The organism is Massilia sp. TWP1-3-3, assembly GCF_049897805.1.
GTDB lineage: Bacteria > Pseudomonadota > Gammaproteobacteria > Burkholderiales > Burkholderiaceae_D > Telluria_A.
Window position 1 is genome coordinate 1 of sequence record NZ_JAFCWX010000005.1, and the last position, 114,270, is coordinate 114,270.

The window sequence follows — 114,270 nt, forward strand, 5'->3', positions numbered from 1 at the left end:
GCTGAAAATTTAGGCTAAATTTCCGCATTTAAATGCCACGAATGGTATCCAGAGCCAATATTTTTCGTTTCAGGCGCGCAATCGTGTTTTAGTTTCGCAAGTCCGACAGGCTGCTAGGCCCCCCGGAGTTCAGGAACGTAAAAAAACCCGCCTCGTGAAGCGGGTTTTTTACTTTAGCGAGTCGATTACTCGATCTCGACCGTCTCTGCAGGCGCCATCGGCGGCGGTGCATCGGACTCGGGAAACTCCAGCGTGACGTTATCTTTATCATCCATATCGACCGTCACACGCCCGCCGTTGACCAGGCGGCCAAACAGCAGCTCGTCGGCCAGCGCCTTGCGGATCATGTCCTGGATCAGGCGCGCCATTGGCCTTGCACCCATCTGCGGATCGAAACCCTTTTTAGACAAGAACTTGCGCAGCGACTCGGTGAAGATGGCCTCGACTTTTTTCTCGTGCAGCTGTTCTTCCAGCTGCATCAGGAATTTGTCGACCACGCGCAAGATGATTTCTTCGTCCAGGGCGCGGAAGCTGATGATCGCGTCGATCCGGTTGCGGAACTCCGGCGTGAACATGCGCTTGATGTCGGCCATCTCGTCGCCTGGTGCCTTGGACTCGGTAAAGCCCATCGAACGCTTGGTCAGGCTTTCGGCACCGGCGTTGGTCGTCATGATGATGATCACGTTGCGGAAGTCCGCCTTGCGGCCGTTGTTATCGGTCAGCGTGCCGTGGTCCATCACCTGCAGCAGGATGTTAAAAATATCCGGATGCGCCTTTTCGATCTCGTCGAGCAGTAGCACCGCATGCGGCTTCTTGGTAATCGCTTCGGTCAGCAAACCACCCTGGTCGAAACCAACATAACCCGGTGGCGCGCCGATCAGGCGGCTGACGGCATGCCGTTCCATATACTCGGACATGTCGAAGCGGATCAGTTCAATGCCCAGAATGAACGCAAGCTGCTTTGCCACTTCGGTCTTGCCCACGCCCGTAGGACCGGAGAACAGGAAGGAACCAATCGGCTTGTCGGTCTTGCCCAGCCCGGCGCGCGCCATCTTGATGGCCGACGACAGCGCATCGATGGCCGGCTCCTGGCCAAAGACGACGTTGCGCAAGTCGCGGTCGATCGTTTGCAGCTTGCTGCGGTCATCCTGGTTGACGGTCTGCGGCGGGATGCGCGCGATCTTGGCGATGATGTCTTCGATCTCGGCCTTGCCAATAGTCTTTTTCTGCTTCGATTTCGGCAAAATGCGCTGGGCGGCGCCAGCTTCGTCGATGACGTCGATCGCCTTGTCGGGCAAGTGACGGTCGTTGATGAAGCGGGCCGCCAGTTCAGCCGCTGTCGTCAGCGCCGAGGACGAGTACTTCACGCCGTGGTGCTCTTCGAATCGCGACTTGAGGCCGCGCAGGATCTGGATGGTCTGTTCGACGGTCGGCTCGTTGACGTCCACTTTCTGGAAGCGGCGCGACAGCGCATGGTCTTTCTCGAACACGCCGCGGAACTCCGTGTACGTGGTCGCGCCGATGCACTTGAGCTGGCCGTTAGCGAGCGCCGGCTTCAGCAGGTTCGATGCATCCAGCGTGCCGCCCGACGCGGAACCGGCGCCGATGATCGTGTGGATCTCGTCGATGAACAGGATGCCGTGCGGCGTTTCCTTCAATTGCTTGAGGACCGCTTTCAAGCGCTGTTCAAAGTCGCCGCGATACTTGGTGCCGGCCAGCAGCGCGCCCATGTCGAGCGAGTAGACGATGGCGTTTTGCAGGATTTCGGGGACGTCTTCCTGCGTGATGCGCCATGCCAGGCCTTCGGCAATCGCCGTCTTGCCCACGCCGGCTTCACCGACGAGCAAGGGATTGTTCTTGCGGCGACGGCACAGGATCTGGATCACGCGGTCGACCTCGTCTTCACGGCCGATCAGCGGATCGATCTTGCCTTCGGCGGCAGCCTTGTTCAGGTTTTGCGTGAACTGGTCAAGCGGGCTTTCCTTGGCCTGCCCTTCGACCTGCGCTTCCTCGACGCCCTCGGACGTTTTTTGCATGTCGACCTGCTGGTCCTTGCGCACGCCGTGGGAAATAAAGTTAACGACGTCGAGCCGCGTTACGCCCTGCTGGTGCAGGTAGTAGACCGCATGCGAATCCTTCTCGCCAAAGATGGCCACGAGCACGTTGGCGCCCGTGACTTCCTTCTTGCCATTGGACGCGGACTGCACGTGCATGATGGCGCGCTGGATCACCCGCTGAAAGCCGAGCGTGGGCTGGGTGTCCACTTCGCCCGTGCCAGGCACGGTTGGCGTGTTGTCGCCAATGAAGTTGGTCAGCGTTTTGCGCAGGTCTTCAATGTTGACAGCACAGGCGCGCAAGACTTCGGCGGCCGATGGATTGTCCAGAAGCGCCAGCAGCAAATGCTCGACTGTAATGAATTCATGACGTGCTTGCCGAGCTTCGACAAAAGCCATGTGTAGGGAAACTTCGAGTTCCTGCGCAATCATACTTCCTCCATAACGCACTGCAGGGGATGCCCCGCCTTGCGCGCATGCGTTAATACAAACTCCACTTTTGTACAGGCTATATCTTTAGAAAACACGCCGCACACTCCCTTGCCGTGGCGATGGACGGAAAGCATAATCTGCGTCGCCGTCTCCAGATCCTTGTTGAAGTACTCCTGAATAATGGCCACCACAAACTCCATTGGAGTGTAGTCATCATTGAGCAGCGCTACCTGGTACAGCGGCGGTGGCTTGACCACCTGCCGCTCCAGCACTTGTTCGGTGTCTTGCTTGGTTGCCATACGCTTATTCTAATGCTTTCAATGTTGATGCATTACGTAAATATCAGGGCATTTACATTTGTTTTCCATCTTACGCGTTTTCCGATTAATGCGCAGATGGCGTCCAGAACCGGGAATTCAAGAGTTGCTTTTGTGTTTGACGTGAGCTTTTCGGCAATTCCGCAGTAAAACCACTTGACTTCGCTATTTTTTCAACCAACAATGCAGTTATTGACTTGTACTTATGTACATGGTTAATCCGAAGTGAGCAGGCTGAGGAGGGGGCAAAAGCTTCTTGCTTTTATGGCTCGTGTGATTGGTTTTTATTTGAAAGTTCTTTATGGCAACAGGTACAGTTAAGTGGTTCAATGATTCCAAAGGTTTTGGCTTCATCACTCCAGATGACGGCGGCGAGGATCTGTTCGCACACTTCTCCGCAATCAACATGAACGGTTTCAAGACCCTCAAAGAAGGTCAAAAAGTTCAATTCGAAGTCACGCAAGGCCCTAAAGGCAAGCAAGCTTCCAACATCCAGGCTGCGTAAAGCTTACCCGATGTAAAAAAACCCCGTTGCGAGACGGGGTTTTTTTTCGCCCGGGCCGCGCGCTCCCGTGCGCGCGCGTTGCGCCATGGTAGGATGAATTGTCATTTCAAGACGACGAGGTGCCCGTGCCGATGCATGATCAGGCGAGCGATATCGCCGCCATCCAGTCCATCTCGTCCGTGCCGACCATCCTCGAAGCTGTGGCCGCACTCACCGGCTTGCGCTTTGTGTGCATCGCCCGCGTGACCGACGCATCGTGGACCACCTGCGCCGTGCTCGACAGGCTTGAATTCGGCCTCAAGGTTGGCGACGGACTCGACCTCGCAACTACATTCTGCCAAACCGTGCGCAAGACCCGGCGCGCCGTCATTATCGACAACGTCAGCACCGACCCGGCCTACCACGACCATCCCATACCACGCCTGCATGGGTTCCAAAGCTATATTTCCATCCCCGTGATGCGCCCCGACGGCGAATATTTCGGCACCCTGTGCGCGCTCGATCCGCTGGCAGCGACGGTGTCGGGCAGCGCGACGGTGGCGAGCATGACGCTGTTTGCCCAGCTCATCACCAAGCACCTGGAAACCGAAGCCAGGCTGAGCGAATCGCAGGTCGCGCTGCTCGGCGAGCGCGAAACGTCGGAATTGCGCGAACAGTTCATCGCCGTACTCGGGCACGACCTGCGCACGCCGCTCGGCTCGATTTTGCTCGGCGCCGACCTGCTTCAATTTGAAAGCCTCACGCCGCGCGCGGCCGGCGTGGTTGAGCGCATGAAGCGCAGCGCGCTGCGCATGGCAGGGCTGGTCGACGACGTGCTCGACTTTACGCGGGGCCGCATGGGCGGCGGCATTGCGCTCGACATGCAGCAGCAAACGTCGCTGCTGGCCCCAATGATGCAAGTAATCGACGAATTGCGCAGCGCCTACCCGGGGCGCGCGATCGACATCGATTTCACGCTCGCCGTCCCCGTGCTGTGCGACGTGCAGCGCATCCAGCAGATGCTGTCGAACCTGCTGAAAAATGCGCTGGTGTACGGCGACGCCGATTCCCCCGTGCTGGTGCAGTGCTCGTCGCAAAACGGCATCTTTGAACTGGCCATCGTCAACCATGGGCCGGCCATCTCGCAAGCGACGATCGACCAGTTGTTCAAGCCGTTTTGGCGCGCCTCGGCCAAGGCATCTAATGAGGGGCTGGGCCTGGGCTTGTTCATCGTGTCAGAAATTGCGCGCTCGCATGGCGGCGAACTGGCCGTCGCGTCGTCCGAGCAATCCACGCGCTTTATTTTCCGCCTCAAGGGACGCGACTTCGTCGAGCGGCGCAAGACGGCGCGCTAGCTTTTGCCAGTGGCCCGCTATGCGCACGCTTGAGCAGCATCAGGCTCGCCTCATTTCATTCGCACACCATGGCTGTTCGCGCTCCGGTGTTGACCGCCTGTCGCGGCAAACCTGACTCGTCCGGAGCTCTTGCATGAACCCGCATCGCCTATCCGCTCTGCTTGCCTTTGCAGCGGCCCTGTTCCTGATGGCTCGCGCGCCCTCATCTATGTCATCGCCCCCAACCTCGACCTGCTGTGGTACCAGTACCTGGACCACCCGGACGGCACTTTTCGCTGGGCTTTCGACCAGGGCAAGAAGGTCGGCAACCAGTGGGCGGTCAAGCACGTGTTCGCTGGCGGCGGCGGCGTGATCTACACCGTCAACAACAATAATGATCTGATGTGGTACCGCCATGTCGGCCAGCAGGACGGCACATTTACCTGGGGCTTTAACGAGGGCAAGAAGGTGGGCGTGGGGTGGCAGGCGCGGCACATCTTTCATGGCGGCGACGGCATTTGAGCTGCACGCAGGATATGATACTATTTTTCGTCCAATATTAAATTATTGATATCATATTCACACCGGGGCGAGCGCTGGTGCTTGCCCGGAATACCTGCCGAGGAACTACATTGAAAACCACCAAGAGCGGCGTGCTGCGCGCGCTGATCGTTGCTGCAGCACTGGCTGCGACACTTACCGGCTGCCTGAGTATTTCACCGCCGAACATCGATATGTCGACCAGCTCTTCCGTCGTGACGGGCGCCCCCTTCTGTGACAGCTCTTCCGACGGCAAAATGGTGGCCTGCGGCGCAATTGCCCAGGTGTGCCAAAAGTCGCCGGACGGCCACATGGTTGCGTGCGGCGGCATGGCAATCGTGTGCGACACTTCGCACGACGGCAAGATGGTGGCGTGCGGCGGCCGGGCAAACCATTGCGCCAAGTCGACCGACGGCAAGATGGTTGCCTGCGGCGGCGCCGCGCCTTTTTGCGACAAGTCTTCCGACGGCAGGATGGTTGCCTGCGGCGGCACGCCTCCCAAGACGTAAAGCGCGTCCGGTCGCGTCAGCAAGCCAGCAAGTCAGCCAGTCAGCGCCCAATAAAAAAAGCCCCGCTCTCTTACGAGGCGGGGCTTTTTGTCAGCGGTACTTTGCTATTACATCTGCTCGATCATCACATCGCCGAAACCGGAGCACGATACCTGCGTCGCGCCTTCCATCAGGCGCGCGAAGTCGTAGGTAACTTTCTTGCTGGCGATCGACTTTTGCATCGACGAGATGATCAGGTCGGCCGCTTCGAGCCAGCCCATGTGGCGCAGCATCATTTCAGCGGACAAGATCAGCGAACCCGGGTTCACGTAATCCTTGCCTGCGTACTTAGGTGCGGTGCCGTGAGTCGCTTCAAACATCGCAACCGAATCGGACAGGTTGGCGCCTGGCGCAATACCAATGCCGCCAACTTGCGCTGCCAGTGCGTCGGAAATGTAGTCGCCGTTCAGGTTCAGCGTTGCAATCACGCTGTACTCTGCCGGACGCAGCAGGATCTGCTGCAGGAAGGCGTCGGCGATCGAATCCTTGATGATGATGTCGCGGCCGGTCTTCGGGTTCTTGAACTTGCACCATGGGCCGCCATCGATCAGCTCAGCGCCGAATTCCTTCTGCGCCAGCGCGTACGCCCAATCGCGGAAGCCGCCTTCCGTGTACTTCATGATGTTGCCCTTGTGGACGATCGTCACCGACGGTTTGTCGTTGTCGACCGCGTACTGGATCGCCTTGCGCACCAGGCGCTCGGTGCCTTCGATCGATACTGGCTTGATGCCCAGGCCCGACGTGTTCGGGAAGCGGATCTTGGTAACGCCCATTTCCTTGATCAGGAAGTCCATCAATTTCTTGGCGCCTTCGGAACCTTGCTGGTATTCGATACCGGCGTAGATGTCTTCCGAATTTTCGCGGAAGATGACCATGTCGGTCTTCTCAGGCTCTTTCACTGGCGAAGGCACGCCGGTAAAGTAACGCACCGGGCGCAGGCAGACATACAGGTCGAGCTGCTGGCGCAGGGCGACGTTGAGCGAACGGATGCCGCCGCCGACCGGCGTCGTCAATGGACCCTTGATCGAGACCACGTAGTCCTTGAGCACTTCGAGCGTTTCTTCCGGCAGCCAGACGTCGGGGCCGTAGACGCTGGTCGACTTTTCGCCGGCGTAAATTTCCATCCAGCTGATCTTGCGCTTGCCGCCGTATGCCTTGGCAACGGCCGCATCGACGACCTTGATCATGACGGGGCTGATGTCGACGCCGGTGCCGTCACCTTCGATGTAGGGAATGACAGGATTATCTGGTACATTCAGCGAAAAATCGGCATTGACGACGATTTTTTGGCCGTCAGCGGGTACTTTGATATGTTGATACATTCTTGATCTCCGAAGTGGACGTTCCAGCAGCCGGCAACCTTGGGGTTGTCTCTGTCAGGCGTGTGCAAAATGATTGAATAAATACGACGACAAATACGGCGCAAATACGACGCAAATACGACGAAAGTCTTGGTCTTCTATAAGACATAAGAGGCGCGTTTCACATTATGCACCAGTATTTTACTAGGCGCTACGACTTTGCGACACTAACAATTGGCTCAAAAGCTTAACATTCCTCCGACTGCCGCCCCATTATGCCCCTCATTCTCTTTAACAAGCCGTTCCAGGTGCTGTGCCAGTTCACGCCCCAGGACGGGCGCGCATCGCTGGCCGACTATATCTTGCGGCCCAACGTGTATCCGGCCGGGCGGCTGGACGCCGACAGCGAGGGCTTGATGCTGCTGACCGACGACGGCAAACTGCAGCATGCAATCGCCCACCCGGACCACAAGGAGGCCAAGACCTACCTGGTGCAGGTCGATGGCGCGCTCGATGCGGGCGCGCTGGCAAGGCTGCAGGGACCGCTTGACCTGGGCGACTTTGTGACCAAGCCGTGCAAGGCGGTGCAGATTGCCGAACCTGCGTGGCTGTGGCCGCGCACGCCGCCGATCAGGGTGCGGGCGGACAAGCCCACCAGCTGGATCGCGATCACGCTACAGGAGGGCAAGAATCGGCAGGTGCGCAGGATGACGGCGGCAATTGGCTTGCCGACCTTGCGGCTGGTACGCAGCAGTATCGGGCCGTTTTCGCTGGCGACGCATCCTTTGATGCCCGGGGAATGGGTGGAGGTGGCGAGCGAGAAGATTAGCAAGTATCGGGAGTGATCCGGGGGCGTGCGAGCATGCACTACTAAGCCAAGCTGAGGCAGCTGCTGTCCATCGCCGTCGCGAATGCGGCTGTTGCAAAATGGGCGACAGTGCAGCAACCCCACATCGTCCTCGCGAGCGAGGGTGTAGTAAAACGCATTGAGATCAGTCGGCCCGACAGAAATCGCGAAGTTTGCGAACTCGAAAACGAAAACGACATCGTCCTCGCGCACGCGGGGACCCATGGAACGGTTCAATTGAACAACCGTTCTATGGGTCCCCGCGTCCGCGAGGACGATGTCATGGGGCACGTTGCGGCTTTCCGCGCGCACACAAGCGAAAAAACCCGCCGTGACCAGGTCAGGCGGGTTTTTACCATCTCAAGTTGCAGCTGGCGGACAAGTCCGCCAAAACGCGGAGCGATTAAGCTGCCAGCGCTTTCAGGGCTGCTGCCAGACGGCTCTTGTGACGAGCTGCCTTGTTCTTGTGGATGATTTTTTTGTCAGCAATGCTGTCGATCTTCGACACGGAGGTCTGGAAGATCGCCGTTGCAGCAGCCTTGTCGCCAGCCTGGATGGCCTTGCGAACCGCTTTGATTGCGGTACGCAGGGTCGAACGCTGCGACGAATTGTGAGCGTTTTGCTTTACTGCTTGACGAGCGCGTTTGCGCGCTTGTGCTGTATTTGCCATGGAATTTCCTAGATCGGGTCAAGTTGCGTTTGCAAACATTAGCGTCTGCTAAACATTAGTGTCTGCGTAACAGAATTCTGTACAGCCTTCGATTATAGCGGAGTAAACGGTCAAGGGCAATTCCTATATCAACAATAGTTCGCCGCCACGGGCCCGATGACGCTCTTCCCCACTCTTGCCGAGCTATAATTCGGCCCCATGAACTTGCTCAAGACCCTCTCCGCCATTTCCAGCATGACGCTGGTGTCCCGACTCACCGGCCTGGTGCGCGAAAGCTTGACCGCCGCCGCCTTTGGCTCGACGGTTTATATGGATGCGTTCAACGTCGCCTTTCGCCTGCCCAACATGCTGCGCCGCCTGTTTGCCGACGGCGCCTTCTCGCAAGCGTTCGTGCCGATGCTCTCCGAGTACAAGAACAAGAACGGCCAGGCGGAAACCAAGGAACTGGCCGATCAGGCCGCCACCTTCCTGCTGTGGAGCACGATCGTGGTCAGCATCATCGGCATCATCGCCGCCCCGCTGCTGATCGACCTGCTCATCGACACCGACAACCGCACACCGGACAGCACCGTTGCCGCCATCTGGATGACGCGCTTCATGTTCCCGTACATCGCCTGCATGTCCGTCGTGGCGCTGGCGGGCGGCATTCTGAACACCTGGCAGCAGTACAAGATCCCCGCGTTTGCCCCCGTGCTGCTGAACCTGTCGTTCATCGTCGCCGCCCTCTTCCTCAAGGATCACCTCGAACACCCGATCTACGCCATGGCCATTGCCGTCATGGTGGGCGGCCTGCTGCAGATCGGGGTCCAGATCCCGTCGCTGATCAAGATCGGCATGCTTCCCCGCATCCATTTCAAGCCGTGGATCGCGCTCAAGAACGTCGGCGTGCGCCGCATCCTGCGAAAAATGACGCCGGCGCTGCTGGGCGTGTCGGCCGCGCAAGTGAGCCTGCTGATCAATACCAGCATTGCCGGCAGCCTGGGGCCGGGCGCGATTTCGTCGCTGACCTGGGCCGACCGCCTGATGGAGTTTCCCACCGGGATGCTGGGCGTCGCGCTGGGCACCATCTTGCTGCCGAATTTGTCGCGCGCCAACGCCAAGGGCGACATGCAGGAATACTCCGGCCTGCTGAACTGGGGCCTGCGCCTGACCTTCCTGCTGGCCCTGCCGGCCGCCGCCGGCCTGGCCGCGCTGGCCGTGCCGCTGATCGCTTCGCTGTTCAATTACGGCGCCTTTGATGCCAAGGCCACCTACTCCGCCGCCGCGCCGCTGGTGGCGTATAGCGCCGGGCTGATCGGCATCATCGTGGTCAAGACGCTCACGCCCGCCTTTTATGCGCGCCAGGATTACCGGGCGCCGGTGCGCATCGCCATCGGCGTGATCGTCGCCGTGCAGCTGATGAACCTGGTGTTCGTGCCCTTGCTGCACGGCGTGGCCGGCCTGGCGCTGTCGATGGGCATGGGCGCCTGCCTGAATGCCGGCTGTCTGTACTTTCTGCTGCACAAGCGCGGCATTTTCGTGCCGCAGCCGGGCTGGATGTTGTTTTTCGCCAAGCTGGCGGTCGCGGTCGCCGCCATGGGCGCGCTGTGCTGGTACGCGGCGGCGCAATTTACCTGGACCGGCCCCGGCGTCCACCTGCACGGCATGGCACGCATTGGGGTGCTGCTGGGTATTATCGGGACGGCGGCGGTAGCCTATTTTGCGGTACTGTTTGCGCTGGGATTTCGCCCAAGCGACTTCAAGCGCACCAGCCGCTAATGGTGGCTTAGGGGCCTGCTTTCTAGTGCCGCCTGGCAGGCGGCGGTGTCACAATCGCTGACGGCTCGACTGCTGCCTCTGGCTCCAGCGGCCGGGCGCTGCCGTCCTCGTCTTCCGACTTTTCTTCCTCGGGCGGCGCTTCTGCGGGAGGCATTTCTTCGGGCACGGGTTCTTCCACCTTGCTCTCTTGCAGGGGCACGGGCGGCGGTGGCTCATTGCCCTTGCCCGTGACAGCACCCGGCGCAGCACCCGACTTGCCACCAGAGTCGCCGCCCGGGATAGCCGAAGGAAACAAGGACGTTGGCGCGCCGCCGGTCATCGAATTGGGCGGAGCGATCGTTGTGGCGCTACCCAGACCGCCATCGCCGCCGGCAACCAAAAACTTCCAGTCCGAAATTTTTTCGCGGTTTTCCATGTTCAGGAAGCGGATGTCGAAGTTGGCCACCTTGAGCGGCCTGGCATTCGACAGGCTGTAGACGCCCAGCACGCCGACCTTGTCGCCCAGATAAATGATGCCCCACTCGGCCTTGCCGGTGACCGGGTCAACAAAGATTTTACGCAGGTGACGGCGGGTGTTGGGAAAGCGCGGGTCCTTGAGCAAGTCTTGCAGCGTAGGCGGCTGCGTGGGTTTGCCCGGGGGCGTGGCGGCGGCATAACTGCGCAGCGCTTCGCTGAACTGGGCGCCGATTTCCAGCAATTCCTCTTCGGCCGCGGCACGCTGCAGCAACGTTCCCATCTTGAGCCCCGCGGCCGCCACCAGTGCCATGATGGCGAGCAGGATCATCAATCCCATGTAGGTAAAGCCGCGCGAGCCTGCCTTGCACGGCAAGCTTCCTTGGGCTGGCCTCATGTCACCACTCGGAATACGGCTTGCCGTGGCGATCGAGTCCCGGGGCGCCGCTCTTGATGCTGTACAGCGCGCCCTTGGTGGCGTCCTCGGGCGCGATCAAGATCCAGGTTGCCGCGCTTTCGGTAATCGGATCGACGGGCAGGCTGCGCAAATACTTCTTTTCCACCAGTTGTTCCAGCGAATCGGGGTAGCGTCCCCGGTCGGTATAGAACTGGTCGATCACGTCGCGCGTATTGCGCAGGTTGTCGGCCAGGATAGTTTCCTTGGCCTTGTCGACGCTGGGGAAATAACGCGGCACGGCCAGCGTGAGCAGCAGCGCGACGATGCCCAGCACCACCAACAGTTCAATGAGCGTGAAGCCGGCGGGACCGCGACAGGCGCGGCGTGCATGGGCGGGCGGGAATCTCATGTCTACCATTTTCTGTACGGTATTTCGTTCAGGCCCAGCCGCTCGGAAATCGCATACACGTCGTACACGTCTTCGCCCTCCTGCGGTTCGGCCGCTTCGCTGGCATAGCTGCGCTTGCCCCAGGTCTGGGCGGCTACCAGCTGCGGGTCGCCATTGAACGGATCGCGCGGAATGCGGCGCAGGAAAAAAATCTTGGCGCGCTTGGGGTTGCGCAAGTCCGGCACGCCCTCGACCAGCACGTCCAGGCTCTTGGGGTAGCCGGTACTATTGAGCGAACGGGCGATGCGCCCTTCATCATAGGCCTTCTTGTAAGTGTCGATGGCCCCGCGAATCTCGCGCAGCGCGCGCCGCAACTCTTGCTCCTGCTTGCGCTGCACCGCCACTTGCGTGACGGGAATCACCAGCGTGCCCAGCAGAGCGAGGATGGTCAACGTGACCAGCAACTCGATCAGCGTAAAGCCGCGGCGGCATTGCATCATGGCTACTGCTTCTTGGTGTTGGTGGATTCGGCCGGCTGCACGGGCGCCGCGCTTTCCTGGGCCGGTTCGGTCACTTGCACCGGCTGAGCCGGCACGGACTCGGCAACCGGCGCGGCGGCCGGCAGCGTGTCCACTCCCGGCTCGGGCAAGGGCGTGATCGTGGGCGCCGTCGGCGGCAGGCGCGCCGGCGCGGTCTGTGCGCGCGGCGCGGCTGGCACCGCTGGTACGTACGGCGCAGGAGCCGCCGGCTGGCGCAGCGCCGGGCTGGCCGGCAACACCGTCGGCGCCTTGACCGTGGTATCCGGACGGCGGCGGAAGCTCGTTTCGGTGCCGGCGCTAAATTCGGACGCCGACGCCGCAGGGCGCTGGATGTTGCGGATCAGGTGCGGCGTGATCGAGAGCACGATTTCCGTCTTTTCATTGCCGTCGCGGTTGCTGCCGAACAGGCGCCCCAAAATCGGCAAGTCGCCAAGACCTGGCACCTTGTTGCCGCTGCTGCGGTCTTCGTTATTGATCAAACCGGCCAGCACCTGGTTCTCGCCATCTTTCAACTGCAGCATCGTGGTCGCTTCGCGCGTGCCGATCTGGTAGGCGGTGGTGCCGGACTTGGTGGTGGTCGAACCGAGCAAGTTGCTCACCTGCAGGCCGATGCGGATCGCGATTTCATTATTCAGGTAAATGGTCGGCTCGACATTGAGCGTCAGGCCGACGTCGAGATAGGTGACCGATTCGGATGCAAAACCATTCGCGCCCGGCGAGACGGTAGTGGTAATGTTGGGCACCTTGTCGCCGATGACGACCTTGGCCTTTTCCTTGTTGCGCACGCGAATGCGCGGATTGGCCAGCGTGTTCGAATCGATGTCGTTCTTGTTGGCGTTGATGGTTGCCGACAAGCCCGACACGCCAAGGTTGCCGCTATTAAGGCGGCGCAGCGCCGCGATGGTCAGCTTTTGCTCCACGTTGTTGGCGTCCGGCAGCATGATCGGTGAAATGCCGATGCTGGTCGGCCAGGCGATACCCAGTTCAATCAAGCGGCTGCGCTTGATTTCCAAGATCTCCACTTCCAGCATCACTTCCGGCTCGGCGATGTCTTGCAGCGCCACCAGCTTGGTGGCCAGCTTGATCGCTTCCGGGCTGTCGCGCAGGATCACCAGGTTCAACTTTTCGTCGACCACGACGTCGCGCGACTTCAAAATGGTCTTCAAGGTATTGGCCACCGACTTGGCGTCGGCATTGGCCAGGAAGAAAGTCTTGATCGTCATTTCCTGGTATTCCTTGAGCTTGGCAGCTACGTTGGGATACACCAGGATGGTATTGCCATCCATGACTTGCTGCTCAAGCTGGTTGGTCACGAGCAAAAAGTGCACGGCCGCCTCCACGGTGCTGTTTTTCAGCATGATGGTGGTGCGCTGGTCCGCTTTGACGTCCTTGTCGAACAAAAAGTTCAAGCCCGAGCGGCGCGAGATGACCTCAAACACTTGCTTGAGCGGCGCGTCGCGAAACTCGATGCTGATCGGCTGCCGGTAGGCCGCGGCCAGGCCCGTTTCCGCCACCGGCGCGGCGGCCGTCTTTTCATTGATGCGCACCAGGAGCTTGCGCGCCTGTTCATGGTTGGGGCGCTCGGTCAGGATCGCCGCCGCACTGGCGCGCGCCTGCTCATAGTCGCCGCTGGCAAACGACGCTTCGGCGCTGTCCAGCAAGCTTGCGTGGCGCACATCGGCTTCGATGGCGCGCATGCCCAGCCGGGCGCGCTCGTTGGCCGGGTCGATCGAGAGCACGCGCTGGTAATGCTGCAGCGCCGCTTCGGCGTTGCCACTGGCCAGCGCGCGGTCGGCTAGGTCCAGCAAACGCGTGGCGTTGCGGTCGCGCGTGCGCAGGAAGGCGAGGCGATACTTGGGGTTGCCCGGATCGGCAGCGACCGCCTGCTGGTACTTGCGCAAGCCCGCTTCGATCTTGTCCTGGTCGACCAGGGTCTGCCCTTCTTGGTACGCCATCTGGGCGGCGCAGCCGGAAAGCAGCAGCGCCAGGAGTGGCATGGACAGGCGGCGAGAAAGGTGACTAGGCATCAGTCGAGTACTCCAATGTTAAGCTGTTGAACCTGGTTCAAAGGCAAATAAGTAAGCGTCAGCGTCGGCGGTGCTATCGCGTCAACCCGGTAAGTGCCGTCGATGACCATCTTGTCGCGCACGATGTAAGTCTTCTCGCCAATGGCGAGAAATACTTCCCAGCTGCCGGCGGACGCGGCCTTGCCAAGATAGGTGAAAGGCAGCGCCGGCGCCATGGGCGGCGGCGGTGGTGGCGGCGCGGCGTTGCTGGCCTGCTTGGGCGGCGGCGGCGGTGGCGGCGTCCAGTCGCGCCGGCCAAACACGTCCTGGCCGGGGCCCATGGCCTCGTCGCTGTTGCCAATCAGGGTGGCGCGCGGGGTCAGGCGCAAAATGGCCGGGTCGGCCGCAGCGCCGGGCGCCGCGCGCCGGGGAATGGCGACGGCGGCCACGGTCGCGTCGGCGCGGGCCGGTTTGCGCTCGACCGCTTCGGCCACGCCGCTGTCGGGCTTGCGGTCGCCAAAAGCGACCAGCGCCGCGGCGCCCAGCAAGGCCGCTCCCATGGCGATATGGCGTGGATTCATCGCGCGCCTCCCTGGTCGGACAAATACAGCGTCAGGCGCAGGCGCGCTTCGAGCTGGGCGTCGCCGATATTTTCGCGCTTGAAGCTCAATTCATCGAGCGACGCGTAGGGAATCGAACGCAGCGCCATCAAGCCGAACGACCAGACCTGGCCGTAGGTGCCCTTGACCGGCAGCGTGACCTGGTAAGTGTGCAGGTTCGCGTTCCGGTCATAGGCGCTCTTGTATTCGCCCTGGCTGAGCGACAGGCTGGCCTTGCCGGCCAGCGCGAACAGCGTCTTGACCTGCTGCTCGGCGTAGCGCTGCTCACCCAGCGTGGCGTAAAACAGTGCCAGATTCTGGTCGCTGGTGGCCACCGGCAGCACGGCGCTGGCAACGGCCGGCATGCTCACCACGCGCAGCGCGTTGCGGTGGCGTTCGGCCTGCAGCGCGCGCTGCGGCAGCAGCCAGGCCAGCGCCGCAGCGCCCACCGCGATCAACGCGCAGGCAAGACAAAACACGGGGCCAAGGGCGGTGGCGGCCAGGCGCAGGCGCAAGGCCAGCGCGGAAAAATTTATCGGCTTCATGGGGCGATCCATTCTGCTTCGATCTGGAAGCGGATCGGGCGCGCCGGGTCCTGTTCGTTGATCTCGTGGCGCGTCAAGGCCACGTTGGCAAATAGCTCCTGCTCTTTGAGCTTTTCGACGTAGTCGATCATCGCGTCGCTGCTCTTGGCCTCGGCGGTGATTTTCATGCTGCGCTTGCGCGCGTCCGGCTCCAGCGCCAGCATGGCAATGGCCGGCGGCGTGGCCGCGCCAATGGCGTCCTGCAGCGCGCGCCACGGCAAATTCAACTGCATGACGGCGGCGTTGACCACGGCGGCCTGCTGCTCGCTCACGCGCGGACCCGTGCTGGCCACCGCGACCACCACCGGCACGTTGGCGCGCACGCGCGCCGCTTCCAGCATGGCGTCGTCCGCTTTCTGGCGCGCCAGCATGCGCCCACCGAGCACGCCCGCCACCGCGCACAGCGTCAGGCCCACCACGCCCAGCACCCAGGCGCGCCTGGTGGTGCGGTGCAAAGTACGCCGCAAACCCGGCGGCGCAAAGTCGATGGGGAGCTGATTCATGAACAAATTCCGGTAGCTGCCAGGCGCGCCGCGTGCGACAGCGAAGGGTTCGATTGCGGCGCCAGCAGCGAGCACGCAAACGCGCCGCTGCTATTGTTCCAGATGGCAGGCGCCTGGCCGGACAGCTGCAGCCGCTGCGGCACCGGCAGATTCAAGCGCAAGGCTTCGCGCGCCACATGCTGGCCGAGCCACTCGATGCCAGCACCCTCAGGCAGCGCGGTGGCGCGCACGGCGCGCACCTGGCCGGCGTCTATGGCGCCGAGCGTGAGGACATTTTCCTGCACCAGGCCGTACCAGGCCCCGGGCAACAGGGCGCGCCGGTACTGGTTCCAGCCGGCGACGAACTGGGGCACGATTTCCACCAGCGTGACGTGCTGTTCGCCCGCCGCCGCGCCCAGCATGGCGAGCAGCTGGCGCGGCAGCGCGCAGGCGATGAAGGGCTTTTCGGTGTCCCAGCCGCCGGCCAGCTTCCAGCCGGCTGCGCTCTCGCCGTACAGCGACTGGAAGCGCAGCGCGGCCGCCCCTTCCAGGTCGGCCAGGCGGGCGGCGCCAACGGGCGGCGCCACTTGCCAGATGCGGGCCAGTTCATCGGCCAGCACGACCGTCGCGCTCCACTTGGCGCAGCCGGCGTCGGCCAGCAGCTGGCGCAGCGCAGCGCCGATGGCGTCGACCCCACCCTGGCCCAGCGCCAGCTCGGCCACCACTTGCGCGCGCGCCTTGCCGAAGCGGTTGGCCGTGACCAGCGCCACCACATGCCTGGATACGCCGATGCGCAAGGATTGTCCAAAACTTTTACGCATGCAGTGTCACCCGTTTAATCTCCGTGAGCGTGGTGGCGCCGCGCTTGACCAAGTCGAGCGCAGCCAGGCGCAAGCTGCGCGTGCCGTTCTCGTAGGCGGCCTGCTTGATCTGGCGGATCGGGCGCTTGTCGACGATCAGCTCGCGGATTTCATCGTTCAGCGTCAAGATCTCGGCAATCGAGCGGCGTCCCTTGTAGCCGGTGCCGCGGCAGTCCCCGCAACCCTTGCCCTGCATGAAAAGGTAATCCTGCACTTCATTGCGCTCCAGGTTGACGGCGGCAAGTTCGGCGTCGCTTGGCGTGTACTGCGCGGCGCAGTGCGGGCAGTTCATGCGCACCAGGCGCTGGGCCCAGATGCCGTTTAACGCCGACACGAACGCATATGGATCGATGCCCATGTGGGTGAAGCGGCCAAACACGTCGAACACATTGTTGGCGTGGACGGTGGTGAGCACCAGGTGGCCCGTAAGCGCCGACTGCACCGCAATTTCAGCCGTCTCGCGGTCGCGGATTTCCCCGACCATGATCTTGTCCGGGTCGTGGCGCAAGATCGAGCGCAAGCCCTTGGCAAAGGTCAGGCCTTTTTTCTCGTTGACGGGAATTTGCAAAATGCCGGGCAGCTGGTATTCGACCGGGTCTTCAATGGTGATGATCTTTTCGCGCCCGTTGTGAATTTCGGTCAGCGCCGCGTACAGCGTGGTGGTCTTGCCCGAACCGGTGGGCCCGGTCACGAGCAGCATGCCGTAAGCTTCTTGCGCCAGCGTGCGCAGCGACACCAGGGAAGCGGCGTCAAAGCCGAGCGCTTCGAGCGTGAGCGCGCCGTACGCTTCGATCATGGCGCGCTTGTCCAGGATCCGGATGACGGCGTCTTCGCCGTGAATGCTCGGCATGATCGACACGCGCAGGTCGATCTCGCGCCCACCCGACTCGACCCGGAAGCTGCCATCCTGCGGCACGCGCCGCTCGGCGATGTCCAGTTCGGCCAGTACCTTCAGGCGCGAAATGATATGTTCGGCCACTTCAATGCCGTTGACCGAGGTTGCGTGGTCAAGCACCCCGTCCACGCGGTACTTGACGGCCAGCCCGCCGGCGGTGCTTTCCAGGTGAATGTCGGAAGCGCCCGCTTTCAAGGCGTCGTACAAAGTGGAGTTGACCAGCTTGACGGCGGGACTGGCAGCTTCCGACACCGACGCGAACGAGAGCACGGCGGCGGTCTTGCCGTCGCGCCGACCTTCGGAGACGCCCGCCACCAGCGTATCGACCGCGCGCGCCGACTCTTCCTGCTTGGACAGGTAGGCCTGGATGTCGGACTGCAGCGCCAGGCGCAGGCGCAAGGGATGGCTGGGCGTGGCGCGCGCTTGCGTCTCGAGCCAGGTTTGCAGGTCCAGGTCGAACGGGTCGGCAATCACCCCGGTCAGTTCGCCCGCCGCGCCGCGCAGCAGCACGCAGTGGCGCGCCAGCGCGTGCGCCAGCGGCAGCAGGTCAAAGGCGGGCAACTGGCTGAGCATTTCGGCCGTTTCCATCACCGACAGGCCAAAGGGCAGCGCCAGTTCCTGCACGATCAGGCGCGCGTCGAGCCCGCACAGCACTTCGAGTTCGGCCATCAAGGGACGCTGGGTGTGCAGGCTCTGGGCGCGCGCGCGCGCCAGCATAGCGGCGTCGATCATGCAAGCCTGGCTCATGACATGTCTCCGGCAAGGTCGAAAATGGGCATATACAGCAGCACCACGATGGCGCCGACGATCAGGCCGATGCCGGCCATCAGCAGCGGCTCGAAGGTGCGCGTAAAACGGTCGATCCAGCGGCTGATTTCGCCGTCGTAGAACGCGGCTGACTGGGTCAGCATCGGGCCCATGTCGCCGGTGCGCTCGCCCACGCGCAGCATGCGCAGCGAAATCGGGGTGGTCAGCTGGTGCGCTTCGAAGGCGGTCGACAAGGGCTGGCCCGCTTCGATGTCGGCGCGCGCGGCAACCAGCGAGGCGCGCACCGTGGCCGAGACCATCGACTGCACCGTTTCAATCGCGTGCACGATGGTGATGCCGCCTTCGGAGAGCATGCCGAGCGTCAGGTACAGGCGCGACAGTTCATAGATCCGAACGCGCTCGCCAATGCCGGGCAGGCGCGCCAGCAGGCGGCCCAGGCCGCCGTCGCGCGTCAGGTGGCGCCAGGCCAGCACGCCCAGCGCGGCCACGCTGCCCAGGCCCGCCAGCAGCATGCTGGTGTGGGCGCCGGCGAACTGGCCCCAGCCGAGCATGACCTTGGACATCCACGGCAGATCGCGCCCCGCGCCCTGGTAGACCTCGGCGAATTTGGGCACTACATAGGTGATCAGGAACAGGCTCACGCCGCCGCCCACGAGCAGCAGGATGCAGGGATAAATGGCGGCGCTGACGATCTTGCTGCGCACGATGTCAATGCGCTGCTGGTAATCGATGAAGCGCGAGAGCGAACGCGGCAGGTCGCTGGTGCCTTCGGCCGCGCGCACGATGCCGATATACAGCGGGGGAAACAGGTCGGGCTGTTCGGACAGGACGGTGGAAAAACGCTTGCCTTCGCGCAGGCCGCCCAGCAGGCGTTCGAGCACGCCGCGGGTGTTTTCGGAGGCTTCCTTTTCCAGCAGCGCTTCGAGCGCTTCGACGATGCCCAGGCCGGCGGTGAGCAGCGCCAGCAGCTCCTGGCTGAACAGCACCAGCGACAGTGCGCCGCCGCGTCTTTTGCGCAGGCCGCCCGCGCGCACCGGTTCCACCTGCGAGACGAACAGCCCGCGCGACTCAACCTGGCGGCGCGCATCGGCCTCGTCGAGGGCGTCAACAGTCATGCGCGCGATGGACATATCGGGCGCCAAGGTTCGGACGGCAAACTGCATGGAACGTTCTACCGATTCAAGGAAAAGTGCGCAAGGAAATATGCGGCTTACTGGGTGACGATATCGGCGTTTTCGCCAGTACCGCCCGGCTGGCCATCCTTGCCGGTGGAAACGATTTCGTACTCGGCCTTGGCGCCGGGAGAACGGTACACGTAGGCGTTGCCCCACGGGTCGAGCGGCGCCGCTTTTTTCAGGTACGGGCCGTTCCACTTGGTGGCGGCGGCCGGAGGCGCGACCATCAGCGCGGCCATGCCCTCCTCCGTGCTCGGATAGCGCCCGACGTCGAGGCGGTAGGTGTCGAGCGACTTTTCAAACGATTCGATCTGGGCCTTGGCGACCGTGACTTCCGACTTGCCCAGTTGGGCAAAATATTTGGGACCGACATAGGCGGCCAGCAAGCCGATGATGACGATAACGACCAGTAATTCGAGCAGCGTAAAGCCCGCGTTGTGCTTGCGCGCAGTGCTGTGTCTTGGGTTTGTTGCAAACATCCGACCGACTCCTCAATGGCTCATTTTGGCGTGCAAGGCTACCATACCCTTTGCAATACCCACAACTACTGTTTAGGCTGACCGACGGCGAGCTGCATTGCCGTCCTGCAATAGACAAAACGATGTTCAAGTCCCAGCGGAAATGACTAGTCTTTCATTGGCCAGCAAGCCCGCATCGGTGCAGCGGGTGACCGCTTCGACACGGTTGCGCACACCCAACAGTTTGTAGATCCGCTGCAAATGATTCTTCACAGTCAAGCCACTCAGGCCCAGGATGGCGCCGATCTCGTCGTTGCGCTTGCCGGCGCGCAGCCAGTGCACGATTTGCGCCTCGCGCGCGCTCAGCGCCCGGCCCGCAGCGCCGGGTGTGGTGCGGGCCAGTGCGCTGCCCGGCCGGGCCAGTCTGACCAGCGCCAGGTGCAACTGCGGCAGCAGCAAGGCCAGAAAATAGGCATGGCGCGCGCCGGGGCGCATCGGCAGGCCGAACAGCGCAAACACAGTCGCGCCCCCGGCTACCGGGCCGCTGCCGTCGATGATCACATTGGCGTAGCCGCAGTCGGCCAGTTCGGCCTGGAAAGGTGCAACAGCTCGATCGAGGGGGCCGTGCCCGTGCAATTGCGCCATGCAAGGCAAGACGCCTGGCGCGCTGCAATGGCGCGCCAGGCGCACGGCCAGCCCGGCATGCGGATCGCACAGACGCGCGATGGCAGATTCCCCCTCCACGCTGGCGTGCAAGGCTTCAATGCGCTGCAGCACGCCCGCGCCCGAAAACTGCATACACACCATCAGTTGATGGGGCAGCAATGCTTGCAGCTGACCTTGGCTCCAGAGAAAGAACTGGCGCAGGTCGTCCACCTGCAAGGACGACTCGATAATGCGCAGCAGGTACTCCTGCTCCCTCTTGCTGAGGATGACGGGCGCTGTCACGCGGCGGCGGCTTGCCAGGGTTGTCCGGCGCGCGTGCCCCAGGCCACGAAGCGGTAGCCGCTGCCGCGCACGGTTTCGATGTGTTCCTGGTGGCCGGTGGCCTGCAGCGCGCTGCGCAGGCGGCCGACATGGGCGTCCACGGTACGCTCACCCAGAAAAACATGGTCGCCCCAGACCTGGTCGAGCAGTTGGGAACGGGTATGCACGCGCTCTGGATGGTGCATCAGAAAATTAAGCAGGCGAAACTCCACGCGGCCCAGCGCCACCTGCTGGTTGCCGGCCGTGACGCGGTGGGTGCTCGGGTCGAGGCGCAGGCCGGCCATTTGCACCGTGTCTGCGGCCGCGTGGGGCGAGCGGCGACGCAGCAAGGCGCCAATGCGGGCAATCATTTCGCGCGGGCCGAAGGGCTTGGTAATGTAATCGTCGGCGCCGGACTCGAGCGCCATGATCTTGTCATGCTCGCCGCTGCGGGCGCTGACCATGATGATTGGCAAGTCGCGCGTGCGCGGCTGAGCGCGCAGTCGCCGGATCAAGGAGACGCCCGACTGGCCGGGCAAGTCCCACTCGAGCAGCAGCAGGTCGGGCAGGCACTCGCCCAGCGCCAGCAGTGCGCACTCGGCATCAACGCTGCTGGCAACGACGTGGCCGGCCCGGCTCAGGTTCGAATGGATCACTTGCTGGACGGCGCAATCGCTGTCGACGACGAGTATGTGGGCTGGCATTATTGCGATCCTAAACGAATACTCACACAAAATTGCATATTAAAATGACTATGCCCGAAGCCGGGAACCCATGGCTAATACAATTTAGTTTGTGTATTAAGACAGATGTCGACTAAATCGCGCCCGTCATTCTATGCGCACGGTGGAGCATTGTTGTTGAGGCGTGCTGTACCAGGATAAAAAAAAGACACACTTGTCGTTTCCGAACAAATGTGTCTGATGCAAGGTCGGGCGCGGCGCCCGGAACGGCTGGCCCTGACTTAGCGGCTGCGACGGCGGCGCAGTGCAACACCGGCCAGCGCCAGCGTGCTGAGCATCATCAGCATGGCGGACGGCTCGGGCACGTCCGACGCCACCAGTTCGGTGACGCTGGCCAGCAATGGGTCGTTAATCGTCACCAGCACGCCGGCGGCATCGGCATTGAGCGCCGGGAGCAGGTCGAACTGCACGGCCACGCCGTACTCCGTGGCCAGGAAAGCGTCGTACAGCGAGACCTGGAAGGTGGGCGCATACAGGCCCGCCACGGTTTCATAGTCGCCTGAAAACGTCACGTTGAACGAAAAGTCGCCGCCGAAGAGCACGTTTTGGGTCAGGTAGTTCGACGTCAAGCCCGGGGTGAAGGTGAGCGTGTCGGCAACGCTGCCGTCGGCGCTGCCGGCGCGGTCGTACTCGGCGCCGAAGGCGCCGCTGAAGTTCGACAAGCTGGCAGTACCGCCGATGGCGTCATTGGTGGTATAGAAATTGAAGTCCATCAAGCCGGCTTCGGCATCGACGTTGCCCGTATGGATCGTCACCAGGTAGCTGGGACCTGCCAACGCGGCGGCGCTGCTCAGCGCCAGGGTGGCAGCCAGTAGTGCCTGGCGGGCGAAGCTTGCAAAGTTAAACATGGTCATGGTTCCTTGGAATTAGTAAGTGCCGGTAAAGACTTTGTTGGTGTGACCAAAGACCACCTTGTTCGGGTTGACGTACACGGCGCTGAAGCTCGCCTTGGCGCCGGGGGCGATCGTTGCATTGTTGACGGTGATGTAATACATGCCGTCCTTCATGCCGGTGGCGTTTTCAATCGACACGCCGGGGGTCAAGTTGGTAAACAGCACCAGGAACGGGCCGCTCATCGATTTGCCCGAAATGTTGGTCAGGGTGATGGTGGCGCTGACCTTGCCGGTCACGCGGTTTTGCACCAGGCCGGAGCGCTGCACCGTCAAGTTGGCGCTGGCGTCGGTAATGGTTGCCGGCAAGTTCATGCTGACCACGACCGGGTCATGGTCGGAAGCGCGGTAGGCATGGTCTTCGATCAGGGCCACGGCGGCGGCCGTCTTGCCGTCGATGTTGTAGTCGATCATGGTCGGCTCGTCAGCATTGTTGTGCCACTCGGCCGCGCCGGTCATCTGGGCGCTGAGGGACGGCGTTGCCAGCGCGTGGTCGAGGTAGCCCACTTCACCGTTGAACACGTACGAATACGGCGTTTCAAGGGGACGCACGAAGCGCTCGAGCTGGTTGACCAGGCCCGACTCGGTCAAGGTGAAGATCGGGTCTTCGGCACCGTTGGCGTTCAGGTCGCCCATGACCAGCACGTCAGGGTCGCCCGCGACGCTGATGATTTGCGGGATGAACACCTTGGCCAGGCGGGTGGCTTGCTGGGTGCGGCGCACATTGCTGCACCCCTGGCCGTCGCCCTGGTCGGCGTTTTCGCCGCTGCAGGTGCTGGCCTTGGCGTGGAAATGGTTGACCACCAGCGAGAACCGGGCGCCGTTGCCGGCCTTGAAAGTCTGCGCCATGGGCGGACGGGTGTTGACGCTGTCAGCGTCCGACAGCGCCGCGCCCACCAGCTGCACCTTGGCCGGCTTGTAGATCATCGATACGCGAATGGCGTCGGTGCCGGTGGCGGCAGGCGCGGGCACGTAGGCGTAGAGCGGGTAGCCGACGCTGCCATTGAGTTGCTGCACCAGGTAGTCGGTCGCGATGTCGCCGTTGTTCTGGATTTCCATCAAGCCAAACACGTCGGCGTCGATGCCCAGCATTTCATTGACAATCTTTTTGGTCTGGCGTTCGAATTCGGCCATATTGTTGGCGCCGCGGCAGTTGGCCGCCGCGTTGGTGGCGCCGAGCTGGCAGCCGACGCCGGTCTCGCCCCAGGCATTGGTGCCGTCGGTAAAGGTCGTGAAGTAATTGAGCACGTTGGCGCTGGCGACCTTGATATTGCCGGCAGCCAGTTGCGGTGCGCCCGTGCGCGGGTTGGTCGCCGAGAACGACGGCTCGAGCGTGTACTGCAGCTTGAAGCCGGCGCCGGCGCCGATGGAACCGTAGTCGATGACGCCGGTCAGGCCGGTGACGGTGTCGCCCGCGCGCACGATGCGCGCGCCGCCGTCGACATAAGGAATCACGGTTGGCGCGACGAAAATACTGTCGTCAAGCACCAGTGCATTGCGCGCATTGGCCGTAGCGAGCGCAATCGCTTCCGGCGTGCCTGGACGGTAGCGGTTGGTCGGTGTTTCGCGCCGGCCGGCAGCCAGCGTCAGTTCGCCGCGCGTGCCCAGGAAGCTGGACTGGTTGATGGTGAGCGCATTGTTGATGTTGACCAACATCCCCTCGAAGCGGGCCAGGTCCAGGGTGCCGTCGAAGTTGATATTGGTGGGCGTGACGCTGTTGCCGCTGGAGAGGACCTTGGTAGCCGTGACGTCCTTCATTTCCGTGTAGGTGCGCGGCGCGCCGGTCGGGCGAAATTCGGTGATGGTGCCGCGCACGCGCAATAGGTCGCCGACGTTGACGGCGCCCGAGGTGAACACGAACAGGCCGTCGGACGTGGCCGGGTTGCCGTCGCCGACGGCGTCCTGCAAAAAGTAGCCGTTGCCAACCTTGTGGGTGACCACGCCTTCGGTGATCACGACCTGGTCTTTGAACGGGCTGGCCTCGCCCGCGCCCTGGATCTGGGAAATGGCGGCCACGCCGGTGACGGCGACGGTGACGCTGCAGCTGCTCTCCTGCGCGCTGTCATTGGTGAAGCGGATCGTGACGGGATAGCTGCCGGCGGCCAGGGAAGCGTCGGCCTGCAGGTTAACGCTGGCCACGCCGCCACGGGCAGCGGCGGGGGTGAAGCCGGCCAGGCTGATGCCGGCCACGGCGGCGCTGGTAATGCTGGCGCCGTTGACGATGCTGTCGGCATCCTTGCCGCTCAAGCTGACACCGCGGCCGGTGCCCTGCTCGATGGCAAGCGAGGATGGGCAGGTCAGCACGATGGGCGCGGCGGCTACGGCGCAGCTGTTGCGGGGCGAATCGCTGGTGCGCGGGCTTGGCGCGCCGGTGGCGAAATCGGCCGCGTTGTTATCGGTGTCGACGCAGCCGCCCTGGGCGCGGAACAAGGCCAGCGTGTTGCTGGCCGGCGCAGACGGCGCGGTTTCGCTGCCGTTGGCGGCGCCAAAGCCGAGCAGGTCGACGACATTGGCCGTGGCCGGCGTGGCGCCCGACAGCGAGACGGTATCGCTGACCAGGGCGACCTTGCCGACGGTTGCAGACATGTTGAACATCGTGGTCGGCACAATGACCGGGGTTGGCAGCGCGGCCTGGGCGCCGGTGCCGCCCTGCTCCTGGATCAGCAGGTACTGGCCAGGCTCGATGGTAAAGGTTGGCAGTGGGGACTTGTTGCTCCAGGTCGTGCTGTTCTGCGAACCGTATTGCACGCTCCAGCCGCTGGCCGTGACGGCCGTGCTGCCGCGGTTGAAGATCTCGATGTAGTCGAACTTGTAGAAGGTCGTTCCGCTGTTGCCGCCGGCGCCGTAAATCTGGCTGATAACGAGGTTCGGCGAAGCCGCCAAGGCGGGAGCGGACAGTCCAGCCATCAGAGCGGCGAGCACGGTCAGCCGGCCGGGGGCGCGAATCGTAGCAACAAGCTTTGTCATCGAAAATCCTGAAGTGAAGTGGTAGAAAAACTGTTTTGTGTAAATGGCACGGCGCTTGCCCGCAGAGTGTTATAAAAAAGCACCTAATATTGACGGAATGGATATTAACGGTCGGAGGTGACACGTTGATGACGGCACATTGATCCGAATGGACTAACCGGCGTGAAAAACAAGGGCGCGTGGGCCGGGAAGCGGCGCGAAAAGAAGGGTAGCCTTCCAGCGAAAGAAGAACTACTTGTACTGCAAGGATGCGCCCATGCTGGGCGCACGTAAAAAAAGGAAGCCGCAGCTTCCTTCACGGGACCAACGCTTCGGTCGGGTCAGATCAGCGACTGCTCGCATTCCACGGCGGCGTGGCCCTCGGTACCTTCGCAGCCGGGGCCCTGCACCACCCCGGCGCGCGCGGCGACGGCGGCGCGTTCGGCGCGCGCGGCCTGTTCCTGGTTGCGGCGATTCATTTCAATAGCAAACGACTGTTCAAAATCGACCAGGCGCAGCTCTTCAGCGACGCGTTCGCTTTCCGACACTTGCGGCGGGGTGACCAGCACGTTGACGGACGCGACCAACACGCGCGTGCCCGCTGGCGCAGCGGCAGGGTCAGCGGCGTATTCGACGAAGATCGGTGCGACGGCAGCCGCAGGAGCGACGGCAGCGACGGGTGCATCGGCCGGCGTATTGCTGCAGGCGACGAGCAGCGTCATGGTGGAAAAAGCCAGTAATGCTTTGGAAATTGTCTGCAACATGATGCCCCCGGGAAGAAATGATTCGACGCATTTATTGTATCCCTGAGGCAATTGTTTTCCCTATGGAAATTTCTTTCCGCGCAGAAAGTGTTGTGTTTGCGCTTTGTCAGTTCACAATCTACCCCGGGGTAGAGTTGTGCAGGCGCGAAAAAAAGGGAGCCGAGGCTCCCTGCTTTTGCGCGCGCGGTGGCTCAGGCGCGCTGGTAAATGTCTTCGAAGCGGACGATGTCGTCTTCGCCCAAGTAACTGCCACTTTGCACTTCGATGATGTGCAGCGGCAGCTTGCCCGGATTTTCGAGGCGGTGATTCATGCCGATTGGAATGTAGGTCGACTCGTTTTCGGACAGCAGGCTTACTTTCTCGCCGCAGGTCACGCGCGCAGTGCCGCTGACCACCACCCAGTGCTCGGCGCGGTGGTGGTGCATTTGCAGCGACAGCTTTTCGCCCGGCTTGACCGTGATGCGCTTGACCTGGAACCGGTCGCCCGCATCGATGCCTTCATAGTGACCCCACGGGCGGTACACCTTGGTGTGCTGCAAGTGCTCGGTGCGCTCGGTCTTCTGCAGGTGCTCGACGATCTGCTTGACGCGCTGCACCTGGTCCTTGTGCGCCACCAGCACGGCGTCATTGGTCTCGACCACGATCAAGTCTTGCACGCCCAGCACGGCCACCATGCGGCTGGACGCGCGCACCAGCGAATTGCTCACGCCGTCAAGGTAGACATCGCCGCGCCGTACGTTGCCGTTGGCGTCGGCCCCGGCTTGTTGCACTTGCCACAGCGCCGACCAGGAGCCGACATCGCTCCAGCCGATGTCAGCCGGCACCACCACCGCGCGCGCGGTGCGCTCCATGACGGCGTAATCGATCGAGTCGGACGGGCACATCGTGAACGAGGCTTCGTCCAGGCGGCAGAAATCGAGGTCTTGGTAACCGAGCCGTACCGACGCTTCGGCCGCGGCGGCAATGGCGGGGGCGAATTCGGCCAGCTCGTCGAGGTAGGCGCGCGCGCTGAACAGGAACATGCCGCTGTTCCAGTAATAGCGGCCGTCATCCACAAAACCTTGGGCAGTTGCGCGGTCCGGCTTTTCAACGAAACGGTCGACCTGAAAGCCCTCTTCGGAACCGGCCACGTGCGCGCCGCGGCGGATGTAGCCGTAACCCGTTTCCGGCCCCTGCGGCACGATGCCGAAGGTGGCCAGGGCGCCGCCCGCCACCAGCTTCGCGGCGCTCGCCACGGCGGCGGCGAAGGCTGGCTGGTTTTCAATTACATGGTCGGCCGGCAGCACCAGCATGACGGCGTCGGGGTCGATGGCGACCAGGTACTGGGCGGCGGCGGCAACGGCCGGCGCGGTGTTGCGCCCCACGTGCTCGAGCAGGATGCCGAGCGGCTTGACGTCGATCTCGCGCAATTGCTCAGCCACCAGGAAACGGTGCTCGTTGCCGCACACCACCAGCGGCGTCATCAGGTCGGGCCAGCCCGTGACGCGCAAGACAGTGTCTTGCAGCATCGTTTTGTCCGTCACCAGCGGCAGCAGTTGCTTGGGCAGCACCGCACGCGACAGCGGCCACAACCGGGTGCCGGCGCCGCCGGACAGGATGACTGGGTAAATTTTCATTGGTTCTGCTTTCTTTTCTTGGTCTGTTTTTATAACAAGGTGTTCTGTTCGGCGCTTGCATCGGTGCGCCGGCTTTGGCGCCGGTCGCGCGCGTTCAACCATGCATGCGATGCGTACTCGGAGACATGTTTCATCTCCCCTGCGCGATCGACGCTGTAATCTTTGAACACGATCATTTCGTGCAAGTTTACATCATGCAAGACGCGCGTGTATTCAAAAAGTACACTGCGCACGACTTTCGCGCCCGCGCAGATGTGGCTGCCGTGCCCGATCCAGCTCGGCCCCACGATGTGCACACCCGGCTCGATGCGCGCGCCCGAGCCGATGTAGACGGGGCCTTCGATGGTGGTGCCTTCCCACGCGATCTGGGTGTTCAGGCCAACCCACAGGCCGTCTTCGATCTGGGTGCCGGGCACGTCAAGCTGCGGGATTTGTCCGCGCAGCATGTCTTGCAGCACTTGCCAGTAATCGGACACGGTGCCGATGTCGATCCAGTTGAACGAGCGCGCCTGCGCGTAAAACGGTACGCCCTTTTCTACCAGCAGCGGGAACAGTTCGGAACCGATATCGAATTGGCGGTCCTTCGGAATCAGGTCGATGACTTCCGGCTCGAAAATATAAATCCCGGTGCTGATGAAATTGGACTTGGCCTCGGCCTGGCTGGGTTTTTCCTGGAACGCGGTGATGCGTCCGTCGGCATCGGCCACGACCACGCCGTAGCTCGAGACCTTATCCCACGGCACTTCCTTGGTGATGATGGACGCCAGCGCGCCACGGCGCCGGTGCTCGAACAGCGCCGACTTCAAGTCGAGGTCGATCAGCGCGTCGCCGCACAACACCACCGTAGTTTCGTCGAAAAAGCCGCCGAACTCCTGGATTTTTTTCAGGCCGCCGGCCGAGCCGATCGGTTGCGGTACGACTTCGCCATCGTCGGTGGTGTAACCCTCGAAGGAATAGCCGATCTGCACGCCGAACTGGTGCCCTTCGCCGAAATACTCTTCGATTTTTTCATGCAGATAGCTGACGTTGACCATGATTTCAGTGACGCCGTACTTGGCCAGATGCTCCACCAGGTAAGCCATCACGGGCTTGCCCAGGATCGGGATCATGGGCTTGGGGAGGTCGTAGGTCAGAGGACGTACGCGGGTGCCTTTGCCCGCGGCTAAAATCATTGCTTTCATCAGAACTTCCTTTATCTAGTCATTTGGGCATCGATTGCCAGCGCCAGGAATCGGCGCACATTTGGGCGATATCGCGTTCGGCGCTCCAGCCAAGTTCTGCTTTTGCGAGCGCGGGATCGGCGTAGCAGGCGGCAATATCGCCGGGACGGCGGGGCACGATCTGGTAGGGAACGGCCTTGCCGCTGGCGCGCTCGAACGCGCGCACCATTTCCAGAACACTATTGCCACGCCCGGTGCCCAAATTGTACGTAACAACGCCGGGACCTGTCGCCAGCTTGCTTAGGGTTTTGACATGACCTAGCGCCAGGTCGACCACGTGGATGTAATCGCGCAGGCCGGTGCCGTCGGGCGTGGGGTAATCGTCGCCGTAGACGGACAGTTTTTCGCGCCGGCCTTCGGCCACCTGGGCGATATACGGCAGCAGGTTGTTGGGAATGCCGTTCGGCTCCTCGCCGATGAGCCCGCTTTCGTGGGCGCCGACCGGATTGAAGTAGCGCAGCAGTGCAATGCACCAGTCGGGCTGGGCGACAATCAGGTCGCGCAGGATGTCTTCGATCATCAGCTTGCTGCGACCGTAGGCGTTGGTGGCCGACAGCGGAAAGTGTTCGCTGATCGGCACCGACGCCGGGTCGCCGTAGACCGTGGCCGACGAGCTGAACACCAGCGTCTTGACGCCGTGCTCCTGCATCGCTTCAAACAGCGTGACGCTGCCGGCCACGTTGTTGTCGTAGTAGCGCAGCGGCTGCGCGACCGATTCGCCCACCGCTTTCAGGCCCGCGAAGTGGATCACGGCATCAAAGGCATGCTGCGTGAAGACGGCGTCGAGCGCGGCGCGGTCGCGGATGTCGGCTTTGACAAAGGCCAGCGGGCGGCCGGTGATTTTTTCCACACGCGCCTGCACGGCCGTTGTGGTGTTGGACAAGTTGTCGAGGGCGACGGGATCATGCCCGGCCGCGATCAGTTCAACGCAAGTGTGCGCGCCAATGTAGCCAAGGCCGCCGGTAACGAGAATTTTCATAGGGACTCACTAAAAAGGGTTGTTTACAGTCGCCAGACGCGCATGCCCGCCGCTTGCAGCGCTTGCGCGTCAAAGCAAGCCTTGACGTCGATGAAGCAGCCGCCATCGACCAGCTTGTGGCAAAAATCTTGCGCACTTAACGCGCGCAGCTGCTTGTGCGACACCGCCGCGACAATCGCTTCGGCGCGCGGCAATTGCGCCCAGTCGAGCAGCGTGACGCCATATTCGTGCAGCGCTTCGGCATGGTCAGCATACGGATCATGGACAAACACGTCCACCCCGTAGGAACGCAATTCGGTGATCACGTCGCCGACCTTGGAGTTGCGCAGGTCGGCGCAGTCTTCCTTGAAGGTCAGGCCCAGCACGATGACGCGCGCGCCCTTGATATGCGCGCCGCTGGCGATCATGTTCTTGATGGTCGCCTCGGCAATGAACTTGGCCATGCCGTCGTTGATGCGCCGGCCCGCCAGAATGACTTGCGGATGGTAGCCCAGCATGCCCGCCTTGTGGGTCAGGTAATACGGATCGACGCCGATGCAATGCCCGCCCACCAGGCCCGGGCTGAACTTGAGAAAGTTCCACTTGGTGCCGGCAGCTTGCAGCACTTCGGCGGTGTCGATGCCGATCTTGTCGAAAATGAGGGCGAGCTCATTCATCAAGGCGATGTTCAGGTCGCGCTGCGTGTTTTCAATGACCTTGCAAGCTTCGGCGGCTTTGATACTCGAGCAGCGGTGCACGCCGGGCACGACGATGGCCTCGTACATGACGGCCACTTTTTCCAGCGTTTCTAGCGTATCGCCGGCGACCACTTTCAGGATGGTCGTGAGCGTGTGTTCGCGGTCGCCCGGGTTGATGCGCTCGGGCGAGTAGCCGACGAAGAAGTCTTTTTTCCAGGTCAGGCCGGACGCTTTTTCCAGCACGGGAATGCACACTTCCTCGGTCGCGCCCGGGTACACGGTGGACTCGTAGACGACGGTGGCGCCGCGCTTCATGAATTTGCCGACCACCTCGCTGGCGCCGATCAAGGGGCCAAAATCGGGGTTGTGGGCGATGTCGACCGGGGTTGGGACGGCCACGATAATCATGTCGGCGTCGTTCAGGCGCGCCGGGTCGGCCGTGTACTCGGCGTGCACGGCCAGCGCCATCTGGGCGTCGGACAATTCGCGCGATGGGTCGACCCCGCGCCGGCAGGCATCGACCTTGGCTTGCGAGATATCCAGGCCGATGGTGGGCCCGAGTTTGCCGAATTCAACGACCAGGGGAAGCCCGACATAGCCGAGGCCGATAACGCCGATAGTGCCGATAGTGCCGATACTGCCGATAGTGCCGATAATGCCCGAAGCGGCTGAAGCGCCCGAACCGGCTATAGCGCCTGTGGCGCCAATTGTGCTCATGATGTCCTTGTTCGAGAGGTCAAAGGCGCGCCGCTTCCTTGAGAAACAGCCAGAGAAAAGCCACGTCATCGATAAAGTAACGGCGGAACATGCGCCGCGGTTCCTGCAAAAAACGGTAAAACCATTCCAGCCCCGCGCGCTGCATCCAGCGCGGTGCGCGCCGCACCAGCCCGGCCGCAACGTCAAAGCTGCCGCCCACGCCCATGGCAAACGGCACCTGCATGCGGGCCTGATACTGGCCCAGAAACTGTTCTTTTTTGGGAGAACTAATGGCTACGAACAGCAGGTCGGCGCGGCTGGCGGCCACCTGTTCCACCACATTGATTTCCTCGGCCGCGCTCCAGTAACCGTTGCGGTGGCCGGCGATGACCAAGCCACGGTATTTTTGTTCGTACAGCGCGCGCACGCGGGCCACGACTTCTTCGCGCGCGCCCAGCAAAAACACGCGCCAGCCGCGTTCGGCCGCGCGCTCCATCAAGGCTTCGAACAGGTCGATGCCGGCCACGCGTTCCTTGAACGGTTTGCCCAGCAGGCGCGCCGCCCACACCACCGGCATGCCGTCGGCGCTGACCAGGTCGCAGTCATTGATGATGCGGCGCAGCTCAGGCGCGCGGCTGGCCTTGACGAGCTTGTCGACATTGACCACCACATGCTGGTGCGGCGTGCCGGCGCGGATAAAACCGTCGACCCGGTGCAGGGTCTCTTCCATGGACAGGTTGTCGATCAGACAGCCCATCATGGAAATGCGCTGTGTCACGCAAGTTCCCTCGCGAGCACGGCGACGATGCGCTCGGCGGCCTTGCCATCCCACAGGTCTGGACGGCGGCCCTGCTTGCCTTCGCCGCGCATGACCTTGCGCGCTTCGGCCACGATGCGCACCGGATCAGTGCCCACCAGCACGTTGGAACCTTCGTCGACGGTGACGGGGCGCTCCGTGTTTTCGCGGATCGTAATGCAAGGCACGCCTAGCGCCGTGGTTTCTTCCTGCAGGCCGCCGCTGTCGGTCAGCACCACCGTGGCGTCTTTCCAGAGGTTCAGAAAAGCCATGTAGGCTTGCGGGCCGACCAGCGTGATGTTCGGCCCCAGGTCGATGCCGAAGCTGGCCAGGTTGGCGCGCGTGCGCGGGTGCACCGGGAAGATCAGCGGCAAGTCGGCCGCAATATCCTTGAGGGCGCCGGCGATGCGGGTCATCATGGCGGCATCGTCGACATTGCTGGGACGGTGCAGCGTGACGACGCCATAGCGCCCACTTTTTTCCGCCTGCGCCGCCTTGAAGGCGCTCGTTTCAAAGCCGGAAGTGTCGGTGCGGGTCAGCTTGTCGGCCTGGAACAGTACGTTGTCGACCATGACGTGGCCGACGTAGTGAATGGCCGAGTCCGGCTTGCCTTCGCGCTGCAAATGCTTGACGGCCGACGGCTCGGTGACAAAAAACCAGTCGGTGATGCTGTCGGTGACGAGACGGTTAATTTCCTCGGGCATGGTCATGTCGCCGCTGCGCAAGCCCGCTTCGACGTGTGCGACGGGAATGTTGAGCTTTTTGGCGGCAATGGAACACGCCAGCGTGGAATTGACGTCGCCCACCACCAGCACTGCGGCGGGACGCTCGGCGATGCACAGTTCCTCGAAGGCGACCATGATCTTGGCCGTTTGCGCCGCATGGCTGCCGCCGCCCGCGCCCATGAAAATGTCGGGCTGGGGAATGCCCAGTTCCTCGAAGAAGACCTCGTTCATGTCGCGGTCATAGTGCTGGCCGGTATGAATGATTTTGAAGGTCAGCGCTTGCTGGCTTTGCAAGGCGCGCACGATGGGTGCGATCTTCATGAAATTGGGCCGGGCACCGGCGACGAGATAGATCAGTGGCATGGTTGTCCAAATTTATCAAAAGTACAATTATAGTGGGAATAGCGCTTTTTTTGGCGCGCGATTTCAGCCGTGCGCGGTGCAACTGCCAGCGTTTTCAGGCAGCACCCCTTCCATATCGTCCACCCGCAGCACAAAACGGTGCTTGCCGTTCGTGATACGGATAAATGGCGAGTTGATAAAAAACCGTATCACGTCAAAGCGCAGTGCCGCAGCAATGCGGGCGCGGTAGGTGTCTAGCGCGGCGCCCAGTGCCGCGTCCGGGCACTGCACGATCACGGCCAGTTGCCGCGCATCGTAGAGCACCTGGAAGGCGGCAATGCGCGCATCTTCGCGAAAAAGATGGGTAAAAAATTCGGAATGGACGGTATTGCCCGCGCTGTCGTGCACCAGGTCGTTGGCGCGCCCGATCACGCTTTTGATCAGGGGAAAGCCGCGCCCGCACGGGCACGGGGTGTCCGCCATGGCGACCAGGTCGCCCGTGTCGTAGCGCGGCAGGAAAAAAGCGTCGTTGGCCAGGTCGGTGGCGATCAGCCGGCCATCGGGCAACACTTCGTGAAAGGCGCGCTCGGTGACCAGGTGAAAGCCGTCGCGCCGTTCGCATTCGTAAGCGGACACGCCGGCGTCGTTGCAGCCGTACTGGCTGTAACACGGCGCACCAAAAGCGCGCTCGATGTCGGCGCGCATGGCCGCGCTGAGCACTTCGGCGGTGCACACCACTCCGCGCAGCGAAAAGTGCGCGCGCGCGGGCCCGGCCAGGACATGCAGGGCAAGCCGGTGAATGGCCGACGCATAGCCGTACAACAAGCGGCAGCGCGCGATGCCGGCGGCGTAACGGTCCAGTTGCGCGCTCGCCAGGTCGAAGGCGGAAAACAGGTGCACATTCATCAGCCGGTAATACAGCTGTTGCTTGTAGCCGGCGCCGAACAGTGCGCTGCCAGCCAAAAAGGCGACCGGCTCGCCCAGCCGATAGCCGGCCACGCGCCAGCTGAGCAAGATCGCCGCCCACAGGTAGGACTGGGCGCGCACGCCCGTCACGTAGACGAAGGGTTCGCCGGTCGAGCCGCCGGTTTTTTTGCGCACCAGCTTGCCGTGGTAAGCACGGTTGCGCAAGCGCTCGCGGTTGGCGAGCGCGAAGGCTTTGTCGATGACGGGGAACTGGGCAAAGGCGCCGTAGCGCGCGTGCAGCGCGCCGGCGCCGCGCACCGTGGCCACATACTGAGCGAGGGCCAGGCGCTGGCGCGCGGCAAGCACGGCAGGCGGGGCGAATTGAAGCGCTTCGAGTTCGCGCAGCACGGCGAGCGCGCGCGTGCCGCGCACCAGGTCGATCAGGGCAAACCTGAACCTGCCGGCCATTGCTTGCAACACCGAACCGTCGCACGCCATGCCCACCCCTTGTGCACTATTGCACCGTTACGTCCAGGTCGCTTACCGTGATCACGCGACCGCCAGCGGTAATCGTAGCACCGGAACTGCCGAACACGATGTCCGGCTTGGCCGACAGACAGTCGGTGCGCAACACCGACACGATCAGGCCGCTGGTGCGGGGATTGCTGAAGCTAAACTTGTTCCAGTAATGGGGCCCGGCTGGCGTGGTCGGAGCCGGGTAGTACCCCTGGCTGCTGCTGATGGCCAGCGCGTCGGGCGAGGCCACTGCGCCGCACAATTCGGCGGGCGCATTGGCCGCCCGGAAAGCGGCAGCCGTGCCGCTGAGCGGAACCGGCGTGTGCAGATTGTATTCATAACGGCGCGCCACCGTGCTGGCCAGCTGGTCGACCGTGACCAGCGTCGAAGGCCGGATAAAAATCACGGTGCGTTTGGCTTTGCTCAACAAGCCGCTGTAGGCGGCGCTGGCGTCGCCGCTGGAAATGTCGTACGCCGGCGTTTGCTCGAAGCGCGTCAGGCGCCCGGCCGCGGCGCGTTCGCCCAGGCCAGTCGGACCCAGGCCCTGCCCCTGGCCACCATCGACCGTGATGGCGTTGTGCGCGCGCGTTTGCTTGTAGTAACTGCGCCAGTGGGGCGAGTTGTAGTAGTCATAGACGCCGCTGTCCATGGCCAGTACGGTGCCCTTGGCATACAGCACGAAGCTGTTCTGGTCGGCGTGGGAATGGTTGACTGAACCGAAGGGGCTGCTCTTGAAGAACACCGACGTGCGCAGGCGATCGGTGAGCGCGCTGTGCATGATCGACCAGCCGATCACGGGAAAATAGGCGCCGCTGGGCTGGGTGGCGGGCAAAAGCGCGCTGGCAGTCGATTCGCGGGGACTGAGCAGGATATGCAGGCGCGCATAATCCTCGCCGCTTTGCTGCTTGCTGTACCAGCGCGACAAGGTGGTGTCGGAGCGGTTCATGATGGCCTTGCCAAAGCGGGCCCAGTCTTCCTTGCGGTTGACTTCGGCGCCGTCGCCAAACACCCCGGCCGGCGTGCCGGGCGGCAGCGCGTAAGCGATGAAGCGCGCGAACTCGGTCAGCCACGGCTTGCGGTAAAACGGCACGCCGAGCACGCGTTCGACCAGGTCCCACATGATCAGCGACTCGCCCGCGTCCCATTCGGCGTAGGTGGAGCCGTTGGCAAAGCCGCCGTCGTCGCCGCCCCACGGACTGACGCCGGCCACGTAAGTGGGCAGCGCGTTGCGCAGCCAGGAATTCATTTCGGGCATGTCGCCGCGCACGATCAGCAAGGCGCCGACGAACTTGCCCAGCGCATTGAAGGCAATCCCGTTTTCCGGGTACAGACGCACCGTGTCGGCCACCTTCAGCAGGCCGGCGTTGCCGCAGGAGAGCAGGATATTCTTGACCGCCTGGCGGTCGCTGGCGCTCATGCCGGCGTAGGCAAAGTCGTAGGCCAGGCCGTAGAACCAGACGTAGTCGCGCGTTTCGGCGACGTCGCCGCTGCACTTGCGCGCCAGCACGGCCGGCGTGAACAAGGTCATGCGGGCGCGCATTTCGTTCAAAAACCAAGGGTCGCGCGTAATGTACCAGGCCACGGCCGCTTCCGCCATGCCTTCCAAAATGCGGGTTTGCTGCCACCACGTGCTCATGCGCACGGCGCTGTCGGCCGCGTTGATGTTGGCGCGCAGCGCGGCGCTGGTGTTGGCCACGGGATTGCGCTTGAGGTAGCCGGTCAGCGCCGTGATCGACGTCGATCGCTCGGCCTTGGTGGCGGCCACGATGCCGGCATAGTCGGCCTGGCCCTTGAATAGGCGCGGGTGGGCCATGGCGGGAACCCTGGCGTCGAAATTGTCGAGCGCGGTGCCCAGCGCCGTGCCGCTCAGAGCGCTGGCGGTGACGCCCAGCTCGGACGGAGAATAGGTCTGGGGCGTGGCGGTGAACTGCGCACGGGCGGGCGAGCACAAGGCTGCAACGCAGGTGGTGGCGATGGCAAACTGTTTGATCATTGCAGCAACTCCTCGTAGCGACGGCGGAGACGCGCTAACACTTTTTCCACATGATATTCGGACTGCACCCGCTCCAGTCCGCGTGCGGAGATATTGTCCGCAAGAATATTATCTTGCAGCATTTTCAGGATGGCCGCAGCTAACTTGTCGATATCGCCGGGCGGCACCACAGTTCCGTATCTTCCATGTGCCAACAGCTCGCCAATGGCGCCCACGTCGGTGGCCACGACGGGTGCGCCGGCCGCCATCGCTTCAAGCAAGCTCATCGGCAATTGCTCGTGATGCGATGGCAAAACGAACACGCCCGCCGTGGCCAGCAGCGCGCGGCGCTGCTCGGCATCGATCCAGCCGGGGAGTGACAGGCTGTCAAGCAGGCCCAGCTTTTCGGCAAGTGCCTCCAGCGGCCGCGCGTCGCCATCGCCGGCCAGCACCAGGCGCGCGTCGGGCCGCGCCGCGTGCACGCGGGCAAAGGCGTGCAGCAGGTCGAACACGCCCTTGCCCGCTTCCAGCCGTCCAACAAAGAGCAGGTTCGCGCCCGGCGCGCGAGGCAGGGAAGGCGCGGGCGCGACGGGATTGGGAAACAGCTCGATCTCGGCCTGCGGACAATGTTCGCGCAGCAGCGCGGCCGACGCGCGGGTGAGCGCAAAACCGGCGCGCGCGCCGGCCAGCAGCGCGAGCGCCAGGCGGCGCCGGCGCCGGCCCAGGCGCTGGTCGAGAAACTGGGCGAACTGGCCGCCGTGCAGGTGGATCAGCACCGGGCAACCGGCCAGGCGCGCCGCGCCGATGAAGGCTGCCTTGCGCCAAAAACTGGCGCCCGAGGCCAGATGCACATGCAGCAGCGCCACGCGGCCCAGGGCCAGCAAGCCGGCCACCTGCGCCAGCGCGGCCAGCGCCCTGCCCGCCTTGCGCGCGCGGCTGCCGTCGACCTGGGTGGCGATGAAGCGGCAGCCGTCACCGTTGCCGTAGCCGTGCGCGAGCAAGGTGGCGATGACGCTGGCCATCCCGCCGCGCGAGGCCGGAGACGGCCCGATCATGACAATGCTTTTCATTAGCGGCGGGGAAGGGGTATCAAGAGCGGGTATCAAGAGCGGGTATCAAGAGCTGGTATCAAGAGCGGGCATCAAGAATGGACATCAAGAACGTGCATCAAGACCGGGCATCAAGCACGGGCATCAAGTCAGCGTGGAATGCTGCAGGTGCGCAAACAGGGCTTCGTAGCGCGCCAGCATGGCGTGCAGGTCGAAGCGCGCGCGCACCGTGGCCAGCGCGCCCTGCCCCAGAAGCGCCCGTAGTGGCGGATCGGCAATGCGGCGCAGCGCGGCGGCCAGGGCGTTCACGTCGCCGGCGGCAAACAGCAAACCGTTGGTGCCATGTTCCACCTGTTCGCGCATGCCGCCCACATCGCTCGCCACCAGCGGCTTAGCCAGCGCCATGTATTCGAGCGTGGCGATGGGAAAGGTTTCACTGTGCGAGGTCAGCGCCATGACGTCGCAGGCGGCGATGAATGGACGCACGTCGGCCTGGAAGCCGGCCAGCACGACGGCGCTGTCAAGACGCAAGCGGTGGCGGCATGCCTCAATGCGCGCGCGCATGGGGCCGTCGCCTACCAGCAAGACCTTGACCGACATGCCTTCGTGGCGCAGGTGCGCGACAGCCGCCAGCAAGTCCGCGTGGCGTTTTTCCTCGCGGAAAATGGCGCACAGACCAACCACCAGGTCGGCCGGACCAAAACCGAGCGCTTGGCGCAAGCGTGTGCCGTCGTCCTTTTGCGGCGGTGAAAAATATGCCAGGTCGATACCGTTGTGCACCACCTCGGTGTGGGCCAGGCGCAAGCCCAGGGCGGCAAAGAAATGGCGCTGGTGTTCGCTGACGAAGACCACGCACTGGGCCAGCCGGTAGAACTGGCGGTAGACCAGAAAGCGCGAGCGCGCGCGCCAGCCACGCCGCACCACGTCCGTGCTGTGGCAGATAAAGGCGAGCGCCGGACGGTGCGGCGCGCCTAGCCGCGCCAACGCTGCGAACATCAAGGAATATTGCGACGTGGCCACCAGCAGGGCGGGACACTCGAGGTCGATCAGGGCGCTCAAGCGCGACAGCGCCGCACGGTCCAGGCCGCCAACGGAGTTGCAGCACACGCAGGGCACGCTGCCACGTTCCAGTTCACCGGCAAGCTCGGCGTGCTCCTTGAGGTAGGCGACGGAGACCCGGTGGCCGCGGCGCGCCAGTCCCGTTGCCAGCGACACCAGGTGACGCTCGGCGCCGCCGCACTTGAGATGGTCGGCTACAAACAGCAGGTGCAGTGGCGTCATGGCGGTGATGGTGGCGGTGCTGGCATGGGCGACAGCGGCGCCATGGGTGGCAACGGTGGCGGCGGCGGTGGTGGCGATGGTGGCGATGGTGGCGATGGTGGCGGCGGTGGCGACGGCGCAGACATCCGCGATGGCGCCGATAGTGGCGATAGTGGCGATAGTGGCGATAGTGGCGATGATGGCGCGTCCGGCTCCGGCCCTGTCCCGGCCAGTTCGGCGCGGGCGCGGCGGCCGATTGCGTGGCGCAGGTATTGTTTCAAGCTTTGGGCCACGCGTGCGGGTGCGTAACGCAGCGCGACGTGGTCAGGCCCGTAGCACCCCGGCTGGCAGTCCAGGCCATCGATGTTGGCGGCCAGCATGGCAGCCACCGTGGCTGGATCGGCCGGATTGGCGCAGGTGTGGGCGCCGCCCGTCCATTCGGCAACCAGGCTGGCGCAGGTCCCGGGCGGCGTGATGGCCCAGATAGGACGGCGCGCGCCGATGTAGTCGATCAGCTTACTGGGCAGGAACACGCTGTCGGCGGCGCTGGGCGCGTCGATGACCAGCAGCGCCGAGGCGTCGCGCGCCAGCGCCAGCGCGCTGCGATAGCTTACTTGGGGGCGGCGCGTGACCAGGCCAGGCGGCAGGGACTTGAACGCGGGCGAAGCCAGAAAGGCGGGGGCGATCGGCCCCACCAGCTCAAAGGCTACGCCGTCGAGCTGGCGCGGGGTTGCGCGGTGGATGCGCGCCAGGGCTGCGAACAGCGGCTCGGGAGAGCGCGCGCCGTAGCAGGCGCCGATGTGACGGATCACGTGGCGCGCGGGCAGTCCGCGCGGCGCGGCTGTCGCCTGGTGCGCCAGCGGCGTGGCGAAATTCTCCGTGTCCCAGGCATGCGGCAGCACGGCGGCGCGGCTGCGCCAGGCGGGCGGATACTTGCCCATCACCAGATCAAGCGTGCGCGCCGACGTAAACAGCACCTGGTCGGCCTGGGCCAGCACGCGCCGCTCCAACGCCAGGTTGACCTGGTGTTCGAGCGGCGTGGTCTTGTGGAAGGGATTGTCGGCCCACGGATCGCTAAAGTGGGCCAGCCACGGCAGGCCAGTGCGGCGCTTGAGCGTGAGTCCCACCAGATGGTCGGACATGGGCATGCCGAAGCTGGCCAAGGCATCCGGACGGTGCGCCGCGATATGGTCCAGCGCGGCGCGGCAGGCGGCGCGGCGCCACGGGCCGAGCAAATCGGGACAGGCACCGTACAGGGGCAGCGCGCGCAGGGCTGCGCGGTGCCAGACGCCCTTGAGCGGCGGACCAGGATCGGCCACCTCGAGCGCGGCCACGCGCCGGTAAAAATTGGGATACTGGTCGAAGCCGGCGCCAGCGTCGGGCTGGGCATCGGGCGCGTGCAGCAGCGTGACGCGGGCGTCGAGGTGGTACAGCAGGCGCGCGACCTGGATCGCCTGCGGCGTCAGCTGGGGCGGGGCATAGCGGGAAATGGCGAGCAGGTTCATGCATTCTCCTTGACGCGGTCCGGCGGGCTGGGCGGGATGGGTGGGCAAGCGGCGGCGGACACGAGCGCGGCCAGAATGCGCGCCGCCGCATGGCCGTCGCCGTAAAAGTTGCCGCCGGTCCCGGTGGGCGCGCCGGCGTCGAGCAGCGCGGCTACAGCGCCGACGATGCGGCTTTGGTCGGGCCCGACGAGGTGGACCATGCCCGAGGCGGCCCCTTCGGTGCGTTCGGTCAGTTCGCGCATCACCACCACCGGCTTGCCCAGGCTGGGCGCTTCTTCCTGCACGCCGCCGGAATCGGTCAGCACTACTGCGGCGGCCAGCATCAGAGTGACAAAGGGTAGATAGTCGAGCGGGCCGCACAGCACCAGATTTGACGCTCGCAACGGCGCCAGATGGCGTTCGACGGCGCCGCGCACGGCCGGGTTGGGGTGGACCGGGAACAGGAAATCGACCCCGGCGTAGCGCGCGCACAGCTCGGCGATCGCTCCGCAAATGGCGTCAAAACCGGCGCCGAAACTTTCGCGGCGGTGCGCCGTGACGAGCACAAACGGGCGCTGCGGCGCGCTGAAGTGGGCCAGGCCATGGCAGGCGAGCGCCGAACAGGCTTGGTCGCGGCAGGCAGGTTCGGCGTGCAGGCGCGCGCGCACCAGGTACAGCGCGTCGATGCCGGTGTTGCCGGTAACGTGGACGCGGGCGCGCGGCACGCCTTCGCGCAGCAGGTTGCCGGCGGCAACGGCAGTGGGCGCGAAATGCAGCGTGGCGATGGCCCCCAGCAGGCGCCGGTTCATTTCTTCGGGAAACGGGCGCTGGACGTCGCCCGTCCGCAAGCCCGCTTCAACGTGGGCCACGGGCACCCCGGCGTAAAAGGCGGCCAGCGCGGCAGCAAACGCGGTGGTGGTGTCGCCCTGTACCACCACCCAGTCGGGTCGCACGGCGGCCATCACGGGACCGAGGCCGGCCAGCGCGCCGGTGGTCACGGTGGTGAGCGTCTGGCCGGGCGTCATCAGATCGAGGTCGAACTCGGGCACGATGCCGAAGAACGCCAGCACGCTGTCGAGCATGGCGCGGTGCTGCGCCGTTACGCACAACGCCACTTCGACGCCGGCATGGGCGCGCGCGGCGAGCAGCAGCGGAGCGAGCTTGATGGCCTCGGGACGGGTGCCGCACACGAACAGCAAGCGAACTGGCGCGCCCATCACGCCTCCCCCGCCGCCGTCCGGCATGACGGAGCGCGCCAGCCCAGCAGGGAGCGCGCCTCGGCCAGCAGGCCGGCGCCCCTCAGCAGCAGCAGGTAGGCCAGCGTGTACAGCGCCGCCGCCAGCACCGCCTCGAGTCGGGACGCGCTCCCCGGCGCCATGGACATCGGTGGCGCAGCCAGCGCCGCAGATGGCGGCGCGCCCACCAGCGCCGTGTGCAACAGCGGCGACGGTGCGTCCCCAAGTCCGAGGTGCACTGAAACTGCGTTCAGTGTCGCGTTCAGTGTCGCGTCCGCTGCAGCAGCGCAAGGCGAAGCGGCGTGCAGTGCCGCGTCCCACATCCCGGCATGCAGCAGCAACAGCGCCGGCACGGCTGCCGCCAGCGCGCAGGCCAGGATGCGCAGCAGCGCGCCCCAGCGCTGCAGGCGGCGCAGCGGCACGCCCGTGGCGCGCGCGACCCGCCAGAAACTGAAGGCGTTGCCGGCCCCCAGCGTGAGCAGGTTGCCCAGCGCGGCGCCGGGCAAGCCCCACAGCACGGCGCCGCCGATGCCGGCAGCGAGGCCCAGCGGCAACAGCAGCGCGTCGGCGGCGAGCAAGTAGCGGCCCTGATTGAGGACCAGGGTCAGGGTGCTGACCTCGACCGCCACGCCCAGCAGCGCCAGGCAATTGACGCGCATTACGGCGGCCGCGGCCAGAAAGGCGGACGTATAGACGAGCGCGACGATGTGCGCGGCCAGCACCGCCGTGAGCACCAGCACCGGCAGCAGCACGAACGCGACGGCCAGGTTGGCACGCTGGTTCAGGCCCAGCATGCCGGCCACGTCGCGCCGCGCCTCGAGCGCCGACAGGCGCGCGCCGATGGCGTTGGCGACGCTGGTGCGCACCAGCGCGACGAGCGGCATGATCACCGCGCCGATCGAAAACGCGGCGAAGGCGGCCGGGGGAAACAGGGCGGCGGCCACCCACTGGTCGGCCTGGCCGCGCAGCAGGAAGAGCGCCCCTGCCATGCCGAACGGCAGCGCGTAGGCGAGCTGGGTGCGCAGCAGTGACTCGTGCGCCGAAGGTGGCGGTGGCGGAGGCGGCGGGCCGCCGCACCCGTCGCTGCGTGCGGGATCGACGTCGGTGTCCTGGCGCCGTACTTCGCCGACCACCAGCGCCAGCTTGAAGGCGGCATAAGCGACCAGCGCGGCAAAGACCAGCTCAACGCGGCCCCACAAGGCGGCCAGCGCGATGGCCGCCACGCGCAGCACCGCCAGGGCAACGATGAGGCGGGCCTGGCGGCCCACGTCGCCGCGCGCGCTGGGCAGAAATTCGGCGAGGCTGGCCGCCACCCAGAGTGTCAGGAAAGCCGGCAGGAACCAGGCCGCGCCGGCGATGCCGCGCAAGCTGGTCGGCAGAACACTGTTCCAGGGACCGAACAGCAGGCCGGCGCACGCGCCGCTGAGCAACAGGAGCAGCATGGTGTTGCGCACATGCACAGCGCGCTCGGCGGCACCCGCGCGCGGCAGGAAATAGAACAGACTGCGGGGCAAGCCCAGCGGGGCCAAGGCCATTGCCGCGCCGATTGCCAGCCAGGCCAGCCGGTAGTCGGCAAAGGCCGGCGCCGGCAGCAGACGCACCAGCGCCACGGGCAACAGCAATTGCAGCGCGAAGTCGAACATGCCGGCGGCCGTCAGCGTCAGCGCGCCACGCCTGAGGCTGGCGTCAGGCATGGCGGCCGCCATCGACGTCAACTGCGGCGTGCGCATCGACGTCAACATTCGCGTGAGTATTGGCGTGAGTATCGGGGTGAACGTCGGGGTGAACGTCGGCCTTGACGCCGGCCTGGGCGTCGTCCTGAACATCGGCCCGAGCATCGGCGTCAAGATCGGAAGCCGCATCGGGGTAGTCGCAAAACTCGACATAGCCGGCGCTGCCGCGCGTGGAAATGACCCGTGCCGGAATGCCGACCGCCACCGCGTTGGGGCACAGGTCGCGCGAAACGACCGCGTTGGCCCCGATGGCGCAGCCGCTGCCCACGGTCACGGCGCCGATGATGGCCGCTCCCGGGCCGATGTAGACGGCGTCGCCGATCACCGGCACGCCCCTGCGCGCGCCGCGGTTGAGCTGCCCGATCGTGACCCCTTGCGAAATATTGCAGTTGCGTCCGATAACGGCCGCCTCATTGACAACGATGCCACCGTAGTGCCCGATGTAAAATCCAGGCCCGATGCGCGTGGTGTAGGGAATCGATATGCCAAAGCGCCAGCGCAGCCGTTTGTGCATCAGGCGCGCCAGCAGATGGGCGGGACGCCACGGCCAGCTCGAGGCGCGCGTCATGGCCGCCAGGCGCAGCCAGAACATGAAGCGAAAGCCGGGCACCAGCCGGTAGGCGCGCAAGCCCGCCGCCAGCCCGCCCTGCCCGCTCAGATGGCGGTACAGGTCGGCGCGCCAGAGCCGGCCGAGCGCGCGCCGCTGCACGCGGTTCATGACGGCACCATGGCAGCGAGGTAGGGCGCGGCCACCGTCTCGGGTGCCAGACGGGCGCTGGCGTACTGGCGGCAGCGCGCGCTGCAGGCGGCCCAGTCAGCCGGCGCGCTCAGCAAGGCGCGCGCGCGCGCGCCGGCCGCGTCGGCAGAGTCGACGACAAAGCCCAGACCGTGCGCGGCGATCAGGCCGTCGGGGTCAAAGCTGGCAATCACGGGCACGCCATGGGCCCACGCCTGCAGGTAGGTATTGGGGAAGCCTTCGAAGGCCGACGTGTTGACGAACAGACGCGCGTTGGCAAACAGCGCGCTGGTGGCGCCAAAGCGTACCTGCCCGTGGAACTGCAGGTTGGGCAGCAGCGCCGCCGCGTCGAGCACGCGCCGGTAGAGCGCTGTTTCGCCGGGGTGGGCCGCGCCAGCCATATGGCAGCGCAGGCGCGGCACCTGGCGCGCAATGTCGATGAACCATTCAGGCCGCTTCATAGCGCGCAGGTTGGCCACCCACAACAGGTCGGCGTCGCGCTCGTCAAGCGGGCGCACGCTGGCGGGCAATTCCGAAAACATGCCGGCCAGGCGCGCCTGTACGCCGTAGTGCTCGCGCAGCAGCTTGGCCTGGGTGCGCGTCTGGGCCAGCACCGCGTGGGCGCGCTGCAGGCCGTAGCGGTACAGCAGGCGGTCGCGCGCATGGCCGAGCATGAGCGTGGCCGGCGCGCAGTCGGCGTCGGACGCGACGCGAAACACGAAGCGGCGCGCATGGCGCCGGCAAAAATGCGCCATGACCGCTGCCATCGGTCCGGCGCAACTGGTGTAATAAATGTCGGCGTCCGCTTGCACCAGCGCATTCCAGGTGCTGGCCAGGCGCGGCGAAAAAAAGCGCAGGCCCGGCAGGCCGTCGGCCAGCGCGAAGGTCTTGCGCACGTCGACCCCGTCGATGCGCACGAGCGCGTTCTGGCCGAAGTCGCCCACCAGGGACGTGACCGCGTACCCCTGGCGGGCCAAGTGGCGCGAGAGCAAGGCATGCTGCACTTCTTCGCCGCCGATGTGCACATCCTGCCCGTCCAGGTCGGCAAATACGCCCCAGGCGTAATAGTTCAGCATGCAGATGCGCGCCGGCCGCGCTGGGTTGTCGCGCGCGCTCATCGGGCTTCCCCCGCCGGCGGGCCGAACGGCTGGTGGACCCAGGCCGGGGCCGATGCGACCGGCCTGGACCGGCCGTGCAACAAGCCGCCGCAGCCGAACAGGATGCCCAGTGCAATCCAGAAATAGGACTGCGAAAAGCTGGGCGTGAAATGGTCGTCCGTTAACCCCTGAACAAACCACAGGGGAATGAGCACGGCGCCGCCGGCGAACAGGCCGCGCAGCGCGGGCGACGCATGCGCGCGCGACAGGCGGATGAATTCGCGGCGCGCGAACAGCAAAAAAGCGAGCACAAAACCGAAGCCGACCAGGCCCAGGTCCATCAGGCCGCCCAGCCAGGCGCTGTGCGGCTGTGCCACCGGCAACATGCGGTTGAGCCTCACGGGCGGGCTCCACAGGATGGAGTAGATGCCGTGCGGCATGACCGGTTCGGCCAGCACGTAGGGCAGCAGCGGCAGCCAGATGCCGTCCAGGCGTCCGGCGGTGACGGCGCCGCGATCGGCGCGGGCCACTCCCGTCAGCGCGCGCTCCGAGAGCGGCCCCAGTACGGCCGGGCCGATGCAAGCGGCCACGATCAGCGCCACGATCACGGCCTTGATACTGACGCGGCGCCAGAAATACACGAGGTTCACCAGCAGCAGGCCGACGAAGGCACCGCGCGAAAACGTCATCAAGACCGAACCGGCGAACACCAGCGCCGAGACGAACAACAGGCGCCGGGTAAAGCCGGGCCCGTGCGCGCGGATCGAAAACAGCGTCAGCGCATAGAGCATGTTCAGGAGCAGCCCCATTTCATTGGCATGCATGCCCAGGCGCCCGAGGAAGGTGCGCGCCAGCGGCGAGGCCAGTTCGCGCAAGGTCATGCCGGAATTGACCAACAGGAAGCCAACCAGCGCGCAAAACACCCAGCCCGAGGCGAGCATCAGGTAAATGAAGCGCTCCGGCCGGCGGCTGTGGCGCACCGCGAGCGCCACCAGCAGCGCCAGCAGCACCATGAACTGGGGCTTGAAAAACATGTCGCGCAGGTAGCCCAGGCCGTCGTTGAACTGGATCAGCTTGTCCGCTTCAAAATGGCGCGGGATCAGGTGCACGCTGGACACGCCCACCGCGGCGGCAACGCCAATCGGCAGCACGTACCATAGCAGCAGGCGGCTGGGAATGAGCGGATCGCGCCAGCGCCGCAAGCCGGCGTGCACGACGTAGGACACGGTGGTCAGGAACAGGATCAGGTTGAGCGGGTTGAGGCCGCGCATGCCCATCATTTCGTGCGGGAAGAAAGTCAGCGCCGACAAAGGCATCAGCACGATGGCAAAGCCGACGCCGGCCCGGAAGTCGAGCAGCACCCACAAGGAAAACGCGGCCATGACGACAATCGCCGGCACCAGCAGGCCAATGAAGGGCACCGCCGCGCCAAGCACGGCGGCCAGCAGCAACAGCGCCGCGCCGGCCAGGGCGGCCCTGGCGCCGCCGTGGAACATGACGCGCGCGTACCCGCCTGGCGCTTCATGTGTGCTCCGCGCTGCCTGCGCGCCTTGCGCCGCCTGCGCCTGCGTGCTCTCACCCGTGCGTGGAAACTGGCTCATGCGGTCCTCACTGTGCGCCGGCACCCAGCAGGCGCGCGCGCACCGCAGGGTCAAGCGCCTGCATCAAGTCGTCGACAAAGGCCGCCTGCAGCGCGAACGCGGCTTGGGCGTCGGCGCCGATGGTCGAGACCCGGAACAGGTAGCCGTCGGGGATGTAGTCGGACAGCGCGTACTTCAGCTCAACCAACTGGCGGTCGAGGTAGCTGCGCACCACGCTGCTGCCCATCGTGAACCAGTACGTTACCGGTTCGATGCGCGGCCCGTTCGAAGCCACCATGCGCGTGACGGGCACGTTGCGCCCGCCCACCCGCAGCTGGCCGCTGCGCAGCGCGTCGATCTGAAAGCCTTGCGCCACATAGCACACTTCCTGGCGGTGCGCGCGCAACTGGCGCGTCTGGTTCGATCCATAGGCGATGGCCAGCATCACGCGTTGTCCCTGCGGGTTGACGTAGGTGCGGCTCAGCGTCTGGCTATAGATCTGGCTGATGGCTTCCTGCTTGACGCCGGACGGCACCACGGCGAGCACTTGCGGGTCGAGCCGCCAGCGCCCGAACGCGGCCGGCACGCTGGTTTCGAGCACGATCTTGGGCGCGGTATCGGCCAGCAGTTTTTGCGGCTTGATCAGTACGGCGGCGAGCGCGGCGCAAGCCATCAGCAGGGCCGGCGCCAGCGTGGCGCGCGGCGCGCCGAAGGCTGCGCTGGCTGGCGCGCGCGGCGCGGGCGCGCCGGCAGCGCGCCGGAACAGCGGGATGCCGGGACCGGCCACGCCGACGCGCAATAGCGAGTCGGCCGCGATGATCAGCACCAGCGCGCTGACAAACAGCACCATGCCGGCAAAACCGTGCAGGAAACCCTGCCCCGCCGCGTCACCCAGGTGATAGGTGACCAGCGTGAGCACCAGCACGCGGATCACATTGCTGGCGAAGGAAATGGGCACGATCAGGATGGCCAACAACACATTGCGCGCCAGCGATTGATGGCGCACGACGTTCAGGTACAGCAGGCCAAGCGCCTCGAGCGTAAACAGCGTGTGCAGGCCGGCGCAGGCGTCGGCCACGAGCAACTGGTATTGCCCGATCTGCAAAATGACGCCGGTGCGCGAGATCGGGTAGCCGGCCCAGTAGAGCAGCTTGTCGACCAGGTAGGAGACGGCGGTTTTCATCGGCAGCGTCAGCATGTCGACCAGGGAGCCGGGCAACGGCAGCATGAACAGCATGAAGAACAGGGCGAACCACTGCACCCGCAACGCCGCGCCGCCGCGGGCCAGCAGCAGCAGACCGGCCAGGTTGGCCAGCAGGGAGCCGATCTCGAAGAGCGCGATATCCTGCGAGCGGCCCAAGAAATACAGCCCGCAGCCGAGCAGCAGCGCCGGCCAGCCCAGCCAGCTGCCGGGCGCGCCTTCGCTGGCGGCGAGCATGGCATTCCAGTTGCGGTAAATGAGCCACAGGGCGATGCCGAGGATGATGGGTCCGTGCGCCTGCTCTTCGGTGCCCCAGGGGCCGGTGAACATGCGGTACAAGCTGGGTATGTACATCAGCGCCAGCACCAGCGCCAGCGCCAGCGGGGCCCAGCCCGCGGTCTTGCGCAGGGCGCGCGCGCGCGACGCGCTGCCAGCCGCGCGCGCCATACCAAAGGCGCCATTGGCGGCGGCACTGTTGGCGGCGGCGCTGTTGGCGGCGGCACTGTTCCCGGTCGCGCCGGCACCCGCTGGCGGCAACCGCAGGCTCATGGGAACTCCACCAGCACCGCGCCGAGCACCTTGGCGCCGTTCTGGCCCACCTTGTCGGCCAGCGCATGCAGCTGGTCAAGGTGGGTGCGGTGCTTGCGCGCCACGATCAGCACAGCGCCGGTGCGCGCGGCCAGCAGCAGGGCGTCGAGCGCGCGCGCGCTGGGCGTGACGTCGTACAGCACCACGTCGTGGCGCGCCTCGAAAGCGGCGTTCAGGCTGGTCATCGCCGGGCGGCTGAGTAGCTCTTGCGGATTGGGCGGCAAGGTACCGGCGCCCAGCAGCGAGAGCGTGCCGAACGACGCCAGCGGTTCGGTCAGGTCGGACTCGATGCGCCCGGCGAGCATGTCGGCCAGGCCCTGGCGTGCGCCCGTATTGAAAATGGCTTGCTGCGACGGATGGCGCAAGTCGGCGTCGACCAGCAGCGTGCGCCGCCCGAGCTGGGCAAAGGCGACCGCGAGGTTGGCGGCAAACAGGCTGGCGCCGTCGCCCTGCCCCACGCCGGCCACCACCAGCGACTTGTGGCCGCGCGCGAACCAGCGCAGCAGCAGCTGGCTGCGCACGGCGCGCAGCGTTTCCGCCTGCGCGCCAAAGGGATCGCAGGCGGCCACGAGGTAAGGCGAACAGCCGCCCTGGCCCGGTTGCACGTACGGATAGTCGAACTGGCGCGCCAGCACCTGATCGATGTCATCGTCGTCGACCAGGCCCAGGCGCTGGGCCGCTTCGCCGAAGCGAATGCCCAGTTCGTCCTGCATGCGCAGCACGCGCTCGGCGTGTTCGGGGGTGATTTTACCGGCAGCGAGCAGCAGTGCGCCAATGCGCGACTCGGCGCGGCGCTGCTGTTCGGCCGCGGCGATGGACAGTTCGGAATGGGTCATGCGATTCCCCTAGTTGAGCCGCAAACGGCGCGGCAGCATGGCGAGCATCGGATTGCGGCGCGCGGGTGTGGGCGCGCGCCAGTCGATGACGCCGAACACGGGCACCTGCAGCACGTCGACAACGTCGGCGTCCGAACGCACCCGGCGGTCGAGCATTTCGGCCAGCAAGGCGAACGCCAGACCCAGCATGGCACCCAGGAACAGCGCGACCATGGTGTTGAGCATCACGCGCGGGGCCGCCGCGCCGCTCGGAGCGGTGGCCGGGTTGAGCACGGAAATGTCGGACTGTTCGGATTGCCCCTCAATCTTGGTTTGCGAAAAGCGCTGCGCGGCCGCGTCAAAGGCGCGCTGCGCGCTCTCGACGTCCTTGACCAGCACGCCGAGCTCGTCGTGGTTGCGGTTCAGTTCGAGCACGCGCGTCTTTTGCGCCTCGAGCGCTGCGCGCAGGGCCCCCGCGCGCTGCTTGAGAATCTGCGCGTTGTTGCTCACGCTGTTGGAGGCCGACGCCAGCTGCGCGCCCAGCAAGGTGCGGATCTTGTCGACTTCGGCGCGCACGCTGCGGTACTGCGGGTGGTTGCTGCCCAGGCGCGCGCCCACCTCGGCCAGGCGCGTTTCGGCCGAGGCAAGCTGCACCTTGAGGTTTTGTACCACCGGGCTGGCCGCCACGTCGGGCGACTCGGCCGCGCGCTCGCCCAGCGCCATACCCTGGCGCGAGGCGGCCTCCATGGCCTGGGCCTGGGCCGCGACCAACTGGGCCGACAGGTCGCCCAGCCGGTTCAGCTCAACGTCGACGCGGCTGTCGATGCTGACGATGCCGCGTTCCTGCTGGTATTTTGACAGGCGGCTCTGCGCCGCTTCGACATTGTCGCGCAACAGCCTGGTTTGCTCGTTGAAGTAGGCGGCCGCCTTTTTCATCGGTTCGGCCTTCAGTTCGACCGACAGCTTTTGGTATTCGTCGGCAAAAGCGTTGGCGATGCCGGCGGCAAAGCGCGGGTCCGAACCGCGGAAATTGATTTCCACCACGCTGCTCTCGCGCGACGGCACCACGTCCAGGTTCTTGAGGAGCAAGTCCGCCAGCCAGTCGCGCACGCTGCCCTCGCCGCCGGTGCTGGCGCGAAAGCGCTCCAGCACTTCCGGGCTGGACGCCAGCTTGAGGCGGTCGACCACGCGCCCGGCCACGTTCTTGCTGCTGATGATGTCGATCTGCGTGGCCATGTAGCCCGGCAGCAGCTGGCTGGGGATGACGATGCCGGTCAGGGTGTCCATGCCCTTGTAATTGAGCAGCACCGACGCGGTCGCGTTATACGACTTGGGCAGCAGCACGCTGACCAGGAAGGTCAGTGCAACGGTGACGAGCACGGTGGCGAAGATGATGCGCCTGCGCGCAAGCAGGATTAGCAAGAACTGGAACAGTTTCATCGGGCTACACTCCTGGTGGTGCCGGCGCCGCCGGCGATGGATCAGAACCAGCTCTCCTTGACATACACGACGTCGTCGACCTGGATCAGGTCGTCGCCGCGCGCTTTGATGGTGCGCAGTTGCCCTTGCCCGTCGCGCCGCTTGATGACCAGATCGCGCTCGGTGCCGCGCAGCGACAGCCCGCCCCCGGCCGACAGCGCCTGCGTCACCGTCATGGCCCGTTCCAGGCGAAAGGCGCCGGGGCGCTGCACTTCGCCGTAAATATAGAAGCGGGGCGCACGCTCGACAAAGACAACGTCGCTGCCGCTGACCGGATAAGCGTCACCCAGCTGGCCGGCGCGCATCAGCTGCACCACGTCGACTTCGTCGCGCGTGCTCTGGCCGTTACGCGTGCGAATCAGGCTGACCTTGTCGCCACCGTCGCTGGAAATGCCGCCCGCCATGGCCAGCATGTCCATCAGGCTGCGCTTGCCCTCGACCGGATAGCGGCCCGGGCGGTTGACCTGGCCCAGCACCGACACCGTCTGGCTTTGCACGGCGGTGACGATGATGTTGACCTGGGGTTTTTTGACGTAGCCGCCGGCCTCGAGCAGCGCGGCGATTTTTTTTTCGGCCGCCGCCGTCGACAGCCCGCCGACTGCCACCTGCCCCACCAGCGGAAAGCTGATATTGCCCGCTTCGCTCACGCGCGTTTCAAGCGCCAGGTCGGGGCTGCCGTAGACCGACACCTTGACGACGTCGCCCTCGCCCAGCGGCAGGTCGGCGCCATGGGCAGCGCTGATGGAAAGCATGAACAGAGTCGCCAGGGCGGCATGCAAAAGTCGTTTCATGTTGTCACCTCGCTTGATGAGTGATGATGGGAATTGCCAAAAAAGCGCATGCTTATTTCAGTCCGGCCACGCCGCGCGCGGTCGCTTCGTACCCCGCCGCCGCCGACCGGGTTGGGCCGGCCGGGCTGGCGGGGCTGGCCGGGCTTCCGGCAGCGGCTGCGCTGGCCTGGCTGGCGCCGGGCAAGGCCGCCAGGTTGAGATACTCGATGCGCGCGCCAGCGCGCAGGCGCGCAAGTTCGGCGTCGGCCGCCTCTTTGCCGCGCTTGGTCATGAGGAATTTTTCAATCTGGGGCGCCGCCAGCGCCAGCGAGGCCGGACTGTCCTTGATGCCGGTGATGCTGACCAACATGCTGCGCGCCCCTTCCTTGACCACGAACAGGCGCCCGGGCGTCATGCTTGCCAGCCGGGCCGCCAGTTCGGGCGCGAGGTCGGACGTGGTGCGCGATGCCTCGCCGCGCACGTACTTGATGCGCCTGGCGTCGAGCCAGCCGGCCACGTCGTCGAGCGTACGCGCCTTGTCGGCCGCCAGCTTGAGCTCGTCGCTAAGTTCGCTCGTGTCGATGATGAGCTGCTGCATGTCGAACTGCTTGCGGCGGGCGAAAAATTCGGGATGCTTGCCGTAGTACTCGCTTACTTCCGCCGCGCCGGGCTTGTCGATGCCGCCGATTTTTTTCTGCATGTACGCTTGCGCGACGATCAGCGACTTGGCCCGTTCGATGGCCTGCACCACCTTCGGATCGCGGTCGAGCTTTTCGCGCGCGGCCTCGTTTTGCAGCAACTGGCGGTCGATCAGCGCCTCAAGCAGTTGCTTGCCGGCGCCTTGCTGCTGGGCTGCCTGCACATTGGCGCGCTGCAGTTCTTCGTTCAGCTGCAGCACGGTGATTTCCTTGCCGTTGACGCTGGCAAGCGCTTGCCCCGGCTTGGCCGGCGCATCGTTTTTGCTGCACGCCACCAGCAGGCCGGCGGCAAGCATGAGGGCCAAGATGTTCGTATTCAATTTGACTCCTAGCAATATTGTTAAGATTAATTAATACATAACATTCTGTCGAAATTATCACACACATAAAAAAAGAACGCGCCCATCGTGGCGACGAATTCCGCGCTGCATGCCGGGCTCGTGGCCCCGCCGCTCAGTGCGCGTTTTCGCGCGTGAGCACGACCTTGACGGTCTTGACGATGATCCACAGATCGAGCCACAGCGACCAGCTGCGCAGGTAATCGAGGTCGTAGCGGATGCGCGCTTCCATCTTCTCGAGCGTCTCGGTTTCGCCGCGCAAACCATTGACCTGGGCCCAGCCGGTGATGCCGGGCTTGACCTTGTGGCGCAGCATGTAGCCCTTGATCAGCTTGCGGTACTGCTCGTTGTGCGCCACCGCATGCGGGCGCGGCCCGACAATGCTCATGCGTCCCTGCAGCACGTTGACGAATTGCGGCAGTTCGTCCAGTGAATGGCGGCGCAAGAAAGCGCCCAGGCGCGTCACGCGCGGATCGCCCGCGCGCGCCTGGACGATGGCCGCGCCGTCGTCGGTCACGGTCATCGAACGGAATTTATAGACAATGATTTCCTCGCCATACAGCCCATAGCGGCGCTGGCGGAAAATGACCGGCCCGGGCGAGGTGCACTTGACCGCCAGCGCAATGAGCAGCATGGCCGGCAACAGCGCTGTCTGGATCGCCAGCGCCAGCACAATGTCGCTGCCGCGCTTGATCATGCTGTTCAAGCCCATGAAGGGCGTCTCGCAAATGGCGATGGCCGGCATCCCGCCCACATTGTCGAAGCGCGCCTGCATCAGGTCGAATATATAAATGTCGGGCAAAAAATAGACCGAGGCGGTGGTGTCCTGCAATTCGTCCAGCAGGCGGCGGATGCGCGGCTGGGCCGAGATCGGCTGGCTAATGAAGATGAGCTTAATGTTCTGGGCCCGCACATGGGGTGCGATGTCGGCCATCTTGCCCAGCATCGGGTGGCGCAGCGCGGGCGGGTGGCGTGCGGCCAGGCGGTCGTCGAAAAAACCGTCGACTTGCATGAACAGGTTTTTCTGGCGCTCGCAAATGCGCGCGAATTTCAGTCCCACCTCGTTGGCGCCGATGATGACGACCGAGCGCACTTCCGTGTGCCTGCCCTTGACGACGGCGCCGCGCCGCAAGCCGATATGGCTGACCAGCATCAGCAGCGGCACGGCCAGCACCCAGGCCAGCAACACGCGCGCGTCATAGTAGTACACCAGGCCGCTGGTACGGCCCAAAAACAGCAGCACCGCCACCGTCAGCAGCCAGCCGAACAGCGTGTCGCTCGCGTAGGCCAGCATGCGCCCGCTGCGCCAGGCGCGGTAGGGGTCAACCTGCTGGTACACGGCCGACGAGACGAAAAAGGCCAGGATCATCAGCACCAGCGCGTAGCCGTTGAAGGGCTCGCTGAAAAAGCGCGCCGACAGGTACAGCGTGCCCATGATGATCAAAGGGTCGAGCACGCGCTGGAAAAACGAAATCAGCGGTATGTCGTTGACCGTCATGGCGCGTTCAAAACTGGGCGCTGGCACTCACAGAAAACGTGTTGGCCTTGAAACTGCCGTTTCCCAGGAAGACGGCGCCGCTGCGGCGCTGGTGCGCATAGTTGGCGTTCAGTTGCAAGGTGCTGCGGGGCGACCAGGTGACGCCGAGCGCCGCATTGCGCAGCCGGTCGCGGGCCTGGCCCTGCAGCGCCGACAGAAAGCCCCCTTGATAGCGCCGCCGCTCGCTCGACAGCGAGGCGTCCACCCGCACTTTGGCGCTTGCATCCCAGCTGGCCCCGGCGCTGGCGCCGCGATTCAGGCTGTAGCTGACCAGGTCGCTTTCGACGGCGGCGAACTCGCGCCAGGCCGCCGCGTTCAGGCGCAGTTTCTGGCGCGGATTGAGGCTGGCCGTGACGCGGCCGTTAAAGCCCTTGGCGTCGCGCTGGCCAAGCAGCTCGTGGCGGCGCCTGGCGTAGCCGGCCAGCACATTGACGCTGCTTGCACCGGTGACGTTCCAATGGACCTTTGCTTTAAGCTCGTCCTGGGTGAAGTCGTCGTTGACCAGCATGCCACTGATGCTGCGTGGATTCGGATAGCGTCCCTTGACGCGGCGCACCACCACGCCGGCCGTGCTCCCGCTGCGGGGCGTAAAGTCAAGACCTGCCTCCAGCGCGTCTTCAGTGCGGTCGTTCACTTGCTGGATGGGAATTTGATAGCTGTACTTGTCGCGCGCGGCGGCCACGCGCAGGCGCCACTGCGGATGCATGCGCCAAGCGCCGTCGGCATGGCCGCGCCGGTGCTCGCGCAGGTTGCGCTCGCGCGTGCGGATATCGGTGTACGGCGCCAGCGTTTCGGCGTAACTGGCACCCAGGCTGCCTTCAAGCCGGTTGCCGAGCTGCCAGTCGAGCAGGCCGAGCATGTCCTTGCCGTTGTAGTCGATCTGCTTGAAGTGATCGAACTTGACGCTCGACACCTTGCCTTGCAGGTAGACCTTCTGGCGACCGTAGGCCTTGTCGAACAACAGTCCACCGATCAGGTAGCGCGCCCAGTCGCTGCGCTGGTTGTCGAAGGCGGGCCGGTCGCCGGGGATGCGAAACAGGTTGTCGTCGTGGAAGGCGCCGGCGCTGGCAACCAGGTGAAAGCCGCCCAGGGGGCCGGGCGGAGTTTCAGGGCGCTGCTGGGCCGCCGCGCCACCGGCGAAGGCCAGTAGCAGAAGAGGTAGCACCAGCGGCGCAAGGCCGGGTGCAAACGCCGGCCCGGGGCCAGGATGAAGACGCGAAATGGTTGCCATCGTCGTTTGTCTTGGTGTTTGGTCGTTCTGTTAGCACGGCAATCATTACCAAAATGTCCATTGAGCAGTACGCACGATCCACAGGCCGAGGATGCCGTTGGTCACGCCATGCGCAACAATGGCCGGCCACAGCGATCGCGCTCGCATGTACAGCACGCTGTAAGCGGCGCCTGCAACAATGCCCGCCAGCCAGAGGTTATGCTCGAAGCCGAACAGCACTGCGGCGATGGCCACGCTCGAGAGCCTGACCTTGGCTGGATCAACGGATTCAAAATTGCTGTTGTCGAGCCAACGCAGCAGGAACGAGCGCCAGAACAGCTCTTCCATTACAGGCACCACCAGCGCCGCGCCCGCAATGCGCAGCCCCACCAGCAACCAGTCGACCTGGCCGTTGGTACGGGGGTCGAAACCTGCCGGGGAACCGATCAGCATCCAGCCGCTGCTCAGGCTGATCCACAGTGCAAAAACGGCCAGGCCGACCAGCACAGCGATACCAGCCCCTATAGGAGTGAGCCGGATGCTGTGGAGTTCCGTGTAGTATCGCCAGCATATGACCAGGGTCACGACAACGGTAAAGATCTTGACGGGATAGAGCCAGCGCAAAGCAGACGCGGACACGCCTAGCCGCTCGCGCAAGTCGGCGACGACGATGAAGGCCATGTAGGCCAGGAAAGGAAGGATGCGCACCCATGCCGCGTGGCTGAGCATGGGCGCGTTGGCGGTGCTCGCCTGGAGTGGGGATTGCCTGTCGTTGTCGGACATACTGTTCCATTTCCAGGCACGCGGCCCGTGAATCTCACCCTTGCTATCAGCCCTTGGCGCGCGCCTCGATCAATTCCCATTTTTCAAGCGCGTCCACCAGCAACTGGTCGATCTGCTCGAAACGGGTATTCATGCGCTTGGCGTCGGCCGGATTGGTCTTGTAGAAATCCGGCGCATTGAGCTGGGCCGTGATGGCCGACTGCTCGTCCTCGAGGCTGGCGATCAACAGCGGCAGCTCGTCGAGCTCGCGCTGTTCCTTGTAGCTCAACTTGACTTTTTTGGCAACCGGCGTTTGCGCGGCGGCGGCGGCGGCGGCAGCCTTGGCGGCCGGCTTGGGCGTGGCCGGGGCCAGCGCCTTGACGCGTTCCCAGTCGCTGTAACCGCCCACGTATTCGCGCCAAAACCCATCGCCTTCGGCCGCGATGACCTGGGTCACCACGTTGTCGAGGAAGGTACGGTCGTGGCTGACCAGGAATACGGTGCCGGTATAGTCTTCCAGCAATTCCTCCAGCAATTCGAGGGTGTCGATGTCCAAGTCGTTGGTCGGCTCGTCAAGCACCAGGCAGTTGGCCGGCTTGGCGAACAGGCGCGCCAGCAGCAGGCGGTTGCGTTCGCCGCCCGAGAGCGACTTGACTGGCGAGCGCGCGCGTTCCGGCGCGAACAAGAAGTCGTTCAGGTAACTCATCACGTGCTTTTTGGCGCCATTGATTTCGACCCAGTCGCTGCCCGGCGCGATGGTGTCCATCAGCGTGGCGTTCTCGTCGAGCTGAGCGCGCATCTGGTCGAAATACGCGACCTGCAGCTTGGTGCCCAGCTTGACCTTGCCACTGTCGGCGGTTTCTTCGCCCAGGATCATTTTCAGCAAGGTGGTCTTGCCGGCGCCATTTGCGCCAATTAGCCCGATCTTGTCGCCGCGCAGGATGGTGGCGCTGAAGTCCTTGACGATGACTTTTGCGCCGTAGCTCTTGCTTACGCCCTCGAGGTCCGCCACGATCTTGCCCGAGCGCTCGCCCGATGTCACTTCCAGCTTGACCTGGCCTTGCTGGTCGCGGCGCGCGGCGCGCTGCAGGCGCAGCGCTTCGAGACGGCGCACGCGCCCTTCGTCGCGCACGCGGCGTGCCTTGACGCCCTTGCGGATCCAGATTTCTTCTTGCGCGAGCACCTTGTCGAACTTGGCCGCTTCCACTTCTTCAATTTCCAGCTGTTCGCTCTTGCGCGTCTGGTAGGCGGTAAAGTTGCCCGGATATGACAGCAGCTTGCCGCGATCGAGTTCAATGATGCGGGTCGCCACGTTGTCGAGGAACGAGCGATCGTGGGTAATGAACAGGACCGAGCCCTTGAAGTCGCGCAGCAAGCTTTCCAGCCACATGATCGAGCGGAAGTCGAGGTGGTTGGTCGGCTCGTCGAGCAGCAGCACGTCGGGCGCCGACACCAGCGCCACGGCCAGCGCCACGCGCTTTTGCATACCGCCCGAAAGCGTACCCATCAGCATGTCGCCCGATAGGCTCAGCCGGTCAAGCGTGGTATCGACCTTGTTTTGCATGCTCCAGCCGTCGCAGGCGTCGAGCTTGACTTGCAAGTCGTGCATGCGGTCCATCAGCGCGTCGTCGTCGCCCTGCCCGAACTGGCCGGTCAGTTGCTCGTACTCGGCCAGCATGGCAGCTTGCTCGCCCATGCCGGCGGCAACCGCGTCGAACACGGAGGTGGCCGGGTCGAAGCTCGGTTCCTGCTCGACGTAGGCGATTTTCAGGCCCTGTTGCTGGACCAGCAAGCCATCGTCGAGCTTGAACTTGCCCGAAATGACTTTCAACAGCGATGACTTGCCGGTGCCGTTGCGCCCGATCAGGCCGACGCGCTCCGTGGTTTCAAGGGAAAATTCTGCATGATCGAGCAGCGCGACGTGGCCGAACGCGAGTTGCGCCGACGATAGGGAGATGACAGCCATAGTGATTTCAGAGTGCGCGGCCCGGAACTGGCGGCCAAATTGAGGAAAGAACGCAGTATTGTACAGATAGATGCGCTACAGCACCCATCTGGGTGCCAATTTACCGACAAGCGACCGACAAGCGACCGACACGCAGGGCGGCAAGTGGTGGTATCGCCAGCAGGAATCGAACCTGCATCTATCCCTTAGGAGGGGATTGCACTATCCATTGTGCGATGGCGACACACCAGCGGCGAATTATACAGGGTAGGCAGGCGTGCCGAAAGCTCAACAAGGGCATTGTTGTACGCGGCCGGTTGCGCGGCCCTCCTTCGTCGTGGCGCTAGTCGCCAAGAAACCGTTCCATTGGCGTTAAGGGGCGCGACAATGCTCACACAACGGTAAGCGCGATCAAAACGGCGCAACAGGCGCATGCCGCTTCCACCAGCGGCCTAGCTGCTGCCCACCGCGCTGTTCGCCGCAAGCAAGGTAACCGCACACCAGCGCGCCCCCTTCCCGCAAGCCATCGTTGCCGGCGCACAGTTTGCAGACCAGCTTACGCGCTACCGCCCCATCGTTGAGCAAACCGAGTTGGCGCTGCAAGCCGGCCATTGCCCCAAGATACGGGCGCACGCGCCTGGCGGGATACACCGACGCAAAAAATTCAGCGGCATAGCGCGCGCGCTTGGCCGCGATGCGCACGCGGTGCCGCTGCTCCGGCGTAGCGCCCTTGAGCTTGCTTCCACGCTTGAGCAGACGCTGCTGCTCCGCTGCCAGCACGGTATCGGCGAAATCGACAGCGTGCATCTTCAGCCGGGTCTTGCCTTTGGGCGATAGACCATCGCGCCAGCCGCGTTGGTCCACCCACTGTTCCAGGTGCTTGACCAGCCTTTTAAATCGCAGTGAGGAAACTTCCCGGGCCACCTGTTCGTGCGACGCCAGGCGTGCCTGTTGCACGGCATCCCTGACGCCGGCCAGCGCAGGGTTGCCCGGCAATGCATCCTCGACCTGCGGCAGCGTTTCGGTCAGCAGCACGTCCCAGTCGCGCGCCGGTCCGAGCTGGTCCATCAGCCACACCAGTTCCAGCGCGATCTCCTCGGGCGAGCGCAACACCTCATCGAACATCGCCAGCGCGGCGCGCAAGCGGCGCACTCCCACGCGCATCTGGTGCAAGCTTTCCATGTCATGGAAACGCGTAACGCCGACTTCGTTTTCCAGTATCTGTTCGATACCGTTGCGCATGATCGCCTCGAAGGATTGCTCCAGGCTCATGCGCTTGCTGAGGTGCAAAGCAGCAGCCTTGGCTGCTTTGGGTGTCGTGGGAAATTGAACAGCGGCGTCCATGTGAGTTCCTCCTCACTGCCATTGTGAGCGTGATTACCATACGAGGTGGTTTCGTTACCTCATTGTATGTTCAAGCAGTGAGCGTCCCGGCACCTTCGATCAGCGATCAGCGATCAGCGATCAGCGATCAGGCAGGCTGTCCAGAAACGCGGGACCACAACCGCGCAAGCGGGCCGGCGTGTCATCAATGAACGGCGGCGCCAGGATATTGTTGGCATATAGCGCGATCAATCCCGAGACCAGCAACACCGGCAGTGCAGTCCAGCCCAGTGGTTCGTAGGAATACCCCATGGCGCCAACGATGCACAGGCCGCCGAACACAAGCAGCCCAAGAGCGGTCAGATTGAAGGCGCGGCGGCGCTGACGATGCGCGCCACACAGGCCGATGGCGAGTTTGACTTGCTTGCGTACGATCAGGTGGGCAATGATGTAAAACAGCAGCGCGACAAACAGCAGCGCGACAAACAGCAGAATATACCAGCCCGGACTGTGCCAACTGTAGGTGCGCGGCTTGTCCATGGTCGCCGGCGCATTGCATTTCACGCAGCGCTCAGGCAAGCCTTGGCCCGCCGGCACCACCAGCAATTTGCCATCTCGAAAGCATTCAGTTCCCGAACTGTTCAGTGCGGACTGTGGTGGGGCATACGGATTGGCAACGGGTTTGTCGAAATTCAAGATGGCGCTCCGAGTGTCTCTGGTAACAGGATGATTGTTGCACATGCGCGCCGCAATAGTGGCGTGCCATCCTCATGCAAAATCATGACAAAATGTAATTTTTTGTATGTGCAGACAGACAGTGTTGGCCCTACGGCTCAGGAATCACCGCCGTCACCTCGATCTCCACCCGCGCCCGGTCTTCGATCAGCCCGGCCACCTGCACCGCCGTCATGGCCGGAAAATGGCGCCCGATCACGTCGCGATACGCCTGCCCCACTTCCTTGTGCGCGGCCAGGTATTCCTTCTTGTCGAGCACGTACCACGTCATGCGCACGATATGCTCCGGCTTGGCACCCGCCTCGGCCAGCACATCGACGGCATTTTGCAGCGCCTGGCGCACTTGTCCCGCAAAGTCGTCGGTATGAAACGCGCATTGGCCATCCCAGCCGATCATCCCGCTCACATGCACGCTGCGCCCGCTGGCCGCTATGCCGTTTGAATAGCCGCGGGCGCGGGCCCACCCGGGAGGTTGAAGAAAGTCCATGTCAAACCCTTTGTTGTCTAGCCGATCTGCTGTTCAGTGGCCGCGTCGCGCAGCAGTTCGCGCGCGATGATCAGCTGTTGCACTTCGGTCGCGCCTTCATAAATGCGCAAGGCGCGAATCTCGCGGTACAGCCGCTCCACGGGGTGCTCGCTCACCACGCCCAAGCCGCCAAACATTTGCACCGCCGCATCGATCACCTTTTGCGCCGTTTCGGTCGCCGTCATCTTGGCCATCGCCGCTTCCTTGGTCACCTTGCGGCCCTGGTCGCGCTGCCAGGCGGCGCGGTAGGTCAGCAGCGCGCAAGCGTCGATCCCGGTTGCCATCTCGGCCAGCTTGGCCTGCGTCAGCTGGAAGTCGGCCAGCGTCTGGCCGAACATCTTGCGCGTGGCGGCGTGGGCGATCGCTTCGTCAAACGCGCGCCGCGCAAAGCCCAGGGCAGCGGCGGCAACCGAGGTGCGAAACAGGTCCAGCGTTGCCATCGCCACCTTGAAGCCTTGCCCGCCCTCGCCCAGGCGTGCACTGGCCGCCACGCGGCAATTGCGAAACACCAGGCGCGCCAGCGGATGCGGCGCGATGACGTGGATGCGCTCGGCGATTTCCAGGCCCGGCGTATCGGCGTCGACTATCAAGGCGCTGATGCCGCGCGCGCCGGGCGCTTCGCCCGTGCGGGCAAACACCACGTAAAAGTCGGCGATGCCGCCATTCGAGATCCAGGTTTTTTCGCCATTCAGCACATAGCTGTCGCCATCGCGCACCGCGGCGCACTGCATCGCCGCCACGTCCGAGCCAGCCTGCGGTTCCGACAGCGCGAACGCCGCAATCGCTTCGCCGCGCCCCACGCGGGCCAGGTAGCGCTCCTTGTTGGCAGCGCTGCCGAACAGCGAAATGGCGCCGGAGCCCAGACCTTGCATTGCAAAGGCGAAGTCCGCCAGGCCATTGTGGCGCGCCAGCGTCTCGCGAATCAGGCAAATGGCGCGCGTATCGATGGCGCCGCTGTCCTTGCCCACGGCGAAATGCAGCCAGCCGGCGTCGCCCAGCTGGCGCACCAGCTTGCGGCAATCTGCATCGACATCAAGCCCGTGCGCGCCGGCCACGTGTTGCAAGGCCCAGGCGTCGAGCGATTTTTCCAGTTCGCCATGGGCCGGCGCGAAAAACGGCCAGTCCAGATAGGTTTTGTCTGCCATGTCAGTCGCCTTCAAATTGCGGTGTTTGTTTGGCTACAAAGGCGTGGTAGGCGCGATGAAAGTCGTTGGTCGCCATGCAGATTGCCTGCGCCTGCGCTTCGGCTTCGATCGCTTCATCCACGCCCATATTCCACTCCTGCTGCAGCATTTTTTTGGTCATGCCGTGCGCAAAAGTGGGGCCGTCGGCCAGCGCGCGCGCCATTGCCTGCGCCTGCGCGAGCAGCGTTTCGGGCTCGCTGATGCTGTTGAAAAACCCCCAGCGCTCCGCCTCCGTGCCCGACATCGAACGCCCGGTGTACAGCAGTTCGGCGGCCCGGCCCTGCCCGATCACGCGCGGCAGCAGCGCGCAGGCGCCCATGTCGCAGCCGGCCAAGCCCACGCGCGCAAACAAAAAGGCGGTCTTGCTGCGCGCCGTGCCAAGGCGCAGGTCCGACGCCAGCGCCAGGATCGCCCCGGCGCCGGCGCAAATGCCGTCAACGGCGGCGATCACGATCTGCGGGCAGGCGCGCATCGCTTTGACCAGGTCGCCCGTCATGCGGGTAAAGGCCAACAGGCCCGGCATGTCGAGCTGCGTGAGCGGGCCGATAATGTCGTGCACGTCGCCACCCGAACAAAAATTTTCGCCGGCGCCCGTGATCACGAGCGCCTTCACATCGTCGGCATACGCCAGCGCGCGAAACAGGTCGCGCAGTTCGGCGTAGGAGTCGAACGTCAGCGGGTTCTTGCGCTCGGGGCGGTTCAAGGTGACGGTCGCCACGCCCTGGTCGACGTCAAAGCGAAAGTGCGTGGCCTGGTAGTTGGCCAGCGCGTTGCGGTTGCCCGGCAGCTGCTGCGCCTGGCCTGGAAGATAGCGCATGGTGAGTCCTTAATCTTTCTTGTCGTCCGACGTGTTCAGGTGCTGCTTCATGTGCGACAGCAGGTGGATCAATCGTCCCTTGTCTTCGGGCGAAATCGCGTGCAGCATCTCGGCGATCCAGCCTTCGTGCACCACCGCCATCTGGGCAAAGGTGAGCCGCCCGGCGTCGGTCAGCTTGACGGTGTAGACGCGCCGGTCCTTCGCATCCGGCACGCGCGCGACCAGCTTTTCCTGCTCCAGCTGGTCGGTGATGCCGGTGATGTTCCCGCCGGTGACCATCATGCGCTTGGACAGCTCGCCCATGCGCAAGCCGTCCGGATGGCGTTCGAGCTGCGCCATCAGGTCAAAGCGCGGCAGCGTGATGTCGAACGTGGCGCGCATGCGGCTGCGGATCTCGTTCTCGATACGCACCGTGCACGAGAGCATGCGCAGCCACAGTTTAAGCGACTGGTGATGGTCTTGCGTGAGGCGGCTGGCAAGGTCCAGCGCCGCCTCCTGATTGCCGTTTTCCATTTCGCCCATGTCAGCTCTCCAGGAGTTTGGCCGCCACCTGCTGCGGCGTGAGGCCGGCGCCGGCGGCGGCCAGCTGCCGCTCGCGCTCCAGGTTGCGTTCGAGCTGCAGCTTGGCGGGCCGGTACTGCTTGGGCCACTCCACCGCCGCAAAGCCGATCCTGGCCGTCTCGGTCAGCGTCCACGCCGGGTTGGCCAGGTGCGGACGACCGACCGCGCACAGGTCCGCGCGCCCGGCCGCGATGATGCTGTTGGCGTGGTCCGCCTCGAAGATCGCGCCTACCGCCATTGTGGCAATGCCCGCTTCGTTGCGCACGCGGTCGGCGAACGGCGTCTGGAACATGCGCCCGTAGACCGGCTTCTCCTGCTTGCTCACCTGTCCCGACGAGCAGTCGATCAGGTCGGCGCCGGCGTCCTTGAACAGGCGCGCGATCTGCACCGCGTCGTCGGGCGTGATGCCGCCTTCGACCCAGTCATGGGCCGAAATGCGCACGCTGATCGGCTTGTCCGCCGGCCAGGCCGCGCGCATGGCGCGAAACACCCGCAGCGGATAGCGGCAGCGGTTTTCCAGGCTGCCGCCGTAGGCGTCCTGCCGGTAGTTGGTCAGTGGCGAAATGAACGAGGACAGCAGATAGCCGTGCGCGCAGTGCAGCTCGATCCAGTCAAACCCGGCTTGCGAAGCGGCGCGCGTCGCGCGCACGAAATCGGCCTCGATGCGCGCCATGTCTTCCTCGGTGGCGGCGCGCGAGACTTGCGACACGCCTTCCAGGTACTGCTGGCTGGACGCCGACACCAGCGGCCAGTTGCCGTCGGCGAGCGGCTGGTCGATCCCTTCCCACATCACGCGGGTCGATCCCTTCGCGCCCGCGTGACCGAGCTGGATCGCGATTTTGGCGCTGGTATTGGCATGCACAAAGTCGACGATGCGCGTCCACGCAGCCGTATGCTCAGGCGTGTACATGCCCGGGCAGGCGGGCGTGATGCGCGCGTCGGCCGACACGCACGTCATCTCGGCGAACACCAGGCCCGCGCCGCCCATGGCGCGCGCGCCCAGGTGCACCAGGTGGTAGTCGCCGGCCACGCCATCGACTGCCGAATACTGCGCCATGGGCGAGACCACGATGCGGTTCTTGAGCGTGACCGCGCGCAGGCGGAAGGGCGTGAGCATCGGCAGCATTTGACTTTGACTTTGACCCTGCCGCTGGCTCGGCGCCGCCACGCCTGCCTGTTCGCAGGCGCGCCGCGCAATCCACTCCTCAAAACCGGCCACGTAGGCAGCGTCGCGCAGGCGCAGGTTTTCGTGCGACAGGCGCTGGCTGCGGGTAAGCATCGAGTAGGCAAACTGCGGCGCTTCCATCGCGCTGTAGCGTTCAACGTTTTCCAACCACTCCATCGAGTTGCGCGCGGCGCCCTGCAGCTTGAGCACTTCGAGCGCGCGCGCGTCCTGGTATGCCTCCAGCGCGTCGCGCGCCGTGGCGTGCTTGCCACAGCAGCGCGCCAGTTCTATGGCGTCTTCCAGCGCCAGCTTGGTGCCCGAACCAATCGAGTAATGCGCCGAGTGCGCCGCGTCGCCCATCAGCACCACTGGCGTGGCGCCGTTCCAGTGTACCCACTGGGCGCACGCCACGCGCGGGAATGTGATCCACATGGCAGAACCGCGCAGGTGACTGGCGTTCGACATCAAGCCATGGCCGTCCAGCTGGTCGGCGAACAGGCGCTCGCAAAACGCGACCCCCTCTTCTTGCGTCATCTGTTCCAGGCCGCTGTTGCGCCATACTTCCTCGGGCGTCTCAACGATAAAGGTCGAGGTGTCGGCGTCGTACTGGTAAATGTGGGCCTGGAACCAGCCATGCTCGGTTTGCTTGAAGGCGAACGTGAACGCGTCGAACTTCTTGCGCGTGCCGAGCCACACAAAGCGGCAGCGGCGCGCTTCCACCTGCGGCTGGAAAGTGGCCGCATAGCGCTTGCGAATGCGGCTGTTCAAGCCATCGGAGGCGATCACCAGGTCGGCCTGGTAAGCGGCGGCGATCTGCTGGTCGTCCTCGACATCGCATTCGAAGATCAGCTGCACGCCCAGCTCTTCGCAGCGCCGCTGCAAGATATTGAGCAGGCGCTTGCGCCCGATGCCGCAAAAGCCATGCCCGCCCGAGGTGATGCGTTCATCCTTGAAGAAGATGTCGATATCGTCCCAGTGGTTGAACGATTGCAAGATGGCGCGCGCCGATTCTTCATCGGCCAGCGACAGGTTGCCCAGCGTCTGGTCGGAAAACACCACGCCCCAGCCAAAGGTGTCGTAGGGGCGGTTGCGCTCGACGACGACGATGTCATGCGACGGGTTCTGCTTTTTCATCAGCAGACTGAAATACAGGCCGGCGGGTCCCCCGCCGATACAGACGATGTTCATTTATGCGGCTCGCAGTTTGAAGCGTTGAAGCTTGCCCGTTTCGGTACGCGGCAGCTTGTCGATGAAGGTGATCGCACGCGGATACTTGTAGGGCGCAATCTGCGCCTTGACGTAATCCTGCAAATCGCGCACCAGTGCGGCGTCGGCCGCCACGCCCGGCTTGACGATGACGTAGGCCTCGACCAGCTGGCCGCGTTCGTCGTCGGCGCGGCCCACCACGGCGCATTCGAGCACCGCCGGATGGCGCAGCAGCACGTCTTCCACCTCCGGGCCGGCGATGTTGTAGCCGGCCGAAATGATCATGTCGTCAGTGCGCGAGCGGTAGTAAAAATAACCGTCGGCGTCCATTTCATAGGCGTCGCCGGTCAGATTCCAGCCGTCGTGCACATAGTCCAGCTGGCGCGCGTCGGCCAGGTAGCGGCAGCCGGTCGGGCCCTTGACGGCCAGACGCCCGATCACGCCGGGGCCGGCCAACGCCCCGTCGGCGCCGATAATGCAGGCTTGGTAGCCGGGCACCGGCTTGCCGGTGGCGCCGGGCCGGATGTCGTCGCCGGCGGCCGAAATGAAAATGTGCAGCAGTTCGGTCGCGCCGATGCCGTCGATCATGCAAAGGCCCGTTGCCGCCTGCCAGGCGTCGCGCGTGGCCAGCGGCAGCGCTTCGCCGGCCGACACGCTCTTGGCCAGGCTGGACAAATCAAAACCGGCGGCCAGCGGCGCCATCTGGCGGTAAAAAGTGGGCGCGGTAAAACAGACGGTGGCGCGGTAGCTGGCAATCGCGGCCAGCAAGCTGTCAGGGGTGAGTTTTTCCAGCAGCACGCCGGCCGCACCTACGCGCAGCGGAAACAGCAGCAGTCCGCCCAGGCCAAAGGTGAACGCCAGCGGCGGCGTGCCGATAAAAATATCGTCAGCCTGCGAGGCGAGCGTGTGGCGCGGGAAGCAGTCGCAAATGGCCAGTGCGTCGCGATGAAAATGCATCGTCCCTTTTGGCACGCCCGTGGTGCCCGACGTAAAACTGATCAGGCAAACGTCGTCGGCGGCCGTGTCCAGCGCTGCAAAGGGCGTTGTGTGGCGCGCCATGCGCAGTTCCAGCGCATCCGGCTGGCCCGGCGCGTTGAAGTAGACGATGTGGGAAACCGGTCCAGCCAGAGCGTCGATCTCGCCGCGCAGGTTGGCCGAGCAGAGCACCGCGTCGATGCGCGCCTTGCCCGCGATGGCCTCCAGTTCGCGCGCGCGCAGCAGCGGCATGGTCGGCACGGCGATCAGCCCCGCCTTGAGCACGGCCAGGATGCAGGCGGCCATCATCGGGTTGTTGGCGCCGCGCAGCAGCACGCGGTTGCCGCTGACCAGGCCCAGGTCGCGCCGCAGCACGTGGGCAATCGCGTCGACCCGGCGCTGCAGTTCGCCATAGGTCCAGCGCTCGCTTGCGCCAATGACGGCGATGCGCTCGCCCCAGCCTCTGGCCACGGCCGCGTCAAGCAGTTCGGCCACGCAGTTCAGGCGCGCGGGATAGGCTAGCTCGGGCAGGTCGAAATGGAAGTCGGGCCACTGCTCGGGCGGGGGCAGATGCTCGCGCGCGAACGTGTCCTGGTAGGCCGATGGGCTCAATACTGGTGCAGTCAAGCGTGTCATGGTCGCCCCGATGCGGTTCAGTCAAATATCCGAGCAGATACTTTAGACTTAAACTATCGCCCGATCAAGACAAATCGCAAACCAGGCGGCAAACGTGGCGGCGCATCTGGCCCGGCAGGCTCGGCAGGCTCGCGGCGCTTCAAGCTCCCAGCGATCAGGCGGCGCGCTGCAGCCGCTTGACCGCTTCGCTCTGGTGCATCACTGCGCGCACTGTCTCGCCCAGCGCGTCGCGCACCTGCTCGTCGTCGAGCGTGCCTTCGGGAAAGCCGCGCAGGATGGCGGCCGCCTCGCCCAGGCCGAGCGTCAGGCAACCGGCGTGCAGGCGCTCCAGACGCACGCGCGCCTGGCTCGACTGGCCTCCCGCGAGCAGCGCGGCGATGTCGCCGCTGGCACTGGTGAGCTGCGCCTGAAAGCCGCCCAGATAGACCAGCAGGCGTTCGCCGTTGATGCCCAGGCGCTGCATGGTGGCCTGCGCGGTCTCGGCGCCGGGCGTGGGCGCGGGTGCAAACGGCGCCATGTAGGTCTTGACCTGCTCGCCCTGGAACGGCTTGACCAGGTAGCCGTCCACGCCCAGGCCTTCGGCTTGGCCGACCGTGGCGCTGTCGTTGGCGGAGGTGACCAGCACGAACGGCATGGCGCCCAGCGCGCTGTCGGACTTGACGCGGGCCAGCAGATCCATGCCAGACAAGCGCGGCATGCGCAGGTCGCAAAAACAGATCGCGGGGCGCAGGCCGTCTGCCATTTGCTGCCAGGCATCCTCGCCGTCTTCGGCTTCGAGGATGTCGAATTTGCCGCACGCGTCGATCAGGTGCATGAGCACCATGCGCGAGACCACGTCGTCGTCGACTACCAGAACTTTCATGCCTGTCTCCATTGTGAGGCCTGCTCGTAGTATGGCAAGTCAATCAATATTACAGCAAATTCATGGGCGATTTAAGCATTAAATATTGAACAACTCAAATTGAACAAGGCCATGTTTTGAGCGCAGCTTGAAAAGCACGTGCGATAACCAGCCCTACCCTCTGCTGGCGTGGTTGGCGCTGGCCGCAAAGTGGTCGAGCAGAACGCGCAGCTGCGGCAGGCCCGCCTCGACCTGCTCCCACTGCCGCGCGTCGGCGCCCGCTTCCAGTTCGCCGCACAGCGCGTGCAGTTCGCGCGCGTCGAGGTAGGCGGCGCTGCCGCGCATGCCGTGCAGCAGGCGCCCCGCCTCGAACTGGTCGCGCGCGGCGACGGCGGCCTCAAGGTCGGTGCGCCGTCCAGGCAGGTCGGCCACGAACGCGGCGCGCATGCGCGCTTTCAGGTCGCTGCTGCGGCGCCCCGCATTGTGCGGCGGCGCGATCGACAGCGCCGGCCCGCCCGTAAACACGCCGAACATGGTGTCCAGTTCACTGGTGCTTGGCGCCGGCGCGCCGGGTGCGGCCATGGGCGCCATTGCAATGCCGCGCGCCAGCTGATGCGCGATGGCGCGTCCGAGCTGGCAGTGGAGCGCAGCTTCATCGACGGGTTTGCTCAAAAAGTCGTCCATGCCGCTGTCAAGGTAGCGCGCGCGGTCTTCCTCGCTGGCGTTGGCGGTGAGCGCGACGATCATCAGCGCGCTGTCCTGCACCGGGGCGCCGCGCACCCCGCCGGCGCGGATCAGGCGCGTGGCGGTGGCGCCATCCATTTCCGGCATGCGGGCGTCCATCAGTATCAGGTCGTAGCGCACGGCGGCGCAGGCGGCCACGGCGAGCGCGCCATTGTCGGCGATGTCGACTTCATGCCCGAGTTCTTCGAGCATCATGCGGATGATGATCTGGTTGGTCGGGAAGTCTTCGGCGCACAGCACGCGCAGGCGGTAAGGGTGCGGCGCGAGCGGCGCATCGTGCGCGCTGGCCGGCGCCACGCCGGCGGCCAGCGGCAGCACCACGCTGAAGGCGCTGCCCTGCCCGAGCGTGCTGTCGACCTCGATCCGCCCGTCCATCAGGTCGACCAGCTGGCGGCAGATCGCCAGTCCCAGGCCGGTGCCGCCGTAGCGGCGCGTGGTGGTGCTGTCGGCCTGCTCGAACTTCTGGAACAACCTGCTCAAAGCGTCGGGCGCAATGCCGATGCCGCTGTCTTGCACCGTCAAGCGGATCAGGTGCGACTGTTCGGGCGCGCCGGGCAAAGGCTCGACCCGCACCCGCACCGCGCCGGCATGGGTGAACTTGAAGGCGTTGCCCACCAGGTTGACCAGCACCTGGCGCAGCCGGGTCGGGTCGCCCTTGACGAACGGCGGCAGGCGCGCATCGAGCTCGATGGCAAAATCGATGCTGCGCGCGGCGGCTTGGCCCTCGAACAGGGTGGCCACGTTGTCGAGCATGGGCTTGAGCGCAAAATCGATGTGCTCGAGCGTCAGCTTGCCGGCCTCGATCTTGGAAAAGTCGAGCAGGTCATTGATGATGGTCAGCAGCGACTGGGCGTTGGCCTGGCCGCGCGCGATCTGTTCGCGCGTATTGTCCTGCAGGTGCGCATCCTTGAGCGCAAAGCGCAGCATGCCGATCACGCCAGCCAGCGGGGTGCGCATTTCGTGGCTCATGTTGGCCAAAAATTCGGACTTCTGGCGCGTTGCATCCTCCGCCTTGAGCTTGGCCACGCGCACCTGCTTTTCCTGCTCGACCAGCCGGGCCTGGGTCTCTTCAAGTTCGCGGTAGGCGCGCGCATTGTCGAGCGCCACGGCGGCGTGCGCGGCCAGCGTTTGCAGCATGTCCATGTGCACCTGCTGGTACGCGTTCTTTTCCACGCTTTGCACCGACAGCACGCCCATCACGCGCTGCTTGACGATCAGCGGCACGTACATGGTGGACACCGGCAGCGAGCCCAGGGCGTTGTCGAGCAGCGCCGACGGCGGCGGCGCGCTGGGCGGGGCCTCCAGATAATTCGGCCACTCAGTGGCGATGTCGTTGATGAACACTTCGCGCCGGTGTTCCAGGCACCACACGGCCAATTGCAGCGGATCGGACAGCGCGCGGCTGTAGAGCGGGCGCCGCACGCCCTGGTCCATTGCGAACGGAAACGTCAGCTGGCCGGCCGCCTCGTCGAAAAAACCGATACCGAAAATGCGCGCGTCCATCAGGTGGTGCACATGGCGGTACACCGTCATCATGATGGTTTCCATGTCGAGCGTGGCGGTCAGCTCGCGTCCGATTTCGGACAGCACCGAGATATTGCGGTGCGCTTGCTCGACGTTTTCCTTCTGGCGCTCCACTTCCGCCTTCTGGCGCTCGGCCTCGGAGCGGCGCAGGTCCGCTTCGCAGCGCTCGCTTTCGGCGTCGCTGCGGCGCGTTTCAAGTTCGCCCTTCTGGGTTTCGAGCAGCCGGTTCTGCTGCTCGATTTCGAGCGTGCGCGCGCTCACCTGGCGCTCGAGCCGCTCCTTCTGGCGCTGCAGGCCGGACAGGCGGCCCCGGTAGGCGCCCCAGGCGCTGCCCAGCACCAACAGCGCTGCGCCCATGCGCAGCCACCAGGTCTTCCACCACGGCGGCAGGATCGTCACCGTCAGCGTGGCTGCGTCCGCGCTCCACACGCCGTCCTTGTTGGCCGCCTTGACGCGGAACGAATAGCGTCCCGGGTCCAGGTTGGTGTAGGTGGCGAAGCGGCGCGCCGCGTCGGTGACGACCCAGTTTTCGTCAAAGCCCACCAGTTGGTAGGCGAAGCGGTTGCGCTGGGGCGCGGCGTAGTGCAGGCCGACGAACTCGAACGAAAACACCGAGTCGGCCGCTGCCAGCGTCAGCGCGCCGGTTTTTTCGATGGGCGCCGTCAACAGGCGCGGGTGGACCTGTTCGACCGGCTTGTTAAAGATCTGAAAGCCCGTGATGACGGCGCGCGGCGCCATGCCATTGTCGTGGATCGCATCCGGGAAAAACGCCGTCACGCCATTGAAGCCGCCAAAGTACATGGCCCCGTTGGGCGCGCGCAGCGCCGAGCCGTCAAAGTACGCCCCTTCGATGGTGCCGTCGATGGCGCTGTAGTTGCGCCACTGGCCGCTCTTGACATCGAGGCGCGAAATGGCGCTGTTGGTGCTGACCCACAGCTTGCCCGCGCCGTCTTCAAGCATGGCCGCCACGCCTTCGTCGGCCATGCCGTCCTGCACCGTGTAGCGTTTGAAGCGCGCCTGGCCGTCGGCGCCGATCCGCATGCGATTCAGGCCGCCCGCGGTGCCCACCCACAGCGTGCCTGCACTGTCTTCAAGCAGGTAGTGCACCTCGTCGTGGGAAAGGCTTTCCGGATTGCGCGCATCGTGCCTGAAGTGGCGGAACTTGCCGCTGGCGCGGTCGAGCAGCTCGAGGCCGTCGAAGGTGCCGATCCACAGCCGGCCGCGCCGGTCCTCCAGGATCGGGCGACCGATATTGTCGGACAAGCTGGTGCTGTCGCTCGCATCGTGGCGGTAAGTCAGTACCTTGCCGCTGGCCGGGTCGAGCCGGTGCAGGCCGCCGCGCGAAGTGAGCCACAGCATGCCGGCGCGGTCGGTGAGCATGCCGCGGATGGTATTGCTGTCGGCGTCGCCGTTGGCCAGCACGTGGCGCTGCATGGCGCCGCTCGGGTCGATGCGCGTGAGGCCCGTGGTACTGCCCACCCACAGCGCGCCCTGGCGATCGCGCGCGAGCGCGCTGGCGGTTTGGCCTGCCAGTGTGTTCGGGTCGGCGGCGTCGTGCCGGTAAAAGCGCGCCTCGCCGCTGACCGGGTCGACCCGGCTCAAGCCATCGTTACTGCCGATCCACAGCTTGCCGTCGCCGGCGTCGAGGATGGCGCGCGCCTTGTTGTCGAGCAGCGCATACGGCGCGGCGCTCTGACGCACGATGCGCGCGAAGCCGCCGCTGTTCAAGTCGACCCGGCTCACGCCCGCGTACCAGGTGCCGACCCAAAAGGTGCCGACGCGATCGCGGTACAGGGCCGACACCTGGTTGTCGCCCACGCTGCGGTTGTCGCCCGGCGCGTGGCGGTAGTTGGCAAAGCGGCGCGCGGCGCCGTCCCACAGATACAGGCCGTCGACACAGCTGCCGACCCACACGGCGCCTTCGGCATCCTGGTACAAGGCGCTGATGGCGCCCGCCTTCAAGCCGTGCGCGGCGCCCAGCGCCACGCGCGGCGCGCCAGGTTGGCCCAGCTTCCAGCTTTCCAGGCCGCCCTGGCTGCCGATCCACAGCGTATTGCTGCGGTCTGCCATCAGCGCCGCCACGGCAGTCAACTTCGGATCGGCGCCGGCGGCGGTATGGTGGATAAACGGTGCGCCGCGCCCGGCCAGGCTGTCCAGGCCCGCATTGGTGCCGATCCACAGCGTGCCGGCGCGGTCCAGCGCCAGCGCGCCGATCTGGTCGTCGGCCAGGCTGGCCGGATTGGCGCTGTCGTGGTGCCAGGCCTGGAAAGCGCCGCTGGCCGGATCGAAGTGCTGCAGGCCGTCGCCCGTGCCCAGCCACAGGGCGCCGTGGCCGTCGTCGACGATGGTGCGGATGCGCCGGTTGCCGTTGCCATTGCGCTGCGCCTCGCCCGGGCGGTAGTGGCGAAAGCTGCGCGTGGCCGGGTCGAACAGGTCCAGGCCGCCGTCGGTGCCGATCCACATGCGGCCCTTGGGATCGATGTGCAGCACGCGCACCCAGTTGTTGACCAGGCTGCGCGCGTCGCCGGTGGCGTTGCGGTAGTTGATGACGCGGTAGCCGTCAAAGCGCGACAGGCCGCCCTGGCTGCCGAACCACATGAAGCCGTCGCCATCCTGGGCCACGGCCAGCACCGATTCCTGGGCCAGGCCCTGGTCCACCGACAGGTGCTCGAAGCGCAGCGTGCGCGCCGGCGCGCCGCCGGGCGCGGCCTGGGCTGACGGCAGCCAGAATGGCAGCAAGCCCAGCACGCAGCACAGCAGACAGCACAAGCGCCAGAACAACGCAGAGAACAAGGCAGAGAACAAGGCGGTAGGCAGCGCGACGAAGCGCCGCAACATCGGACCGTGAGAGCAGGCGCGGGTCGGCAAGGTCAAAATGTCAGGCCGCGGCGCGTCTAGCCGGCGTGGCGCCGGCGGCGCGCACGCGCCTGGCCTGGCGCTGCACGGCATCGGCCACGGCGCACAAGGCCGCGTCCAGGCTGGCGCTGTCGTTGGCGCCCTGGCGCGCCACGTCGAGCGTGGCCGCCGCCTGCCACAGGCCGAGCGTGGCGCAGCCGTTCAAAAAAGCGTCCACGCGCAGCCTGGCGTCGTCCGTATTGCCGGCCTCCAGCAGCGCGGCCAGGTCGCGCCGCCCGCTGTCGAGCTGCTCGCCGAAGGCGCCCAGGTAGGCCAGCAGGCGCTCGCTGCCGATGTGCAGGCGCTGGGCCGTGACGAGCGGGTCTTCGGCCAGCTTGTCGAGCGTGACCTTGAAAATTTTGTCGAGGTGGGCGCGCGCCTCAAGCGCGTGCAGCGGCTTGAGGATGTAGCCCACCGCGCCCAGCGCCACGGCCTGCAGCACCGTGTCGCGGTCCGAGGCCGAGGACACCAGCACGAAAGGCAGCGCGGCCAGTGCCGGCGCGGCTTTGATCCGCTGCAGCAGGTCGATGCCGGACATGCGCGGCATGCGCACGTCGCAAAAGCAGATGACGGGGCGCAGGCCCGCCTCGAGCAGGGCCCAGGCGGCCTCGCCGTCTTCGGCTTCGACCAGGTCGAACACGCCATACACCGACAGCAGGTCGATCAAGGCCATGCGCGAAACAATATCGTCGTCCACTACCAGCGCTTTCATGCGATGTCCTTTTTCATGTTGTGCTTGGGCCTAGTCGCCGAAAAACTTCAGGACATCGGTTTTGCGCGCCTGGGTGTCGCGCTGGCCCAGGCGTATCAGTTCGCAGGTGTAGCTCGATTCGAACAGCAGATAAGACGCCAGCGCCGCGCCGCGCGCCTCGGTCGCGCCGATCCCCGAAAGCATGGTGCGCACCGGCGCCGGCAGGCTGCCCGTGTGGCGCGCGGCGATGGTGTCGAGCCGTTCGGAGGGCGCGATCACCAGCAGCTCGACCGGTTTGAGGGGCGTTTTGGCCAGGTACTCGGGCGGCAGCATCGACAGCGTGAGGTTGATGCGGTTGAGCCGTTCGATGTCGACCGCCAGCGAATCGAGAAAGATCGACGACATGGCGTGGCCGGCGATTTGCGCCAGGCTCGGATAGCGCGCCTGCTCGGCGTCGTGCACGGCCGGTTCGTGCAGGCGCCCGGCGCCGATCACCAGCACCTTGGTCGCACCGAGGTGGATGGCCGGCGAAATGGGGGCCAGCTGGCGCATCGAGCCGTCGCCGCAAAACTCGCGCCGCCCGCCCAGGTACAGCGGCACGGCCGGAAAAATGAAGGGAATGGCGGACGAGGCAAGCAAGTGTTCGACGCCGATCTGGTGCTGCATGGCGATGCGCTGCATGCGGATCCAGGGCGCGATGTCGGCCGCGGTCTGGTAAAAGGTGACGTGGTTGCCGGCGGTGTAGGACGAGGCGGTCACGGCCAGCGCGTGCAGCAAGCCGTCGCCGAGCGCCGCGTCCAGCCGCGGCAGGTCGAGCATGCGGTGCAAGAGGCCCACCAGCGGAGTGTTGTCGAGCAGTGAAGTAGGCGGCGAGGCGCGCCACTTGCGCAGCAGCCAGCCGAACGAGAGCAGCGAGAGCCAGCGCGCACCAGAACGGATCACGCCCAGCGAATCGGCGCGGTAGACCTGGTCGACGGTGAAGTTTTCCCAGACGTCGAGCAGCTTTTGCACGCCTTCGCTAAAGTTGTCGGCGCGGCAGGCCAGGGCCACCGCGTTGATCGCGCCGGCCGAGGTGCCGCAGATGATATCGAAGGGATTGCGCGCGGGGCGCCAGCCCGCTTCCCACAGGATCTGGGAGATCGCTTGCAGCACGCCCACCTGGTAAGCGGCGCGCGCACCGCCCCCGGAAAGAATCAAGCCGGTTTTCTGTTCTATTCCCATACAGCAAGGGTATCAGGGTTTAAGGCGTGTACGATAGCAAAACCTTGCGGTTTGAGCATTTTTGGGGACAGACCACCACAGCATCCCCAACGGGGGGTGGATTTCCGTTTGGATTCGTGCACCGTTCCCGCTCAGTCGCCTTTGGCTACGCCTTCGCGGCGCGGGTCGGCGCCGCCGAACCACCAGTCTTGCCCATGAATGTTGATGCGCTCGATCGCGTGCAGGCCGGAATTCATCTCGAAGCTGCGCAGGCTGTGCCCGCGCGCCTTTAACGCTTCCTGCACCGCCGGCGGAAAACGCCCGGTCTCCAGCTCCGTCGGTCCGTTGCGGCTGCCAAAATTGGGCAGGTTAATGGCCTGCTGCACGTTCAACCCCCAGTCGAGCGTGCCCACCAGCGTCTTGGCCACGTAGTTGATGATCGCCGGCCCGCCGGGCGAACCGACCGCCATCACCAGCTTCTTGCTGGCGCGGTCGAACACGATCGTGGGCGACATGGCACTGCGCGGGCGCTTGCCGGCCTGGACCCGGTTGGCGACGGGCCCGTCGGCGTCGGCCGAATCGAACGAGAAATCGGTGAGCTGGTTGTTGAGGATGAAACCGCGCACCATCTGGCGCGACCCGAAAGCGTCTTCCACCGAGGTCGTCATCGAGACCGCGCCGCCGCGCCCGTCCACCACCACCACGTGCGAGGTAGAGGCCGTTTCGATCGCGTTGTCGCGGCCCCACGCCACCTCCATGCCGGGCGGGGTGCCGGCGGGCGCGGTGCCCATTGATTTTTCGCCGATCAGCGCGGCCCGCTTGGCCAGGTAAGCTTTGTCGATCAGGCCGGCCACGCCGCGCCCCGGCAGCGGCACGAAGTCGGTGTCGGCCGCGTAGCGATTGCGGTCGGCGTAAGCCAGGCGCGCAGCTTCCGTCATCAGGTGCAGCGCCTCGGTGGCGGGCACGCCATCGACCGGCGGATAGGCACCCAGGTTGCGCGTTTCCAGAATGCCGAGCAGTTGCGCGATTGCGATCCCGCCTGACGAGGGCGGCGGCATGCCGCACACGGTGTAGGCGCGGTAGTCGCTGCACACGGGCGAACGCAGCTTGGGCCGGTAAGCCTTGATGTCGGCCGCCGTCAGCAAGCCCGGATTGGTCGGGTGCGATGCCACCTTGGCGGCGATATCGCGCGCAATCGGGCCGGTGTAAAACACTTCCGCTCCGCCTGCGGCGATTTCGCGCAAGGTGGCAGCCAGCGCCGGGTTTTTCAACACGTGGCCGCTAGGCCACGGCTTGCCATCCTTGTAAAAATAAGCACCGGCTTGCGGATCCTTGCCGATGTGCTGGTCGTAGGCCAGCAAGCCGTTCAGGCGCGCGCTGACGGCAAAGCCGTGCTCGGCCAGCCCGATGGCGGGCGCGAACAGCACCTTCCATGGCAGCTTGCCGTGCTGCTTGTGCACCATGGCGAGCATGCGCAGTACGCCCGGCGCGCCGGTCGAGCGCCCGCCCACCACCCCGGTCATGCGCGAGACGGGTGTGCCATCGGGGTTTTGGAACAGCTTCTCGGTGGCGGCCGAAGGCGCCGTTTCGCGCCCGTCGAACGCTTGCATGGTCTTGCCGTCATAGTGCATCAGGAACGCGCCCCCGCCAATGCCCGAGGACTGCGGCTCGACCAGCGTGAGCACCAGTTGCACCGCGATGGCCGCGTCAATCGCACTGCCGCCTTTTTTGAGCATCTGGTAACCGGCATCGACCGCGAGCGGATTGGCTGCGGCGACCATGAATTTTTTCGATGCCCAGCCTGCCTTGGCGGCGTAGCCGGTGGCCACTTCAGGCGCCGCCTGGACGGCATCTTGCGCCGGCGCCTGGCTAACGACACACGCGCAGGCCAGCGCCAGCAGCTTCAACTTGACCATGTACTCTCCAAATGAAACGCGCGGCCCCAGGCCGCGCGCTTGAACACCGGTATCGTACAGGAATTGCGTTACTTCGGTTGCATGCGGATCGCGCCGTCAAGACGGATGGTTTCGCCATTGAGCATGGTGTTCTCGATGATGGCGCGGGCCAGCTGCGCGTACTCGGACGGGCGGCCCAGGCGCTGCGGGAACGGAACCATATTGCCCAGCGCGGTGCGCACTTCTTCGGGCATGCCCATCAACATGGGCGTTTCAAAAATACCGGGGGCGATCGTCATTACGCGGATGCCGCTGCGCGCCAGGTCGCGCGCCATCGGCAGCGTCAGGCCGACCACGGCCGCCTTCGAGGAAGCGTAAGCGGCCTGGCCGATCTGGCCGTCGTAGGCCGCCACCGAAGCGGTGTTGATGATCACGCCGCGTTCGCCCGACTCGGCAGCGTCAAGCTTGCCCATCGCGTCGGCAGCCAGGCGCGCCATGTTGAAGGTGCCCACCAGGTTGATGTTGACGGTACGCTGAAACACGTCGAGCGGGTGCGGTCCATCCTTGCCGACGGTTTTGACGGCCGGTGCGACGCCGGCGCAGTTGATCAGTCCGCGCAGCGTGCCCAGCGCGGTGGCGGCGGCCACGACGGCCAGGCCATCGGCCTCGGAAGTCACGTCGCACTTGACGAAGCTGCCTTGCAATTCGGCGGCCAGCGCTTTGCCAGCTTCCACCTGCACGTCGGCCAGCACGACTTTCGCGCCCGCCTCGACCAGCATGCGCGCGGTAGCGGCGCCCAGGCCCGATGCGCCGCCGGTGATGATAAATACATTGTTTTCGATTTGCATGATATTCCCTTAAAAGTTCTGTGTAACGTTTACGTAAACGTCAAGTAACCCGATTGTATCGAACTTTGGGCGGGAAAAACCGGTCAGCCGCAATTTTTAGAAGCACTGCACCGTCATGCCATTGTTATTGCATAACTTGCCCTGGGGACTGATCAGCGTGGTGCCGACCCCGCCATTGAAGCGGCCGCCGTTGGCGTCGGTGCAGGTGGCGCCCACGCAGTTGAGGTTCAGCGGCCCCGGCGCCACGCCCGGAACCGGCAGCGAGGATGGTGGCGACGTCAATTGGGGTGCATACACTGCCGGCGGCGGCGCCGGGCGCACATCGTCGTCCAGTACTTGCCGAACGGCACGCCGCTGGGCCGGCTTTTTGGCGGGCGCGGGTTTCCCGTCAGCCGGCTTTTTCGGCACGATTCTTTCCTCGCCCACGCGCGGCGGCCGTTCGGTTGCTGCCGCGCCGTTTGCGAACAAGGCGCTCGCGGCGAGGGCCGAGAGCAAGACTGGTTTCAGCAGGTTCATGAAGGTCCTCCCGGGGGCGCATGGCCAACAGCTCATTATGTGCTTGCGGACCACGGTTCGTTAGCGCGCGAAACACTTTGTAACAAGGCCCGCAGCTAGCCCTACGTCAGACACTGCGTCAGGCACGGGTCAGTTTGCCCCTGTACCATGGCGCAAACTATAGGAGACGCATTATGCAAACGGCACAGCAGATGTACCAGGAAAAATTATGCAAGGCGGCCGAGGCGCTGGCCGTATTGCGCGATGGCGATATGATCATCGTGCCCACCGGCGTGGGCGAGCCGCCGGCGTTGTTGACGGCGCTATCAAGCCAGCGCCGAACGTTTCAGGACGTCAAGGTGGCGCAAATTCTGGCGATGCGCAAGTTCGATTATTTTGACATCGACACGGCTCATCACGTTCGTCACGCGGCGCTGTTTTTGGGCGGCGCCTCGCGCGCGGCGGGCCAGACCGGCTGGTGCGACTTCATTCCGAATTATTTTTCAGAACTCCCCAAGCTGATCGACGACGGCCTGATGCCGGCCGACGCGGTCTTTTCGCTGGCCTCGCCCATAAATGAACAGGGCTTCTTTTCATTGAGCCTGGGCACCGACTACACCATGGCTGCCGTGGCCAAGGCGCGCGCAGTGGTGCTCGAGTGCAATCCCAACGTGCCGTTCGCGCACGGGCAGTGCCACGTGCACATCTCGCAAGTCACGCGCATCGTCGAGAGCGCCGAACAGGTCATGGAGGTGGGTTTGCCGACCATCGGGCCGGTGCAAGAAGCGATCGGCAAATACGTGGCCGACATGATCGACGACGGCTCGACGCTGCAAATCGGCTACGGCGGCATTCCCGACGCCGTCGTGATGCAACTGTCCGGCAAGCACGACCTGGGCATCCATACCGAAATGATGGGCGACGGCATCCTCACGCTGGTCGAGTGCGGCGCCGTCACCAACCGCCAGAAGAGCTTCATGAAAGGCAAGATGGTGGCGACCTTCGCGCTGGGCTCGAACAAGCTGTACCAATTCATGCACCACAATCCGATGATCGAAATGCATCCGTCGAACTTTACCAACGACCCGTACATCGCCGGGCAAAACGACAAGCTGATGTCGATCAACGCCAGCTTGCAGGTGGACTTGCTGGGCCAGTGCGGGTCCGAGAGCATCGGCCACCTGCCCTATTCCGGCACGGGAGGCCAGAGCGACTTTGTGCGCGCGGCCAACCGTTCGCGCGGGGGCAAGTCGTTCATCGTGCTGCCGTCGACGGCGAAGGACAACACCTTGTCGCGCATTGTGCCCGTGCTCTCGCCCGGCACGCATGTGAGCACCAGCAAGAATGACGTCAACTATGTGGTCACCGAGTACGGTGTGGCGCAGCTGCGCGGCAAGTCGGCCAAGCAGCGCGCGCAGGCGCTCATTGCGATTGCGCATCCGGATTTCCGCGGCGAACTGCGCGCGGCGGCCAACAAGATGGGCGTGTTTTAACGGCGCGTTCAGCAGCAATATTGACGCGACGTGGCGGTGATTGAAAAGGCTACGCCTTGCACCATGCCTTTCAATGAAGCATGGTGCAAGACGGGCAACCGGTCCAGTCAGGCTGGCGTGCCTTCGCGAATGGCTTCGCGCAGTTGCTGACGAAACGCTGGCGTGTCCTGGTGATTGTGCACGCTGACCGCGTGCTGCACGGCCACTTCCATCAACTCGGCGTCGCTGTCGGCGGCAATCGTGACGGTGCACTTGGATTCGCTGGGAAACTCGCGGCAATCGATATATTTGCGGGACATGATGGCCTCCTCTAAAAATGAACTCCCACAAAAAAGTATAGGTCCGCGCGCGCAAAATTCAAGCAGCAGCAACACCAGATCCACCCCGGGGTGGAGTTTCATGAAAAAAAGCCGCGCGGCGGGGGCCGGACGGCTTGGTTAAGGAAACAGGGGTGAACTCAGTGGCGCGCTACTTGAGCTGGACCGGTTCGCCTTCATCCTTTTTGAGATCGGCCGGTACCGGATTGGCGGGGACGACGTCCGGTGTCGGCGCAGGCATCGGCACCACCGACGGTTCGATGTTCTGCGCCGCCGGCGCGGCCATCGGCAGCGGGGCCACGGGCGACGCTGGCATCACTGCCGGCGCATGCATCGCCGCGGCCGGCGTGACGGCAATCCAGCCCGTCACCGGCAGCAGCGGCACCAGCAGCAGCGCGACGATGTTGATGATCTTGATCAGGGGGTTGACCGCGGGACCGGCCGTGTCCTTGTAAGGATCGCCCACGGTGTCGCCCGTGACCGCCGCCTTGTGCGCTTCCGAGCCCTTGCCGCCAAAGTGGCCGTCTTCGATGTACTTCTTGGCGTTGTCCCATGCGCCTCCGCCCGTGGTCATGGAGATGGCGACGAACAGGCCGGTGACGATGGTACCCATCAGCAGGCCGCCCAGGGCGGCAGGCCCCAGCAGCATGCCCACCACCACCGGCACCACCACCGGCAGCAGCGACGGCAAGATCATTTCCTTGATCGCCGAGGCGGTCAGCATGTCGACCGCCTTGTCGTATTCCGGCTTGCCGGTGCCATCCATGATGCCCTTGATATCGCGGAACTGGCGCCGCACTTCGACCACCACGGCGCCGGCGGCGCGTCCCACCGCTTCCATCGCCATCGCCCCGAACAGGTAGGGAATCAGCCCGCCGATGAACAGGCCGACGATTACCATCGGGTCCGACAGGCTGAACGAGGCGGCCTTGCCGGCCGATTCCAGCGCGTGCGTATAGTCGGCAAACAGCACCAGCGCGGCCAGGCCGGCCGAACCGATTGCGTAGCCCTTGGTCACGGCCTTGGTGGTGTTGCCCACCGCGTCCAGCGGATCGGTAATGGCGCGCACCGATTCAGGCATGCCCGACATTTCGGCGATGCCGCCGGCGTTGTCGGTGATCGGACCGTACGCATCGAGGGCGACGATGATGCCGGCCATCGACAGCATCGACGTGGCGGCAATCGCAATCCCGTACAACTGCCCCATCTGGTACGAGGCCAGGATGGCGGCGCACACGGCCAGCACCGGATACGCGGTCGACTTCATCGACACGCCCAGGCCGGCGATGATGTTGGTGCCGTGGCCGGTGGTGGAGGCTTCGGCGATGTGCTGCACGGGTTTGAATTCGGTGCCGGTGTAGTACTCGGTGATGTAGACCATCAGGCCGGTGAGGACAATGCCAACCACGGCGCAGCCCATCATCTTCATGCGCATCGCTTCTTCGGCCCACACCATCCAGGTGACGGCGGCAAAGCCGATCAGCGACAGGCCGGCCGCCCACCACAGGCCCGTGTACAGGGCCGACATGATTTTTTTGCCCGGCTTGGCCTTGACCAGCGAGCAGCCGACAATCGAGCCGATGATCGACACGGCGCCCAGCAGCAGCGGATAGATGACCGGGGTGGTGCCGGCGTTGGTGATCATCAGCGCGCCGAGTAGCATGGTGGCGATCAGGGTGACGACGTAGGTTTCGAACAGGTCGGCGGCCATGCCGGCGCAGTCGCCGACGTTGTCGCCCACGTTGTCGGCGATGACGGCAGGATTGCGCGGATCATCTTCGGGGATGCCCGCTTCGACCTTGCCCACCAGGTCGGCGCCAACGTCGGCGCCCTTGGTGAAGATGCCGCCGCCCAACCGCGCGAAGATCGAGATCAGCGAGGCGCCGAAGGCCAGGCCAATGAGCGGCTTGATGATGTCGTGGGAAGTCAGGGCGCTGCCGGCAGCCTGGCGCGAGAGCATCCAGTAAAACAGCGTGACGCCCAGCAGGCCCAGGCCGACCACCAGCATGCCGGTGATGGCGCCGCCCTTGAAGGCAACGTCGAGCGCCTGGTTCATGCCCTTGGTCGCCGCCTGCGCGGTGCGCACGTTGGCGCGCACGGAGACGTTCATGCCGATGAAGCCGCACGCACCCGAGAGCACGGCGCCCAGCGCAAAGCCGATGGCGGTGCTCATGTCGAGCAGGATGCCGATGGCAATCAGGAGCACCACCCCGACGATGGCAATGGTGCGGTACTGGCGCGCGAGGTAGGCGGCTGCGCCTTCCTGGATGGCCTGTGCGATTTCCTGCATCCGGGCGTTGCCGGGGTCCTGCTTGAGAATCCAGCTGCGCGTGAGCAGACCGTAGATGACGGCGATCACGCCGCATGCCACTGCAAAGATCAAATAGCTTTCTGCCATGTCGTCCCCTTATCCTATTTTTTCAAGTAACACAAAAACACATCCGAAAGGCCGGGTAGGCCTGCCTTACTGCGCACTGCAAAACGTTGAATCAACATCTGGAGCGAGGGATGGCAAAGCATCCGCATTAAAAAAGCGGACTTGGCGTCCGCTTCTTTTTACATCTGTTTTTACATTTATTCCGACAGCGCCGCGAAGGCCGCGTCGCGGATGGTGTCGACAGGTCCGACACCGGAAATGCGGCGGTATTTTGGCGCGCCGGCCAGGCCCGATGTGGCCCAGTCGTTGTAGTAGCCCAGCAGGACTTCGGTCTGGTTATGGTAGACCGACAGGCGGTTCTTGACGGTTTCTTCCTTGTCGTCGGGACGCTGAACCAGCGGCTCGCCGGTGACGTCGTCGATATTGTCCACTTTTGGCGGATTGTTGGTGATGTGGTACACGCGCCCCGAGGCGGGGTGCGAGCGGCGACCGCTCATGCGGTCCACGATTAGCTCGTCAGGGACGTCGATTTCAAGCACGTAGTCGATGCCCACGCCCGCTTCTTTCATGGCGTCGGCCTGGGCGACGGTGCGTGGAAAACCGTCGAACAAATAACCGGACTTGCAGTCTGCGTCTTTCAGGCGCTCTTTGACGAGGCCAATGATAATGTCGTCACCCACCAGGTCGCCCACATCCATCACTTTTTTCGCAGCCAGGCCAAGTTCGGTGCCGGCCTTGATGGCGGCACGCAGCATGTCGCCGGTGGAAATTTGCGGGATGTTGTATTTTTCTTTGATGAAGTTAGCTTGGGTGCCCTTGCCGGCGCCGGGTGCTCCTAACAGAATGAGACGCATGAAAAAATTCCTAAGACTGATTTAAAATTGGTGGTGATGCATATGCGATGACCTTGATACGAAACTTACCACAAAAGTATGCGTCAACGCCAATCGGGGGGTGAATTGCCGTCTTTTTGCTTGATATGGCGCAAAACGGGGATGTTTTTAATGGCTTGCAATGTTCACGTAAGTAAACTCAGATACCGGGTTTTGCGTGCCGCAGTGAGGAATGTAGGTCGGATAAGCGCCAGCGCAATCCGACATGCGTCGCGTTGACGCACGTCGGATTGCGCTGCGCTTATCCGACCTACGCCCGATCCCGAAAAAACGCCGCGTTTCGCGAGGACGATGGGAGGTGATTTTACTGTGTGTAGTGCTTGCGTACGCGCGCCAGATCTTCCGGCGTATCCACCCCCGCCGCCGGCGCACTGTCGGTCACGTGCACCGCAATCGGATAGCCGTGCCACAGCACGCGCAGCTGTTCCAGCGCTTCGATGTCTTCCAGGGGCGAGGCTTCAAGTCCCGGATACACTTGCAGGAAGCGGTTGCTGTAGGCGTACAAACCAATATGGCGCAGCGGCACATACCCGGCCGGCAGCGCCGCCCGATCGGCGCCAAACGCGTCGCGGTGCCACGGGATGGTCGCGCGCGAAAAATACAGGGCCCGTCCCAGTTTATCGAGCACCACTTTTACCACGTTGGGATTGAACGCGTCGGCTGCGTCGCCGATCGGGTGGGCGCAAGTGGCCATCGGCACCGCGTCGCTGATGCAGGCGGCAGCAGCTCCCAGCAACGCCGGGTCGATCAGCGGCTCGTCGCCCTGCAGATTGACCACCACCGCGTCGGGCGCCAGTTCCAGCGCGCGCGCCACTTCGGCGATGCGGTCGGTGCCCGACGGATGGTCGGCGCGCGTCATGCACACTTCCACCCCGTGCGCGATGCAGGCGGCGGCGATGTCGTCGTGATCGGTGGCCACGACAACCCGCGCAGCGCCCGACAAGGCGGCCCGTTCGGCCACCCGCACCACCATCGGTTTGCCGCCAAGGTCGGCCAGCGGCTTGTTCGGCAGGCGCGTTGAAGCCAGGCGCGCCGGGATGATGACGATGAAACCGTTGGCCGCGCCCATTACACGGGCTCGATCTTGCGCGCTTCGTCGGCCCACATGATCGGGATGCCGTCGCGGATCGGGAAGGCCAGTCGGTCGGGGCGGCAGGTCAGTTCCTGCGCTTTTTTGTCGTACTCCAACGGCCCTTTGCATACAGGGCAGACCAGGATGTCAAGCAGGCGAGCGTCCACGGCATTTCTCCACAATGTGTTCGGCCAGCGCGGCGTCAAGCTGCGCCGTCACCGGAACGACCCACAGTCTCGGGTCGTCTTTGAGATGTTCAATTTGCCGACATTTTACTGCATCCTTCTCGGTGATCAGGATGATCTCGGCGTCCAAGCCGGCAAACGGCTGGTCCAGGAAATCGTGATGGTCGGGCAGCGCCAGCTCGTCCACGTCCAGGCCGGCGGCGCGCAGCATGGCGAAAAAGCGCGCCGGATTGCCGATGCCGGCCGCCGCCACGATACGCCTGCCGGCCAGCGACGCCAGCGCCACGCCCTGCCCCGGGCGCAGCAAGGGCTCGGCCAGCGCGCCTTCAAGCTGCATGCGGTACGGCTGGCCGCCCACGGCCTGGCGCAGCGCGTCGGTCAGTTGCGGTGCGTTGACGACGGTGAAATCGCGCCGGCGCGTGGCCGGCTCGCGCAAGGGACCGGCCGGCAGCAGATAGCCATTGCCCGCGCCGCGCGCGTCGAACAGCATGATTTCGACGTCGCGCTGCAAGGCGTAGTGCTGCAAGCCGTCGTCGGAGACCAGGATATCGACCTCGGGGTGCAGCGCCAGCAGCGCTTGCGCGGCCGCCGCGCGGGACCGCCCCACCACCACCGGGCAGCCGCTGCGCACGTGGATCAGCAGCGGCTCGTCGCCCACTTCCTGCGGCGTGGACGCCGCCGTCACGGCGCGCGGCGCCTGGCCGCTGGCGCCATGGCCGCGCGAGACCACGCCTGGCCGAAAGCCTGCTTCGCGCAATACGCCGCACAGCCAGATCGTCAGCGGGGTCTTGCCGGTGCCGCCGATGAAGATGTTTCCGACCACGACCACCGGCACCGGCAGGTGCGTGGACTGCTTCAAGCCGGTGCGATACAGCAGCGCGCGCAGGCTTGTTAGTGCCCGAAACAGCAGCGAGACCGGCCACAGCGCGCGGGCCAGCAACCCGCGGCGCTGCCAGGCTCGGGTGAGCGTCGTTTCAAAGGAAGGGGAAGCCATGGGCGATCGGATGGAGAAGCCAGGGAGCGCGGAAAGCTACCCGCGCGTCCCTGTTACTTCTTGGTGCCGGTCTGCGCGGCGAAGGTCAGCTTGTCGTAGCCGGCCAGGCGCGCAGCTTCCAGCACGTTGATGACCATCTGGTGCATCGCGAACTGGTCGGCGTTGACGATCACAACCGGACTGACGTCGGCCGCCGCGCCTTCGGGCTTGGCGGCGCCGGCGGCGCGCTTCATGTCTTCGGCCAGGTCGGCCACGCTGCGAAACGAGACCGCGGTGTTGTTGATCGTGTAGTTGCCCTTGGCGTCGACCGTCACGTTCAATTCAAACGGCTTGTCGAGCGCTTTTTCGGCGTCCGCCGTCGGCAGCGTGATCTGCAGTTCGGTAAACTTGCTGTAGGTGGTCGTCACCATCAGGAAGATCAGGATCACCAGCAGCACGTCGATGAACGGGATCAGGTTAATTTCCGGATCCTCGCGCTTGCGGCCACGGCGAAAGTCCATCATTTGCGCGCACCGTGGACGATGTCGACGAATTTGACGGCCTGCATTTCCATGTCGATGATGAAGGAGTCGACCAGCGCGCGGAAATGGCGGTACGCCACCAGCGAGGGCATGGCGATGGCCAGGCCAAAACCGGTGTTGTACAGCGCGACCGAAATGCCGTGCGCGAGCTGGGCCGGATTGGCGCCGCTGGCCGACTGCGAACCGAAGATCTCGATCATGCCGACGATGGTGCCGAACAGGCCCATCAGCGGCGCGAGCGAGGCGATCGTGCCCAGCGTGGTCAGGAAGCGTTCCAGCAGGTGGGCCACGCCGCGCCCTGCTTCTTCGATCGACTCCTTCATCATCTCGCGCGGCGCTTCGACGTTGCGCAGCGCGGCGGCCAGCACGGTGCCGAGCGGCGAATTGATGCGCAGCTTGTCGATCACGTCAGGGGTGATCTTGCCATTGTGGTAGACGCGAATGACCTCGTCGAGCAGCTGCTTGGGCAGCAGCTTGGAGCGGCGCAGGTAGATGGAGCGTTCAATGATCAGCGTCACGGCGACGATGGAGGCAATCAGCAATAGCCAGATAGGCCAGCCTGCAGCTTGAAGAATGGCGAGCAAAACAAACTCCTGAGTAAGGGTACTACCGGATCGGAACGAACCCCGGCAATGTAACGTGTTGCCAGCCGGACGGCAAGTACAGTTCTGCACATCTTCTGTGGATAAGATTGTGTGCAAGAATCGCGGCAAGTCGCCAAGTCTTTGTTTTTAAATAGAAAAATAGTCATGCGCAAAAACAAGGCAGTAGAAAATTAATCACGGCGCCGGTTGACCGGCAGCCGCAGGTGATCGGTTCGGGCTTCCCGGCCTGGCAAGTTCTGCACAACTTCTGTGGATAAGATTGTGTGCAACGATCCTGGCACTGCCGCAGGTCATTGATTCTTATAGGATATATGCCGGTGCGTAAATTGAAGGCATCGCCACTTATCCACAATCGCGAGCTTTTGCACATCTTCTGTGGACAACTTTGTGTGCAACCGTTCGGGGAGCTCGACAACTGTTTGAAAGCAAAGGAAATTTTACACCTGCTTAACTTTGTGGCGCCTGCCCCGCGGCAAAAGTGGTCTGACCCCGTTGTATAACATGGCAGCACGCTATAGCGGCAGCGGCGAAGTTTTGCACACCTTCTGTGGACAACTGTGTGTGCAAGGCGCATGGAAGTCGTGCAAGTCGTTGAAAGGTAAAGCAATTTCTTACCTGCCAAACTTTGTGGCAGCGCGCGCAAAGACTGCCGGCAACTGGAAAATTTATTTCCTTGTGTGATTATTTCTTGGCAACAAGTATAATACCGCAACTATTTCCCGGTCGCTGGAATTAGCTCTTGGACAATGGAGCAGCAGCATGGCAGGTGCAAGCGCAGTGCAGATGTCAATGCAGGTGGCAGTCGAGGGGCAAGCCGATGGTGCCGCCCAGGCGTCCAGCGCGCCCGGTGTTGCGCCAGAGTCGGCGTCGGACCCGCTGGCGGCGCTCCGTGCGATGTGCGTGATCGCTCACTTTCACCAACTGCCCGCCGACCCGGCCACCGTCGCCCACCAGCTCGGCCTGTCCCCCAGCGACGCCCCTTCGGTGAACGATCTGTTGCACTGCGCCCGTCATCTCGGCCTCAAGGCCAAACTGAGCAACACCACCGCCGAGCGTTTCAGCAGCACCCCCTTGCCGGCGCTGGCATTGATGCACAGCGAGCACGGCACGCTGCGCGCTGTCATCCTGGCCCAGTGCGACGGCCAGCGCGTGCTGTACCAGGAAGCGGGCCGCAACGGCGGGCGACCCATGATTGAAGCGCTGGACGCCTTCGCCGCCCAGTGGACTGGCCAGCTGATTTTGGTGGCCAGCCGCGCCAGCCTGACCGGCGCGCTGGCCAAGTTCGACTTTTCCTGGTTCATTCCCAGCCTGGTCAAATACCGCAAGCTGCTCGGCGAAGTGCTGCTCATTTCTTTCATTCTGCAGCTGTTCGCCATGGTCAGCCCGCTGTTCTTCCAGGTCGTGATGGACAAAGTGCTGGTGCACAAGGGCGTGACCACGCTCGATGTGCTGGTGACCGGCCTGGTGGTGGTGGTCATTTTTGAGAGCGTGCTCAGTGCCTTGCGCGCCTACGTCTTTAGCCATACCACCAGCCGCATCGACGTCGAGCTGGGCGCGCGCCTGTTCCGCCACCTGGTGCAGCTGCCGCTGGCCTACTTTCAGGCGCGCCGCGTGGGCGACTCGGTGGCGCGCGTGCGCGAACTGGAAAATATCCGCAATTTCTTAACCGGCAACGCGCTCACGGTGGTGCTCGACGTGTTTTTTTCCATCGTGTTCATCGCGCTGATGATGTTTTACAGCGTAGCGCTGACGCTGATCGTGCTGGTCAGCCTGCCGCTCTACTTTGGCCTCAGCCTGGCGGTGGTGCCGCTGCTGCGCCAGCGCCTGGACGTGAAGTTCGCGCGCGGCGCCGAGAACCAGGCCATGCTGGTGGAAACGGTGAGCGCGATCCAGACCGTCAAGGCGACCGCGCTCGAACCGGCTTTCGGCAAGCGATGGGACGCGCAACTGGCCGCCTATGTCGCCGCCAGCTTCAAGACCCAGAACCTGGCCAGCATCGCCCACGAGGGGGTGAACCTGATCGGCAAGCTGGTGGGGGCGGCCACGCTGTGGTACGGCGCCCATCTGGTGATGGACAATGAAATGACGGTGGGCCAGTTCGTGGCCTTCACTATGTTCGCCCAGCGCGTGTCGCAGCCGATCATGCGCATGGCGCAATTGTGGACCGATTTTCAGCAAACCGGCATTTCGGTGGCGCGCCTGGGCGACATCCTCAACACCCGCACCGAAGTGGCGCCGGCGAGCGCCGCCCAACTGCCCCAGCTGCAGGGCCATGTCACGCTCGACAACGTGACCTTCCGCTACCGGCCGCAGGCCGCGCCCGTGCTCAACGGCGTGTCGCTGGCCATTCGCGCCGGCGAAGTGCTCGGCATCGTGGGCCGCTCCGGCTCGGGAAAAAGCACGCTGACCAAGCTGGTTCAGCGCCTGTATTCGCCCGAAGCGGGACGCTTGCTGGTCGACGGCATCGACATCGCCCTGATCGACGCGGCCCAGTTGCGCCGCCAGGTGGGCGTGGTGTTGCAAGACAATTTGCTGTTCAACCGCAGCGTGCGCGAAAACATCGCCATTGCCGACCCGGGCGCCCCGCTGGAAGCGGTGATCGGCGCGGCCAGCATGGCCGGCGCCCACGAGTTCATCAGCGAATTGCCCGAAGGCTACGACACCATGGTCGGCGAACAGGGCGGCAGCCTGAGCGGCGGCCAGCGCCAGCGCGTGGCCATCGCACGGGCGCTGTTTACCAATCCGCGCATCCTGATCCTGGACGAGGCCACCAGCGCCCTCGACTACGAAAGCGAGGCGATCATCCAGCGCAACATGGCGCAGATCTGCAAGGGACGCACCGTGATCATCATCGCCCACCGTTTAAGCTCGGTCCGCCGGGCCGACCGCATCATCGTCATGGACAAGGGCCATATCGTCGAAGCCGGCGCCCACGATGCGCTGCTGGCCCAGCCGGGCCTGTATGCGCACTTGTGGCGCATGCAAGATGGCGGCCAGCCGATCGACGCCGCTGCGGCGGCGCAGCCATGAGCGGCGCTCCCCATCCGCTGCGCGCGCTGCTCGCGCGCTACCGCAGCGTATTGGGCGCGGCCTGGGACGAGCGCGCCGCGCTGGCCGGTCCGGCGCGCCTGGCCGACGAACTGGCCTTCCTGCCGGCCGCCATCAGCCTGCAGGAAACGCCGCCCCACCCGGCGCCGCGGCGCCTGGCCTGGTGCCTGATGGGACTATTCGTACTGGCGCTGGCCTGGTCCATCATCGGCCAGGTCGATATCGTGGCGGTGGCGCCGGGGCGCATCATTGTGAGCGACCGCACCAAACTGATTCAGCCGCTCGAAGCGAGCGTGGTGCGGCGCGTGCTGGTCAAGGATGGCCAGCATGTGCAGGCCGGCCAACTGCTGGTGGAACTGGACCCCACCGCCGCCAGTGCCGACCAGGCCAGCGTGGCTGAACAGCGCAGCGCGGCCCTGAGCGAACAGCAGCGCAGCGCCGCGCTGCTCCGTGCGCTGGCCGACGGGCGGCGCACGGATGCCGGTGACAACGCGCAGCATGCGGCCCAGCTGCAGTCGGAATGGCTGGACATCAGCGCGCGGCTGGCCCGGCTTGACGCCGACAGCGATCACCGCCAGGCCGAAATGAACACGGTGCAGGCGGGCGTTGCCAAGCTGGAGGCGACGGTGCCGCTGGCCCAGTCGCGCGAATCGGACTTCAAGCAGCTGGTGGGCCAGGGCTATATGTCGGGCCACGCCACCCAGGACAAGACGCGCGAGCGCATCGAGCTCGAACGCGACCTGGCAACCCAGCGCGCGCGCCTGATCGAAGCGCGTTCGGCGCTGCAGGAATCGGTGCAGGCCAAGGCGGCCTACCGCGCCGAAGCGGTGCGCAGCCTGAGCGACCGCGAAGCGCAGGCCAAGAGCCGTTACCAGCAGCTCGACGCCGAACACAGCAAGGCAAGCCAGCGCAAACAGCTGACCCACCTGAGCGCGCCGGTGGCCGGCGTGATCCAGCAACTGGCCATCCATACCGCCGGCGGCGTGGTCACCCCGGCCCAGGAGCTGATGATCGTGGTGCCCGATTCGGCCCAGGTCAGCGCCCAGGTCAGCGTGGCCAACCAGGACATCGGCTTCGTGCATGCCGGCCAGATGGTGGACGTGAAGCTCGAGACCTTTCCGTACACCCGCTACGGCACGGTGCGCGCGCGGGTCGACGTGGTCACCAGCGACGCCGTCACGGACGACAAGCATGGCGCCTTTTATCCGGCCACGCTGACGTTCGCGCAAAAGGATATGCTCATCGATGGCAAGCGTGTGGCGCTGGCGCCGGGCATGAACATCACGGCCGAAATCAAGACCGGGCGCCGGCGCATTATCGATTTCCTGTTAAGTCCCGTGCAAAAGGCCGGCGGCGAAAGCCTGCGCGAACGCTGATCCACCCAGTTTGCGGGCCTGTCCGCAGGAGAAATAATGAAAGAGATCTATCCCGTCCTGGCGACCTGCGCGCTGGCCGCGGTGCTGGCCGCGGTGCTGGCATTGATGCTGCGCGGGCCCAAGGCGCCGGCGCCCCCGCTCGACGGCTACCTGAACGGGGTGCACGTGGTGTTTCCCCCAGAGCGCTATACCTTTCTTGCCACCACGCGCATGGTGGCCGGACGCAGATTCATCACCGACAATTTATGGGGTTTCCGCTATCCCAGCATGGTGCCCATGCTGCCGCGCGAGCGCGCCGACTTCCTGCGTGCCTACGCGCATACCGACTGGATCAAGGTGGCGGTGCTGGGCTACACGCCGGCCGTTGACGCCGACTTGGCAACGAGAGCGGCACGCACCTGCATGAATTACACGATCGCCCACGCGGACCAGCCGGGACATGCCATGCTCCTGACTGACAAGGATGTTTTCGAGCGCGACCCGCAACGCCATTTCGGCGGCCTGCACCGCTTCAACGCGCCGTCCAGGCCGCCCTACAACGATGCCAGAACCTATGGCGGGCCGGTGTCTATGTACTGGGACGACAGCAGCGGCGCGGCCTGCACGCTGATTCAATGCAGTGCCTATGCGCGCCAGCTGAAAGGTCAGCACTGCGATCACACGTATCAAGACCGGGTACGGCATCTGGAATTTTCGATGGACTACGACTCGGCTCTGCTTCCCCATTGGCGTGATATCCAGAACCAGACCGTTGCCATTTTCGATTCGTTCCGGTAGAGCGACAGGGGTCTCGACGGCGCTTGTCGGATAAGGGGGCCGCCCAGGCGACTACGTCCTTTTCCGACGCCATAGCCGACACTTCGGCGTCCAGATTGCCTTTTCCTTCCTTCATCTTTTGCACATCTTCTGTGGACAACTTTGTGTGCAACCGTTCGGGTTGCTCGACAAGCCATTGAAAACAAATGACTTTTTGCACCTGCTTAAGTTTGTAGCGCCGCCAGCTTTTCCACTTGTGGTCTGACCCCGAATTGACGCGCGGCCCGAATTGTGCGGCAAGGCGGGCTATTTTTGCTGGCGCTGGGCAAGTTCAGTCGCTTCGATGAACTTGATCAGCCAGGTCTGGAAGGTATCTTTCCAGATACCGTTGTGGCCATTCAAAATCGTGCCGTCGGTGCGGGCGACGAGAAAAGGATTGCCAGGCTGCGCTTCCTGCGCGGTACGGGTCAGGCACAGCGTCTCCTCATTGCCACGCTCGTTTTTTGTCTTTTCACAGAATTGATCGAACCACCGCGCGTCGGCCAGCTGCTGTGGCGCGCTCGCGGTTTTGCGCAGCGTGTGCGTGACGTAGTCGCCATAGTTGCCCAAGGTAGTACGTTCCCGTTCGCTCCAGCGGCCCGTCAGGAGTTGCCCCGCGGAGAAGGCAAAGCGCGTCGGATAGTCGTTTAAGGTGGAAATTGTCAGCAGCGTGGGCTCTTGCGCCCGGTTGTATTGTTCCTGGATGCGCCGGTTGCTGTTGAAGGCGGAAAACCGGGAGGCTTCGAAGGCCGGGTTGAGCAAGATCGTCAGGTTCGCCGCGCCATAAAAGGCATCGTAGACGCCGTGGCCGCCCGGATGGGCCATCGATTGGTTGTGCAGCAGGACGGGCGCGACCGATGAGAACAAGATGCGCGCGCCAAAGCTGTGGCCAATGGCGGTGATGAAGTCTTTTGGATCGCTCCGGCGCCGTTTGATGTTAGCCGCGGCGCCCAGCAGCTTGGTGACGTTTGAGACGGCAATGGCGCGGTCCGCCGCATTTTTGCGGTCCCAAAACGTGAGGTTTTTCAAGCCCGGCACGGGACTAGAGGCACCCGGCCAACCGATGAACACGCCCACCACGTCTTGCCCGCTGTTCTTTTTGGCGTCCGTCAGCTTGGCAACGAGCGCGGTAAAATTTTGCAGGTCGCTGTCTGCAGGAGCAGAATTGTGCTTCCAGCCATGCACGTAGAAGACGACGAATTTCGACCGGTGCGCACTGCCCGTCGCCGTAGCGCCGCCGCCGATTTCAAGCAGGACGTCCGTCCACTGGCAGCGGTCCATCAGTTCGCCATTGTCCGACAGGTCGAGTTTGCGAACGATGGGACTGCTTGATGGTCGGGGGATGTCGGACGGATCAGGTCCTTTCCAGCGGGACGTCGTTTTCCATGGTTCGCAGCCTAAACTGACGTCCGCATCGGTCGGTGTGTGGGTGCATCCGGCCAGCGCAAAGCAGACAAAAGCGGCGACTGACCCAACTGCCCCAACTGCGCCGACTGTTCGGACAGTCGCGCCCTTCAAACGTGTCGGAAGCGCCGCCGCCATGGATCTTGTTGTCATCTGCCGCGTCCGGATAAAGGTTGTCGAATAGCCAAAGTATGCATGGAGTCGGCCCATTTTGCTACCAGCGCAAGGGCGGGCCGGCTCCTGTGGATCTATCACCAGAATCTGTGGATAACTTTGTGAGCAACTATGGAGCGGTTCGCCAAAGTCATTGATCTATAAGGGTTTTCGTCCACTGCCTCTAAATGACGCAGCCAGCGTTTTTCTTTTATAATCAAACACTTATAAAAAATACTTGATGTCGCGGCGGAACTGTGACATAAGCATGACCGTCGTAAATTTTTGTGGACAGCTTTCCCCATGCAGACTTCGCCCGACCCCGATTCCAGCTATACACCGCCGCCGGTACTGACCGTCACCGCCCTCAACGCGCAGGTGGCGCGCCTGCTCGAGCGCTCCTTTCCGCTCACCTGGATCGGCGGCGAAATCTCCAATTTTACGCGCGCCAGTTCCGGCCACTGGTATTTCACGCTCAAGGATGATGCCGCCCAGGTGCGCGCCGTGATGTTTCGCGGCAAATCGCAGTTCGCCGGCTTTACGCCGCGCGAAGGTGACAAGGTCGAGGTGCGCGCGCTCGTCACGCTGTACGGGGCGCGCGGCGACTATCAGATCAATGTCGAGGCGATCCGGCGCGCCGGCGTGGGCGCCCTCTACGAAGCGTTCCTGCGCCTGAAGGACACGCTGGGCGCGCAGGGTTTGTTCGACCAGGACCGCAAGCGCGCCCTGCCCCTGTTTACGCGCAGCGTGGGCATTGTCACCAGTCCCAACGCGGCGGCCCTGCGCGACATTCTCAGCGCGCTCAAGCGGCGCGCGCCGCACGTGCGCGTGGTGCTGTACCCGGCGCCGGTGCAAGGCCAGGGCGCGGCCGAACGGATCGCCGCGGCGATTGCCAGCGCGTCTTTCCGGGTCGAAGTCGATGTGCTGCTGGTGTGCCGCGGCGGCGGTTCGATCGAAGACTTGTGGAGCTTTAACGAAGAAGTCGTGGCGCGCGCGATCGCCGCGTGCAGCATGCCGGTGATCGCCGGCGTGGGCCACGAGACGGACTTTACGATTGCCGACTTTGCCGCCGACGTGCGCGCCGCCACGCCCACCGCAGCGGCGGAACTGGCCGCCACCGCGCACGCCGACTGGATGGCCTCGCTGGGTGCCGACGCCGTCGACCTGCGGCGCGCAATGCGGCGCACGCTGGGCGAGGCCAGCCAGTCGCTCGACAACCTGGCGCGCAGGCTGCAAAGCCCGTCGGCCCAGATTGGCCACCAGCGCCTGAAACTGGTGGCGCTGTCGACCGCGCTCACGCACGCGGTGCGCGCGCCGGTGGGGCGGCACGGCTTTGCGCTGGCGCAGTTGCGCGCGCGCTGGGCCAGCCACAAGCCCGATGCGCGCGCGCGCCGGATCGAGATCGACTCGCACCGCCAGCGCCTGGCCAGCGCGCTCGCCTACCAGCTGGGACAGCGGCGCCATGCGCTGGGCGCGCTGTCGGCCCAGCTCGAGCTGCTCAATCCCCAGCGCACGCTGGAACGGGGTTACGCGATCGTGCGCGACGGGGCCGGAAACGTGCTACGCTCGCCGTCCCAGATCGCGCCGCGCCAACTGCTCAACATCCGCCTGGCCGAGGGCAGCGCCGAGGTCGGGGTTGCCAGCGTGCAGGGCGCACTGGATTAGCCTGCATCGAAAGCCGAGACGCACTACAATAAGGGTCGTTTTCACATTCATCACGCTCTTAACGCCAATCACGCTCTCAACACCAAAGGACAAGCCATGGAACATACACTGCCGCCACTCCCCTACGACATGGACGCGCTCGCGCCGCACATCTCCAAAGAGACGCTCGAATACCACTATGGCAAGCATCACCAGACCTACGTCACCAACCTGAACAACCTGATCAAGGGCACCGAGTTCGAGAACCTGTCGCTCGAAGAGATCATCAAAAAATCGTCCGGCGGCATCTTTAACAATGCGGCCCAGGTGTGGAACCACACCTTTTACTGGAACGGCATGAAGCCGGCCGGCGGCGGCGCACCAGCAGGCGGCGCAGCGGACGCGATCAACGCCAAGTGGGGTTCGTTCGACAAGTTCAAGGAAGAATTCACCAAGTCGTGCCTGGGCAACTTCGGTTCCGGCTGGACATGGCTGGTGCAAAAGGCCGACGGTTCGGTCGATATCGTCAACACGTCCAACGCGCTCTGCCCGTTGACCACCGGCGACAAGCCGCTGCTCACCTGCGACGTCTGGGAGCATGCTTACTACATCGACTACCGCAACGCGCGCGCCAAGTACGTGGAAACGTTCTGGGGCCTGGTCAACTGGGACTTCGTGGCCAAGAACTTCGCGTAACAAGCGACGGCGCGCGCTGTGCGGCGCACCGCGGCGCGCGCTGCAAACAAGGCCTTTGTCGCAAGACAAGGGCCTTTTTTTCATCACAAGCGATAGTGGATTCTCATCTCGAGGGATCTCGTCATGCGCTTTCGTTCATTGCTGCCGGCCATTGTTGCCGCATCCTGCCTGGCCCATTCCGCCCAGGCACAAGAAGTTCTTCCCGGATTGTATTTTTCGTATGCCGACTGGGAACTTGCCTGCGACAACACCGGCACGTGCCGCGCCGCCGGTTACCAGCGCAGCGCCGATGCGGCGCCGGTATCGGTGCTGCTGACGCGCCGCGCCGGTCCGGGCCAGCCGGTCAGCGGCCAGTTGCTGCTCGGCGAGCGAGTCGATGCCGCGGCGCGCCTGCCGCCGGTGCTCGCGCTGACGCTGCGCATCGACGGGCGTGACGCCGGCAGCGTGATGGCCGGGCGCAGCAATGTGGCCCTGCCGCCCAAGGTGCTGGGCGCGCTGCTGGCCGCCCTGCCCGGCACGGCCAGCATCGCCTGGACGGCTGGCACGCAGCGCTGGCAATTGTCGGGCGAAGGCGCGGCGGCGGTGCTGCTCAAGATGGATGACTTTCAGCGCCGCATCGGCACCCGCGGCGCCTTGCTCAAGCCGGGCACGCGCTCAGAAGCGCAGGTGCTGCCGGCAACGCCGGTTCCGGTGGTCAATGCGGCGCGCTGGGTCAGCACCACGCCGCCAGATGCGCACTGGGCCCAGGCGCAGGCCGCGCCCTTGCATCAAGCCTTGCGCGCCAGCCTGGGCGAGCAGGATTACTGCCCCGTTCTGGACGACGCCGCGGCAGCGCCGCTGACGGTGCGCCGGCTCGACGCGCAGCGCCTGCTGGTGTCGGCCCGCTGCTGGGCGGGCGCTTACAACGTGGGCGACGGGTACTGGGTGGTCGACGCCGCGCCGCCGTTTCACCCAGTGCTGGTGACCACCTCGGGCAGCGAGGCCGACGAGCCGGCCATCGTGGCCAGCCAGAAGGAGCGCGGCCTGGGCGACTGCCGCGCCAGCGACGCCTGGACTTGGAATGGGACCACCTTCATCCATACCAGTTCGGCGACTTCGGGCATGTGCCGGATGGTGGCCGCCGGCGGTGCATGGAATTTGCCGCGCATCGTCAGCGACGTGCGCCCGGCCCGCTAGCGGGCGCTTACTCCCGGTGCGGCACCTGCATGCCAAGCTGCACCGCCGGGCGCGCGAGAAAGGCTTCCAGCACGCGCATCACGTTGGTGTAGCCGGCGATCCCGACCAGTTCGCCGGCGCCGTAAAAGGTGTTCAGCGTATTGACCCACGGAAAAATCGCAATGTCGGCGATCGTGTACGCATCGCCCATGATCCAGTTGCGCCCGGCCAGGCGCTGGTCCAGCACGGCCAGCAAGCGTTTCGCTTCGGCCGCGTAACGCTCGCGCGGGCGCTTGTCTTCATAGTCCTTGCCGGCGAACTTGGTGAAAAAGCCGAGCTGGCCGAACATGGGGCCGATGCCGCCCATCTGGAACATCAGCCACTGGATCGTTTCGTAGCGGCCGGGGGCATCGGCGGGCAGGCATTTGCCGGTTTTTTCGGCCAGATACAGCAAAATGGCGCCGGACTCGAACAGCGGCAGCGGCGCGCCGTCCGGGCCATTCGGGTCGATGATGGCCGGGATCTTGTTGTTCGGGTTGAGCGAGAGGAATTCGGGCGAGGTCTGGTCGGCGCTGTCAAAACTGACCAGGTGCGGCTCGTACGGCAAGCCTGCTTCTTCGAGCATGATGGCAACCTTCACGCCGTTGGGCGTGGGCAGCGAATAGAGCTGGAGGCGCTCCGGGTGGCTGGCGGGCCATTTTTTGGTGATGGGGAAGGTGGACAGGTCGGGCATGCTGGCTCCTGGTAAAGATGGGTAGCGCTGGAGTCTACGTGCTATTCAAAAATCACGCTGGGGGCTGGAATGTTCGGAGTCGGTCGCAGATTTTCAGCACGCTGGCGTGTCATCAAATGTATCCATTTGTCCGCCCTTTTGCGCATCTGGCCGTTGGCGGCGCGACTCTTATACAATAGCCGCCGAGGAGATATGCCATGTACCGAGTGATGCTGGTGGAAGACGATATGCGCCTGGCGCAGCTGGTCACGGAATACTTGAACAGTTATGAATTCACGGTCGACCTGGTCACCCGCGGCGACACCGCGCTGGCCAGTTTCAAGTCGCTGGCCCCGGATGTGGTGGTGCTTGACCTGATGCTGCCGGGATTGGACGGGATGGTGGTGTGCCGCCAGATTCGCGAGCTTTCCTCGGTGCCGGTTCTGATTTTGACGGCGCGCGAGGATTCGTATGATGAAGTGTCGGTGCTGGAACAGGGCGCCGACGATTTCGTCAACAAGCCGGTGCAGCCGCGCGTGCTGCTGGCGCGCCTGCGCGCACTGATGCGGCGCGCTAGCGGCAGGAGCGAGCCGGAAGGCCAGGGCATGGTGTTCGGGGCGCTCTCCATTGCGGTGAGCGACCGCAGCGTGACGTGGCGCGGGTTGCCGTGTGTGCTGAGTAATACGGAGTACAAGCTGCTGCTGGTGCTGGCCGAGTCGGCCGGTCATGTGCTCTCGCGCGATGCGCTGCTCAAGAAAATGCGGGGGATTGAGTTCGATGGGCTCGATCGCAGTATTGATAACTGCATTTCCAAGTTGCGCCGCAAGTTCGATGATGTGGATTCGGAAAAGATCAAGACGGTGTGGGGTGAGGGGTATTTGTTTTCGCCGTCGGCGTGGGGGTGATCTGCGCTTTTCCGCCCTACGTTGCGCTGGCGACTATGCGGGTGGTGGGCTATTCGTAGATGGGGTTGATCGCCAGGGGGGCGTTTTGGGTGACGACGTGGCTCTTTTCGCCCGCCGCGCTGAAGCGGTAGGTCACTACCCGGAAGCCTTCGTACGGGTCGCCCGGAAAGGCCGGGCCGTCTTGCGTCGTCAGCGCTTCGCCCTCCCCTTTGCGCACCCGTACGCCCGGGTCAACCATGCCGCGCGCGAAGACGAAGCGCACGCCGGTGCAACGCAGCGCGCGCAGCGTGGCGTCCACTGTGCGCTGGTAAGCGAGCGCTTCTTCGCAGGCGCTGCGCAGGTCGCCCGTTTCGTACACGCCGTCCGCTCGCACCACAATCGAGATGCGCGGGCGGAATACGTACTGGCTCACTTTGCGATTTAACACCAGCGCCGCATTCTCGTCGTATGCCGACTTGAGCAGCGGGAAGACGGTGCGTCCGGTCGCGTCCAGCGGCAGGTTCACACTGGTTCCCTTGCCCTGCAGCGATAGCTGCAAGCCTTCGGGCGCCAGGTTTTTGTCCTGGGGCATGACCTGGAAGTGGTTCTGGATGAAGTGCTTGCTTTTGCCGTACTTTTCGAACGCGACCATCGCCCGGTAGGCGTCGCGGTAGCTCACCCATTGCCCGTCATTGACTTGCGCCACGCCCGATCCGGCCGTGAACAGCAGTGCAAACAACGCGGACAAGGAGGTGAATGCGCGCATGTCAGAACCGGTAGGCCAGGCCAGAAGAAACGGAAACATTTGTCGGCCGCTGTACCAGCGGGCTATGGCGCGCGTCACCCTGCAATCGCGTGACGCGCGCCCCGCTGACCAGCAGCCAGCCGGGCGCCAGCGCCCAGTTCCAGCGCGCCCCCAGATACACATCCTGCACGCCCCCGCCGGGCGCGTACGGGCGGTGGCCGCTGCTGGTCGCTTCGCTGCCGCCGACGCCAAAAAAACTGGCGTTGTAGCGGTTGTTGACCAGCGTGGCGCCCGCCGACCAGCTCAAGCGGTGGTGCGCGGTGATGTCGGCGGCGGTGTGCTGCACGGCCAGGTTCCAGACCAGGCCGTCATGCCACTTGCCGGCGCCGTACAGCACGCTGTTGGTCAGGCGTAGCGTGGGCGTGACGTCATAGTTGACAAACGCGCCGGCCTGCAGGCGCGCCTTGATCGGGTCCATGCCTTGCAAGCCGTCGCCGCCGGACGCTGCCCCGCGCTGGCTGGTCGGCTGCATCACGCCGGGGACGGTTTGCTGGCCGATGCCGTCGATGGCCTCGCCGGTGCCATCGGCGCCGCGCCGGGTCTGCACGGATAGCAGGGGCCCGTATTCGAGCGTGGGCTGCTGCGACAGATGCATGCCGGCGCTCATGCCGGAGACGAACACGCCATTGCTCCACTCAAGCTGCAGCAGCGGCAGCGCGCGCACGCGCCGCGCGTTGCCGCCCTGGTAGACGGGCTGCGTAATGGCGCCCAGGCCGATGTACAGGTCGCGGCTGCCGTCGGGCATCGGGTTGTTCGCGGGCGTCTGGGCCTGCGCTGCGCTGCAGGTGAACAACAGCGTGAGCAACAGCGTGAGCAACAGCGTCAGCGGCGGCGGCGGCGCGAGAAACGTTTTCATGGTGGTGTCAGGGGAAAGTCCGGATGGCTCATATTCTACCTTGCCCGTTGACATCCCTAATTGCACGGCAAGTAGGTGCACGGCAAGTAATTGCACGGCATGTAACATGGCACCCGGCCGGGCCGCCAGGCGACGCGCTAGGCGTGCGGCGGCCGGACCGGTTGCGCGTACTGCGAATAAAAAAAGCCCACGATACTGCTGCATCGGTGGGCAAACGGAAACCGATAACTTCATCTTAGGCAACAATGCATTCCCATTCCCCCTCACACTGTCCCGTATTTGTCGTCCATTTGTAATGTTCCCAAGCCGATCGGCCTCGCATACAATGCTGGCAGGAGGAAAGCAGATGGTTTTGGCAACAGAACGTGGGGCGCTGCCGCGAAAGGGTGCATGAACCGCATCTTCTTTCGCTTTTTCGTGCTGGTCATGCTGTCTATCACGGTGGCCACGTTCGTCATCTATTTCGTCATCAGTCGCCTGTTCGGCGACCCGCTCGACGACATCGCGCGGCGCCAGGCGGCGGCCCAGATTTTTCTCATCGAACAGTATGTCGACAAGGCCCCCGGCGACGAGTGGCTGGTGCGCCTGAACAAGGTGCGCGAAGTGTCGGGCATCAATATCGAACTCATCGCGCTGGCCGATGCGCGCACCGCCCTGCCGCGCGACCTGCATGCGGCGCTCGCGCGCGGCGAGGTCGTGCTCGACATCTCCGGCAAGGCGTTTTACCGGCGGGTTGACCTGTCGGGCAGCTACTACGTGGGCAGCGCCGACGAGGTAATCCTGGCGCGCGACTTGCCCATCGATATAGGACTGGCGCTGCAGATGGAAGCGGTACGCTATGTGATCGTGGCGCTGGCGCTGCTCATTCCGATTGCGCTGTGGTCGCGCTCGCACTGGATGGGCTTGCAGGTGCTCTCGCAGGTCGCCGACCAGGTGGGCGCGGGGGATTTATCGGCGCGCGCGATACTCAAGCCGGGGGCCAGTGTGTATCCGCTGGCCGAGCGCATGAACCTGATGGCCGGGCGCATCCAGAGTTTGCTCGACGCTCAGCGCAACCTGATCCATTCGGTGTCGCATGAATTGCGCACGCCGATTGCCAGGCTGGGGTTTGCGCTGGAATTGCTGCGCGCCCACGCGGGCGATGCGGCGCTCGAGCCGCGCATCGCGGCCATGGAGGGCGATGTCGAGGAGTTAAATGGGCTGGTCAATGAGTTGCTGGGGATGATCAAACTCGATAACGCGCAGGCCTTGCAGCTGGAGGAGGCGCGCGTCGACGCCTTGCTGGCCGGTTGTGTGGCGGCGTTGCCGCCGTCAACTTGCAAGGTGCAGGTGGTGCTGGGCGAGCAGCTGGGCATGGTCCGGGCCGACCGCCGCTTGCTGGCGCGCGCGATTGGCAATTTGCTGACCAATGGGCAGAAGTATTGCGATGCGACCGTGGTGCTGTCGGCCAGGCGCGGGGCGGGGCTGGAGATTGTGGTGGAGGATGACGGGCCGGGGATTCCGCAGCAGGAACGCGCGCGCGTGTTTGAGCCGTTTTATCGGCTTGACCGCAGCCGCGATCGGGCCACCGGCGGGTTCGGGTTGGGGTTGTCGATCGCACACAAGGCGGTGGCGCTGCATGGGGGGACGATTCGGGTGGAGCAGTCCGTGGTATTGGGAGGGGCGCGGTTTGTGATCAGTTTGCCGGGTTAGGGGTAGTGGGGGGCGTCGATTTTTGGCAAACGAGGATGTTGCCACAGTGGCGTCGTGTCGTAGGTCGGATAAGCGTAGCGCAATCCGACATGCGTCACGTTCACGCACGTCGGATTGCGCTACGCTTATCCGACCTACTTGCCTTGGCAACGCGACGATCTACCGGGGCTGGCGCGCTATTCTTTGACGCTCGGCTGCAGGTGCGTGAGGCCGTACCACAGGTGTTCCCACCAGTGGGGACGCGAGTTGACAACCTGCATGCAGATGACGTCAACCTCGCCCTTGAAAACCTTGTCCTCGCATTGCTTCGTCATCAAGGCGTGGCGCTGGTTTTCTGCATTGACCAAGGCGATGGCCAGCCATAGCGCCAGGCCAGCCATCAACACCGCCAGCGTCCACGCGACCTGATTGACGTGGCTGGTCTCGAACAGATCCTTGACGTCGGGCCGCGACCCGTCGTAAATTTTCAAGATCTTTTTTTCCGTTTCGTCGCTCATTTGCTCACGGTTTTCTTCGCTGGCGCAGGCGCCGCCGGCGCGGCGGCGCTGTAGCCTTTTTCCTTCATCGCCATGGCAACGAGGGCGTCGAGCGTGGCGCCGGCGGCCCCCGCTACGCCGCTGCTGGGAATGGCCGGGTTGGCCTGGCCTACCGCGCCTGGCGAGGTGACGTATTTGCCGTCGACGACGAAGGTCGGCGTGCCGTCAATCTTGTAGGTGGAGACCATCTGCGGCAAGCGGCGCAGCTTGGTCAGCACGCCGAAGGAATTCCAGTATTCGGTGAACTTGGCTTTGTCCAGGCCGCTCTTGGCCACCCAATCCAAGATGGCCGCGTCAGTCATCAGGCGCTGGCGCTCGACGTGCACGGCGCGAAACACCTTGGGGCCGTATTCGTCGCTCTTGCCCATGGCATCCAAGGTTACCCACAGGTGCGCTTCCGGATCGGCCGGTCCCTGGAAGGGAAAGGCGACGCGCTTGAAGGTGACGTCGCTACCGTGTTTTTTGACCCACTCGGCCACGTGCGGCTCCATCAGGTTGCAGGCCGGGCAGTGATAGGCGAAAAATTCGATCACTTCGATCTTCTTGCCAACCGCCTGGGTCGGCTGCGGCGCGGCCAGCGTGGTATATTCGGCGCCGTTTTTCGGATCGGCAGGAGTTGCCATGGCGGTGGTGGCGATCATGGCGACGGCGGCGACAGCAAGACGGAGGGAACGCATAAGGTAGTCCTTGTTGATTGATTGAGCGAACGACGCGAGATTACCACTTTTTTGGGCCAGGCCCGGGCCGGCGGGAGCATTATTGCAATTACTTACCTCTGTAACGCAGGGTTACCGCCGGCGTTGACGCGCCAGTTCGAGTTTTTCGCATAGGTCGGCCACGCCGGCAGCCATGCGCGGCCCGGCGCGGGTCAGCGATTCCGGCGGGCTGAACAGGTTGTTGCGGCGCACCGCCAGCATGCCCTTGTACGCGCGCCACATGTTCAGGCCAGCCTCGGGCGAGTCGTCGCGCACACTGCCGATGATCGCTTCCGGATTTTGTTCGAGCACCGCTTCGGTGCTGACCATCGGCGCCTTGACCTTGAGCTGGCCGAAAATATTCACGCCGCCGCACAGGCGAATGGCGTCGCTGGCGATCTGACTGTTGTTGAGCGTGAAAAGCGGCTTGTCCCAGATCTGGTAAAACAGGCGCACCGGTGAACGCCTGGCGTAGCGTTTTTCAAGCGCGGCGATTTTGGCGCGAAAATTTTGCGCCGTCTCCTGCGCAGCCGGTTCGGTGCCGAGCAGGACGCCGAAGCGGGTCAGGCTGTCGGCCACGTGTTCGAGGCGGGTGGGCTCGCTGTAGAAAATGGGGATGCCGGTCTGGCGCAGTTGCTCAAGCTGGCGCGCGGTGTTCCCGCTTTGCCAGACCACGAGCAGGTCCGGCTTCAGGGCCAGCACGCGCTCCATGTCAAGCTCGCTGCTGCTGCCGACCACCGGCACGCGGCGGGCCGCCTCGGGATAGTCGCTGTAGTTGATGGCGCCGACCACGCGCGCGCCGCCGCCGGCCGCAAACAGCAATTCGGTCACGTGCGGCGCCATCGAGATGACGCGTTGCGCGGGACGCTGCAGCACGACGCGCGCGCCGCTGTCGTCGAGCACGGAGATGGCAGCGCCTGATGACGCGGCGGCCAGCGCCAGCAAGGCGCCGATGGTAAAGCGAAGCATGGCGGCGCCCTTCACGGGGCCGGTGCGCGGCAGAGCGCGGCGGGAATGATCATGGTCGTCTCTACATTGTTAACGCGTTACAAACATCAGGCCGGCGTTCCCGCAGGCGCGGTGACGCCAGCGGGCACTAGAGCGGGCACTAAGCCGAACACTAAGCCGAACACTAAGCCGGACACTAAGCCGAACACTAAGCCGGACACTAAGCCGGACACTAAGCCGGACACTAAGCCGGACACTAAAACGGGGCCATTATAAACGCAGCGGCGTCGCTAATCGAAAGCGCAATGGTCGGCCAGAATGTCTTCTTCGCGGCGCGCACCCGTGGTGCGGCGCTCGTCGGCGTGCACCGGGCGCGCGCTGACCCGCTCCACCAGTTCGAGCATGGTCTTGAGCGCGTCGGACATCACGAGCGCGGCGGCGGCGACCGTGTCGGCCGGTGAGGCCGGCCCCTTGGCAGCCTGGCCGCGCAGCGTGCGTTCCTGGTCGGCGCGGCAACTGACCGCTTGCTTCCAGTAACGTTCGCCAGGTAACCTGAGCCACACGTCGCGCCAAGCGTTGCGCCCTTCGCCAACAACGGCGAGCGTGAAGCCGCGCGGCGACACGCGACGCCCTTGAAACAGGATGTCGTCGCCTTCAACGCGCGCGTGATAGGTCGATTGCCGGGTAGACATGCGCAGCTCGGTGCCGCTGGGCAGGAACAGGGTTTTCCATTGGTAACCCTGACTGCTTGCGGGATCGGCAGGGGCCGGTGACGGTTGCGGCGAGTTTGCCGCGATCCATGCACGGATGGCGGCAGTAGCAGCCTGCACTACGGAAAGCTTGCTGCCGCTATTGCGCAGGTGCAATGCCAACTCGGCCACGAGGTGGGTGGGTACGGTGTGACTCCCTATTGCATTCATACTCGTTCTCCGTCTGGATTTGTCGAATTTGGGGCCTCTTTGAATTATTAGGCAATCTTGACGCGCCCAAGTTTCAAACCAGGCGACGATTCGACAAAACGAGGCGTCGAATTCGACACGATGCAATAGGGACTGGCATCGCACTACCCACCTCCCGTCGCCGTGAAATTCGTCACGGAAATGTATGTACCAACATGGTCCTCGAGATAGTTTCACCCGCCCTGTTTCCACACGTATGCAGGCGCGTGCATTTGCTTTCGTCTGGCCAGCGTTCCCGCTTGTCATTGTTTTGGCGACATTCGTCGGATTGATTGGCTTTTTATAACTCATGTAGCTATAGTTCGCAGCACAAAAACACCGTTCCCATCAGGAGTCATGCATGACCTTAACCAGAGTCAGTCATAGCGCTGTCAAAGTGCTGTCGATCACAGCGCTGCTGCTTGCCGGCAGTGTCTTCCACGAAGAAATCATGGCGCAGGCAAACGTTGCCGTCACGCCGATTGCGCAGCCAGTCACCGATACCGGCATTGCGCTGGCCCCCGCGCGGGGCAGCGCCGTCAGCGTGGCCAGCCTGCCCGATGCGTGGGGTGGGCAGCGCAGCGGCGCCGAAGCCACGCTGTCGGATCGGGTCGTCCATTACCAGATCGCCGCTACGCTCGACCCGGTCAAGCACACGGTCGAAGGCAAACAAAAACTGACGTGGCGAAACCGCAGCAAGGTGGAAGTGCGCAGTGTCTATTTGCACCTCTACATGAACGCCTTTGAAGGCGGCGAGAGCACCTTCTTTACCGAACAGCGCAACAGCGGCAAGGGTTTTCGCACAGGCGTGGGCACCAAGCAAGGCGAATGGGGCCACATTGCGCTGCGCAGCGTGACGCAAGGCGGCGCCAAGGTTGCCTGGTCGTACGTCCATCCCGACAACGGCCCGCAGACCGACCACACGGTGGTGCGTTTCGACCTGCCGGCGGCGGTGGCACCGGGCGCCTCGACCGTCATGGACATCGATTTCCTGACCAAGCTGCCGCGCGTCATCGCCCGCACCGGTTACTTCGGCAGCTTTCACCTGGTGGGGCAATGGTTCCCGAAGATCGGCGTGCTCGAACTGCCCGGCGAACGGGGCGCAACGGCCCCGCGCTGGAACGTGCATGAGCACCACCAGGAATCCGAGTTCTACGCCGACTTCGGCAACTACGACGTCACGCTGACCGCGCCCAAGGCGTACACCATCGGCGCGACGGGCGTTTTGCAGGCGCCGCCGGTTGAAAAAAACGGCATGCTGACCCATCACTACGTGCAGGGCGACGTGCACGACTTTGCCTGGACGGCCGACAATCGCAGCGCCAAGCCGCTGCAAGAGAGCTGGACCGGCCCGGGCAGCCCGAAAGTCGCGCTGTCGGTCATTTACCCGCCGGAAATGAAAGCGAGCGCCATCGCGGCCATGAAAGCGGCCAAGGATTCGCTGGCCTACTTTTCGCGCACGCTGGGGCCGTATCCGTACAAGACGCTGACCGTCGTGGTCCCGCCTTTTAACGCTGCCGAAGCGGGCGGCATGGAGTACCCGACCTTCATGACGGTCGAAGGCAAGACGCGCGTCGAACCGAAGACAATGGCCGCATTCGACATCGACTTCGTGACCATCCACGAATTTGGGCATGGCTACTTTTACGGCATCCTGGCGTCGAACGAACATGAAGAGCCGATGCTCGACGAAGGCCTGAACGAATACTGGGACCACCGCATGCTGGTCGAGCGCAAGCAGGACGTGTATCCGGTCACGCCCTTCCTGAAGGCGATCGGCATCACTTTCTCGGCCAAGGGCTTTGACGGCGAGCGCGCCGGCGCCCCGCGCGAAGAACCGGCCGATCCGATTGGCGAAAACGCCTATGACCGCCTGCAGGGCATCGGGCCGGCGTATGTACGCAGCGCCACCATGATGCGCGACCTGGAAGCGCGCCTGGGCAAGGACGCGACCGAGCGCGCATTCAAGGAATACTACAAGCGCTGGAAGTTCCGCCATCCGAGCGTGGCCGACCTGCGCGAAGCGCTGGCCGACGGCAGCGGCCAGCGCGCCGTGGTGGAAGCGGTGTTCGCGCAGCAGGTCTACGCCACCGCCAAGATCGACGACCGGGTCGACAAGTTCTCCAGCGACGAAGTGCTGCCGCAGCGCGGCACGCGCGACGTCAAGGGCACCTGGGTCGAGGAAAACGCGGACGCTGTCGACAAGCGCGTTGCCGCATTGCGCGCAGCATGGAACAAGGCCAACCCGAACGTTAAGGCGGGTACCAAAGCGGGTACCAGGGCGGCTGCGGGCCCCTTCCCTTACCGCACCAGCGTGGTGCTGCGCCGGCGCGGCGCGCCCGTGCCGCAGACGGTGCTGGTCAAGTTCGCCGACGGCAGCAGCGAGACCGTGACCTGGAACAACGAGGCGCGCTGGCAGCGCTACACCTGGCTCAAGCCGAGCCGCGCGGTGTCGGTGGAACTGGACCCGCAGCGCATGCATTACCTGGACGTGAGCAAACTGGACGACAGCCGCACGCTGAAAGCGGACACTCGCGCCTCGCGCCGTTGGAGCGCTGACCTGGCCGCCATCTTCACCCTCCTCTTTTCCCTGATTGCGAACGTATGATGAACCCGACCCCGCCATTTTCGTTTGCCGCCGTCCCGCGCGCGGCGCGCGCCGCCTTGCAATGGCGCTTGCTGCTGCTGTGGGTGTTGTGGATGCTGATCCCGACCGCCATCCTCGGGCTGACCGTTTGGCAAACGATGAGCGCGCAGCTCGACTACTCGGTGCATGCGGCCGAATTTGCCAGGCAGCTCGACCTGACCGTGTTTGCCGACCTGATGGCAGCGCACGGCAAGAACGTGGCTGCCTTCAACGTGGCCGGCGTGGTGGCGCTGATCGTCACCTTGCTCATTTCGCCGCTGCTTAGCGGCATGGCGGCAAGCGCCGCGCGCGCCCCGGCCGCGCTGGGCTTTGGCGCCTTGACCGCGGGCGGCCTGGCCGAATATCCGCGCATGCTGCGCATGCTGGTCTGGTCCGTGATTGTGCTGGGCGTGGCCGCCGCGCTGGGCGGCATCGCACTGGACGCGTCGGCCGAGTATGGGGCCGGCGCGATACTCGAGTCGAGCGCCGACCTGGCCGACTATGGCGCGCTGGCGCTCGCCGCGCTGCTGCTGGCGCTCGCGCACGCCACGCTGGACGCGGGACGCGCGGCGCTGGCGATCGAGCGGCGCCGCACGTCGGCGGTGAAGGCCTGGTGGTCGGGCTGCAAGCTGCTGCTCAAGCGTCCGCTGGCCACTTTCGGGGGATATTTTTTGATCAGCGCTGTCGGCCTGGCGCTGGCGGGGGCGCTCGTTGTCGGGCGCATCAACGTCTCGGGCGCCAGCCTGGCGGGCTTTCTCGGCGCGCTGCTGCTGGTGCAGGTCACGGTGGCGGTGCTGGGCTGGATGCGCAGCGCGCGCCTATTCGTGCTGGTAGAACTGGCGCGCTCGCAGCGCGGGTAAAAAGCGGCGCGTTCTTGAAGAGCCCGCGCAATCGATATAACCAGTCCCCGCACCACATCGTCCTCGCGGGGACCCATAGAACGGTTCAACTGAGCAATCGTTCCATGGGTCCCCGCGTACGCGAGGACGATGTAACCCTGCTGCACCGTTACCCATTTAAAACAACCCCGAATGCCGGCACGGCCCAAGGCACACCATCACGTACCGCGTTTGCCCCGGGCGCTATCCGCAGCTTTTTTGGCCGCCGCTTCCGCCGCCTTGGCCGCCTTGGCCGCCATCTCGGCCGCGTGCTCGGCCAGCCTCAGCTCGCGCGTCTCGGGCGTTTCCAAACTAATCCGCCCCAGCGTCCCGGTGCGGTAATCCTGCAAGAAAATATGGGACGCCTTTTCAAAATCCAGGTCGCCCCCCTTCTGCCGATACCCCCTGCGCGCGGCCACGCCCTCGACGACCGCAATGCCGTCCAGCCCCTCGGTCTTGAACCCATAACGCGCCGTCAACAACTGCGGATACTTGGCCAACAATTGCTCGGCCAAAAACACCGCCACCTCATCCTCGATCAGCGCATTGGACCCGATCGCGTGACTGGCGGCGAGCATCAAGCCATCGCTGGCCAGCGCAATCTTGGGCCACAGCATGCCGGGCGTATCGACCAGAATAATGTTCTTGCCCAAATAGAGCTTCTGCTGCATCTTGGTCACGGCCGGCTCATCGCCCACCTTGGCCACTTTTTTCTTGAGCAGCGCGTTCATCAAGGTCGACTTGCCGACGTTGGGAATACCCATGATCATGATGCGCAGCGGCTTGGTCGGCACGCCCCGGTGCGGCGCGAGCGACAGGCACAGCTCGGGAATTTTGGCCACGTCGCCCGGTTTTTTGGTCGTCATCGCATACGCGGTCACGCCCTCCTGGCGATTGTAATAAGCGCTCCACGCGGCGGTGGCGGCCGGATCGGCCAGATCGACCTTGTTGAGGATCTTCAGACAAGGCCGCTGGCGAAACAGGCGCAGCTCCTCGACCATCGGATTGCAGCTCGCCTCGGGCAGGCGGGCGTCCAGGACCTCGATGACCAGGTCGGTGTTCTCCATCTGTTCGGCCGCCTTCTTGCGGGCGGCGTTCATGTGGCCTGGGTACCATTGTATCGACATGCTTGCTTTCAAATTCGCGTGGACAAGGCGCTATTTTACGCGGCTATGGCAGGCAGGCGCTTTTTGGCGCCGCCAGCGCCGGATCGAACTGCCCCAGCGCGGCCTTGGCCAGCGCCACATCCTTGGCAAACTCCACCAGATGGCGCGCGCGCTCTTCGCTGTGCCACTCGGCGTCGGAAAAGCCGGCCAGCGGATGCGGCTTGCCAACCACCACCTTGCCTTCCAGGCGCGGCAACAGCGCGCGGTCGGGGTCGACATTTTCCTTGAGCAGGTAGCCGTCCACATCGCGCAGCGTCAGCGGCAGCGCCGCTTCCTTGTCGCGCAACAGTTTGCCGAACACGGTCAGCTTGAGCTCGGCGGGACCGGCCGCCAGCACGTCATTGAAGCTGGCGATTGCAAACGGACGCCCCTTGGCGTCGTCCACCCTGCCCTGCACCACGTAGCGCCCGGCCTTGAGCACGTTGGCCTTCAGGTAGTACACCAGCGAGCCGTCTTCGACCGCTTCGCGCGCCTGGCCGGTCCAGGTGGCGGGCAGCTCGGGCGTATAAATCACGTCGAACAGCACGAAGCCATTCTTGCCGGCCACGCTGTAGCGCAGCTCGGTGCGGATGGTGCCGTTGAAGCTGGCCAGGCCAGTCTGGGCCGGCGCCAGGATGCCGGCAAAGGCGCCGTCGCCGGCCACCGCGTCGGCGCCCTCGCCATCGTCGGCGAACGCCAGCGCGATCTGGGCGCTGGCGCGCTGGCCCGTGTAGGTGACGCCCTGGGCGGCGGCGCGCGTGATGACCAGCGATAGCGCCTTGCCCTGGGCGTCGACGGCGCGCACCGAAAAGGCGACCGTTTCGCCCGAGGCCATGAACACGCGCGACTGCGAGGTCTGGATCTGCACGGCGGCGTCGGCCGAGCCGTCGGCGCCGCGCAACGCGTGCTCGTCGGTCACGGGCGCGTTCGGATAGACCTGGTCGGGGTGCTCGCTGATCGGACGCGAGACGGGGGGATATTTGGTGTCGCCCGCGTAGGTGCAGTAGGTGGTGTCGGCCAGCGCCACTTGCGCCAGCAGCGCCCGGCGCCGCTCGGCTTTGGCGACCGGGGTGTCCGCGCTGGCTTGGCCTGCGCTGTCAATGGCAGGCTGACCGGCAGCGCGCATGGACGGCGCCGCAGGCTGCGGGGCGGCGACGCCATCCTGAGCGCCGGACCACCAGGCCGCAGTGGCGACGATGATCGCCGCTGCGGCCCCGCCCAGCAAGACTGCCTTAGAAGGCACTGTTGACCATGGCGCTGCGCACTACCCCGACGATGCCGCCCCAGTTGCCGTTGGCGTAGTGGTTGTACGCTTCGGCGTCATCCCGAAAGGCCACCGAATGGTTGGTCCACTTGGCCTTGCCTCCTTCATTGGCCGCGATGCCCAGCGTCAGGTCGTTGCAGAACCAGTCGCTCGGATTGCAAAAGCCGGCGCCGCCGGAGCCGGACACGCCACCGGTGCTGTGATAGGCAACCACTTCATCGTCCTGGCCCGGCAGGATGGCCGAGTAAGCGGTGCCCTTGGCCCCGGCGTACATGTAAAACATCACGCCGCGCGTGACGTTATGGTCGTACATGGCGCGCGCGGTGGCCGTTTTCAGGTCCGACACCAGCGGCTCGCCGGTGGTCCAGGAACCGGCGTCGGACAATTCGGTGCCGCCGGCGGCGCCCGAGGCGGTGCGCACCCACTTGATGTTCCAGCCGGTCTGCGCGCCGCCGTCGCTGTTGCCGCACACGCCGCCGCTGGCCGTGGCCGGGTTTTTCTTCATGCGCGAGGAGGCGCCGTAATTGGCCAGCGTGTAGCCCATCATCAGGTCGCCGGCGCTGTGGGTGGCGACGTAGCACCAGTTGGCGCCCGTGCAAAAGCAGTCGAGCGCGTCGCGGATCTTGCTGTTTTGCGAAGCGATGCTGCTGCGCCCATCCCAGTTGACCGACTTTTTATTTACGCCGGCGGCCGTGCCGCCCGGCCCCCAGTAGCTAAAGCTGTTGTAGTCGCCCACCACGCCGCCGCCGGTGCGCCCATTGATCCACAAGGAATAATTCTCGGCACTGGCCTGGGTGCTCACTGCTGCCAGACAAACCAGGCACATCGACATCAACTTACGCATGAATCCACTCATTTAATTCTCCTGTAGGTACTGCGGCGGGAAAAAATAGTACGACCGTGCTAACGGTTAGCCATGAGGCTACCGTTGTAATTGAGTTATGTCAAATATGTATGTCCGATATTCAGGATGCGTATACTCGATGTGTATACTTTCCGCTACATTTCGTGAAAATCAATCCAGCTCGGCCAGTACTTTGACGTGCGCGACGACGCTGCGCCCCAGTGCCGACAGGTTGTAGCCCCCTTCCAGGCAGCTGACAATGCGCCCGCCCGCGTGCACGCGGGCCACCTGCATGATGGCGCGCGTGATCCACGCGTAGTCCTCCTCGACCAGACCCATGCCGCCGATGTCGTCCTCCCGGTGGGCGTCGAAACCGGCTGAAATAAAGATCATTTTAGGCGCAAACGCGTGCAGCGCCGGCAGCCACTGCTCGCTGACCAGTTTGCGCACCACCTCGCCCGTGCTGCGCGCCGGCACCGGGATATTGACCCAGGTCGCCGTCTGCGGTTCAGGTTCGCTGTACGGATAAAACGGGTGCTGGTAAAAGCTGGCCATCAGCACGCGCGGGTCGGCCCGGAACGATTCGGCGGTGCCGTTGCCGTGGTGGACGTCAAAGTCGATGATGGCCACGCGCGCCAGGCCATGGACGTCGAGCGCATGGCGCGCGGCGATGGCCACGTTATTGAATAAACAAAAACCCATCGATTGCGTGGGCCGCGCATGGTGGCCGGGCGGGCGCGTGGCGCAAAAGGCGTTGGCCAGGCTGCCGTCGATGACGGCGTCGGTGGCGGCCAGCGCGGCGCCGGCGGCGCGCAGCGCGGCGCGGTAGCTGTGCGCGCACAGCAAGGTGTCGCCGTCGAGCGGATAGTGCTCCCCTTCCAGCGTGGGGGTATGCTCGCGCACCAGCGCCACCATGGCCGCGCTGTGGTTGCGCAAGATGGCCGGCAGCTCGGCCGAGGGCGCCGTGCGCCGCTCGACCAGGCCGTCAATACGGGCGGCGATCAGCTGGTCTTCAATCGCTTGCAGGCGGGCGGGGGATTCGGGATGCCACTCGCCCATGTCGTGGGCGCTGCATTCGGGATGGCTGAAAATGGCTGTGCTCATGGTCGATTCTGTCGCGCCCGTCATCAATGTTGCACCGGATGCGCCGTTCTCGAATAGAATCGGGAAACATGTCGTGATGACGGATAAGGTGGGTGCCGATAGGCGCTATTTTACAATGCCTGAACGACAACCGCCGTGCCGTGCCCCCATAAAGACAATCCCATGTTCAAAAAATTGCATGCAGTAGCACACCAGGTCAGTCAGATCGTCGTCGGCAAGGAACTGCAGGTACGCCAGGCGCTCACCTGCCTGTTGGCCGGCGGCCACCTCTTGATCGAAGACGTGCCGGGCGTGGGCAAGACCACGCTGGCCCACGCGCTGGCCATTTCGCTGGGGCTGCAGTTCAACCGGGTGCAGTTCACCAGCGACCTGCTGCCGGCCGACGTGGCCGGCATTTCCGTCTACGAGCGCGAAAAAAACGGCTTCGTGTTCCACCCGGGCCCGATCTTTACCCAAGTGCTGCTGGCCGACGAGATCAACCGCGCCACCCCCAAGACCCAGTCCGGCCTGCTCGAAGCGATGGAAGAGCGGCAAGTGAGCGCGGACGGGGTCACGCGCGCGCTGCCCGAACCGTTTTTCGTCATCGCGACCCAAAATCCCCTGCACCAGGTGGGCACCTACGCGCTGCCCGAGTCGCAGCTGGACCGCTTTTTGATGTGCCTGTCGCTGGGCTACCCGGACGCGGCCGCCGAACGCGCGCTGCTGATGGGCGAAGACCGGCGCAGCATGTTGAAAGCGCTGCCGGCCGCGATGCAGCCGGAAGAACTGGCGCTGGCGCAAAAAGGGCTGCGCCAGATCCACGCCTCTAGCGCGCTGATCGACTACGTGCAGGCGCTGGCGCAAGCGTCGCGCCACAATGGCTTGTTTGCCGAAGGCCTGTCGCCGCGCGCGGCGATCGCATTGCTGCAGGCCGCGCGCGCCTGGGCCGCGCTCGAGGGGCGCGACCATGTGGTGCCGGAAGACGTGCAGGCCGTGCTGGTGCCGGTCTGCGCGCACCGCTTGCGCGCGTTAAAGTCGGCCAACGGCGTTGCTCTGGCCAGCCGCGACCTGGTGCTGCAGCTGCAAAAATCGGTGCCGCTTTAAGCGCCCGCGGCCCCCGTGTTTGCCACCATGTTTGCAACCGTTCGCCTGGCCGTGCGCCGCCGCGCCGACCAGTGGCTGTTCCAGCTGCGCGACGCCGAGCCGGGCGAAGTG

The 114,270-nt window shown here is 64.5% G+C and carries 100 protein-coding genes and 1 tRNA gene (1 of these 101 only partly in view); 20 read left to right on the top strand and 81 right to left on the bottom strand.

Features of this window, described 5'->3' with window-relative positions; all coding sequences use genetic code 11:
* Positions 1–185: 185 nt before the first annotated feature.
* A complete protein-coding gene (gene clpA, locus ACP7D4_RS06075) occupies positions 186–2,486 on the bottom strand; it encodes an ATP-dependent Clp protease ATP-binding subunit ClpA (RefSeq protein WP_426100766.1) in 2,301 nt (766 codons plus the stop codon).
* Complete coding sequence (gene clpS, locus ACP7D4_RS06080) at positions 2,483–2,785, bottom strand: ATP-dependent Clp protease adapter ClpS (RefSeq protein WP_426100764.1); 303 nt, start codon at positions 2,783–2,785, stop codon at positions 2,483–2,485. The genes clpA and clpS overlap by 4 nt, the downstream gene beginning before the upstream one ends.
* 319 nt (positions 2,786–3,104) lie before the next feature.
* On the opposite strand from clpS, the gene cspE reads away from it, so the two are divergent.
* From cspE to ACP7D4_RS06100, 4 genes are all read left to right on the top strand, one after another.
* Positions 3,105–3,308, top strand: a complete 204-nt coding sequence (cspE, locus tag ACP7D4_RS06085) for a transcription antiterminator/RNA stability regulator CspE (RefSeq protein WP_010395943.1) — start codon at positions 3,105–3,107, stop codon at positions 3,306–3,308.
* Positions 3,309–3,406: 98 nt separating this feature from the next.
* On the top strand, positions 3,407–4,642 hold the full coding sequence (locus ACP7D4_RS06090; RefSeq protein ID WP_426208177.1) for a GAF domain-containing sensor histidine kinase: 1,236 nt from the start codon (positions 3,407–3,409) through the stop codon (positions 4,640–4,642).
* A 129-nt stretch (positions 4,643–4,771) separates the two neighbouring features.
* Positions 4,772–5,143, top strand: coding sequence for a tachylectin-related carbohydrate-binding protein (locus ACP7D4_RS06095; protein ID WP_426208179.1), 372 nt, complete (start codon positions 4,772–4,774; stop codon positions 5,141–5,143).
* A 110-nt stretch (positions 5,144–5,253) separates the two neighbouring features.
* Positions 5,254–5,670, top strand: coding sequence for a hypothetical protein (locus ACP7D4_RS06100; RefSeq protein ID WP_426208181.1), 417 nt, complete (start codon positions 5,254–5,256; stop codon positions 5,668–5,670).
* A 107-nt stretch (positions 5,671–5,777) separates the two neighbouring features.
* Here the strand turns inward: ACP7D4_RS06100 and icd are convergent, their stop codons facing one another.
* On the bottom strand, positions 5,778–7,031 hold the full coding sequence (gene icd, locus ACP7D4_RS06105) for an NADP-dependent isocitrate dehydrogenase (RefSeq protein WP_426100756.1): 1,254 nt from the start codon (positions 7,029–7,031) through the stop codon (positions 5,778–5,780).
* 254 nt (positions 7,032–7,285) lie between these two features.
* On the opposite strand from icd, the gene ACP7D4_RS06110 reads away from it, so the two are divergent.
* Positions 7,286–7,855, top strand: a complete 570-nt coding sequence (locus ACP7D4_RS06110; protein WP_426208183.1) for a pseudouridine synthase — start codon at positions 7,286–7,288, stop codon at positions 7,853–7,855.
* A 405-nt stretch (positions 7,856–8,260) separates the two neighbouring features.
* Here ACP7D4_RS06110 and rpsT read toward each other — a convergent pair whose 3' ends face one another.
* The gene (rpsT, locus tag ACP7D4_RS06115; RefSeq protein ID WP_426100752.1) at positions 8,261–8,527 is read right to left on the bottom strand and encodes a 30S ribosomal protein S20; all 267 of its coding nucleotides are present in this window, start codon (positions 8,525–8,527) and stop codon (positions 8,261–8,263) included.
* A 198-nt stretch (positions 8,528–8,725) separates the two neighbouring features.
* Here rpsT and murJ point away from each other — a divergent pair, with 198 nt between their 5' ends.
* Complete coding sequence (gene murJ / locus ACP7D4_RS06120) at positions 8,726–10,285, top strand: murein biosynthesis integral membrane protein MurJ (RefSeq protein WP_426208185.1); 1,560 nt, start codon at positions 8,726–8,728, stop codon at positions 10,283–10,285.
* Positions 10,286–10,307: 22 nt separating this feature from the next.
* On the opposite strand, the gene ACP7D4_RS06125 is transcribed toward murJ, so the two are convergent.
* From ACP7D4_RS06125 to ACP7D4_RS06405, 57 genes are all read right to left on the bottom strand, one after another.
* The gene (locus ACP7D4_RS06125) at positions 10,308–11,135 is read right to left on the bottom strand and encodes a type II secretion system protein (RefSeq protein ID WP_426208186.1); all 828 of its coding nucleotides are present in this window, start codon (positions 11,133–11,135) and stop codon (positions 10,308–10,310) included.
* Between the two features lies 1 nt (position 11,136).
* Entirely contained in the window at positions 11,137–11,544 is a 408-nt protein-coding gene (locus ACP7D4_RS06130; protein ID WP_426208188.1) for a type II secretion system protein, read from the bottom strand.
* Positions 11,545–11,546: 2 nt separating this feature from the next.
* Positions 11,547–12,023 (bottom strand): type II secretion system protein, encoded by a 477-nt coding sequence (locus ACP7D4_RS06135; protein ID WP_426208190.1) that lies wholly within the window; start codon positions 12,021–12,023, stop codon positions 11,547–11,549.
* 2 nt (positions 12,024–12,025) lie between these two features.
* Positions 12,026–14,059 carry a secretin N-terminal domain-containing protein gene (locus ACP7D4_RS06140; protein ID WP_426208193.1) on the bottom strand — a complete coding sequence of 678 codons (2,034 nt, stop codon included), beginning with the start codon at positions 14,057–14,059 and terminating at the stop codon, positions 12,026–12,028.
* A 29-nt stretch (positions 14,060–14,088) separates the two neighbouring features.
* Positions 14,089–14,649, bottom strand: a complete 561-nt coding sequence (locus ACP7D4_RS06145) for a hypothetical protein (protein ID WP_426100740.1) — start codon at positions 14,647–14,649, stop codon at positions 14,089–14,091.
* Positions 14,646–15,212, bottom strand: a complete 567-nt coding sequence (locus ACP7D4_RS06150) for a hypothetical protein (protein WP_426100738.1) — start codon at positions 15,210–15,212, stop codon at positions 14,646–14,648. Before ACP7D4_RS06150 ends, ACP7D4_RS06145 begins: the two co-directional genes overlap by 4 nt.
* Positions 15,209–15,754 (bottom strand): PilN domain-containing protein, encoded by a 546-nt coding sequence (locus tag ACP7D4_RS06155; RefSeq protein ID WP_426100736.1) that lies wholly within the window; start codon positions 15,752–15,754, stop codon positions 15,209–15,211. Before ACP7D4_RS06155 ends, ACP7D4_RS06150 begins: the two co-directional genes overlap by 4 nt.
* The gene (locus ACP7D4_RS06160) at positions 15,751–16,530 is read right to left on the bottom strand and encodes a hypothetical protein (protein WP_426208195.1); all 780 of its coding nucleotides are present in this window, start codon (positions 16,528–16,530) and stop codon (positions 15,751–15,753) included. Before ACP7D4_RS06160 ends, ACP7D4_RS06155 begins: the two co-directional genes overlap by 4 nt.
* A gap of 16 nt (positions 16,531–16,546) precedes the next feature.
* Positions 16,547–18,235 (bottom strand): GspE/PulE family protein, encoded by a 1,689-nt coding sequence (locus ACP7D4_RS06165; RefSeq protein ID WP_426208196.1) that lies wholly within the window; start codon positions 18,233–18,235, stop codon positions 16,547–16,549.
* Positions 18,232–19,419: a type II secretion system F family protein gene (locus ACP7D4_RS06170; protein WP_426100730.1), complete on the bottom strand. Its 1,188-nt coding sequence runs from the start codon at positions 19,417–19,419 to the stop codon at positions 18,232–18,234. Before ACP7D4_RS06170 ends, ACP7D4_RS06165 begins: the two co-directional genes overlap by 4 nt.
* A 47-nt stretch (positions 19,420–19,466) precedes the next feature.
* Entirely contained in the window at positions 19,467–19,910 is a 444-nt protein-coding gene (gene gspG, locus ACP7D4_RS06175; protein WP_426208197.1) for a type II secretion system major pseudopilin GspG, read from the bottom strand.
* A gap of 126 nt (positions 19,911–20,036) precedes the next feature.
* A complete protein-coding gene (locus tag ACP7D4_RS06180; RefSeq protein ID WP_426100726.1) occupies positions 20,037–20,837 on the bottom strand; it encodes a LuxR C-terminal-related transcriptional regulator in 801 nt (266 codons plus the stop codon).
* Positions 20,834–21,559: a phosphate regulon transcriptional regulator PhoB gene (gene phoB, locus ACP7D4_RS06185; RefSeq protein ID WP_426100724.1), complete on the bottom strand. Its 726-nt coding sequence runs from the start codon at positions 21,557–21,559 to the stop codon at positions 20,834–20,836. Before phoB ends, ACP7D4_RS06180 begins: the two co-directional genes overlap by 4 nt.
* A gap of 260 nt (positions 21,560–21,819) precedes the next feature.
* Positions 21,820–22,446: an NF038129 family PEP-CTERM protein gene (locus ACP7D4_RS06190; RefSeq protein ID WP_426100722.1), complete on the bottom strand. Its 627-nt coding sequence runs from the start codon at positions 22,444–22,446 to the stop codon at positions 21,820–21,822.
* Positions 22,447–22,464: 18 nt separating this feature from the next.
* Positions 22,465–25,455 (bottom strand): ExeM/NucH family extracellular endonuclease, encoded by a 2,991-nt coding sequence (locus ACP7D4_RS06195; RefSeq protein WP_426208199.1) that lies wholly within the window; start codon positions 25,453–25,455, stop codon positions 22,465–22,467.
* Positions 25,456–25,775: 320 nt separating this feature from the next.
* A complete protein-coding gene (locus ACP7D4_RS06200) occupies positions 25,776–26,198 on the bottom strand; it encodes a hypothetical protein (protein ID WP_426100718.1) in 423 nt (140 codons plus the stop codon).
* Positions 26,199–26,389: 191 nt separating this feature from the next.
* Entirely contained in the window at positions 26,390–27,814 is a 1,425-nt protein-coding gene (locus ACP7D4_RS06205; RefSeq protein ID WP_426208201.1) for a mannose-1-phosphate guanylyltransferase/mannose-6-phosphate isomerase, read from the bottom strand.
* A gap of 29 nt (positions 27,815–27,843) precedes the next feature.
* Entirely contained in the window at positions 27,844–28,995 is a 1,152-nt protein-coding gene (locus ACP7D4_RS06210; RefSeq protein ID WP_426100714.1) for a sugar phosphate nucleotidyltransferase, read from the bottom strand.
* 19 nt (positions 28,996–29,014) lie between these two features.
* Positions 29,015–30,013: a UDP-glucose 4-epimerase GalE gene (gene galE / locus ACP7D4_RS06215; RefSeq protein ID WP_426100712.1), complete on the bottom strand. Its 999-nt coding sequence runs from the start codon at positions 30,011–30,013 to the stop codon at positions 29,015–29,017.
* A gap of 23 nt (positions 30,014–30,036) precedes the next feature.
* The gene (locus tag ACP7D4_RS06220) at positions 30,037–31,317 is read right to left on the bottom strand and encodes a nucleotide sugar dehydrogenase (RefSeq protein ID WP_426100971.1); all 1,281 of its coding nucleotides are present in this window, start codon (positions 31,315–31,317) and stop codon (positions 30,037–30,039) included.
* A 109-nt stretch (positions 31,318–31,426) separates the two neighbouring features.
* Positions 31,427–32,164, bottom strand: a complete 738-nt coding sequence (locus tag ACP7D4_RS06225; protein ID WP_426208203.1) for a WecB/TagA/CpsF family glycosyltransferase — start codon at positions 32,162–32,164, stop codon at positions 31,427–31,429.
* Entirely contained in the window at positions 32,161–33,270 is a 1,110-nt protein-coding gene (gene wecB / locus ACP7D4_RS06230) for a non-hydrolyzing UDP-N-acetylglucosamine 2-epimerase (protein WP_426100708.1), read from the bottom strand. Before wecB (ACP7D4_RS06230) ends, ACP7D4_RS06225 begins: the two co-directional genes overlap by 4 nt.
* Positions 33,271–33,333: 63 nt before the next feature.
* A complete protein-coding gene (locus tag ACP7D4_RS06235) occupies positions 33,334–34,653 on the bottom strand; it encodes a hypothetical protein (protein WP_426208205.1) in 1,320 nt (439 codons plus the stop codon).
* Positions 34,654–34,669: 16 nt separating this feature from the next.
* Entirely contained in the window at positions 34,670–36,664 is a 1,995-nt protein-coding gene (locus tag ACP7D4_RS06240) for a heparinase II/III domain-containing protein (RefSeq protein WP_426208207.1), read from the bottom strand.
* Positions 36,661–37,713: a glycosyltransferase family 4 protein gene (locus tag ACP7D4_RS06245; protein WP_426208208.1), complete on the bottom strand. Its 1,053-nt coding sequence runs from the start codon at positions 37,711–37,713 to the stop codon at positions 36,661–36,663. The genes ACP7D4_RS06240 and ACP7D4_RS06245 overlap by 4 nt, the downstream gene beginning before the upstream one ends.
* Before the next feature lie 123 nt (positions 37,714–37,836).
* Positions 37,837–38,973 (bottom strand): glycosyltransferase family 4 protein, encoded by a 1,137-nt coding sequence (locus ACP7D4_RS06250; protein WP_426208210.1) that lies wholly within the window; start codon positions 38,971–38,973, stop codon positions 37,837–37,839.
* Positions 38,970–40,457 (bottom strand): glycosyltransferase, encoded by a 1,488-nt coding sequence (locus tag ACP7D4_RS06255; protein WP_426208211.1) that lies wholly within the window; start codon positions 40,455–40,457, stop codon positions 38,970–38,972. The genes ACP7D4_RS06250 and ACP7D4_RS06255 overlap by 4 nt, the downstream gene beginning before the upstream one ends.
* Positions 40,454–41,653, bottom strand: coding sequence for a non-hydrolyzing UDP-N-acetylglucosamine 2-epimerase (gene wecB, locus ACP7D4_RS06260; protein ID WP_426208213.1), 1,200 nt, complete (start codon positions 41,651–41,653; stop codon positions 40,454–40,456). The genes ACP7D4_RS06255 and wecB (ACP7D4_RS06260) overlap by 4 nt, the downstream gene beginning before the upstream one ends.
* Positions 41,653–43,413, bottom strand: coding sequence for a lipopolysaccharide biosynthesis protein (locus ACP7D4_RS06265; protein ID WP_426208215.1), 1,761 nt, complete (start codon positions 43,411–43,413; stop codon positions 41,653–41,655). Before ACP7D4_RS06265 ends, wecB (ACP7D4_RS06260) begins: the two co-directional genes overlap by 1 nt.
* Entirely contained in the window at positions 43,358–44,122 is a 765-nt protein-coding gene (locus ACP7D4_RS06270) for a serine O-acetyltransferase (RefSeq protein WP_426100692.1), read from the bottom strand. The genes ACP7D4_RS06265 and ACP7D4_RS06270 overlap by 56 nt, the downstream gene beginning before the upstream one ends.
* The gene (locus ACP7D4_RS06275) at positions 44,119–45,258 is read right to left on the bottom strand and encodes a glycosyltransferase family 4 protein (protein ID WP_426208217.1); all 1,140 of its coding nucleotides are present in this window, start codon (positions 45,256–45,258) and stop codon (positions 44,119–44,121) included. Before ACP7D4_RS06275 ends, ACP7D4_RS06270 begins: the two co-directional genes overlap by 4 nt.
* Positions 45,255–46,838 (bottom strand): O-antigen ligase family protein, encoded by a 1,584-nt coding sequence (locus ACP7D4_RS06280; protein WP_426208218.1) that lies wholly within the window; start codon positions 46,836–46,838, stop codon positions 45,255–45,257. The genes ACP7D4_RS06275 and ACP7D4_RS06280 overlap by 4 nt, the downstream gene beginning before the upstream one ends.
* A 7-nt stretch (positions 46,839–46,845) precedes the next feature.
* Entirely contained in the window at positions 46,846–48,567 is a 1,722-nt protein-coding gene (xrtB, locus tag ACP7D4_RS06285; protein WP_426208220.1) for an exosortase B, read from the bottom strand.
* Positions 48,564–49,442 carry a polysaccharide biosynthesis tyrosine autokinase gene (locus tag ACP7D4_RS06290; RefSeq protein ID WP_426208222.1) on the bottom strand — a complete coding sequence of 293 codons (879 nt, stop codon included), beginning with the start codon at positions 49,440–49,442 and terminating at the stop codon, positions 48,564–48,566. Before ACP7D4_RS06290 ends, xrtB begins: the two co-directional genes overlap by 4 nt.
* Before the next feature lie 9 nt (positions 49,443–49,451).
* Positions 49,452–50,861, bottom strand: a complete 1,410-nt coding sequence (gene epsF, locus ACP7D4_RS06295; protein WP_426208224.1) for a chain length determinant protein EpsF — start codon at positions 50,859–50,861, stop codon at positions 49,452–49,454.
* 41 nt (positions 50,862–50,902) lie between these two features.
* Entirely contained in the window at positions 50,903–51,691 is a 789-nt protein-coding gene (gene epsE / locus ACP7D4_RS06300; protein WP_426100680.1) for a polysaccharide export protein EpsE, read from the bottom strand.
* Positions 51,692–51,743: 52 nt separating this feature from the next.
* Positions 51,744–52,688 (bottom strand): EpsD family peptidyl-prolyl cis-trans isomerase, encoded by a 945-nt coding sequence (locus ACP7D4_RS06305; RefSeq protein ID WP_426208225.1) that lies wholly within the window; start codon positions 52,686–52,688, stop codon positions 51,744–51,746.
* Between the two features lie 133 nt (positions 52,689–52,821).
* Positions 52,822–54,204 carry an undecaprenyl-phosphate glucose phosphotransferase gene (locus ACP7D4_RS06310; RefSeq protein WP_426208227.1) on the bottom strand — a complete coding sequence of 461 codons (1,383 nt, stop codon included), beginning with the start codon at positions 54,202–54,204 and terminating at the stop codon, positions 52,822–52,824.
* A 7-nt stretch (positions 54,205–54,211) separates the two neighbouring features.
* On the bottom strand, positions 54,212–55,474 hold the full coding sequence (gene epsL / locus ACP7D4_RS06315) for an XrtB/PEP-CTERM-associated polysaccharide biosynthesis outer membrane protein EpsL (protein WP_426208230.1): 1,263 nt from the start codon (positions 55,472–55,474) through the stop codon (positions 54,212–54,214).
* 45 nt (positions 55,475–55,519) lie between these two features.
* Complete coding sequence (locus tag ACP7D4_RS06320; protein ID WP_426100672.1) at positions 55,520–56,236, bottom strand: CAAX prenyl protease-related protein; 717 nt, start codon at positions 56,234–56,236, stop codon at positions 55,520–55,522.
* Positions 56,237–56,282: 46 nt separating this feature from the next.
* Complete coding sequence (locus ACP7D4_RS06325) at positions 56,283–58,181, bottom strand: ATP-binding cassette domain-containing protein (RefSeq protein WP_426208231.1); 1,899 nt, start codon at positions 58,179–58,181, stop codon at positions 56,283–56,285.
* 148 nt (positions 58,182–58,329) lie between these two features.
* Positions 58,330–58,404 (bottom strand) — tRNA-Arg (locus tag ACP7D4_RS06330).
* Positions 58,405–58,571: 167 nt separating this feature from the next.
* On the bottom strand, positions 58,572–59,504 hold the full coding sequence (locus ACP7D4_RS06335; RefSeq protein WP_426208233.1) for a CHAD domain-containing protein: 933 nt from the start codon (positions 59,502–59,504) through the stop codon (positions 58,572–58,574).
* Between the two features lie 120 nt (positions 59,505–59,624).
* Positions 59,625–60,224, bottom strand: a complete 600-nt coding sequence (locus ACP7D4_RS06340) for a hypothetical protein (RefSeq protein ID WP_426208234.1) — start codon at positions 60,222–60,224, stop codon at positions 59,625–59,627.
* Between the two features lie 85 nt (positions 60,225–60,309).
* Positions 60,310–60,705, bottom strand: a complete 396-nt coding sequence (locus ACP7D4_RS06345) for a RidA family protein (protein WP_426208235.1) — start codon at positions 60,703–60,705, stop codon at positions 60,310–60,312.
* A gap of 17 nt (positions 60,706–60,722) precedes the next feature.
* Positions 60,723–61,889 carry an acyl-CoA dehydrogenase family protein gene (locus tag ACP7D4_RS06350; RefSeq protein WP_426100663.1) on the bottom strand — a complete coding sequence of 389 codons (1,167 nt, stop codon included), beginning with the start codon at positions 61,887–61,889 and terminating at the stop codon, positions 60,723–60,725.
* Between the two features lies 1 nt (position 61,890).
* Positions 61,891–62,745, bottom strand: coding sequence for an enoyl-CoA hydratase family protein (locus ACP7D4_RS06355; RefSeq protein WP_426208236.1), 855 nt, complete (start codon positions 62,743–62,745; stop codon positions 61,891–61,893).
* 9 nt (positions 62,746–62,754) lie between these two features.
* Positions 62,755–63,267: a MarR family winged helix-turn-helix transcriptional regulator gene (locus ACP7D4_RS06360; protein WP_426208237.1), complete on the bottom strand. Its 513-nt coding sequence runs from the start codon at positions 63,265–63,267 to the stop codon at positions 62,755–62,757.
* A 1-nt stretch (position 63,268) separates the two neighbouring features.
* Positions 63,269–65,659, bottom strand: coding sequence for a bifunctional salicylyl-CoA 5-hydroxylase/oxidoreductase (locus ACP7D4_RS06365; RefSeq protein ID WP_426208238.1), 2,391 nt, complete (start codon positions 65,657–65,659; stop codon positions 63,269–63,271).
* Positions 65,660–67,288 carry an AMP-binding protein gene (locus tag ACP7D4_RS06370; protein ID WP_426208240.1) on the bottom strand — a complete coding sequence of 543 codons (1,629 nt, stop codon included), beginning with the start codon at positions 67,286–67,288 and terminating at the stop codon, positions 65,660–65,662.
* 154 nt (positions 67,289–67,442) lie between these two features.
* Positions 67,443–68,150 (bottom strand): response regulator, encoded by a 708-nt coding sequence (locus ACP7D4_RS06375; RefSeq protein ID WP_426208242.1) that lies wholly within the window; start codon positions 68,148–68,150, stop codon positions 67,443–67,445.
* Between the two features lie 153 nt (positions 68,151–68,303).
* Positions 68,304–73,271: a two-component regulator propeller domain-containing protein gene (locus ACP7D4_RS06380; RefSeq protein WP_426208244.1), complete on the bottom strand. Its 4,968-nt coding sequence runs from the start codon at positions 73,269–73,271 to the stop codon at positions 68,304–68,306.
* A 4-nt stretch (positions 73,272–73,275) separates the two neighbouring features.
* On the bottom strand, positions 73,276–74,004 hold the full coding sequence (locus tag ACP7D4_RS06385; protein ID WP_426100649.1) for a response regulator transcription factor: 729 nt from the start codon (positions 74,002–74,004) through the stop codon (positions 73,276–73,278).
* A gap of 30 nt (positions 74,005–74,034) precedes the next feature.
* Positions 74,035–75,204, bottom strand: coding sequence for a patatin-like phospholipase family protein (locus tag ACP7D4_RS06390; protein WP_426100647.1), 1,170 nt, complete (start codon positions 75,202–75,204; stop codon positions 74,035–74,037).
* Between the two features lie 131 nt (positions 75,205–75,335).
* Entirely contained in the window at positions 75,336–77,099 is a 1,764-nt protein-coding gene (gene ggt / locus ACP7D4_RS06395; RefSeq protein WP_426208246.1) for a gamma-glutamyltransferase, read from the bottom strand.
* 68 nt (positions 77,100–77,167) lie between these two features.
* Positions 77,168–77,926, bottom strand: coding sequence for a 3-hydroxyacyl-CoA dehydrogenase (locus tag ACP7D4_RS06400; protein WP_426100643.1), 759 nt, complete (start codon positions 77,924–77,926; stop codon positions 77,168–77,170).
* A gap of 96 nt (positions 77,927–78,022) precedes the next feature.
* Complete coding sequence (locus ACP7D4_RS06405; RefSeq protein ID WP_426100641.1) at positions 78,023–78,442, bottom strand: hypothetical protein; 420 nt, start codon at positions 78,440–78,442, stop codon at positions 78,023–78,025.
* Between the two features lie 173 nt (positions 78,443–78,615).
* Between ACP7D4_RS06405 and ACP7D4_RS06410 the strand changes: the two genes are divergently transcribed.
* Positions 78,616–79,914 (top strand): acetyl-CoA hydrolase/transferase family protein, encoded by a 1,299-nt coding sequence (locus ACP7D4_RS06410; protein ID WP_426208248.1) that lies wholly within the window; start codon positions 78,616–78,618, stop codon positions 79,912–79,914.
* Between the two features lie 107 nt (positions 79,915–80,021).
* On the opposite strand, the gene ACP7D4_RS06415 is transcribed toward ACP7D4_RS06410, so the two are convergent.
* The 8 genes from ACP7D4_RS06415 to ACP7D4_RS06450 form a co-directional block, all read right to left on the bottom strand.
* Complete coding sequence (locus tag ACP7D4_RS06415) at positions 80,022–80,213, bottom strand: DUF1059 domain-containing protein (RefSeq protein ID WP_426100637.1); 192 nt, start codon at positions 80,211–80,213, stop codon at positions 80,022–80,024.
* Positions 80,214–80,382: 169 nt separating this feature from the next.
* Complete coding sequence (locus ACP7D4_RS06420) at positions 80,383–82,629, bottom strand: sodium-translocating pyrophosphatase (RefSeq protein WP_426208250.1); 2,247 nt, start codon at positions 82,627–82,629, stop codon at positions 80,383–80,385.
* 176 nt (positions 82,630–82,805) lie between these two features.
* The gene (gene adk, locus ACP7D4_RS06425) at positions 82,806–83,462 is read right to left on the bottom strand and encodes an adenylate kinase (RefSeq protein WP_426100633.1); all 657 of its coding nucleotides are present in this window, start codon (positions 83,460–83,462) and stop codon (positions 82,806–82,808) included.
* A 343-nt stretch (positions 83,463–83,805) separates the two neighbouring features.
* A complete protein-coding gene (kdsB, locus tag ACP7D4_RS06430) occupies positions 83,806–84,570 on the bottom strand; it encodes a 3-deoxy-manno-octulosonate cytidylyltransferase (protein WP_426100631.1) in 765 nt (254 codons plus the stop codon).
* Positions 84,570–84,740 carry a Trm112 family protein gene (locus ACP7D4_RS06435; RefSeq protein WP_426100629.1) on the bottom strand — a complete coding sequence of 57 codons (171 nt, stop codon included), beginning with the start codon at positions 84,738–84,740 and terminating at the stop codon, positions 84,570–84,572. The genes kdsB and ACP7D4_RS06435 overlap by 1 nt, the downstream gene beginning before the upstream one ends.
* Positions 84,721–85,752 (bottom strand): tetraacyldisaccharide 4'-kinase, encoded by a 1,032-nt coding sequence (lpxK, locus tag ACP7D4_RS06440; RefSeq protein WP_426100627.1) that lies wholly within the window; start codon positions 85,750–85,752, stop codon positions 84,721–84,723. Before lpxK ends, ACP7D4_RS06435 begins: the two co-directional genes overlap by 20 nt.
* Positions 85,753–85,805: 53 nt before the next feature.
* Positions 85,806–86,252 (bottom strand): ExbD/TolR family protein, encoded by a 447-nt coding sequence (locus ACP7D4_RS06445; RefSeq protein WP_426100969.1) that lies wholly within the window; start codon positions 86,250–86,252, stop codon positions 85,806–85,808.
* Positions 86,252–86,857, bottom strand: coding sequence for a MotA/TolQ/ExbB proton channel family protein (locus ACP7D4_RS06450; RefSeq protein WP_426100625.1), 606 nt, complete (start codon positions 86,855–86,857; stop codon positions 86,252–86,254). The genes ACP7D4_RS06445 and ACP7D4_RS06450 overlap by 1 nt, the downstream gene beginning before the upstream one ends.
* Positions 86,858–87,379: 522 nt before the next feature.
* Between ACP7D4_RS06450 and ACP7D4_RS06455 the strand changes: the two genes are divergently transcribed.
* From ACP7D4_RS06455 to ACP7D4_RS06470, 4 genes are all read left to right on the top strand, one after another.
* Complete coding sequence (locus tag ACP7D4_RS06455) at positions 87,380–87,559, top strand: hypothetical protein (protein ID WP_426208251.1); 180 nt, start codon at positions 87,380–87,382, stop codon at positions 87,557–87,559.
* Positions 87,560–87,667: 108 nt separating this feature from the next.
* On the top strand, positions 87,668–89,908 hold the full coding sequence (locus tag ACP7D4_RS06460; RefSeq protein WP_426208402.1) for a type I secretion system permease/ATPase: 2,241 nt from the start codon (positions 87,668–87,670) through the stop codon (positions 89,906–89,908).
* The gene (locus ACP7D4_RS06465) at positions 89,905–91,302 is read left to right on the top strand and encodes an HlyD family type I secretion periplasmic adaptor subunit (protein ID WP_426208253.1); all 1,398 of its coding nucleotides are present in this window, start codon (positions 89,905–89,907) and stop codon (positions 91,300–91,302) included. Before ACP7D4_RS06460 ends, ACP7D4_RS06465 begins: the two co-directional genes overlap by 4 nt.
* 36 nt (positions 91,303–91,338) lie before the next feature.
* Positions 91,339–92,079, top strand: a complete 741-nt coding sequence (locus ACP7D4_RS06470; protein WP_426208255.1) for a hypothetical protein — start codon at positions 91,339–91,341, stop codon at positions 92,077–92,079.
* Positions 92,080–92,364: 285 nt separating this feature from the next.
* Here ACP7D4_RS06470 and ACP7D4_RS06475 read toward each other — a convergent pair whose 3' ends face one another.
* Entirely contained in the window at positions 92,365–93,378 is a 1,014-nt protein-coding gene (locus tag ACP7D4_RS06475; protein ID WP_426208257.1) for a hypothetical protein, read from the bottom strand.
* A 579-nt stretch (positions 93,379–93,957) separates the two neighbouring features.
* Here ACP7D4_RS06475 and xseA point away from each other — a divergent pair.
* From xseA to ACP7D4_RS06490, 3 genes are all read left to right on the top strand, one after another.
* Complete coding sequence (xseA, locus tag ACP7D4_RS06480; RefSeq protein WP_426208259.1) at positions 93,958–95,319, top strand: exodeoxyribonuclease VII large subunit; 1,362 nt, start codon at positions 93,958–93,960, stop codon at positions 95,317–95,319.
* Between the two features lie 96 nt (positions 95,320–95,415).
* The gene (gene sodB / locus ACP7D4_RS06485) at positions 95,416–95,994 is read left to right on the top strand and encodes a superoxide dismutase [Fe] (protein WP_426100615.1); all 579 of its coding nucleotides are present in this window, start codon (positions 95,416–95,418) and stop codon (positions 95,992–95,994) included.
* Positions 95,995–96,117: 123 nt separating this feature from the next.
* On the top strand, positions 96,118–97,170 hold the full coding sequence (locus tag ACP7D4_RS06490) for a DUF1176 domain-containing protein (RefSeq protein ID WP_426208261.1): 1,053 nt from the start codon (positions 96,118–96,120) through the stop codon (positions 97,168–97,170).
* A 7-nt stretch (positions 97,171–97,177) separates the two neighbouring features.
* On the opposite strand, the gene ACP7D4_RS06495 is transcribed toward ACP7D4_RS06490, so the two are convergent.
* A complete protein-coding gene (locus ACP7D4_RS06495) occupies positions 97,178–97,882 on the bottom strand; it encodes a glutathione S-transferase N-terminal domain-containing protein (protein WP_426208263.1) in 705 nt (234 codons plus the stop codon).
* A 197-nt stretch (positions 97,883–98,079) separates the two neighbouring features.
* Between ACP7D4_RS06495 and ACP7D4_RS06500 the strand changes: the two genes are divergently transcribed.
* Entirely contained in the window at positions 98,080–98,766 is a 687-nt protein-coding gene (locus tag ACP7D4_RS06500) for a response regulator (protein ID WP_426208264.1), read from the top strand.
* A gap of 49 nt (positions 98,767–98,815) precedes the next feature.
* Here the strand turns inward: ACP7D4_RS06500 and ACP7D4_RS06505 are convergent, their stop codons facing one another.
* Both ACP7D4_RS06505 and ACP7D4_RS06510 read right to left on the bottom strand, forming a co-directional pair.
* Positions 98,816–99,511, bottom strand: a complete 696-nt coding sequence (locus ACP7D4_RS06505) for a hypothetical protein (protein WP_426208265.1) — start codon at positions 99,509–99,511, stop codon at positions 98,816–98,818.
* Between the two features lies 1 nt (position 99,512).
* Entirely contained in the window at positions 99,513–100,406 is an 894-nt protein-coding gene (locus tag ACP7D4_RS06510) for a MipA/OmpV family protein (RefSeq protein WP_426208267.1), read from the bottom strand.
* Between the two features lie 390 nt (positions 100,407–100,796).
* Here ACP7D4_RS06510 and ACP7D4_RS06515 point away from each other — a divergent pair, with 390 nt between their 5' ends.
* Positions 100,797–102,098 (top strand): ATP-binding protein, encoded by a 1,302-nt coding sequence (locus tag ACP7D4_RS06515; RefSeq protein WP_426100603.1) that lies wholly within the window; start codon positions 100,797–100,799, stop codon positions 102,096–102,098.
* A 176-nt stretch (positions 102,099–102,274) separates the two neighbouring features.
* On the opposite strand, the gene ACP7D4_RS06520 is transcribed toward ACP7D4_RS06515, so the two are convergent.
* The 4 genes from ACP7D4_RS06520 to ACP7D4_RS06535 all read right to left on the bottom strand — a co-directional run bounded on the left by ACP7D4_RS06520 (position 102,275) and on the right by ACP7D4_RS06535 (position 105,197).
* Entirely contained in the window at positions 102,275–102,595 is a 321-nt protein-coding gene (locus ACP7D4_RS06520; protein WP_426100601.1) for a hypothetical protein, read from the bottom strand.
* A complete protein-coding gene (locus ACP7D4_RS06525) occupies positions 102,592–103,311 on the bottom strand; it encodes a thiol:disulfide interchange protein DsbA/DsbL (protein WP_426100599.1) in 720 nt (239 codons plus the stop codon). The genes ACP7D4_RS06520 and ACP7D4_RS06525 overlap by 4 nt, the downstream gene beginning before the upstream one ends.
* A 111-nt stretch (positions 103,312–103,422) precedes the next feature.
* Positions 103,423–104,298, bottom strand: coding sequence for a cobalamin-binding protein (locus tag ACP7D4_RS06530; protein WP_426100597.1), 876 nt, complete (start codon positions 104,296–104,298; stop codon positions 103,423–103,425).
* 269 nt (positions 104,299–104,567) lie between these two features.
* Positions 104,568–105,197 carry a hypothetical protein gene (locus ACP7D4_RS06535; protein ID WP_426208269.1) on the bottom strand — a complete coding sequence of 210 codons (630 nt, stop codon included), beginning with the start codon at positions 105,195–105,197 and terminating at the stop codon, positions 104,568–104,570.
* Positions 105,198–105,576: 379 nt separating this feature from the next.
* On the opposite strand from ACP7D4_RS06535, the gene ACP7D4_RS06540 reads away from it, so the two are divergent.
* Together ACP7D4_RS06540 and ACP7D4_RS06545 are read left to right on the top strand one after the other, a co-directional pair.
* The gene (locus ACP7D4_RS06540) at positions 105,577–107,823 is read left to right on the top strand and encodes a M1 family metallopeptidase (protein WP_426208271.1); all 2,247 of its coding nucleotides are present in this window, start codon (positions 105,577–105,579) and stop codon (positions 107,821–107,823) included.
* A complete protein-coding gene (locus tag ACP7D4_RS06545) occupies positions 107,823–108,701 on the top strand; it encodes a hypothetical protein (protein ID WP_426208273.1) in 879 nt (292 codons plus the stop codon). The genes ACP7D4_RS06540 and ACP7D4_RS06545 overlap by 1 nt, the downstream gene beginning before the upstream one ends.
* 197 nt (positions 108,702–108,898) lie before the next feature.
* On the opposite strand, the gene ylqF is transcribed toward ACP7D4_RS06545, so the two are convergent.
* From ylqF to ACP7D4_RS06565, 4 genes are all read right to left on the bottom strand, one after another.
* A complete protein-coding gene (gene ylqF, locus ACP7D4_RS06550) occupies positions 108,899–109,846 on the bottom strand; it encodes a ribosome biogenesis GTPase YlqF (RefSeq protein ID WP_426100589.1) in 948 nt (315 codons plus the stop codon).
* 43 nt (positions 109,847–109,889) lie between these two features.
* Positions 109,890–111,107, bottom strand: coding sequence for a choice-of-anchor X domain-containing protein (locus tag ACP7D4_RS06555; protein ID WP_426208275.1), 1,218 nt, complete (start codon positions 111,105–111,107; stop codon positions 109,890–109,892).
* A complete protein-coding gene (locus tag ACP7D4_RS06560; RefSeq protein ID WP_426208277.1) occupies positions 111,097–111,984 on the bottom strand; it encodes a hypothetical protein in 888 nt (295 codons plus the stop codon). The genes ACP7D4_RS06555 and ACP7D4_RS06560 overlap by 11 nt, the downstream gene beginning before the upstream one ends.
* A gap of 159 nt (positions 111,985–112,143) precedes the next feature.
* A complete protein-coding gene (locus ACP7D4_RS06565) occupies positions 112,144–113,076 on the bottom strand; it encodes a histone deacetylase family protein (RefSeq protein ID WP_426100583.1) in 933 nt (310 codons plus the stop codon).
* 162 nt (positions 113,077–113,238) lie between these two features.
* Between ACP7D4_RS06565 and ACP7D4_RS06570 the strand changes: the two genes are divergently transcribed.
* On the top strand, positions 113,239–114,159 hold the full coding sequence (locus tag ACP7D4_RS06570; protein ID WP_426100581.1) for an AAA family ATPase: 921 nt from the start codon (positions 113,239–113,241) through the stop codon (positions 114,157–114,159).
* A 27-nt stretch (positions 114,160–114,186) separates the two neighbouring features.
* Positions 114,187–114,270: the beginning of a DUF58 domain-containing protein gene (locus tag ACP7D4_RS06575; RefSeq protein WP_426208278.1), read on the top strand. Its footprint extends 912 nt past the window's final position; only the first 84 of its 996 coding nucleotides appear in the window; it begins with the start codon at positions 114,187–114,189; its stop codon lies beyond the right edge, outside the window.

Excerpts from the sequence above, each read along its gene's own strand:
- ACP7D4_RS06145 (WP_426100740.1), bottom strand. The coding sequence starts at position 14,649 with ATGAATCCACGCCATATCGCCATGGGAGCGGCCTTGCTGGGCGCCGCG.
- ACP7D4_RS06445 (WP_426100969.1), bottom strand. The coding sequence starts at position 86,252 with ATGGACTTTCGCCGTGGCCGCAAGCGCGAGGATCCGGAAATTAACCTG.
- ACP7D4_RS06290 (WP_426208222.1), bottom strand. The coding sequence starts at position 49,442 with ATGACCCATTCCGAACTGTCCATCGCCGCGGCCGAACAGCAGCGCCGC.
- ACP7D4_RS06165 (WP_426208196.1), bottom strand. The coding sequence starts at position 18,235 with ATGAGCCAGGCTTGCATGATCGACGCCGCTATGCTGGCGCGCGCGCGC.
- ACP7D4_RS06520 (WP_426100601.1), bottom strand. The coding sequence starts at position 102,595 with ATGAGCGACGAAACGGAAAAAAAGATCTTGAAAATTTACGACGGGTCG.
- ACP7D4_RS06570 (WP_426100581.1), top strand. The coding sequence starts at position 113,239 with ATGTTCAAAAAATTGCATGCAGTAGCACACCAGGTCAGTCAGATCGTC.
- cspE (WP_010395943.1), top strand. The coding sequence starts at position 3,105 with ATGGCAACAGGTACAGTTAAGTGGTTCAATGATTCCAAAGGTTTTGGC.
- ACP7D4_RS06455 (WP_426208251.1), top strand. The coding sequence starts at position 87,380 with ATGGCAGCACGCTATAGCGGCAGCGGCGAAGTTTTGCACACCTTCTGT.
- ACP7D4_RS06400 (WP_426100643.1), bottom strand. The coding sequence starts at position 77,926 with ATGCAAATCGAAAACAATGTATTTATCATCACCGGCGGCGCATCGGGC.
- ylqF (WP_426100589.1), bottom strand. The coding sequence starts at position 109,846 with ATGTCGATACAATGGTACCCAGGCCACATGAACGCCGCCCGCAAGAAG.
- ACP7D4_RS06335 (WP_426208233.1), bottom strand. The coding sequence starts at position 59,504 with ATGGACGCCGCTGTTCAATTTCCCACGACACCCAAAGCAGCCAAGGCT.
- murJ (WP_426208185.1), top strand. The coding sequence starts at position 8,726 with ATGAACTTGCTCAAGACCCTCTCCGCCATTTCCAGCATGACGCTGGTG.
- ACP7D4_RS06250 (WP_426208210.1), bottom strand. The coding sequence starts at position 38,973 with ATGACGCCACTGCACCTGCTGTTTGTAGCCGACCATCTCAAGTGCGGC.
- icd (WP_426100756.1), bottom strand. The coding sequence starts at position 7,031 with ATGTATCAACATATCAAAGTACCCGCTGACGGCCAAAAAATCGTCGTC.
- ACP7D4_RS06110 (WP_426208183.1), top strand. The coding sequence starts at position 7,286 with ATGCCCCTCATTCTCTTTAACAAGCCGTTCCAGGTGCTGTGCCAGTTC.
- xrtB (WP_426208220.1), bottom strand. The coding sequence starts at position 48,567 with ATGAGCCTGCGGTTGCCGCCAGCGGGTGCCGGCGCGACCGGGAACAGT.
- xseA (WP_426208259.1), top strand. The coding sequence starts at position 93,958 with ATGCAGACTTCGCCCGACCCCGATTCCAGCTATACACCGCCGCCGGTA.
- wecB (WP_426208213.1), bottom strand. The coding sequence starts at position 41,653 with ATGGGCGCGCCAGTTCGCTTGCTGTTCGTGTGCGGCACCCGTCCCGAG.
- ggt (WP_426208246.1), bottom strand. The coding sequence starts at position 77,099 with ATGGTCAAGTTGAAGCTGCTGGCGCTGGCCTGCGCGTGTGTCGTTAGC.
- ACP7D4_RS06340 (WP_426208234.1), bottom strand. The coding sequence starts at position 60,224 with ATGTGCAACAATCATCCTGTTACCAGAGACACTCGGAGCGCCATCTTG.
- epsE (WP_426100680.1), bottom strand. The coding sequence starts at position 51,691 with ATGAAACGACTTTTGCATGCCGCCCTGGCGACTCTGTTCATGCTTTCC.
- ACP7D4_RS06530 (WP_426100597.1), bottom strand. The coding sequence starts at position 104,298 with ATGCTTCGCTTTACCATCGGCGCCTTGCTGGCGCTGGCCGCCGCGTCA.
- ACP7D4_RS06410 (WP_426208248.1), top strand. The coding sequence starts at position 78,616 with ATGCAAACGGCACAGCAGATGTACCAGGAAAAATTATGCAAGGCGGCC.
- clpA (WP_426100766.1), bottom strand. The coding sequence starts at position 2,486 with ATGATTGCGCAGGAACTCGAAGTTTCCCTACACATGGCTTTTGTCGAA.
- ACP7D4_RS06200 (WP_426100718.1), bottom strand. The coding sequence starts at position 26,198 with ATGTTGCAGACAATTTCCAAAGCATTACTGGCTTTTTCCACCATGACG.
- wecB (WP_426100708.1), bottom strand. The coding sequence starts at position 33,270 with ATGCCACTGATCTATCTCGTCGCCGGTGCCCGGCCCAATTTCATGAAG.
- ACP7D4_RS06390 (WP_426100647.1), bottom strand. The coding sequence starts at position 75,204 with ATGGGAATAGAACAGAAAACCGGCTTGATTCTTTCCGGGGGCGGTGCG.
- ACP7D4_RS06510 (WP_426208267.1), bottom strand. The coding sequence starts at position 100,406 with ATGAAAACGTTTCTCGCGCCGCCGCCGCCGCTGACGCTGTTGCTCACG.
- ACP7D4_RS06505 (WP_426208265.1), bottom strand. The coding sequence starts at position 99,511 with ATGCGCGCATTCACCTCCTTGTCCGCGTTGTTTGCACTGCTGTTCACG.
- ACP7D4_RS06385 (WP_426100649.1), bottom strand. The coding sequence starts at position 74,004 with ATGAAAGCGCTGGTAGTGGACGACGATATTGTTTCGCGCATGGCCTTG.
- ACP7D4_RS06255 (WP_426208211.1), bottom strand. The coding sequence starts at position 40,457 with ATGAACCTGCTCGCCATTTCCCGCTATGCCCCGCCCCAGCTGACGCCG.
- ACP7D4_RS06265 (WP_426208215.1), bottom strand. The coding sequence starts at position 43,413 with ATGTTGACGTCGATGCGCACGCCGCAGTTGACGTCGATGGCGGCCGCC.
- adk (WP_426100633.1), bottom strand. The coding sequence starts at position 83,462 with ATGCGTCTCATTCTGTTAGGAGCACCCGGCGCCGGCAAGGGCACCCAA.
- ACP7D4_RS06150 (WP_426100738.1), bottom strand. The coding sequence starts at position 15,212 with ATGAAGCCGATAAATTTTTCCGCGCTGGCCTTGCGCCTGCGCCTGGCC.
- ACP7D4_RS06545 (WP_426208273.1), top strand. The coding sequence starts at position 107,823 with ATGAACCCGACCCCGCCATTTTCGTTTGCCGCCGTCCCGCGCGCGGCG.
- ACP7D4_RS06275 (WP_426208217.1), bottom strand. The coding sequence starts at position 45,258 with ATGAGCGCGCGCGACAACCCAGCGCGGCCGGCGCGCATCTGCATGCTG.
- kdsB (WP_426100631.1), bottom strand. The coding sequence starts at position 84,570 with ATGGGCGCGGCCAACGGTTTCATCGTCATCATCCCGGCGCGCCTGGCT.
- ACP7D4_RS06325 (WP_426208231.1), bottom strand. The coding sequence starts at position 58,181 with ATGGCTGTCATCTCCCTATCGTCGGCGCAACTCGCGTTCGGCCACGTC.
- lpxK (WP_426100627.1), bottom strand. The coding sequence starts at position 85,752 with ATGGCTTCCCCTTCCTTTGAAACGACGCTCACCCGAGCCTGGCAGCGC.
- ACP7D4_RS06345 (WP_426208235.1), bottom strand. The coding sequence starts at position 60,705 with ATGGACTTTCTTCAACCTCCCGGGTGGGCCCGCGCCCGCGGCTATTCA.
- ACP7D4_RS06535 (WP_426208269.1), bottom strand. The coding sequence starts at position 105,197 with ATGAATGCAATAGGGAGTCACACCGTACCCACCCACCTCGTGGCCGAG.
- ACP7D4_RS06205 (WP_426208201.1), bottom strand. The coding sequence starts at position 27,814 with ATGAAAATTTACCCAGTCATCCTGTCCGGCGGCGCCGGCACCCGGTTG.
- ACP7D4_RS06190 (WP_426100722.1), bottom strand. The coding sequence starts at position 22,446 with ATGTTTAACTTTGCAAGCTTCGCCCGCCAGGCACTACTGGCTGCCACC.
- ACP7D4_RS06490 (WP_426208261.1), top strand. The coding sequence starts at position 96,118 with ATGCGCTTTCGTTCATTGCTGCCGGCCATTGTTGCCGCATCCTGCCTG.
- ACP7D4_RS06415 (WP_426100637.1), bottom strand. The coding sequence starts at position 80,213 with ATGTCCCGCAAATATATCGATTGCCGCGAGTTTCCCAGCGAATCCAAG.
- ACP7D4_RS06355 (WP_426208236.1), bottom strand. The coding sequence starts at position 62,745 with ATGCGCTATCTTCCAGGCCAGGCGCAGCAGCTGCCGGGCAACCGCAAC.
- ACP7D4_RS06565 (WP_426100583.1), bottom strand. The coding sequence starts at position 113,076 with ATGAGCACAGCCATTTTCAGCCATCCCGAATGCAGCGCCCACGACATG.
- ACP7D4_RS06135 (WP_426208190.1), bottom strand. The coding sequence starts at position 12,023 with ATGATGCAATGCCGCCGCGGCTTTACGCTGATCGAGTTGCTGGTCACG.
- ACP7D4_RS06240 (WP_426208207.1), bottom strand. The coding sequence starts at position 36,664 with ATGATCAAACAGTTTGCCATCGCCACCACCTGCGTTGCAGCCTTGTGC.
- ACP7D4_RS06245 (WP_426208208.1), bottom strand. The coding sequence starts at position 37,713 with ATGAAAAGCATTGTCATGATCGGGCCGTCTCCGGCCTCGCGCGGCGGG.
- ACP7D4_RS06370 (WP_426208240.1), bottom strand. The coding sequence starts at position 67,288 with ATGACACGCTTGACTGCACCAGTATTGAGCCCATCGGCCTACCAGGAC.
- ACP7D4_RS06460 (WP_426208402.1), top strand. The coding sequence starts at position 87,668 with ATGCAGGTGGCAGTCGAGGGGCAAGCCGATGGTGCCGCCCAGGCGTCC.
- ACP7D4_RS06195 (WP_426208199.1), bottom strand. The coding sequence starts at position 25,455 with ATGACAAAGCTTGTTGCTACGATTCGCGCCCCCGGCCGGCTGACCGTG.
- ACP7D4_RS06280 (WP_426208218.1), bottom strand. The coding sequence starts at position 46,838 with ATGAGCCAGTTTCCACGCACGGGTGAGAGCACGCAGGCGCAGGCGGCG.
- ACP7D4_RS06515 (WP_426100603.1), top strand. The coding sequence starts at position 100,797 with ATGAACCGCATCTTCTTTCGCTTTTTCGTGCTGGTCATGCTGTCTATC.
- ACP7D4_RS06470 (WP_426208255.1), top strand. The coding sequence starts at position 91,339 with ATGAAAGAGATCTATCCCGTCCTGGCGACCTGCGCGCTGGCCGCGGTG.
- ACP7D4_RS06155 (WP_426100736.1), bottom strand. The coding sequence starts at position 15,754 with ATGAATCAGCTCCCCATCGACTTTGCGCCGCCGGGTTTGCGGCGTACT.
- rpsT (WP_426100752.1), bottom strand. The coding sequence starts at position 8,527 with ATGGCAAATACAGCACAAGCGCGCAAACGCGCTCGTCAAGCAGTAAAG.
- ACP7D4_RS06465 (WP_426208253.1), top strand. The coding sequence starts at position 89,905 with ATGAGCGGCGCTCCCCATCCGCTGCGCGCGCTGCTCGCGCGCTACCGC.
- ACP7D4_RS06130 (WP_426208188.1), bottom strand. The coding sequence starts at position 11,544 with ATGAGATTCCCGCCCGCCCATGCACGCCGCGCCTGTCGCGGTCCCGCC.
- ACP7D4_RS06270 (WP_426100692.1), bottom strand. The coding sequence starts at position 44,122 with ATGAACCGCGTGCAGCGGCGCGCGCTCGGCCGGCTCTGGCGCGCCGAC.
- ACP7D4_RS06540 (WP_426208271.1), top strand. The coding sequence starts at position 105,577 with ATGACCTTAACCAGAGTCAGTCATAGCGCTGTCAAAGTGCTGTCGATC.
- ACP7D4_RS06125 (WP_426208186.1), bottom strand. The coding sequence starts at position 11,135 with ATGAGGCCAGCCCAAGGAAGCTTGCCGTGCAAGGCAGGCTCGCGCGGC.
- ACP7D4_RS06170 (WP_426100730.1), bottom strand. The coding sequence starts at position 19,419 with ATGCAGTTTGCCGTCCGAACCTTGGCGCCCGATATGTCCATCGCGCGC.
- phoB (WP_426100724.1), bottom strand. The coding sequence starts at position 21,559 with ATGCCAGCCCACATACTCGTCGTCGACAGCGATTGCGCCGTCCAGCAA.
- ACP7D4_RS06525 (WP_426100599.1), bottom strand. The coding sequence starts at position 103,311 with ATGCGTTCCCTCCGTCTTGCTGTCGCCGCCGTCGCCATGATCGCCACC.
- ACP7D4_RS06405 (WP_426100641.1), bottom strand. The coding sequence starts at position 78,442 with ATGAACCTGCTGAAACCAGTCTTGCTCTCGGCCCTCGCCGCGAGCGCC.
- ACP7D4_RS06420 (WP_426208250.1), bottom strand. The coding sequence starts at position 82,629 with ATGGCAGAAAGCTATTTGATCTTTGCAGTGGCATGCGGCGTGATCGCC.
- ACP7D4_RS06350 (WP_426100663.1), bottom strand. The coding sequence starts at position 61,889 with ATGGCAGACAAAACCTATCTGGACTGGCCGTTTTTCGCGCCGGCCCAT.
- epsL (WP_426208230.1), bottom strand. The coding sequence starts at position 55,474 with ATGGCAACCATTTCGCGTCTTCATCCTGGCCCCGGGCCGGCGTTTGCA.
- ACP7D4_RS06560 (WP_426208277.1), bottom strand. The coding sequence starts at position 111,984 with ATGAGTGGATTCATGCGTAAGTTGATGTCGATGTGCCTGGTTTGTCTG.
- ACP7D4_RS06375 (WP_426208242.1), bottom strand. The coding sequence starts at position 68,150 with ATGAAAGTTCTGGTAGTCGACGACGACGTGGTCTCGCGCATGGTGCTC.
- ACP7D4_RS06235 (WP_426208205.1), bottom strand. The coding sequence starts at position 34,653 with ATGGCGTGCGACGGTTCGGTGTTGCAAGCAATGGCCGGCAGGTTCAGG.
- galE (WP_426100712.1), bottom strand. The coding sequence starts at position 30,013 with ATGAAAATTCTCGTTACCGGCGGCCTTGGCTACATTGGCGCGCACACT.
- ACP7D4_RS06475 (WP_426208257.1), bottom strand. The coding sequence starts at position 93,378 with ATGGACCGCTGCCAGTGGACGGACGTCCTGCTTGAAATCGGCGGCGGC.
- clpS (WP_426100764.1), bottom strand. The coding sequence starts at position 2,785 with ATGGCAACCAAGCAAGACACCGAACAAGTGCTGGAGCGGCAGGTGGTC.
- ACP7D4_RS06320 (WP_426100672.1), bottom strand. The coding sequence starts at position 56,236 with ATGTCCGACAACGACAGGCAATCCCCACTCCAGGCGAGCACCGCCAAC.
- ACP7D4_RS06360 (WP_426208237.1), bottom strand. The coding sequence starts at position 63,267 with ATGGGCGAAATGGAAAACGGCAATCAGGAGGCGGCGCTGGACCTTGCC.
- ACP7D4_RS06210 (WP_426100714.1), bottom strand. The coding sequence starts at position 28,995 with ATGAAAGCAATGATTTTAGCCGCGGGCAAAGGCACCCGCGTACGTCCT.
- ACP7D4_RS06365 (WP_426208238.1), bottom strand. The coding sequence starts at position 65,659 with ATGAACATCGTCTGTATCGGCGGGGGACCCGCCGGCCTGTATTTCAGT.
- epsF (WP_426208224.1), bottom strand. The coding sequence starts at position 50,861 with ATGAAACTGTTCCAGTTCTTGCTAATCCTGCTTGCGCGCAGGCGCATC.
- gspG (WP_426208197.1), bottom strand. The coding sequence starts at position 19,910 with ATGTTTGCAACAAACCCAAGACACAGCACTGCGCGCAAGCACAACGCG.
- ACP7D4_RS06495 (WP_426208263.1), bottom strand. The coding sequence starts at position 97,882 with ATGCCCGACCTGTCCACCTTCCCCATCACCAAAAAATGGCCCGCCAGC.
- ACP7D4_RS06500 (WP_426208264.1), top strand. The coding sequence starts at position 98,080 with ATGTACCGAGTGATGCTGGTGGAAGACGATATGCGCCTGGCGCAGCTG.
- ACP7D4_RS06310 (WP_426208227.1), bottom strand. The coding sequence starts at position 54,204 with ATGACGGTCAACGACATACCGCTGATTTCGTTTTTCCAGCGCGTGCTC.
- ACP7D4_RS06140 (WP_426208193.1), bottom strand. The coding sequence starts at position 14,059 with ATGCCACTCCTGGCGCTGCTGCTTTCCGGCTGCGCCGCCCAGATGGCG.
- sodB (WP_426100615.1), top strand. The coding sequence starts at position 95,416 with ATGGAACATACACTGCCGCCACTCCCCTACGACATGGACGCGCTCGCG.